Annotated in this window: 97 protein-coding genes and 3 tRNA genes (1 of these 100 running past the window's edge); 37 read left to right on the top strand and 63 right to left on the bottom strand. The window is 69.5% G+C overall.

All coding sequences use genetic code 11. The features are described 5' to 3' along the window. The 6 genes from prfB to BLR99_RS10425 all read left to right on the top strand — a co-directional run. The gene (gene prfB / locus BLR99_RS10450; RefSeq protein ID WP_096912838.1) for a peptide chain release factor 2 occupies positions 1 to 875 on the top strand (it extends 230 nt beyond the left edge of the window). Within the gene, positions 1 to 875 belong to an annotated coding region that runs on past the window's edge; the region does not span the whole gene. Positions 876 to 882: 7 nt separating this feature from the next. Then, positions 883 to 2,112 (top strand): AAA family ATPase, encoded by a 1,230-nt coding sequence (locus tag BLR99_RS10445; protein ID WP_011794976.1) that lies wholly within the window; start codon positions 883 to 885, stop codon positions 2,110 to 2,112. After that, positions 2,109 to 2,702, top strand: coding sequence for a DUF4276 family protein (locus BLR99_RS10440; RefSeq protein ID WP_011794975.1), 594 nt, complete (start codon positions 2,109 to 2,111; stop codon positions 2,700 to 2,702). The genes BLR99_RS10445 and BLR99_RS10440 overlap by 4 nt, the downstream gene beginning before the upstream one ends. A gap of 60 nt (positions 2,703 to 2,762) precedes the next feature. After that, entirely contained in the window at positions 2,763 to 5,474 is a 2,712-nt protein-coding gene (gene pepN, locus BLR99_RS10435; protein WP_017438078.1) for an aminopeptidase N, read from the top strand. 52 nt (positions 5,475 to 5,526) lie between these two features. After that, entirely contained in the window at positions 5,527 to 6,534 is a 1,008-nt protein-coding gene (locus BLR99_RS10430) for a class 1 fructose-bisphosphatase (RefSeq protein WP_011794973.1), read from the top strand. 11 nt (positions 6,535 to 6,545) lie between these two features. Then, positions 6,546 to 6,621 (top strand) — tRNA-Thr (locus BLR99_RS10425). 38 nt (positions 6,622 to 6,659) lie between these two features. On the opposite strand, the gene BLR99_RS10420 is transcribed toward BLR99_RS10425, so the two are convergent. Beyond that, entirely contained in the window at positions 6,660 to 7,583 is a 924-nt protein-coding gene (locus BLR99_RS10420; RefSeq protein ID WP_017438079.1) for a LysR family transcriptional regulator, read from the bottom strand. Positions 7,584 to 7,685: 102 nt separating this feature from the next. Here BLR99_RS10420 and BLR99_RS10415 point away from each other — a divergent pair, with 102 nt between their 5' ends. The 3 genes from BLR99_RS10415 to BLR99_RS10405 are packed head-to-tail and all read left to right on the top strand — an operon-like array spanning position 7,686 to position 11,546. After that, on the top strand, positions 7,686 to 9,401 hold the full coding sequence (locus BLR99_RS10415) for an acyl-CoA dehydrogenase family protein (protein ID WP_011794971.1): 1,716 nt from the start codon (positions 7,686 to 7,688) through the stop codon (positions 9,399 to 9,401). 38 nt (positions 9,402 to 9,439) lie between these two features. Next, positions 9,440 to 10,420, top strand: a complete 981-nt coding sequence (locus tag BLR99_RS10410) for a Bug family tripartite tricarboxylate transporter substrate binding protein (protein ID WP_017438884.1) — start codon at positions 9,440 to 9,442, stop codon at positions 10,418 to 10,420. Beyond that, the gene (locus tag BLR99_RS10405; RefSeq protein ID WP_011794969.1) at positions 10,413 to 11,546 is read left to right on the top strand and encodes a CaiB/BaiF CoA transferase family protein; all 1,134 of its coding nucleotides are present in this window, start codon (positions 10,413 to 10,415) and stop codon (positions 11,544 to 11,546) included. Before BLR99_RS10410 ends, BLR99_RS10405 begins: the two co-directional genes overlap by 8 nt. Positions 11,547 to 11,580: 34 nt before the next feature. Here BLR99_RS10405 and BLR99_RS10400 read toward each other — a convergent pair whose 3' ends face one another. The 16 genes from BLR99_RS10400 to rpsB all read right to left on the bottom strand — a co-directional run bounded on the left by BLR99_RS10400 (position 11,581) and on the right by rpsB (position 26,742). Further along, positions 11,581 to 12,363 carry a TrmH family RNA methyltransferase gene (locus BLR99_RS10400; protein WP_017438885.1) on the bottom strand — a complete coding sequence of 261 codons (783 nt, stop codon included), beginning with the start codon at positions 12,361 to 12,363 and terminating at the stop codon, positions 11,581 to 11,583. After that, complete coding sequence (gene rnhB, locus BLR99_RS10395; RefSeq protein WP_011794967.1) at positions 12,360 to 13,082, bottom strand: ribonuclease HII; 723 nt, start codon at positions 13,080 to 13,082, stop codon at positions 12,360 to 12,362. The genes BLR99_RS10400 and rnhB overlap by 4 nt, the downstream gene beginning before the upstream one ends. Next, positions 13,051 to 14,202: a lipid-A-disaccharide synthase gene (gene lpxB, locus BLR99_RS10390; protein ID WP_046060067.1), complete on the bottom strand. Its 1,152-nt coding sequence runs from the start codon at positions 14,200 to 14,202 to the stop codon at positions 13,051 to 13,053. Before lpxB ends, rnhB begins: the two co-directional genes overlap by 32 nt. 16 nt (positions 14,203 to 14,218) lie before the next feature. Then, positions 14,219 to 15,007, bottom strand: coding sequence for an acyl-ACP--UDP-N-acetylglucosamine O-acyltransferase (lpxA, locus tag BLR99_RS10385; RefSeq protein WP_011794965.1), 789 nt, complete (start codon positions 15,005 to 15,007; stop codon positions 14,219 to 14,221). A gap of 20 nt (positions 15,008 to 15,027) precedes the next feature. After that, the gene (gene fabZ, locus BLR99_RS10380) at positions 15,028 to 15,468 is read right to left on the bottom strand and encodes a 3-hydroxyacyl-ACP dehydratase FabZ (protein WP_011794964.1); all 441 of its coding nucleotides are present in this window, start codon (positions 15,466 to 15,468) and stop codon (positions 15,028 to 15,030) included. Then, positions 15,465 to 16,466 (bottom strand): UDP-3-O-(3-hydroxymyristoyl)glucosamine N-acyltransferase, encoded by a 1,002-nt coding sequence (gene lpxD / locus BLR99_RS10375; RefSeq protein WP_011794963.1) that lies wholly within the window; start codon positions 16,464 to 16,466, stop codon positions 15,465 to 15,467. The genes fabZ and lpxD overlap by 4 nt, the downstream gene beginning before the upstream one ends. 39 nt (positions 16,467 to 16,505) lie before the next feature. After that, the gene (locus tag BLR99_RS10370) at positions 16,506 to 17,033 is read right to left on the bottom strand and encodes an OmpH/Skp family outer membrane protein (RefSeq protein ID WP_011794962.1); all 528 of its coding nucleotides are present in this window, start codon (positions 17,031 to 17,033) and stop codon (positions 16,506 to 16,508) included. Next, positions 17,033 to 19,330: an outer membrane protein assembly factor BamA gene (bamA, locus tag BLR99_RS10365; protein ID WP_011794961.1), complete on the bottom strand. Its 2,298-nt coding sequence runs from the start codon at positions 19,328 to 19,330 to the stop codon at positions 17,033 to 17,035. The genes BLR99_RS10370 and bamA overlap by 1 nt, the downstream gene beginning before the upstream one ends. A gap of 43 nt (positions 19,331 to 19,373) precedes the next feature. After that, on the bottom strand, positions 19,374 to 20,741 hold the full coding sequence (gene rseP / locus BLR99_RS10360; protein WP_046060066.1) for an RIP metalloprotease RseP: 1,368 nt from the start codon (positions 20,739 to 20,741) through the stop codon (positions 19,374 to 19,376). A gap of 33 nt (positions 20,742 to 20,774) precedes the next feature. Further along, positions 20,775 to 21,953 (bottom strand): 1-deoxy-D-xylulose-5-phosphate reductoisomerase, encoded by a 1,179-nt coding sequence (gene ispC / locus BLR99_RS10355; RefSeq protein ID WP_019700068.1) that lies wholly within the window; start codon positions 21,951 to 21,953, stop codon positions 20,775 to 20,777. Further along, positions 21,950 to 22,804 carry a phosphatidate cytidylyltransferase gene (locus BLR99_RS10350; protein ID WP_011794958.1) on the bottom strand — a complete coding sequence of 285 codons (855 nt, stop codon included), beginning with the start codon at positions 22,802 to 22,804 and terminating at the stop codon, positions 21,950 to 21,952. The genes ispC and BLR99_RS10350 overlap by 4 nt, the downstream gene beginning before the upstream one ends. An 11-nt stretch (positions 22,805 to 22,815) precedes the next feature. Next, a complete protein-coding gene (gene uppS / locus BLR99_RS10345) occupies positions 22,816 to 23,559 on the bottom strand; it encodes a polyprenyl diphosphate synthase (RefSeq protein WP_011794957.1) in 744 nt (247 codons plus the stop codon). Between the two features lie 25 nt (positions 23,560 to 23,584). After that, the gene (gene frr / locus BLR99_RS10340; RefSeq protein WP_011794956.1) at positions 23,585 to 24,145 is read right to left on the bottom strand and encodes a ribosome recycling factor; all 561 of its coding nucleotides are present in this window, start codon (positions 24,143 to 24,145) and stop codon (positions 23,585 to 23,587) included. A gap of 70 nt (positions 24,146 to 24,215) precedes the next feature. After that, positions 24,216 to 24,938, bottom strand: a complete 723-nt coding sequence (gene pyrH / locus BLR99_RS10335) for a UMP kinase (protein WP_011794955.1) — start codon at positions 24,936 to 24,938, stop codon at positions 24,216 to 24,218. A 50-nt stretch (positions 24,939 to 24,988) separates the two neighbouring features. Then, positions 24,989 to 25,885, bottom strand: coding sequence for a translation elongation factor Ts (tsf, locus tag BLR99_RS10330; RefSeq protein WP_011794954.1), 897 nt, complete (start codon positions 25,883 to 25,885; stop codon positions 24,989 to 24,991). A gap of 104 nt (positions 25,886 to 25,989) precedes the next feature. After that, the gene (gene rpsB, locus BLR99_RS10325; RefSeq protein ID WP_011794953.1) at positions 25,990 to 26,742 is read right to left on the bottom strand and encodes a 30S ribosomal protein S2; all 753 of its coding nucleotides are present in this window, start codon (positions 26,740 to 26,742) and stop codon (positions 25,990 to 25,992) included. Between the two features lie 314 nt (positions 26,743 to 27,056). Here rpsB and BLR99_RS10320 point away from each other — a divergent pair, with 314 nt between their 5' ends. From BLR99_RS10320 to BLR99_RS10310, 3 genes are all read left to right on the top strand, one after another. Continuing rightward, on the top strand, positions 27,057 to 28,304 hold the full coding sequence (locus BLR99_RS10320) for an FAD-dependent oxidoreductase (protein ID WP_046060065.1): 1,248 nt from the start codon (positions 27,057 to 27,059) through the stop codon (positions 28,302 to 28,304). A 32-nt stretch (positions 28,305 to 28,336) separates the two neighbouring features. Beyond that, a complete protein-coding gene (locus tag BLR99_RS10315) occupies positions 28,337 to 29,911 on the top strand; it encodes an NAD(P)H-hydrate dehydratase (protein ID WP_046060064.1) in 1,575 nt (524 codons plus the stop codon). A gap of 167 nt (positions 29,912 to 30,078) precedes the next feature. Next, positions 30,079 to 30,264, top strand: coding sequence for a hypothetical protein (locus BLR99_RS10310; protein ID WP_011794950.1), 186 nt, complete (start codon positions 30,079 to 30,081; stop codon positions 30,262 to 30,264). 68 nt (positions 30,265 to 30,332) lie between these two features. Here the strand turns inward: BLR99_RS10310 and BLR99_RS10305 are convergent, their stop codons facing one another. From BLR99_RS10305 to BLR99_RS10290, 4 genes are all read right to left on the bottom strand, one after another. After that, the gene (locus BLR99_RS10305) at positions 30,333 to 31,037 is read right to left on the bottom strand and encodes a hypothetical protein (RefSeq protein WP_046060063.1); all 705 of its coding nucleotides are present in this window, start codon (positions 31,035 to 31,037) and stop codon (positions 30,333 to 30,335) included. Beyond that, entirely contained in the window at positions 31,034 to 32,050 is a 1,017-nt protein-coding gene (locus BLR99_RS10300; protein ID WP_017439209.1) for an MlaD family protein, read from the bottom strand. Before BLR99_RS10300 ends, BLR99_RS10305 begins: the two co-directional genes overlap by 4 nt. A gap of 26 nt (positions 32,051 to 32,076) precedes the next feature. Next, positions 32,077 to 32,877, bottom strand: a complete 801-nt coding sequence (locus tag BLR99_RS10295; RefSeq protein ID WP_011794947.1) for an MlaE family ABC transporter permease — start codon at positions 32,875 to 32,877, stop codon at positions 32,077 to 32,079. A gap of 75 nt (positions 32,878 to 32,952) precedes the next feature. Continuing rightward, positions 32,953 to 33,417, bottom strand: coding sequence for a Cd(II)/Pb(II)-responsive transcriptional regulator (locus BLR99_RS10290; protein ID WP_046060158.1), 465 nt, complete (start codon positions 33,415 to 33,417; stop codon positions 32,953 to 32,955). 94 nt (positions 33,418 to 33,511) lie between these two features. Between BLR99_RS10290 and BLR99_RS10285 the strand changes: the two genes are divergently transcribed. The 8 genes from BLR99_RS10285 to BLR99_RS23765 all read left to right on the top strand — a co-directional run bounded on the left by BLR99_RS10285 (position 33,512) and on the right by BLR99_RS23765 (position 41,828). Next, entirely contained in the window at positions 33,512 to 35,641 is a 2,130-nt protein-coding gene (locus BLR99_RS10285; protein WP_046060061.1) for a heavy metal translocating P-type ATPase, read from the top strand. Positions 35,642 to 35,872: 231 nt separating this feature from the next. Then, entirely contained in the window at positions 35,873 to 36,511 is a 639-nt protein-coding gene (locus tag BLR99_RS10280) for a YitT family protein (RefSeq protein WP_017439736.1), read from the top strand. 34 nt (positions 36,512 to 36,545) lie between these two features. Next, a complete protein-coding gene (locus BLR99_RS10275) occupies positions 36,546 to 37,073 on the top strand; it encodes a hypothetical protein (RefSeq protein WP_011794943.1) in 528 nt (175 codons plus the stop codon). Positions 37,074 to 37,182: 109 nt separating this feature from the next. Then, the gene (locus tag BLR99_RS10270) at positions 37,183 to 37,635 is read left to right on the top strand and encodes a hypothetical protein (protein WP_011794942.1); all 453 of its coding nucleotides are present in this window, start codon (positions 37,183 to 37,185) and stop codon (positions 37,633 to 37,635) included. Then, positions 37,632 to 39,119: a TolC family protein gene (locus tag BLR99_RS10265; RefSeq protein WP_138919956.1), complete on the top strand. Its 1,488-nt coding sequence runs from the start codon at positions 37,632 to 37,634 to the stop codon at positions 39,117 to 39,119. Before BLR99_RS10270 ends, BLR99_RS10265 begins: the two co-directional genes overlap by 4 nt. A gap of 4 nt (positions 39,120 to 39,123) precedes the next feature. After that, positions 39,124 to 40,590: a multicopper oxidase family protein gene (locus tag BLR99_RS10260; protein ID WP_011794941.1), complete on the top strand. Its 1,467-nt coding sequence runs from the start codon at positions 39,124 to 39,126 to the stop codon at positions 40,588 to 40,590. A gap of 90 nt (positions 40,591 to 40,680) precedes the next feature. Beyond that, positions 40,681 to 41,298: a DUF411 domain-containing protein gene (locus BLR99_RS10255; RefSeq protein ID WP_082081961.1), complete on the top strand. Its 618-nt coding sequence runs from the start codon at positions 40,681 to 40,683 to the stop codon at positions 41,296 to 41,298. Further along, positions 41,295 to 41,828 (top strand): copper-binding protein, encoded by a 534-nt coding sequence (locus BLR99_RS23765; protein WP_353611316.1) that lies wholly within the window; start codon positions 41,295 to 41,297, stop codon positions 41,826 to 41,828. The genes BLR99_RS10255 and BLR99_RS23765 overlap by 4 nt, the downstream gene beginning before the upstream one ends. Before the next feature lie 125 nt (positions 41,829 to 41,953). Here the strand turns inward: BLR99_RS23765 and BLR99_RS10245 are convergent, their stop codons facing one another. Continuing rightward, positions 41,954 to 42,871 carry a LysR family transcriptional regulator gene (locus BLR99_RS10245; protein WP_011794938.1) on the bottom strand — a complete coding sequence of 306 codons (918 nt, stop codon included), beginning with the start codon at positions 42,869 to 42,871 and terminating at the stop codon, positions 41,954 to 41,956. A gap of 111 nt (positions 42,872 to 42,982) precedes the next feature. On the opposite strand from BLR99_RS10245, the gene BLR99_RS10240 reads away from it, so the two are divergent. From BLR99_RS10240 to BLR99_RS10225, 4 genes are all read left to right on the top strand, one after another. Further along, positions 42,983 to 43,864, top strand: coding sequence for an MBL fold metallo-hydrolase (locus tag BLR99_RS10240; protein WP_011794937.1), 882 nt, complete (start codon positions 42,983 to 42,985; stop codon positions 43,862 to 43,864). Between the two features lie 23 nt (positions 43,865 to 43,887). Next, positions 43,888 to 44,532 carry a DsbA family protein gene (locus BLR99_RS10235; protein WP_017438823.1) on the top strand — a complete coding sequence of 215 codons (645 nt, stop codon included), beginning with the start codon at positions 43,888 to 43,890 and terminating at the stop codon, positions 44,530 to 44,532. A gap of 304 nt (positions 44,533 to 44,836) precedes the next feature. Then, positions 44,837 to 45,889: a P1 family peptidase gene (locus BLR99_RS10230; RefSeq protein ID WP_046060060.1), complete on the top strand. Its 1,053-nt coding sequence runs from the start codon at positions 44,837 to 44,839 to the stop codon at positions 45,887 to 45,889. Further along, positions 45,886 to 47,265 (top strand): TAXI family TRAP transporter solute-binding subunit, encoded by a 1,380-nt coding sequence (locus BLR99_RS10225; protein WP_011794934.1) that lies wholly within the window; start codon positions 45,886 to 45,888, stop codon positions 47,263 to 47,265. Before BLR99_RS10230 ends, BLR99_RS10225 begins: the two co-directional genes overlap by 4 nt. 16 nt (positions 47,266 to 47,281) lie before the next feature. On the opposite strand, the gene BLR99_RS10220 is transcribed toward BLR99_RS10225, so the two are convergent. From BLR99_RS10220 to atpC, 3 genes are all read right to left on the bottom strand, one after another. Further along, positions 47,282 to 49,525: a DUF1631 family protein gene (locus BLR99_RS10220; RefSeq protein ID WP_011794933.1), complete on the bottom strand. Its 2,244-nt coding sequence runs from the start codon at positions 49,523 to 49,525 to the stop codon at positions 47,282 to 47,284. An 83-nt stretch (positions 49,526 to 49,608) separates the two neighbouring features. Then, positions 49,609 to 51,270, bottom strand: coding sequence for an energy-dependent translational throttle protein EttA (gene ettA / locus BLR99_RS10215; RefSeq protein ID WP_011794932.1), 1,662 nt, complete (start codon positions 51,268 to 51,270; stop codon positions 49,609 to 49,611). A 140-nt stretch (positions 51,271 to 51,410) separates the two neighbouring features. Further along, complete coding sequence (atpC, locus tag BLR99_RS10210; RefSeq protein ID WP_046060059.1) at positions 51,411 to 51,866, bottom strand: ATP synthase F1 subunit epsilon; 456 nt, start codon at positions 51,864 to 51,866, stop codon at positions 51,411 to 51,413. Between the two features lie 365 nt (positions 51,867 to 52,231). Between atpC and BLR99_RS10205 the strand changes: the two genes are divergently transcribed. Both BLR99_RS10205 and BLR99_RS10200 read left to right on the top strand, forming a co-directional pair. Further along, positions 52,232 to 54,031 carry a DEAD/DEAH box helicase gene (locus BLR99_RS10205; RefSeq protein WP_046060058.1) on the top strand — a complete coding sequence of 600 codons (1,800 nt, stop codon included), beginning with the start codon at positions 52,232 to 52,234 and terminating at the stop codon, positions 54,029 to 54,031. A 269-nt stretch (positions 54,032 to 54,300) separates the two neighbouring features. Next, complete coding sequence (locus BLR99_RS10200) at positions 54,301 to 56,157, top strand: M14 family metallopeptidase (protein ID WP_011794929.1); 1,857 nt, start codon at positions 54,301 to 54,303, stop codon at positions 56,155 to 56,157. 37 nt (positions 56,158 to 56,194) lie between these two features. On the opposite strand, the gene BLR99_RS10195 is transcribed toward BLR99_RS10200, so the two are convergent. Beyond that, complete coding sequence (locus tag BLR99_RS10195; RefSeq protein WP_011794928.1) at positions 56,195 to 57,952, bottom strand: cation:proton antiporter domain-containing protein; 1,758 nt, start codon at positions 57,950 to 57,952, stop codon at positions 56,195 to 56,197. A gap of 185 nt (positions 57,953 to 58,137) precedes the next feature. On the opposite strand from BLR99_RS10195, the gene BLR99_RS10190 reads away from it, so the two are divergent. After that, positions 58,138 to 58,214, top strand: a tRNA-Arg gene (locus tag BLR99_RS10190). 243 nt (positions 58,215 to 58,457) lie between these two features. Next, on the top strand, positions 58,458 to 58,880 hold the full coding sequence (locus tag BLR99_RS10185) for a hypothetical protein (protein ID WP_017439102.1): 423 nt from the start codon (positions 58,458 to 58,460) through the stop codon (positions 58,878 to 58,880). A gap of 23 nt (positions 58,881 to 58,903) precedes the next feature. Here BLR99_RS10185 and BLR99_RS10180 read toward each other — a convergent pair whose 3' ends face one another. Both BLR99_RS10180 and BLR99_RS10175 read right to left on the bottom strand, forming a co-directional pair. After that, positions 58,904 to 59,119 (bottom strand): hypothetical protein, encoded by a 216-nt coding sequence (locus BLR99_RS10180; RefSeq protein WP_017439103.1) that lies wholly within the window; start codon positions 59,117 to 59,119, stop codon positions 58,904 to 58,906. A gap of 123 nt (positions 59,120 to 59,242) precedes the next feature. Beyond that, positions 59,243 to 59,695: a hypothetical protein gene (locus BLR99_RS10175; protein WP_138919955.1), complete on the bottom strand. Its 453-nt coding sequence runs from the start codon at positions 59,693 to 59,695 to the stop codon at positions 59,243 to 59,245. Between the two features lie 463 nt (positions 59,696 to 60,158). Between BLR99_RS10175 and BLR99_RS10170 the strand changes: the two genes are divergently transcribed. Further along, positions 60,159 to 60,899 carry an IclR family transcriptional regulator gene (locus BLR99_RS10170; RefSeq protein WP_048857496.1) on the top strand — a complete coding sequence of 247 codons (741 nt, stop codon included), beginning with the start codon at positions 60,159 to 60,161 and terminating at the stop codon, positions 60,897 to 60,899. 78 nt (positions 60,900 to 60,977) lie between these two features. Here BLR99_RS10170 and BLR99_RS10165 read toward each other — a convergent pair whose 3' ends face one another. The 3 genes from BLR99_RS10165 to BLR99_RS10155 form a co-directional block, all read right to left on the bottom strand. Then, the gene (locus BLR99_RS10165) at positions 60,978 to 62,348 is read right to left on the bottom strand and encodes an aspartate aminotransferase family protein (protein WP_048857480.1); all 1,371 of its coding nucleotides are present in this window, start codon (positions 62,346 to 62,348) and stop codon (positions 60,978 to 60,980) included. A gap of 308 nt (positions 62,349 to 62,656) precedes the next feature. Then, positions 62,657 to 64,129, bottom strand: a complete 1,473-nt coding sequence (locus BLR99_RS10160) for an APC family permease (RefSeq protein ID WP_048857479.1) — start codon at positions 64,127 to 64,129, stop codon at positions 62,657 to 62,659. Positions 64,130 to 64,431: 302 nt separating this feature from the next. Continuing rightward, positions 64,432 to 65,403: a helix-turn-helix domain-containing protein gene (locus BLR99_RS10155; RefSeq protein ID WP_048857478.1), complete on the bottom strand. Its 972-nt coding sequence runs from the start codon at positions 65,401 to 65,403 to the stop codon at positions 64,432 to 64,434. Positions 65,404 to 65,783: 380 nt separating this feature from the next. Here BLR99_RS10155 and BLR99_RS10150 point away from each other — a divergent pair, with 380 nt between their 5' ends. The 5 genes from BLR99_RS10150 (at position 65,784) to BLR99_RS10130 (ending at position 73,877) form a co-directional block, all read left to right on the top strand. Beyond that, entirely contained in the window at positions 65,784 to 67,235 is a 1,452-nt protein-coding gene (locus BLR99_RS10150; RefSeq protein ID WP_048857495.1) for an aldehyde dehydrogenase family protein, read from the top strand. A gap of 42 nt (positions 67,236 to 67,277) precedes the next feature. Continuing rightward, positions 67,278 to 68,681, top strand: coding sequence for a DUF1329 domain-containing protein (locus tag BLR99_RS10145; RefSeq protein ID WP_017438672.1), 1,404 nt, complete (start codon positions 67,278 to 67,280; stop codon positions 68,679 to 68,681). Between the two features lie 27 nt (positions 68,682 to 68,708). After that, positions 68,709 to 70,358, top strand: a complete 1,650-nt coding sequence (locus BLR99_RS10140; protein WP_017438671.1) for a DUF1302 domain-containing protein — start codon at positions 68,709 to 68,711, stop codon at positions 70,356 to 70,358. A 99-nt stretch (positions 70,359 to 70,457) separates the two neighbouring features. Beyond that, a complete protein-coding gene (locus BLR99_RS10135) occupies positions 70,458 to 72,848 on the top strand; it encodes an efflux RND transporter permease subunit (RefSeq protein ID WP_061855767.1) in 2,391 nt (796 codons plus the stop codon). 24 nt (positions 72,849 to 72,872) lie between these two features. Beyond that, complete coding sequence (locus BLR99_RS10130; RefSeq protein WP_048857476.1) at positions 72,873 to 73,877, top strand: WD40/YVTN/BNR-like repeat-containing protein; 1,005 nt, start codon at positions 72,873 to 72,875, stop codon at positions 73,875 to 73,877. Positions 73,878 to 74,007: 130 nt separating this feature from the next. On the opposite strand, the gene BLR99_RS10125 is transcribed toward BLR99_RS10130, so the two are convergent. From BLR99_RS10125 to BLR99_RS10070, 13 genes are read right to left on the bottom strand one after another with little or no spacing between them, the layout of a single operon-like run. After that, positions 74,008 to 74,622, bottom strand: a complete 615-nt coding sequence (locus BLR99_RS10125; protein WP_048857475.1) for a nitroreductase family protein — start codon at positions 74,620 to 74,622, stop codon at positions 74,008 to 74,010. A 41-nt stretch (positions 74,623 to 74,663) separates the two neighbouring features. Continuing rightward, positions 74,664 to 76,112: an NAD-dependent succinate-semialdehyde dehydrogenase gene (locus tag BLR99_RS10120; RefSeq protein ID WP_048857474.1), complete on the bottom strand. Its 1,449-nt coding sequence runs from the start codon at positions 76,110 to 76,112 to the stop codon at positions 74,664 to 74,666. Positions 76,113 to 76,135: 23 nt separating this feature from the next. Continuing rightward, on the bottom strand, positions 76,136 to 77,557 hold the full coding sequence (locus BLR99_RS10115) for an NAD-dependent succinate-semialdehyde dehydrogenase (RefSeq protein WP_048857473.1): 1,422 nt from the start codon (positions 77,555 to 77,557) through the stop codon (positions 76,136 to 76,138). An 11-nt stretch (positions 77,558 to 77,568) separates the two neighbouring features. Further along, a complete protein-coding gene (locus BLR99_RS23450; RefSeq protein ID WP_233427227.1) occupies positions 77,569 to 77,760 on the bottom strand; it encodes a hypothetical protein in 192 nt (63 codons plus the stop codon). Beyond that, positions 77,745 to 79,259: a bifunctional 3-(3-hydroxy-phenyl)propionate/3-hydroxycinnamic acid hydroxylase gene (locus tag BLR99_RS10110; RefSeq protein WP_233427226.1), complete on the bottom strand. Its 1,515-nt coding sequence runs from the start codon at positions 79,257 to 79,259 to the stop codon at positions 77,745 to 77,747. The genes BLR99_RS23450 and BLR99_RS10110 overlap by 16 nt, the downstream gene beginning before the upstream one ends. Before the next feature lie 30 nt (positions 79,260 to 79,289). Further along, positions 79,290 to 79,586, bottom strand: a complete 297-nt coding sequence (locus tag BLR99_RS10105; protein ID WP_017439660.1) for an NIPSNAP family protein — start codon at positions 79,584 to 79,586, stop codon at positions 79,290 to 79,292. A gap of 20 nt (positions 79,587 to 79,606) precedes the next feature. Continuing rightward, entirely contained in the window at positions 79,607 to 80,467 is an 861-nt protein-coding gene (locus tag BLR99_RS10100) for an alpha/beta fold hydrolase (RefSeq protein ID WP_048857472.1), read from the bottom strand. 9 nt (positions 80,468 to 80,476) lie between these two features. Beyond that, positions 80,477 to 81,082, bottom strand: a complete 606-nt coding sequence (locus BLR99_RS10095) for an amino acid synthesis family protein (protein ID WP_017439491.1) — start codon at positions 81,080 to 81,082, stop codon at positions 80,477 to 80,479. A 51-nt stretch (positions 81,083 to 81,133) separates the two neighbouring features. After that, the gene (locus BLR99_RS10090) at positions 81,134 to 81,613 is read right to left on the bottom strand and encodes a VOC family protein (RefSeq protein ID WP_017439490.1); all 480 of its coding nucleotides are present in this window, start codon (positions 81,611 to 81,613) and stop codon (positions 81,134 to 81,136) included. Continuing rightward, positions 81,606 to 82,664 (bottom strand): WD40/YVTN/BNR-like repeat-containing protein, encoded by a 1,059-nt coding sequence (locus BLR99_RS10085; protein ID WP_048857471.1) that lies wholly within the window; start codon positions 82,662 to 82,664, stop codon positions 81,606 to 81,608. The genes BLR99_RS10090 and BLR99_RS10085 overlap by 8 nt, the downstream gene beginning before the upstream one ends. 23 nt (positions 82,665 to 82,687) lie before the next feature. Next, complete coding sequence (locus BLR99_RS10080; RefSeq protein ID WP_048857470.1) at positions 82,688 to 83,482, bottom strand: SDR family NAD(P)-dependent oxidoreductase; 795 nt, start codon at positions 83,480 to 83,482, stop codon at positions 82,688 to 82,690. Positions 83,483 to 83,540: 58 nt separating this feature from the next. Next, positions 83,541 to 85,121 carry an acetolactate synthase large subunit gene (locus BLR99_RS10075; RefSeq protein WP_048857469.1) on the bottom strand — a complete coding sequence of 527 codons (1,581 nt, stop codon included), beginning with the start codon at positions 85,119 to 85,121 and terminating at the stop codon, positions 83,541 to 83,543. A gap of 46 nt (positions 85,122 to 85,167) precedes the next feature. Beyond that, entirely contained in the window at positions 85,168 to 86,169 is a 1,002-nt protein-coding gene (locus BLR99_RS10070) for a Bug family tripartite tricarboxylate transporter substrate binding protein (protein WP_048857468.1), read from the bottom strand. Positions 86,170 to 86,962: 793 nt separating this feature from the next. Here BLR99_RS10070 and BLR99_RS22570 point away from each other — a divergent pair. Continuing rightward, positions 86,963 to 87,907 carry an aminotransferase class I/II-fold pyridoxal phosphate-dependent enzyme gene (locus tag BLR99_RS22570; protein WP_138919954.1) on the top strand — a complete coding sequence of 315 codons (945 nt, stop codon included), beginning with the start codon at positions 86,963 to 86,965 and terminating at the stop codon, positions 87,905 to 87,907. On the opposite strand, the gene BLR99_RS10065 is transcribed toward BLR99_RS22570, so the two are convergent. The 16 genes from BLR99_RS10065 to BLR99_RS09990 all read right to left on the bottom strand — a co-directional run bounded on the left by BLR99_RS10065 (position 87,904) and on the right by BLR99_RS09990 (position 106,390). After that, entirely contained in the window at positions 87,904 to 88,977 is a 1,074-nt protein-coding gene (locus BLR99_RS10065) for an acyltransferase family protein (protein ID WP_228193851.1), read from the bottom strand. The two genes, BLR99_RS22570 and BLR99_RS10065, sit on opposite strands and share 4 nt — an antisense overlap. Before the next feature lie 78 nt (positions 88,978 to 89,055). Next, positions 89,056 to 89,131: transfer RNA gene (locus tag BLR99_RS10060), tRNA-His, on the bottom strand. Positions 89,132 to 89,183: 52 nt separating this feature from the next. Next, complete coding sequence (locus tag BLR99_RS10055; RefSeq protein ID WP_017438481.1) at positions 89,184 to 91,112, bottom strand: SurA N-terminal domain-containing protein; 1,929 nt, start codon at positions 91,110 to 91,112, stop codon at positions 89,184 to 89,186. 191 nt (positions 91,113 to 91,303) lie between these two features. Further along, positions 91,304 to 92,467, bottom strand: a complete 1,164-nt coding sequence (locus BLR99_RS23270; protein ID WP_011794867.1) for a Gp49 family protein — start codon at positions 92,465 to 92,467, stop codon at positions 91,304 to 91,306. Beyond that, positions 92,464 to 92,769: a hypothetical protein gene (locus tag BLR99_RS10045; protein WP_011794866.1), complete on the bottom strand. Its 306-nt coding sequence runs from the start codon at positions 92,767 to 92,769 to the stop codon at positions 92,464 to 92,466. The genes BLR99_RS23270 and BLR99_RS10045 overlap by 4 nt, the downstream gene beginning before the upstream one ends. Further along, the gene (locus tag BLR99_RS10040) at positions 92,766 to 93,131 is read right to left on the bottom strand and encodes a hypothetical protein (RefSeq protein WP_011794865.1); all 366 of its coding nucleotides are present in this window, start codon (positions 93,129 to 93,131) and stop codon (positions 92,766 to 92,768) included. The genes BLR99_RS10045 and BLR99_RS10040 overlap by 4 nt, the downstream gene beginning before the upstream one ends. Then, positions 93,128 to 93,394 carry a hypothetical protein gene (locus BLR99_RS10035; RefSeq protein ID WP_020379880.1) on the bottom strand — a complete coding sequence of 89 codons (267 nt, stop codon included), beginning with the start codon at positions 93,392 to 93,394 and terminating at the stop codon, positions 93,128 to 93,130. Before BLR99_RS10035 ends, BLR99_RS10040 begins: the two co-directional genes overlap by 4 nt. After that, a complete protein-coding gene (locus BLR99_RS10030; protein ID WP_017438281.1) occupies positions 93,391 to 94,023 on the bottom strand; it encodes a glycoside hydrolase family protein in 633 nt (210 codons plus the stop codon). The genes BLR99_RS10035 and BLR99_RS10030 overlap by 4 nt, the downstream gene beginning before the upstream one ends. Then, a complete protein-coding gene (locus BLR99_RS10025) occupies positions 94,020 to 94,322 on the bottom strand; it encodes a holin (protein WP_017438282.1) in 303 nt (100 codons plus the stop codon). The genes BLR99_RS10030 and BLR99_RS10025 overlap by 4 nt, the downstream gene beginning before the upstream one ends. 40 nt (positions 94,323 to 94,362) lie before the next feature. Beyond that, positions 94,363 to 94,884, bottom strand: a complete 522-nt coding sequence (locus tag BLR99_RS10020; protein ID WP_011794862.1) for a hypothetical protein — start codon at positions 94,882 to 94,884, stop codon at positions 94,363 to 94,365. A gap of 2 nt (positions 94,885 to 94,886) precedes the next feature. Beyond that, a complete protein-coding gene (locus tag BLR99_RS10015) occupies positions 94,887 to 95,441 on the bottom strand; it encodes a DUF4376 domain-containing protein (RefSeq protein WP_074687147.1) in 555 nt (184 codons plus the stop codon). Beyond that, complete coding sequence (locus BLR99_RS10010) at positions 95,438 to 96,196, bottom strand: hypothetical protein (RefSeq protein ID WP_233423762.1); 759 nt, start codon at positions 96,194 to 96,196, stop codon at positions 95,438 to 95,440. Before BLR99_RS10010 ends, BLR99_RS10015 begins: the two co-directional genes overlap by 4 nt. Positions 96,197 to 96,272: 76 nt before the next feature. Then, positions 96,273 to 96,803: a hypothetical protein gene (locus BLR99_RS10005; protein ID WP_011794859.1), complete on the bottom strand. Its 531-nt coding sequence runs from the start codon at positions 96,801 to 96,803 to the stop codon at positions 96,273 to 96,275. Positions 96,804 to 96,807: 4 nt separating this feature from the next. Further along, positions 96,808 to 97,308, bottom strand: coding sequence for a capsid cement protein (locus tag BLR99_RS10000; protein WP_017438284.1), 501 nt, complete (start codon positions 97,306 to 97,308; stop codon positions 96,808 to 96,810). Further along, positions 97,301 to 97,660, bottom strand: a complete 360-nt coding sequence (locus BLR99_RS09995) for a hypothetical protein (RefSeq protein WP_011794857.1) — start codon at positions 97,658 to 97,660, stop codon at positions 97,301 to 97,303. The genes BLR99_RS10000 and BLR99_RS09995 overlap by 8 nt, the downstream gene beginning before the upstream one ends. A 39-nt stretch (positions 97,661 to 97,699) precedes the next feature. Beyond that, positions 97,700 to 106,390 (bottom strand): PLxRFG domain-containing protein, encoded by an 8,691-nt coding sequence (locus BLR99_RS09990; protein ID WP_139160155.1) that lies wholly within the window; start codon positions 106,388 to 106,390, stop codon positions 97,700 to 97,702. Between the two features lie 498 nt (positions 106,391 to 106,888). Here BLR99_RS09990 and BLR99_RS09965 point away from each other — a divergent pair, with 498 nt between their 5' ends. Together BLR99_RS09965 and BLR99_RS09960 are read left to right on the top strand one after the other, a co-directional pair. Then, positions 106,889 to 107,212, top strand: coding sequence for a hypothetical protein (locus BLR99_RS09965; RefSeq protein WP_011794854.1), 324 nt, complete (start codon positions 106,889 to 106,891; stop codon positions 107,210 to 107,212). A 349-nt stretch (positions 107,213 to 107,561) separates the two neighbouring features. After that, on the top strand, positions 107,562 to 107,978 hold the full coding sequence (locus BLR99_RS09960; protein ID WP_074687133.1) for a hypothetical protein: 417 nt from the start codon (positions 107,562 to 107,564) through the stop codon (positions 107,976 to 107,978). A gap of 2 nt (positions 107,979 to 107,980) precedes the next feature. Here BLR99_RS09960 and BLR99_RS09955 read toward each other — a convergent pair whose 3' ends face one another. From BLR99_RS09955 to BLR99_RS23100, 3 genes are all read right to left on the bottom strand, one after another. Next, positions 107,981 to 110,230 (bottom strand): TrbJ/VirB5 family protein, encoded by a 2,250-nt coding sequence (locus BLR99_RS09955; protein WP_074687131.1) that lies wholly within the window; start codon positions 110,228 to 110,230, stop codon positions 107,981 to 107,983. A 259-nt stretch (positions 110,231 to 110,489) separates the two neighbouring features. Further along, positions 110,490 to 112,403, bottom strand: a complete 1,914-nt coding sequence (locus tag BLR99_RS09950) for a coiled-coil domain-containing protein (protein ID WP_017437923.1) — start codon at positions 112,401 to 112,403, stop codon at positions 110,490 to 110,492. Next, on the bottom strand, positions 112,403 to 113,135 hold a 733-nt coding region (locus BLR99_RS23100; RefSeq protein ID WP_211481579.1), incomplete at its 5' end, for a hypothetical protein. The genes BLR99_RS23100 and BLR99_RS09950, both read right to left, overlap by 1 nt.

Below are 113,135 nucleotides of genomic sequence, written 5' to 3'. Positions count from 1 at the left end.
GCGAGCTGGCGGACAACGCCGAGCTCTATGAGATGAGCAAGGAAGAAGGCGACGAGGCCGGCCTGCTCACCATCGAGGCCGAGGCCGGCAAGCTGCGTCCGCTCATCGAGGAGCTGGAGTTCCGCCGCATGTTCAGCAACGAGGCCGATCCGCTGAACTGCTTCGTCGATATCCAGGCCGGCGCCGGCGGCACCGAGGCCTGCGACTGGGCCGGCATGCTGCTGCGCCAGTACCTCAAGTACGCCGAGCGCAAGGGCTTCAAGGCCACGGTGGAAGACGAGACCCCGGGCGACGTGGCCGGCATCAAGAGCGCGACGATCAAGATCGAAGGCGAGTACGCCTACGGCCTGCTGCGCACGGAAACCGGCGTGCACCGCCTCGTGCGCAAGAGCCCTTTCGATTCCTCCGGCGGCCGCCACACGAGCTTCGCCTCGCTGTTCGTCTATCCCGAGATCGACGACTCGATCGAGATCAACATCAATCCGGCCGACGTGCGCACCGACACCTTCCGCGCATCGGGCGCGGGCGGGCAGCACATCAACAAGACCGATTCGGCCGTGCGCCTGACGCACATCCCGACCGGCATCGTCGTGCAGTGCCAGGACGGCCGCAGCCAGCACAGCAACCGCGATGTCGCCTGGCAGCGCCTGCGCTCCCGCCTCTACGACTTCGAGATGCGCAAGCGCATGGAAGAGCAGCAGAAGCTGGAAGACACGAAGACCGACGTGGGCTGGGGCCACCAGATCCGCAGCTACGTGCTCGACAACAGCCGCATCAAGGACCTGCGCACCAACGTCGAAGTCTCCGCCACCCAGAAGGTGCTGGACGGCGACCTCGACGTGTTTATCGAAGCTTCCCTCAAGCAGGGCGTCTGAGGCCACCATGAAGCTGACTCGCGTGGAGGCACGCCATTGTTTCAGTCTGGAAGACGTGGGCGTAGACCTGTCTCCTGGTGTGACGGTGCTAGTAGGCCCCAACGCGACGGGCAAGACCAACTTCGTGCGCACGCTGGAGTTCCTGCGCGATGCCGTGCGGGATGGATTGGACCATGCCGTCGCAGCGCGCGGCGGTATTGGTCGCCTGCGCCAGCACAGCGGAGAAGCAGACATAACCGGTTTGGTGGAAATCGGTATCCATGCCACGCAGTCTTTCAAGAAGAATGCGAATCGGCATGCGCACTATGTGTTGAAAATCGACAGCGCCGCCGATGGCAACTACCGTGTGGCAAGCGAGGATGCAGCCTACCACCACGAAGAACTCTTCCCGCAGGACGAGTCGCAGCAGGTATGGGATTGGGAAGTGTACGAACTTGGTTTCACCCGGGATGGAGCGGGCCAGATCCTGAGGAAAAACATCTCCCCCAATACCCCCTTCACCATCGAAGATACGCAGCGCTTGGCGCTAGGCGCCCTGCTGGAGGAGACCAGGATGGTCGGCCTCGATGAATTGGGGAAGCCGCTAGAGCGGCACATCCTGCGCTGGAGATTTTCCTCGCTCTATCCCAACATCCTGCGGCAAGTCACTACCCTGCACGCAGATACGAGCCTGCGTGAAGACGGCAGCAACTGGGTCTCCGTCATCCGATCCGCACAACGCACGGAAGAAGGCCGTCAGGTGCTGGAGCGCATCTACGAAATGATGCGTGTGGTGCTGCCCGATTTCAGGGATGTGGCGGTCACGCCCGTGGGTAGCTACCTCATTCCCTTTTTCCGCTTCGGTAAGAACGGGGCAACGGAGCGGCAATTCGATCCGGCTCAGCTATCTGACGGCACGCTGCGAGTCTTTGGCATCCTGCTCTCGCTGTACCAGGCGCCCACGCCCTCCCTGATCGTGATAGAGGAACCCGAGCAAACTGTCCATCCGGCAGTTCTTTCCATGCTCGCCGAAGCCTTTAAAGAAGTGGCGGAGCTAACGCAGGTCGTCGTCACCACGCACAGTCCGCAATTGATTGAGCATTTTGAGCCAGACAACATCCGCATCGTCACAATGCAGGACGGCGTCACGCACATCGCCCCCATCAAGGAGTCGCAGCGAGAGGCGGTGCAGCGCGGTCTCATGACATTGGGCGAATTCATGGCGGCCGAAGGCCTTCAGCCGGAAGAAGCTCCATGACCGCGATCCGCCAAAGGCTGCTGCCCATCGTGGAAGGCGAAGGCGACGAGCGCGCAGTCCCAGTGCTGCTGCGACGAATCCTTGAACACCATGGCCGCTACGACGTACAGGTGTTGAAACCGCAGCGCCGGGGCGAACTGCCCAAAGTCAAGGCGAACTTCGATCGTTTTTTTGAAGCAGCCATTCTGGAAAACGCAGCCGTACTGTGCGTTCTAGATTTCGATTGCGAGTGGTGCATCGATGTCGAGCATGAAGAGCGGAGCCTAAAGACCATGGCGCATAGCATCCGAGCTGATCATCCTTTCGAGGCCTGTTTTATCGTAAAGGAATTCGAATCGCTGTTCCTCTACGATGAGGCGACCACACGCTTGGCCCTGCCAGCCATCTCGCCTGAGGCCTCCTTTCCGACCGACCCGGAGGGTGTAAGAGACGCCAAAGGCTGGCTGTCTACCGCCCAGCCCAAGGGCATGGCCTACAAACCCACCACGCATCAGGCAAAAATTGCGTCACAGTTGAACCTGACGCACCTCGCGCAACATTCGCCGAGCTTCCAGCGCCTCGACCGCGCAGTCCTGAACCTCGTCCAATGACCCCCATTTACCCCATCCCCGCCGTGAGACGGCTCGTGCCCAACCTGGAGATTACGCCCCATGCGTGAAGGACAACCCGCCACGGCCATCCACCGTGCCGACTACACCGCCCCCGCGTTCTGGATCGACAGCGTGGACCTCACGTTCGATCTGGATCCCGCCAAGACCCGCGTGCTCAGCCGCCTGCGCGTGCGCCGCAACGGCGACGTGCCGCCGGCGCCCCTGCGCCTGGACGGCGAGGAGCTGAACCTCGCGCGGGTGCTGGTCAACGGGGCGGGCACGTCCTTCAAGCTCGAAGGCAGCCAGCTCGTGCTGGAGAACCTGCCCGAGGGCCACGAGCCGTTCGACCTGGAGATCTTCACCACCTGCTGCCCCGCCAAGAACACCCAGCTCTCGGGCCTCTACGTGAGCCAGGGCACCTTCTTCACGCAGTGCGAGGCCGAGGGCTTCCGCCGCATCACCTACTTCCTCGACCGCCCCGACGTGATGGCGAGCTACACCGTCACGCTGCGCGCCGACAAGGCCGAGTACCCGGTGCTGCTGTCCAACGGCAACCTGGTGGACCAGGGCCTGCTCGACGACGGCCGGCACTTCGCCAGGTGGGTCGATCCGCACAAGAAGCCCTGCTACCTGTTCGCGCTGGTGGCCGGCAAGCTGGTGGCGCGCGAGCAGCGCATCCGCGCCCGGTCGGGCAATGACCACCTGCTGCAGATCTTCGTGCGCCCGGGCGACCTGGAGAAGACCGAGCATGCGATGAACTCGCTCATGGCCAGCATCGCCTGGGACGAGGCGCGCTTCGGCCTGCCGCTCGACCTGGAGCGCTTCATGATCGTCGCCACCAGCGACTTCAACATGGGCGCGATGGAGAACAAGGGCCTGAACATCTTCAACACGAAGTACGTGCTGGCGAGCCAGTCCGCGGCCACGGATGCCGATTTCGGGAACATCGAATCGGTGGTGGGCCATGAATACTTCCACAACTGGACCGGCAACCGCGTGACCTGCCGCGACTGGTTCCAGCTCTCGCTCAAGGAAGGCCTCACCGTCTTCCGCGACCAGGAATTCAGCCAGGATCTCTCGGGCAGCCCGTCGGCGCGCGCCGTCAAGCGCATCGAGGACGTGCGCGTGCTGCGCACCGTGCAGTTCCCCGAGGACGCCGGCCCGATGGCGCATCCGGTGCGCCCCGACAGCTACGTCGAGATCAACAACTTCTACACCGTCACCATCTACGAGAAGGGTGCCGAGGTCGTGCGCATGATGCACACGCTCGTCGGCCGCGACGGTTTCGCCGCGGGCATGAAGCTCTACTTCGAGCGCCACGACGGCCAGGCCGTGACGTGCGACGACTTCGCCCAGGCCATCGCCGACGCCAACCCGGACAGCGAGCTCGCGCGCCTGCTGCCGCAGTTCAAGCGCTGGTACGCCCAGGCCGGCACGCCGCGCGTGCGCGCCCGCGGAGCCTACGACGCCGGCGCACGCACCTACACGCTCACGCTGGAGCAAAGCATCGCGCCCACACCCGGCCAGCCCGTGAAGGAACCGATGGTGATCCCCGTGGCGCTGGGACTGCTCGGCGCCGACGGCAGCGCCCTGCCCCTGCAGCTGGAAGGCGAGGCCGAAGCCGGCGGACCGGACCGCACCGTGGTGCTCACCGAGCCGGTACACACCTACACGTTCGTGAACGTGCCGTCGGAGCCGGTGCCGTCGCTGCTGCGCGGCTTCAGCGCCCCGGTGCTGCTGGACATCGAGGCCACAGACGCGCAATTGCTCGCGCTGCTCGCGCACGACACCGACCCGTTCAACCGCTGGGAGGCCGGCCAGCGCCTCGCGCTGCGCATCGCCATCCAGGCCATCGGCGACACGTCGCTGGACGTCCCCGCCGACGGCGTGCTGCAGCGGGAACTGCTGCCGGCGAGCTTCGTCGCCGCGATGCGCGACGTGCTGCGCCATCCCGCACTGGACGCCGCCTTCAAGGAACTGGTACTCGCCCTGCCCTCCGAGGGCTACATCGCCGAGCAGCTCGACGTGGTCGATCCGCAGCGCGTGCACGCGGTGCGCGAGGCCATGCGCCAGCAACTGGCCGTGGCGCTGCAGGCGGACTGGGAATGGACATGGGAGCAGCACCACGACACCGGCGCCTACCGCCCTGACGCGATCTCCTCCGGCCGCCGCGCGCTGGCGGGCATGGCGCTGTCGATGCTGTGCCTGGCGGCGCGCCGCACGGGTGATGCCGTCTGGCCGGGCAAGGCCTACCAGCGCTTCAAGGACGCGGGCAACATGACCGACCGCTTCAACGCGCTGACCGCCCTGGTGGCCAGCGGCCAGCCCCTCGCCGCGCAGGCCCTGGCGCGCTTCCATGCGATGTTCAAGGACGAGGCGCTGGTGCTGGACAAGTGGTTCTCGCTGCAGGCCGGCGCGCCGGACCGCGGCGGCGACGTGCTGCCCGCCGTGAAGCAGCTGATGAAGCACCCGGACTTCAGCCTCAAGAACCCGAACCGCGCGCGCAGCCTGATCTTCAGCTACTGCAGCGCCAACCCCGGAGCCTTCCATCGCCAGGACGCCGCGGGCTACGCCTTCTGGGCGGACCGCGTGATCGAGCTCGATGCGCTGAACCCGCAGGTGGCGGCCCGCCTCGCGCGGGCCCTCGACCGCTGGAGCAAGCTCGCCGAGCCCTACCGGACGGCCGCGCGCGACGCCATCGCCCGCGTGGCGGCGAAGCCCGACCTGTCCAACGACGTGCGCGAGGTGGTCGGCCGCGCGCTCGCCGACTGATCCGGCAGGCCGGACACCCCTTTCGAAAAAGAACCGAGAGATCCCACCGAACATGGCACAACGCATCAGCCTCACCCGCTACCTCGTCGAGCAGCAGCGCGTCGATGGCCTCATCCCTTCCCAGCTGCGCCTGCTGCTGGAGGTGGTGGCCCGCGCCTGCAAGCACATCAGCCACGCCGTGAACAAGGGCGCCCTCGGCGGCGTGCTGGGCTCTGCATCCAGCGAGAACGTGCAGGGCGAGATCCAGAAGAAGCTGGACATCATCGCCAACGAAGTGCTCATCGAGGCCAACGAATGGGGCGGCCACCTGGCCGCCATGGCCTCGGAGGAGATGGACAGCATCTACGTGGTGCCCAACCGCTACCCGCAGGGCGAGTACCTGCTGCTGTTCGACCCCCTGGACGGCTCCTCCAACATCGACGTGAACGTGAGCATCGGCACCATCTTCAGCGTGCTGAAGAAGCCCGAGGGCCACCCCGGCGTGACCACCGAGGACTTCCTGCAGGCCGGCTCCAGCCAGGTGGCCGCCGGCTACTGCATCTACGGCCCGCAGACCACGCTGGTGCTCACGGTGGGCGACGGCGTCGCGATGTTCACGCTCGACCGCGAGCAGGGCTCGTTCGTGCTGGTGGAGGAGAACGTGAAGATCCCCGCCGATACCAGGGAATTCGCGATCAACATGAGCAACATGCGCCACTGGGACGCCCCGGTGAAGCGCTACATCGACGAATGCCTGGCCGGCACGGAAGGCCCGCGCGAGAAGGACTTCAACATGCGCTGGATCGCCAGCATGGTGGCGGACGTGCACCGCATCCTCACGCGCGGCGGCATCTTCCTCTACCCCTGGGACAAGCGCGAGCCGAACAAGCCGGGCAAGCTGCGCCTGATGTACGAGGCCAACCCGATGTCCTGGCTGATCGAGCAGGCCGGCGGCGCGGCGACCAACGGCAAGGAACGCATCCTGGACATCCAGCCGAAGCAGTTGCACGAACGCGTCAGCGTGATCCTCGGATCAAAAAATGAAGTGGAACGCGTGACACGCTACCATTCCGGTATATAATTCAATTCTTCGCCGGTGTAGCTCAGTCGGTAGAGCAGCTCATTCGTAATGAGAAGGTCGGGTGTTCGATTCATCTCTCCGGCACCAAACAAAAAACCCCTGATTCGCAAGAGTCAGGGGTTTTTTCATGGAGCACTGCCACCGTGCTCCCGGCGCCCGCTGGAGCCTGCCGGCCCACCGGCCAGGAGGATCGCCATCAGATCGCCGACCAACGGATTCTCCGGTGCCGCGGGCCATACGGCGTAGGCCTCGGACTGGGCCACGGCAGGGCCCACCGGCCGGAACACCGCTCCTGGCAGGCGTGAATGCTCCATGGCCTGCGGCACCAGGGCGACGCCGAGGCCTTGCGAGACCAGGGAGACCACCGCGAGCCAGTGCCGGACCTCGTGCCCTATTTCCGGCTGGAAGCCCGCGCTCGCGCAGATCGACAGGATGCGCGCATGGTAGTCGGGCGAGACTGCGCGCGCGAACAGGACGAAGGGCTCGCCCGCGAGATCGCGCAGATCGATGACCTTCCTGCGCGCCAGTCGATGCCCCGCAGGCAGGCAGCACATGAAGGGCTCGGTCACCAGCAGGCGCTGCTGCAGCGTCGCCGGCATGCGGCTCGTATGGACGAAGCCCAGGTCCAGCCGGTCGTGCAGCAGTTCGCCGATCTGCTCACCGGAGTTCAATTCCTGCAGCGAAACACGCACCCCCGGATGGCGCTGCTGGAAAACACCCAGCGCCTGCGGCAGTCCGCGGTACAGCATGGCGCCCACGAAGCCGATGCGCAGCCGGCCTGCGAGCCCTGCAGCCACGCCGCGCGCTTCGGATAACGCCTCCTCCGCTTGCGCCAGCACCCGCCGCGCGGACGCCTTGAGGGCGCGGCCGGCAGGGGTGAGGCGCACCTCCTTGGGGGTCCGTTCGAAGAGTTGCGCTCCGACGCGCTCCTCCAGCTGCCGGATGGCCACCGAGAGCGGTGGCTGCGACATGTTCAACCGGGCCGCGGCGCGCCCGAAGTGCAGTTCGTCCGCGAGTACCGCGAAGTAGCGCAGGTGCCTCAATTCCATGACGGTATGGCGATAGGAGCTTCGAATGGCGCAAGACCTAATCGATATTAGATACGAATGGCCACGCGGCGAAGAATGGGAAATCGACAAGGAGACACCACGATGCCGCAGCCTTTCCGGGCGGCCGATTCCCATCCGGTTCCGGATGGCCACGGCCGCAATCTGTTCGACACCGACACCGAACTGCAGTCCCTGCTGGCGCTCTATCTGCCGGACGCGCTCTATACCCACATGCGGCCGCACTTCGAGCGGCTGGGCGGTCTCGCGGGGGGCCTGCTGGATGACCTGGCCGGCACCGCCGACCGGAATCCCCCGGTGCTCGAGCACCGGACGCGCACCGGCCTCGACGTCCAGCGCATCGTCAAGCATCCGGCCTACGTGGAAATGGAACGTTTGGCGCTCAGCGAGTTCGGCCTCGGAGCCATGTCCCACCGCGAGGAAACGCTGGGCTGGCAGGGCCCCATGCCGGCGCTGGTCAAGTACGTCCTGACCTACCTCTTCGTGCAGGCCGAGTTCGGCCTGTGCTGCCCGGTCTCCATGACCGATTCGCTGACGCGCACGCTGCGCAGGTTCGGCAGCCCGGAACTGCTGGCCCGCTATCTGCCGGCCCTCACGTCGCTCGATTTCGACGAACTGGCGCAGGGCGCCATGTTCATGACCGAACAGGGTGCCGGCTCCGACATCGCGGCCACCGCCACGCGGGCCACGCCCGCCGCGGACGGCAGCTGGCGCCTGACCGGAGACAAGTGGTTCTGCTCGAATCCCGACGCCGGGTTCGCGATGGTGCTGGCCCGCATCGACGGGGCACCGGAGGGCCTGAAGGGGGTATCGCTCTTCCTGCTGCCGCGCCGCCTGGAGGACGGGAGCCTCAACCATTACCGCATCGTCCGGTTGAAAGACAAGCTGGGCACGCGCTCCATGGCCAGCGGCGAGATCCGGCTCGCGGGCGCGGTGGCCCATCTCGTGGGCGAGGAAGGCCGGGGCTTCGTGCAGATGGCCGACATGGTGAACAACTCGCGCCTGTCCAACGGCGTGCGCGCCGCGGGGCTGATGCGGCGGGCGGTCTCCGAGGCCGAATTCGTCGCTTCCGAACGCCGTGCCTTCGGCCGTGCACTGCAGGACATGCCGCTCATGCGCCGCCAGCTCGACAAGCTGCGCGTGCCGGCGGAGCAGGCCCGGACCATGGTGTTCCAGACCGCCCGTGCGCTCGCACGCTCGGACGCGGGCGAGAAGGATGCCTATGCCCTGCTGCGCATCCTCACGCCGCTCATCAAGTTCCGAGCGTGCCGCGACGCGCGCAAGGTGACCGGAGATGCGATGGAAGTGCGCGGCGGCTGCGGCTACATCGAGGAGTTCAGCGACGCGCGCCTGGTGCGCGACGCGCACCTGGGCTCGATCTGGGAAGGCACGAGCAACATCGTCGCGCTGGACGTTCTGCGCGCCATCCGCCGGGAAGGCTCGCTGCCCGTGCTGTCCGCGCACAACGCCGCGCTGCTGGAGGATGCCGCATTGCCCCCGGCCTTCGCCGCTGCCCTGGCCCACAGCTTCGAGCGCGCCTGCGCACTGGCCGAAACAGCGCTGCAGGACGACGGCGGCGAGGTGCTGGCCCGCCAGGCAGCGTCCGCGCTCTACCACTGCACCAGCGCCATCGCCATGGCCTGGGAGGCGGCCAAGACCGGCTCGGCAGCGCGCATGCACTGGGCCCGGATGGCGCTGTGGCACCGCGTGCTGCCGCGCGATCCGCTGCGGCCCGACTTGCCGCCTGCCGAATGGCAGGACCGCCGCGGCGCGGCACGGGAGGCCGCCGCAACGGCCTGAGCCATCCGCCCCCACAACCACAACGGAGACAAAGCAAGATGAAGAAACGCACCCTGATGTCCGCAGCCTGCGCCCTGCTGGCGGCCTCTTTCCTGGCGCCCGCGGGCGCTGCGGACGCCTTCCCGGCCAAGCCGATCACCCTGGTGATCCCCTACCCGCCCGGCGGGCCGACCGATGCCATGGCGCGCACCCTGGCCGCGGAGATCAAGGACCGTATCGGCCAGCCCATGATCGTGGAGAACCGCGCCGGGGCCAACGGCAACATCGGCGCCGAATACGTCGCGCGGGCGGAACCCGACGGCTACACGCTCATGTTCGGCACGTCGGGCCCGCTGGCCATCAATGCCAGCCTCTACGCCAGACTCGGGTACGACCCGGTCAAGAGCTATGCGCCCGTCATCCGGGTGGGCTACCTGCCCAACATCCTGGTGGTGCATCCCAGCGTGCCGGCGCGCAACGTGCAGGAGCTCGTCGCCTACGGCCGCGCCCACCCGGGCAAGCTGGCGTACGCCTCCTCGGGCAGCGGGGCATCGTCGCACCTGGCGGGGGTGCTGTTCAACTCCGTGGCGGGGACCGACTTCCTGCACATCCCCTACAAGGGCACCGGACCCGCGCTCAATGATCTGCTGGGGGGCCAGGTCGCCATGAGCTTCACCGACGTGCTGACTGCCCAGCCCTATGTGAAAGCCGGCAAATTGCGCGCGCTGGGGGTGACGACCTCGAAGCGCTCGCAGGCCCTGCCCGACGTACCCACGGTGGCCGAACAGGGCTATCCGGGCTACGACGTCAGCGTGTTCTTCGGCGTGGTGGCTCCCGCGGGTACGCCGGCCGATCGCATCGCCATCCTCAACAAGGCATTCGCCCAAGCCCTCTCCACCGCCAAGGTCAAGACACTGTTCGCCTCGCAGGGGCTGGAAGCCGCGGCCGATACACGCCCGCAGGCGCTGGGGCGCTTCATCGCCGACGAGACGGCCAAGTGGGCGCAGGTGGTCCAGCAGTCGGGAGTCCGCCTTGACTGATACAGCAGGCACCGGCGCACTCGCCGGCATCCGGGTGCTCGATCTCTCGCGCATCCTCGGCGGGCCGTACTGCGGCCAGATCCTGGGCGACCACGGTGCCGACGTGCTCAAGGTGGAGCCGCCCGAGGGCGACGATACGCGCACCTGGGGCCCGCCGTTCCGGGGCGGCGTGGCGTCGTACTACATGGGACTGAACCGCAACAAGCGGGTGCAGCACCTCGATCTGTCGAGCGAGGAAGGCCGGGCCCGCCTGCTCGAGCTGGCCGCACAGGCCGACGTGCTCGTGGAGAATTTCAAGTCCGGCACGATGGAGCGCTGGGGCATCGGATATGGCGAGCTGTCGCGGCGTTTCCCGCGCCTGGTCTGGTGCCGCGTGAGCGGCTTCGGCAGCGACGGCCCGCTGGGCGGCCTGCCGGGCTACGACGCAGCGGTGCAGGCCATGGCCGGCATCATGAGCGTCAACGGCGAATCGGGCGGCGGCGCGTTGCGCGTCGGCCTGCCGGTGGTGGACATGGTGACGGGGCTGCATGCCGTCATCGGCGTGCTGCTCGCCCTGCAGGAGCGCCAGCGCAGCGGCCGGGGCCAGCTCGTGGAGGCGGCACTCTACGACAGCGGCCTCTCGCTGCTGCATCCGCATGCGGCGAACTGGTTCATGGACGGACGCGTACCGGGCCGCAGCGGCAATGCCCACCCCAACATCTATCCGTACGACACGCTGCGCACCGCCAGCGAGCCGGTCTTCGTCACGGTGGGCAACGACCGCCAGTTCGCGGCCTTCTGCCGCTGCATAGGCCGTCCGGAACTGGCGGACGATCCGCGCTTCGCGCGGGCGGGAGACCGATCGCGCCACCGCTCGGAACTGAAACCGCTGCTGGAGGACGCGACGCAGGCCCTGCAGGCCGCCCCGCTGGTCGAACGGCTGATGGCCGCGGGCGTGCCGGCGGCGCCCGTGCTCCAAGTAGACGCGGCGCTGGAGCACCCGCACACCGCGCACCGGAAGATGGTGGTCGAAATGGGGGCGGATTACCGTGGCCTGGGAAGCCCGGTGGCGTTGAGCCGGACCCCGGCCACCTACCGGCATCCGCCGCTCACGGCGGGAGATGCTTTCCTGCCCCGCGATGCATAGCGCGTCGCCCCTGCCGCCAGCAGGACGACCGGCCTTACTCTGAGGAATCCGCGTGCGCCGCGCTCGCGTGCAGGCAGATGGCCGCCGCCGCCCCCACGTTGAGCGATTCCTCGCCGCCCGGCTGCGCGATACGGATCAGGTGCGTGGCGCGCTGCTGCAGCGCCTCGGAAACGCCCTGCCCCTCGTGGCCCAGGATCCAGCCGCAGGGCCAGGGCAGGCGCGCGCGGTGCAGCAGGTCGCCGCCGTGCGAACTCGTGGCCAGCAGCGGCAGGGCCAGCGCGTCGATGTCGTCCACCGCCAGCCCCTCCACCAGGTGCAGCGCGAAATGCGCGCCCATGCCCGCCCGCAGCACCTTGGGGCTCCAGAGGCCCGCCGTGCCTTTCAGGGCCGCCACCTGGCGGAAACCGAAAGCCGAGGCGCTGCGCAGGATGGACCCCACGTTGCCCGCATCCTGCAGCCGGTCCAGCACCACGGTCGGCAGGCCGGCCTGCAGCACCGGCGCCTCGGGCACGGGCACCACGAAGCCCATGCGCGCCGGCGATTCCAGCCCGCTCACGTCGGCCCAGAGCGCATCGGCCAGCACCACGTTGCGTGCGGCGGCCGTTCCCCATTCGCGCTCCCACTCCGGCCAGGCGGATTCGGCATAGACGCCGATGGCCGGCTGCACGCCGCGCTCCAGTGCGGCACGGCAGAGGTGGTCGCCCTCGAGCCAGACGCGGCCCTGGCGGCGGTAGGCGCCGCTGTCCTGCGCCAGCCGCCGCAGGTCCTTCACGAATGCGTTGTCGCGCGACTGGATGAAGGTCGGCCCGGCGGTCATGCGTGCAGCCCTTCCGCGGCCCGGGGCGCCGCGGGGCGTACGGAGACGGTGGTTTCCACGGTCGTCACGATGGTGGCGGTGGCCTGCATGACCACGGTGCGCTGCACCGCCGCAGCGACCGGTGCGAAGGAGCGACGGTGTTCCGGGCATGCGCCATGGGCCTGCAGGGCCGCCATGTGCTCCGCCGTGCCATAGCCCTTGTGCGAGGCGAAGCCGTAGTGCGGGTAGGCCTCGTGCAGTTGCGCGCACCAGCGGTCGCGCGTGACCTTGGCCAGGATGGATGCGGCGGAGATGGCCTGCACCAGCGCGTCGCCCTTGACGATGGCCTCGGCGGGCACGTCCAGCGGCGGCAGGCGGTTGCCGTCCACGAGCACGCGCACCGGCTTGAGGCGCAGGCCGGCCACGGCGCGGCGCATCGCCAGCATGGTGGCCTGCAGGATGTTCAGCGTGTCGATCTCTTCCACCGTGGCCTCGGCGACGCTGCAGCACAGCGCCTTGGCGCGGATTTCGTCGAACAGCGCCTCGCGGCGGGCCGCGGTGAGTGTCTTGGAGTCCGCCAGGCCCTCGATGGGCTGCAATTCGTCGAGGATGACGGCCGCGGCCACCACGGGCCCGGCCAGCGGCCCGCGGCCCGCCTCGTCCACGCCCGCGACGAGTCCCGGCGGATGCCATGGCAGATGGGCCTGCTCAACGCGCGGCAAGGATTTTCTGGATCGCATCGGCGGCCAATCTCGGGGTATCGCGGCGCAGTTCCTCGTGCAGCGCGGTGAAGCGCCGCGCCAGCGCGTCGCGCTGGCCGGCTGGTGCGTCCAGCCACTGCATCACGGCCGTGGCCAGGGCCTGCGGCGTGGCCGCGTCCTGCAGCAGTTCGGGCACCACGAAATCGCCGCACAGGATGTTGGGCAGCCCCACCCAGGGCTGCAGCTGCTTGCGGCGCATCAGGCGCCAGCTGATGGGGTGCATGTGGTAGGCGATGACCATGGGCCGCTTGAACAGCGCGGCCTCCAGCGTCGCGGTCCCGCTGGCGATGAGCGTGCAGTCGCAGGCGGCCAGCACCGTGTGGGATTGCCCGGGCGTTATCAGCAGCGCATCGCGCACTCCGCACTCGGCGGCGATCTGCTCGGTGCGCGCGCGCAGCGCCGGTACCGCCGGCACCACCATCTTCAGCCCGGGCCGCGCCTGGCGCAGCAGTGCCGCCGCCTGGAAGAACGGCCGGGCGATGTAGGCGACTTCCGCGGAGCGGCTGCCGGGCAGGATGGCCAGCACCTCGTCGTCCGCGCCCAGCCCCAGCTGCGCGCGGGCCGCGAGGCGGTCGGGCTCCATCGGAATGACCTGGGCCAGCGGATGGCCCACGTAGGTCGCGTCGATGCCGTGGCGCGCCAGCAGTTCGGGCTCGAAGGGGAAGATGCACAGCACATGGTCGGCGCTGCGCCGGATCTTGTGGACCCGCTCCGCACGCCAGGCCCAGATGGACGGGCAGACGAAATGCACGGTCCTGATGCCCGCGGCGCGCAGGTCGGCCTCCAGGCCCAGGTTGAAATCCGGGGCATCGATGCCGATGAAGAGGCCGGGCCGCTCCGCGAGCAGGCGGCTGCGCAATTGCTGGCGGATGCGCACGATGCCCCAGAGGCGGCGCACCAGCTCGACGCTGTAGCCGTGCACCGCGAGGCGCTCGCTCGGCCACAGGGAATGGAAGCCCCGGCGTTCCATCTGCGGCCCGCCGATGCCCTGCGCGGACACCGCCGGCCACTGCGCGTGCAGGCCGTCCAGGAGCAGGCCGGCGAGCAGGTCGCCGGACGTCTCGCCGGCCACCATCGCGATGCGAGGGGCGTCTTGCATGGCTGCGCGCTTCCCTTCAGCGCGCGATGCCGCGCGTCGAGGAGACGATGAAATCGCGCAGCAGGGTGATGTCGCCCGCGGCCTCGGGGTGCTCGGCCGCAAGCTCCTCGATCGCCTTGGCGGCCGCCTCCAGCGTCAGCCCCTGGCGGTACAGCAGGCGATGCATCTGCTTGACCGCGGCGAGGCGGTCCGCGGAGAAGCCGCGGCGCTTCAGGCCCACGATGTTGAAGCCGCGCACGCCCATCGGATTGCCATCGACCAGCATGAAGGGGGGCACGTCCTGCGATACCGCCGAAGCGAACCCCACCATCGCGTGCGCGCCGATCTTCACGAACTGGTGGATGCCCACCAGCCCGCCGACGGTCACCCAGTCGCCCAGCTCGACGTGCCCGGCCAGCGTGGTGTTGTTCGAGAGCGTGGTGTGGTTGCCCACCAGGCAGTCGTGCGCGATGTGGCAGTAGGCCATGATCCAGTTGTCGTCGCCCACGCGCGTGACGCCCCCCGCGCCCGGCACGCCGAGGTTGAAGGTGCAGAACTCGCGGATCGTGTTGCGGTCGCCGATCTCCAGGCAGGTGTCTTCCCCGGCGTATTTCTTGTCCTGCGGAATCGCGCCGAGCGAGGCGAACTGGAAGATCCGGTTGTCGCGCCCGATCGTCGTGCGGCCCTCGATGACGCAGTGCGGCCCGACGCTCGTCCCGGCCCCGATGCGCACCTTGGGGCCGATGACCGCATAGGGGCCGACGGTGACCGAGCTGTCCAGCTCGGCGCCCGGATCGACGATGGCCGTGGAATGGATGCTGCTCATGGTCCCGCGCCCTCAGCCCTTCAGGCGACGGTCCGCATGGTGCACATGATCTCGGCTTCGCAGGCCACGCTGTCGCCCACGCGCGCCACGCCGCCGAACTTGTAGATGCCGCCCTTGATGCGGTCGAGCTTCACGTCGAGGATGAGCTGGTCGCCAGGCTCCACGGGCCGCTTGAAACGCGCACCGTCGATGCCGACGAAGTAGAACACCTTGTCGTCGCCAGGGGCCTCGCCCATCATGTCGAAGGACAGCAGGCCCGCCGCCTGGGCGAGGGCTTCCAGCATCAGCACGCCGGGCATGACCGGCCGGTTCGGGAAATGCCCGGTGAAGAACGGCTCGTTGATCGTGACGTTCTTGATCGCCTGGATGCGCTCGCCCCTTTCGAGTTCGACGACACGGTCCACCAGCAGGAAGGGATAGCGGTGCGGCAGGAGCTTGAGGATTTGGTGGATGTCCATCATTGGATATGTGCGGTGGGACCGTCTTTTCGTATCTGTTCTTCGAGGGCCATGATGCGCGCGCGCAGCCCGTGGAGCTGGCGCAGCGTGGCCGCGTTCTTTTCCCACTTCGCATTCTCGTCGAAGGGAAACATGCCGGAGTAGAGCCCCGGCTTCAGGACGGAGCGCGTGATGGCCGTGCCGGGCGATACCTGCACGCCGTCGGCGATCTCCAGATGCCCGAGGATCATCGCCGCGCCGCCGATCATGCAGCGGGCGCCGATGCGCGTGCTGCCGGACACGCCGGTGCAGCCGGCCACGGCCGTGTGCCGCCCGATGTGCACGTTGTGGCCGATCTGCACGAGGTTGTCGAGCTTGACGCCGTCCTCGATGACGGTGTCGTCCAGCGCCCCGCGGTCGATGCAGGTGTTGGCCCCGATCTCCACGTCGTCGCCGATGCGCACGGCGCCGAGCTGCTCGATCTTGGTCCAGGCGCCACCCTCGGCCGCGAAGCCGAAACCGTCCGCGCCGATCACCACGCCCGGGTGCAGCAGGCAGCGCTCGCCGATGCGGCAGCCTTCGCCCACGGTGATGCGCGAGGTCAGCACCGTGCCTGCGCCGATGCGCGCGCCGCGCTCGACCACGCAGAGCGGGCCGATGTGCGCCGAGGGATCGACGAAGGCGTCCGGATCCACCACTGCGGACGGATGGACGCCCGCAGCGGGCGTGCGGCCGTGCAGTCGCTTCCAGAGCTGCGTCGCGCGCGCGAAATAGGCGTAGGGATCCTCCGCCACGATGCACGCGCCGCGCGCCAGCGCTTCCTCGCGCATCGCGGGAGCCACAATGACACAGGCCGCCCGGGAGGCGGCCAGTTGTTGGCGGTAGCGCGGATTGCTCAGGAAGGCCAGGTCGCCCGGCTCCGCCGATTCGAGCGGGGCGATGCGAAGAATCTCGACGTCGCCGCCGCCTCCTTCGATCGTTCCGCCCAGCGCCTCAACAATCTGCCTGAGACGCACGCTCACGCAGGATGCCCCGTGCGCGCCGCCCCGCAGCCGCTGCGATCACTTCGCACCGGCGCCAGCGCCCGCATTCAGCGCCTTGATCACCTTGTCGGTGATGTCGTGCTTCGGGTTGATGTAGACGGCTTCCTGCAGGATGACGTCGTACTTCTCGGCCTCGGCCACCTGCTTGACGGCCTTGTTGGCACGCTCGAGCACCTGGCCCAGTTCCTCGTTCTTGCGGGCGGCCAGGTCGTCCTGGAACTCGCGGCGCTTGCGCTGGAAGTCGCGGTCCTGGTCCGCCAGCTGCCGCTGGCGGGCGGTGCGCTGGCTTTCGGCCATGGTGGGGGCCTCGCGCTCGAACTTGTCGGTGGCGGCCTTGAGCGCGTTGCCCTGGTCAACCAGGTCCTTCTCGCGCTTGGAGAATTCCTGCTCCAGCTTGGCCTGCGCGGCCTTGGCCGTGCTGGCTTCGCGGAAGATGCGGTCGGTGTTCACGAAGCCGGCCTTGAACTCCTGTGCCTGCGCGGGCACGGCCGCGCCGAGCGCGCCGAGCAGAAGGACCAGGGGAATATGGCGGGAAAGGGATTTCATTAGAAAGACGTTCCGATCTGGAATTGCAGTTTCTGGATTCTATCGCCGGCGAACTTGCGCACCGGTTGCGCGAAAGCGAGGCGAAGCGGACCGAGCGGTGAAATCCAGCTCAGGCCCAGGCCCGCAGAGACACGCATGTCGCTGAAGGAGACCTTCTCGTCTTCGCCGAAAACGTTGCCGGCGTCCACGAACGTGAACACGCGCAGCGTACGGTCGTTGCCTGCGCCGGGGAACGGCGCGATGAATTCCGCATTGAGCGTGACCTTCTTCGGGCCGCCCAGGGAGGCGCCGGTGACGTCGCGCGGACCCAGCGTGCCCTGGTCGAAGCCGCGCACCGAGCCGAGGCCGCCGGAGTAGAAGTTCTTGAACACCGGGTAGGGACGGCCGTTCAGGCCCTTGCCCCAGCCCAGTTCGGAATTGAACGCCAGGGTGAACTTCTTGTTCAGCGGCACGTACTGCTGGAACTGGTAGTTCGCCCGCACGTAGCGCGCATCGCCCGCCACCGACCAGTCGGAGTTCAGGCGCTGATAGCGGCCCGAATTCGGCGCCAGCGCGCTGTCGCGGTCGTCGCGCGACCAGCCCACGGTGAGCGGGATCGCGGTGCTGCTGCTGCCGTAGGTGTTGGCGTACGCCAGATAGGCTGCAGGGATGTTCGTGCCCAGCTTGATGCGCGTGTTCTCCAGGCCACCGCCGAAGAACACCGTGTCCGTCTCGCTGAACGGGATGCCGAAGCGCACGCTGGTGCCCGCGGTGACCAGCTGGTAGTTGCCGCCCTGGTCCTCGTAGGGCTTGTCGGTGCGGTAGTACAGGTCCAGCGTGCGGGAGATGCCGTCGGGAGTGAAGTACGGGTTGGTCGTGCTGAGCACCAGCGTGCGGCGGTACTTGCTGGTGTTCACGTCCACGCCCAGGTAGTTGCCCGAGCCGAACACGTTCTCCTGCTTGATGCTGAACGACAGCGACACCTTCTCGGCGCTGGAGAAGCCCGCGCCCAGCTGCAGGGAGCCGGTGGGCTTCTCGGCCACGTTCACCACGAGGTCCACCTGGTCGGGCGAGCCCGAGACATCCTGGGTCTCGACGTTCACCTCCGTGAAGTAGCCCAGGCGGTCCACGCGGTCGCGCGAGAGCTTGATCTTGTCGCCGTCGTACCAGGAGGCCTCGTACTGCCGGAATTCGCGGCGGATCACTTCGTCGCGGGTGCGGTTGTTGCCGCTCACGATGATGCGGCGCACGTAGGCGCGGCGCGAGGGCTCGGCGCGCAGCACGAGGGCCACGCGGTTGTTCTCGCGGTCGATCTCGGGCACGGCCTCCACGCGGGCGAAGGCGAAGCCGAAGTTGCCGAAGTGGTCGGTGAAGGCCTTGGTGGTCTCGGTGACACGGTCGGCGTTGTAGGGCTCGCCGGGCTGGATGGTGATGAGCGACTTGAACTCGTCGTCGCGGTCCAGGTAGTTGCCCTCCAGCTTCACGCCGGAGACCACGTAGCGCTGGCCTTCGGTGATATTGATCGTGATGCTGATGTCCTGCTTGTCCGGCGACACCGCCACCTGGGTGGAGTCGATGCGGAACTCGAGGTAGCCGCGCGCGAGGTAGTAGGAGCGCAGCGTCTCCAGGTCGGCGTTGAGCTTGGTGCGGGAATAGCGGTCGGACTTGGTGTACCAGCTCAGCCAGCCGCCGGTGTCCTGGTCGAACAGGCCCTTGAGCGTGGATTCGCTGAAGGCCTGGGCGCCGTTGATGTGGATGTCCTTGATCTTGGCGGGCTCGCCCTCGGTCACCGTGAAGGTCAGGTTGACGCGGTTGCGCTCGATGGGCGTCACCGTGGTCACCACCTCGGCGCCGTACAGGCTCTTGTTGATGTACTGGCGCTTGAGCTCCTGCTCCGCACGGTCGGTCAGGGCCTTGTCGTAGGGGCGTCCTTCGGTCAGGCCCACGTCCCGCATGGCCTTCTTGAGGGTGTCCTTGTCGAATTCCTTGGTGCCGGCGAAATCGACGTCGGCGATGGTGGGGCGCTCCTCCACCACCACGACCAGCACGTTGCCGCTGGCCTCCAGGCGCACGTCCTTGAACAGCCCCAGCGCGAAGAGCGAGCGGATGGCGGCCGCGCCCTTCTCGTCGTTGTAATCGTCGCCCACGCGCAGCGGCATGGAGGCGAACACCGTGCCCGGCTCCACGCGCTGCAGCCCTTCCACCCGGATGTCCTGGACCTTGAAGGGTTCAAGGGCCCAGGCAGCCTGCGCGACGAAGACCATGGCGGCGACGGCGCATGCCGTGCGCACGCCCAGGCGGTTGATGTGTTTTTTCATGAGTGAACTGGTGCCGACATGGCGGATTCATGCGGCGGTAGGTTTAGCCAAAAAGCCGGGTGACGTCGTTGAAAAGGGCGATGGACATCATCACGAGGAGCAATGCAACGCCGCCCCTCTGCAACCGCTCCATCCAGGCATCTGACACGCCCCTGCCGGTGACGCCTTCCCAAAGATAATACATCAGGTGCCCCCCATCGAGGACCGGCAGCGGCAGCAGGTTCAGCACCCCCAGGCTCACGCTGATGAGGGCCAGGAACACCAGGTATTGCGTGAATCCCAGGCTGGCGGACCGGCCCGCGTAGTCGGCGATGGTGAGCGGGCCGCTCAGGTTCTTGAGCGAGGCCTCGCCGACCACCATGCGGCCCATCATGCGCAGGGTGAGCGCGGAGACCTCCCAGGTGCGCGTCACGCCCTTCCACAGGCCTTCGAGCGGACCGTGGCGCACGGTGACCATGGCCGGCTGCGCGCCGACATAGGCGCCCACCCGCCCGGCGGGCGCAGCCCCGTCCTGGCGCACCACGTCCGGCGCCACGTCCAGCTGCACGGTGCGCCCGCCGCGGTCCACCCGCCATACCTGGGAGACCGACTTGCCATCCTGCACCGAGGCCCGGATCAGGTCCCGCAGTTGCTGGCCGTCCACCACCGGGGTCGAGCCCACCTGCAGCACGGTGTCGCCCTCCCGCAGCCCGGCGCGCTGCGCAGCGCCGCCGTCCACCACCTCGCCGATCACCGGGCGCGTCCACGGGCCCAGCACGCCGATCTTGCGGAACAACTGCGCGTCCGCCTGCCACGCGTCGAAATCGTGCAGCTCCAGAACCAGCTCACGGCGAGGCGCGCCGGACGCGGGCTCGACCTGCAGGCGCACGTCCTGCCCGTCCAGCGCACCGCGCGTGAGCAGCCACCGCAGATCCTCGAAGGAACGCACCGGCTCCGGCTCGTCCGGCCCCATGGCGGCGGCCACGACCATTTCGCCGCCGCGCAGGCCCGCGTCGTAGGCCACCGAACCCGCCGCGGGACTCGCGAGGATGGCCCGCGGCTCCTGCACGCCGATCCAGTTGACCGCGGCATACAGCGCGATGGCCAGCAGCAGGTTCGCGACCGGGCCGGCGGCGACGATCGCCGCCCGCGAGCGCAGCGGCTGCCGGTTGAAGGCCAGGTGGCGCTCCGCGGGATCGACCGGCGCCTCGCGTTCGTCCAGCATGCGCACGTAGCCGCCCAGCGGGAAGGCGCCGATGACGAATTCCGTGGACGACCCCCGCGGCTGCCAGCGCAGCAGCGGCTTGCCGAAACCCACCGAGAAGCGCAGCACCTTGACCCCGCAGGCCACGGCCACGCGGTAGTGCCCGTACTCATGGACCGCGATGAGCAGGCCCAGGGCGACGATGAAGGCGACGATGGTGAGAAGCATGGGGCACTCCCGTACGGTGGAGGAACGCGGCGGTCAGGCCGCGAGCCGCTCTGCCCGGTGCCGCGCGACCGAACGCGCCTGGGCGTCGAGGTCGAGCAATGCGCCCAGCGAGTCCGGGTTGGAGGGCGATACCGCCTCCAGAGTTGCAAGATTCAGCCGGTGGATCTGGTCGAAGCGGATGCGGCGTTCCAGGAACGACGCCACCGCCACCTCGTTGGCCGCATTGAGCACCGCGGTGGTGCCCGGCGCGGCACGCAGGGCCTGCCACGACAGGTGCAGCCCGGGAAAGCGCGTGGCGTCGGCTTCCTCGAAGGTCAGGGCGGCCAGGCTGCGGAAATCGAGCCGGGGCGTGCCGCTCTCGATGCGCTCGGGCCAGGCGAGGCCGCAGGCGATGGGCACGCGCATGTCGGGCGTGCCCAGTTGGGCCAGCACCGAGGCGTCCTTGAACTGCACCATCGAATGGATGATCTGCTGCGGATGGATGACCACCTGGATCTGTTCCGGCGCCAGATTGAACAGCCAGCGCGCCTCGATCACTTCCAGCGCCTTGTTCATCATGGTCGCGGAATCCACCGAGATCTTGCGCCCCATGGAGAAGTTGGGATGGGCACAGGCCTGCTCGGGTGTCACGTCGCGCAGGGTGGCGGGCTCGCGCGTGCGGAACGGGCCGCCGGACGCGGTGAGCAGGATGTGGTCCACGCGCCGCGGCCAGGAGGACGCATCCTCCGGCAGGCACTGGAAGATGGCGGAATGCTCGCTGTCGATGGGCAGCAGCGTGGCGCCGCCCTCGCGCACCGCGGACATGAACACCTCGCCGCCCACGACCAGCGCTTCCTTGTTCGCCAGCAGCAGGCGCTTGCCCGCGCGCGCGGCGGCCAGGCAGGGAGCGAGCCCGGCGGCGCCGACGATGGCCGCCATGACCACGTCCACCTCGGGATGGGCGGAGATCGCCTGCAGGGCATCGGGGGTGTCCATCACCTCGGTGGACGACCCCTGCGCGGCCAGTGCCTCCCGCAGCGCGCGGGCATGCTCCGGGCTCGCCATGACCGCGTAGCGCGGACCAAAGCGCAGGCACTGCGCCGCCATGGCGTCCACCTGCGTGGCGGCGCTCAGCGCGAAGATCTCGTAGCGGCCGGGGTGGCGCGCGACCACGTCCAGGGTACTGGTTCCGATGGAGCCGGTGGAACCCAGGACGGTAAGGCGTTGTTTCATGGGGCAGCGAAATGGGTGAGCATCATGGCCAGGGGCAGCGTGGGCAGCAGCGCGTCCACCCGGTCGAGCACGCCGCCGTGGCCGGGCAGCAGCCGGCTGCTGTCCTTGGCGCCCGCGCTGCGCTTGACCAGCGATTCGACGAGATCGCCCACCACGCTCATGCAGGCCATGAACACCGCGCCGATGACCAGCAGCCACCAGCCCTTGGCGGCCAGCCGCGAGTAGAAGCTCGGGACCGGGGCCTGCGAGGCGGCATCGGCCGCCGCCCAGGCCAGGGCGAGCACGATCACGCCGGCCATGCCGCCCCAGACGCCTTCCCAGCTCTTGCCGGGGCTGATGGAAGGCGCCAGCTTGGAACGCGTGAAGCGCAGGCCGAACGCCCGGCCGGCGAAATAGGCGAAGATGTCCGCGACCCAGACCAGCACGAGCACGGACAGCAGGAAGTTGATGCCGATGGTGCGCGCCTGCACGGCGGCCAGCCACGCCAGCCAGAGGGCCAGCACCCCGCCGGCCAGGCGCACGGGATGGGGAATGCGCGGCCAGCCCTCCACGCCATGGCGCAGCAGCCAGGCGCCGCACAGCACCCAGCCGGCGCCAGCGGCGGCCCAGAGCCAGGTCAGCGGACGCTCCGTCCAGCCGCCCGCCCAGCTCGCGGCGCAGAGCAGCACGCAGGCCGCGCCCACCGCCAGGGACGCCGGCTGGCCCAGGCCCTGCAGCCGGCCCCACTCCCAGCCGCCGGCGGCCATGAGCACCAGCACCACGGCCGCGAAAGGCACGACCGAGCCGGCGAAGAGCGCCGGCAACAGGATGGCCAGCAGGACGATGGCCGTGAGGATGCGCGTGACCAGCATGGGAAACCCCTTCAGGCGCACGCCGACGAGGTCGGGGAGGCCAGCAGTTGCTCGGATGTCTTGCCGAACCGGCGCTCGCGTGCCCCGTAGGCGGCGATGGCCTGGTCCAGGGCGGCGCCGTCGAAATCGGGCCAGAGGCGGTCGCTGAAGTACAGCTCGGAATACGCGCACTGCCACAGCAGGAAATTGCTGATGCGCATCTCGCCGCCCGTGCGGATCACCAGGTCGGGATCCGGCACGTGGGCCAGGCCCATGGCGGTGTGGAGGCTGGCTTCGGTGATGGGCTCGCCACGCGCGGCGAGCGCGGAGGCCGCCTGGGCGATGTCCCAGCGGCCTCCGTAGTTGAAGCAGACGTTGAGCACCAGCCGGGTGTTGTGCGCGGTGACGGCTTCAGCCTGCGCCAGGCCGGCGCGGACCTTCTCGGACAGCGTGGACCTCTCGCCCACGAAGTGCAGGCGCACACCGTCCTTCTGCAGTTGCGGCACCTCCCGCGCGAGCGCCTTGGCCAGCAGGTCCATGAGGCCGGACACCTCGTCGGCGGGGCGGTTCCAGTTCTCGGAGGAGAAGGCGAAGACGGTCAGCACGGCCACGCCGCGCTCCACGCAGTCGCGGGCGCAGCGCTTGAGCGCCTCCACCCCCTGCTTGTGGCCGGCCAGCCGCGGCAGGAAGCGGCGCGTGGCCCACCGGCCATTGCCATCCATGACGATGGCGACGTGGTGGGGGACGGCTGGCGAGGCGGCGGACATGGAAGGCATCGATCGAACCCGTGCAACGGGCCGATCAGACCGCCATGATTTCCTGTTCCTTGGCGGCCACGAGCGCATCGACTTCGGCGATGTGCTTGTCGGTCACCTTCTGGATGTCGGCTTCGGCGCGCTTCTGCTCGTCCTCGGAAGCGAGCTTGTCCTTCACGAGCTTCTTGACCGATTCGTTGGCGTCGCGGCGCAGGTTGCGCACGGCCACCTTGGCGCCCTCGCCTTCGTTGCGCGCGAGCTTGGTCATCTCCTTGCGGCGCTCCTCGCTCATCGGCGGCATCGGCACGCGGATGAGGTCGCCCATGGAGGCGGGGTTCAGGCCCAGCTCGCTTTCGCGGATGGCCTTCTCGATCTTGGCGCCCATGCCCTTTTCCCAGGGCTGGACGCTGATGGTGCGCGCGTCGATCAGCGACACGTTCGCCACCTGCGACAGCGGCACCATGGAGCCGTAGTACTCGACCTGGACGGAGTCGAGCAGCGCCGGATTCGCACGGCCGGTGCGGATCTTGGCGAGATTGTTCTTGAAGGCCACGATGGACTGGTCCATCTTGGCTTCGGTGTTTTTCTTGATGTCGGCAATCGTCATGTGTTCTCCTGTGCGCGCATCCGTCGCCCGGGTCGGCGCCAAGCCGCCGCGGGCACGGTGCAGTCGGGCGTCAAGCGTACACCAGCGTTCCTTCGTCCTCGCCCATCACCACGCGCTTGAGCGCGCCGTGCTTCACGATCGAGAAGACCCGGATGGGCAGCTTCTGGTCGCGGCAGAGCGCGAACGCCGTGGCATCGAGGATGCCGAGGTTGCGCGACATGGCCTCGTCGAAGGTGAGCTTGGTATAGCGCGTCGCCGTCGGATCCTTCTTGGGATCGGCGGTGTACACGCCGTCCACCTTGGTCGCCTTGAGCACCACTTCGGCGCCGATCTCGGCGCCGCGCAGCGCGGCGGCGGTGTCCGTCGTGAAGAAGGGATTGCCGGTGCCCGCGGCGAACACCACGACCTTGCCCTCTTCCAGGTACTGCAGCGCCTTGGGCCGCACGTACGGCTCCACCACCTGCTCGATGCCGATGGCCGACATCACGCGGGCGATGAGGCCCTGCTTGTCCATGGCATCGGCGAGCGCGAGGGCATTCATGACCGTGGCCAGCATGCCCATGTAGTCGGCGGTGGCGCGGTCCATGCCGACGGAGCCTCCCGCGACGCCGCGGAAGATGTTCCCTCCCCCGATCACCACCGCGACCTGCACGCCCATGCGCGTGACTTCGGCGATCTCCTCGACCATCCGGACGATGGTGGCGCGGTTGATGCCGAAGGCGTCGTCACCCATGAGAGCCTCTCCAGACAACTTGAGCAGAATGCGCTTGTGGGCTGGAGCGGCGACGGACATGGGCGTTTCTCTTCGGGTGGTGGAATCGGGGAACTGTACGGGACCAGGGATCAGGCAGCGGCCTTGGCGGCGGCCACCTGCGCGGCCACTTCCGCCGCGAAGTCGTCCACCTTCTTCTCGATGCCTTCGCCCACGACGTAGAGCGTGAAGCCCTTCACGGTGGTGTTGGCGGCCTTGAGCATCTGGCCCACGGTCTGCTTGCCGTCGGCGGCCTTCACGAAGACCTGGTCGAACAGCGAGACTTCCTTGAGGTACTTCTGCACCGAGCCTTCCACCATCTTGGCGGCGATGTCGGCAGGCTTGCCGGATTCGGCGGCCTTGGCGGCAGCGACGGTGCGCTCCTTCTCGATCAGCTCGGCGGGCACGTCGGCGCTGGTCAGGGCCACGGGCTTCATGGCGGCGATGTGCATCGCGACGTCCTTGGCGGCGGTTTCGTCGCCGTCGAACTCCACCACCACGCCGATGCGGGTGCCGTGCAGGTAGGAAGCCAGCTTGGAGCCCGAGAAGCGCTTGAAGCGGCGGAAGGACATGTTCTCGCCGATCTTGCCGATCAGGCCCTTGCGCACTTCTTCCAGCGTGGGGCCGAAGCTTTCCTGGCTGTAGGGCAGCGCGCCCAGGGCTTCCACGTCGGCGGGGTTGTGCTTGGCGACCAGCTCGGCCGCAGCCTTGGCCAGGGCGATGAAGCTGTCGTTCTTGCTCACGAAGTCGGTTTCGCTGTTCACTTCGATCAGGGCGCCGGTCGTGCCCTCGATGAAGCTGGCGACCACGCCTTCGGCGGTGATGCGGGCGGCAGCCTTGCCAGCCTTGGTGCCCAGCTTGACGCGCAGCAGCTCCTCGGCCTTGGCCAGGTCGCCGTCGGCTTCCGTCAGGGCCTTCTTGCACTCCATCATGGGAGCGTCGGTCTTGGCGCGCAGTTCGGCAACCATGCTAGCGGTAATTGCAGCCATCGGTAATTCTCCAGATTTCAGTTCGTTACAGGATTCAAGGCTAAAAAAAAGGGGGCTAACCAGGAGCCCCTCTTTCATTCGCGACAGGTCGCGCGGCCGGGCCTTCAGGCAGCGGATTCTTCCACTTCCACGAATTCGTCCGAGCCTTCGGGAGCGGCGGCCTTGACCACGTCGTTCACGGCGTTGGCACGGCCTTCGATGATCGCGTCGGCGATGCCGCGGGCGTACAGCGCCACGGCCTTGGCCGAGTCGTCGTTGCCGGGGATCACGTAGTCGATGCCTTCAGGGGAGTGGTTGGAGTCCACCACGCCGATCAGCGGGATGCCCAGCTTCTTGGCTTCGGCGACGGCGATCTTGTGGAAGCCCACGTCGATGATGAAGATGGCGTCCGGCAGGGCGTTCATGTCCTGGATGCCGCCGATGTCCTTCTCGAGCTTCTCGATCTCGCGGGTGAACGTGAGCTGTTCCTTCTTGCTCATGGACTCCAGGCCGGCTTCCTGCTGGGCCTTCATGTCCTTCAGGCGCTTGATGGAGGTCTTGACGGTCTTGAAGTTGGTGAGCATGCCGCCCAGCCAGCGCTGATCGACATAGGGCACGCCGGCGCGCTGCGCCTCGGCAGCCAGCAGTTCGCGGGCCTGGCGCTTCGTGCCGACCATCAGGATCGTGCCGCGGTTGGCGGTGAGCTGCTTGGCGAACTTCTGCGCCTCCTGGAACATCGGCAGCGACTTTTCCAGGTTGATGATGTGGATCTTGTTGCGATGACCGAAGATGAACGGGGCCATCTTGGGGTTCCAGAAGCGGGTCTGGTGGCCGAAGTGGACACCGGCTTCCAGCATTTCGCGCATGGTGACGGACATGGGTATTCTCCAAAGGTTGGGTCTAAAATCCGGCCCCGCTAACCGCCCGGCAACGATCGAAAGAAGATCGACTCGACTGGGGCGGCACCTTGATAGGGCCGGTTCGCGTTTGCGTTGGCTTGAATGTTCCGCCGGTGCTGACGCCCCCGACAAAAGAGGCGCCCCTCACAGCAAAACCCCGAGATTCTAGCATACCGGGCCGCACGCACCTTCCGCCATCCGCTCCCCCGCGGCGGAGCGGATGGCGTCCGCGGCCCTTCCAGAACCCCAGAAGCGGGTCCGCCCCGGCCCACCGGAGGCGGCCCCCACCCACCATGCACATCGCCATCGTCGGTGCCGGAATCGTCGGCACCGCCACCGCTTATGAACTGGCCTGCGACGGGCACGCCGTCACTGTCTTCGAGCAGCGCGGCGCCGCCGCCGAGGAGGCCAGCTTCGCCAACGCGGGCCTGCTCGCCCCCGCGCCCCTGATTCCCTGGGCATCGCCGGCCGTCGGCGGCCCTGCCCGGCAGAGGCTCCTGGGCCGGCACGCCGCCGTCCGCCTGGCCCAGGGGGCCGGGCTCGCCGACCTGCGCTGGCTGTGGCGCCGCCGCCGGGCGGCGCGCGGCGGCATGGCCGAGTCCTCCGTCGCCGCGCTGGCCCGGTTCGGTCACTACAGCCACATCCGCATGCGGCAGGTGGCGCAGGCCCTGGACCTGGACCCGGAAAGCAGCCGCGGCGTGCTGGTGCTGCTGCGCGCGCCCGCCGACCTGGACCGGGTGCAGCCGGCCGCACGCATCCTGCGGGAGACCGGGCTGAACGTGCTCGACGTGGATGCCGATACCGCCCGCCTCATCGAACCCGGGCTGGCGTCGGACAACGAGCTGGCGGGCGCGCTGCATCTGCCGGACGGCGAATCCGGCAATTGCCGCCTCTTCGCCCAGATGCTGCGCTACGCCGCCCAGGAGCGCGGCGTGCAGTTCCTGTTCCAGTCGCGCGTGGAGGCACTGCAGGGAGGTCCGGCCGGCGTGCGGCTGGCCGGCGAACGCGACGCACGCCGTTTCGACGCGGTGGTGGTGTGCGCGGGCGTGTCGGCCGCCGCCCTGCTGCGGGGCACCGGCACCGCGATGCCGCTGGCGGCGCTGCACGGCTACACCCTGAGCGCCCCCGTGCGCGAGGACACCCACGCCCCGCAGGGCACGGTGATCGACCCGCTGCACCGCATCACCGTCACCCGGCAGGGGCAGCGGGTGCGGGTGGCCGGCGGGGCGGAACTGGGCCCCGGCGGCGGCGCGCCCCATGCCCCCACCTTGCAGACGCTCTACAACGCGGCATCGGGCTGGTTCCCCGGCGGTGCGCAGTGGTCATCGCCGCAGGTACAGACCTGGCGCGGCGCGCGGCCCATGCTTCCGGACGGGCTGCCGGTGGTCGGCGCCGCCGGCGCGCCCGGTGTGTGGATCAATGCAGGGCACGGCGCGTGCGGCTGGGCCCTGGCCTGCGGCAGCGCCCGCGCGGTGGCCGACCTGGTCGCCCAGCGGGTGCCGGAGACGGACCTGCAGCCCTTCGGCCTGCGCAGGTTCTGACCGGCGCGGCGCGGGCCACGGAGCGGGCCACAATGGCCTCCCGAAGGAAGGCCTGCCGCATGTCCATGATCCGCATCGAACCCGACCGTCCCCATCCCCTGTTCGACGTCCCGGCGACCCGCCGCATCGAGCAGGCCGCGCTGCGATCGCTGCCGGCCGGCACGCTGATGGAGCGCGCGGGGCTGGCGGTGGCGCGCCTGGCGCAGGCGGTGGCGCCGCACGCGCGGCAGGTGTGGATCGCCTGCGGCGGCGGCAACAACGGCGGCGACGGGCTCGAAGCGGCGGCGCAGCTGGCGTGCCGCGGCGTGCGGGTGCAGGTGACCTGGCTGGGCCGGCCGGACGCCGCCCCCGCCGACGCACGCCGGGCCTGGGAACGCGCCCGGGCCGCACAAGTGCCCTTCGTTGAAGGACCGCCCCCGGATCTCGGGCCGGACGATCTGTGCATCGATGCCCTGCTGGGCATCGGGGCGGAGAACCGCAGCGGCGCCCCTTCGCCGGAGCTGGCCGCGCTGTTGCGCGCCCTGCAGGACAGCGGCGCCCCCCTCCTCTGCGTGGACGGTCCCTCGGGCCTGCAGGCCGATACGGGCCAGTACCTTCCCGGCCTCGCGCCGCCGGCGCACGCGCGCCCGGGCACGCGGCACACCCTGGGGCTGCTGACCCTCAAGCCCGGGTGGTTCACCGGCCAGGGCCGGGATGCCGCGGGCGCGGTCTGGTGGGACGACCTGGGCGTGGACGTGTCGGCCGAGCCCCCGCCGGCGTGGCTGGCCGGCCCCGGCGAACCCGTGCGGCGGGCACATGCCTCCCACAAGGGCAGCCATGGCGACGTGGCCGTGGTGGGGGGCGAGGCCATCGGTACCCGGGGCCAGGGCATGACCGGGGCCGCGCTGCTGGCGGCTTCCGCGGCGCTGCACGGCGGCGCGGGGCGGGTGGTGGTGGCGCTGCTGGACGCCAGCGGAACGGACACCCTGCCCGTGGACCCGCTGCAACCGGAATGCATGCTGCGCCGCTTCGACGCCCTCGAACTCGGCGGTGCCACCGTGGTCTGCGGCTGCGGCGGGGGCGAGGCCGTGCGGGGCGTGCTGCCGCGCGTGCTGGCCGAGGCGCCCCGGCTGGTGCTGGACGCGGACGGGCTGAACGCGATAGCCCGCGACACCTCATTGGCAGCGCAATTGCGCGGGCGCGCTCCACGCCATGGCCCGCTGCCCACCGTGCTCACGCCCCATCCCCTGGAGGCCGCGCGGCTGCTGGGCACCGATACGGCCGCCGTGCAGGCCGACCGGCTGGGTGCCGCCCGGGCACTGGCCGAGCGTTTCCACTGCGCGGTCGTGCTCAAGGGTTCCGGCAGCGTCGTGGCCGCGCCGGACCGGCCGGTGCACGTCAATCCCACGGGCAACGGACGCCTGGCGACGGGGGGCACGGGCGACGTGCTGGCAGGATTCCTGGGCGCGCTGTGGGCGGGCCGGCCCGGGAAGGGCCCGGACGCAGCGTTCGAGGCGGCTTCCGCGGCCTGTCACGCCCATGGATGGGCGGCCGACCGTTGGCCTTCGGGCAGCACACTGACGGCTTCCGCCCTGGCCCGCCGGCTGGTTCCGGCGTCCGGCGGATAACCCTGCCGTCCTGCAAGACATCCCGCGGAACGAAACCAGGGGTAACTCCCGTTGCAGCACACGTCCGCGAGGACGTGTCCGACAGACGCGAGCGGCCGGCCGGCATGTAATGGATCCCACACCACGCATCACGTGCCCATCGACCGATCCGTACCAAGGAGACTGCCATGCAACGCAACCGCTACACCGGCCCCCGCGCGTTGATCGCGTTCACCACCACGGTATTGCTGGCGGTGGCGGCCACGGCGATGAACCTGGTCCCCGACGAAGCCGTTCAGGCGGCGGATTCCCTGGTGCGCATCCCGCAGGATCTGGAGCAGTTCCTGCCGGGCGATCCGATTACCTCGCCCTGAGCGCGACTGCCGGACACTTCGGGAGCCTGCCGGGCCCCTGGGCTGGCCCGGAGCTGTCGGGCAGCGGATTACCGCACCCCTGCGGCCTCTCCCTGCCCGAGCACATCCACCCTCTGCCGTAGCTGGTCCGCCCGCCGGGCGTCGCCCCCGGCCCGGGCTTCCCGTTCTGCCAGCAGCAGCCAGGCCAACAGCGGCCTGCGCCATCCCTGGGAGGACGCTGCATCGATGGCGTTCTGCGACACGTCGGGACCGCCTTGTCCCCGTACATGCAGTACCGCGGCGGCCAACAGCCGGGCCAGCGGATCCGCCACCCCGGCCAGCGCCGGGGTACCTTCGGCCTGCACGGCCCGCTGGGCCGGCGGCAGGAGTCCGGCCTCCGCCCCGCCGGCACGGCCTTCCAGGTAGTCCGCGTACGCACGTTCGGCCGCGGCCGCACCGCCACGCAGGGGGGCGAAGTCGGGGCATCCCACCTGCGCCAGGCTGGCGACCCGCGTGGCGCACTCCAGCAGCACGACACGGGCCAGCAGGTCGGGCCGCGCGGTGCGGGCGGTTTCTTCCCGGGCGCGCCGCCATTCCTGCGCGGCCACGCGGTCGTTGCCGGACAGGTAGGCCTGCGTGGCGCGGTCGGCGGCGCCACGGGCATTCAATTCCCATTCTGGCGCAGGGGGACGCTGGGCGCAGCCGGTGGCCAGCGCGGCAGCCAGCATCGCGGCCAGGAGCGCGCCGTAACGCCCGGACAGGCCAGGCCGGCGGAACGTGGGTGCGGGGCTCATGGCAGTTCGATCCGGGTGTCGCGCGCGAAGGGCCATTTGCGCTGGATCTCGTTGACCAGGCTCTCGACCTTGCGCAGGTTGCTTTCCACATCGGCGCGCAGGGCGCCGAGGTCGGTGGTGGCCTCGCGGGCGTTGGCCCCGATGGCCTGGGCTTCGGCCAGCACGGCATCCACCTTGGCCAGGCTCTGGCGCGTGTCCGCGAGCAGGCCGTTGAGCTGCACCACGGTGGCGCGCACGTCGGTGACGAGCCCCGCCTCGCCGGCCGTGCCGAAGACTTGCCGGTCCGCCTTGGCGGCCATGCCGTCGATGCGCGCCAGCAACTGGTTGGTGCGGTCCAGCGTGGTGGCGATCTTGCGCGCCTCGGCCTCGCTGCCCATCAGCACGCCCAGGGCGCCGCCGGGCGCGTTCAACCGTTCGGTGAGGGTGCGCACATTGGCCAGCGTGCCGCCCAGCGCGGCATCCTGCGCGGTGAGGGCCTGCAGGTTGGAGAGCAGTTCGCGCGCGGCCGACATGAGCTGCGGGATCTCGGCGGTGGCATCGCCGCGCAGCACCGGGCGCACCGCGCCGTCGGGCAGGGGCGGATCGGTCAGGATGCCGCTGTAGGCCTTGATCGTGGTGCCGCCCACGATGCCGCGCACCAGGGTGAACACGCTCGATTCGCGCAGCCAGTGCGCGTCCTTGCGCGGCACGTCGATCAGGATGCGCACGTCGCCGCCCTCGGCCAGTTCGGTGCGGCGGACCCGGCCGATGGGAAAGCCCGAGAACGTCATGTCCATGCCGGCGACCACGCCTTCGGAATCGTCGGCGGTGAGCACCAGTTGCTGCGTGGGCTCGAACACGCCGCGCGCGTAGAGCAGGTACAGGCCCGAGCCGATGATCAGCGCCAGGGTGAAGAGCAGCAGCGCGGCGGCCTTGCGCTCCAGGTGGGCCACGGGGCCCAGCAGCGCATCGGCCGGTTCGGGGGCGGGCGGGCCGTCACGGGAGTGCGGCGGCGGGGATGGGTGGTCGTTCATCGGAAGCGGTCCGGGGAAAGCGTCAATCAGTAGTAGTTGCCCATGAGCGATGCGATCTCGATCAGCAGCAGCACCGCGAACATCCGCGCGAAGCCGCCGAGTTCGGAGCGCGCGCGCGGGTCGCCCGTGGCATGCAGGCCCGCGGCCATGGGAATGAGCGCGACGGCCAGGCTGAACAGCAGCGTCTTGAGCACGAACAACAGGGTGAGGGGCGGCGTGAACACCTGCCCGAACATGCGGGTGTAGGCGGGCACGCCCGCCGTGCTCGCGCCATAGACGCCCAGGTAGGCCATCACGAGGGCGACCACGCACGACAGCGCGGCGAGCGTGATGCTGGCATACATGCCGGCCACGACGCGCGGCAGCAGCTCCACGCGGACAGGGTCGGCACCGCGCGCGCGCAGCGCATCCCAGTGGCCCGACTGCCGCATGAGGGCCAGCTGCGTGCCGCCGGGGATCGTGGTGCGCAGCGCCACGAACAGTGCCGCCGTGAGCGGGATCAGCTCCAGCACGAGCACCCGCACCACCATCTGCAGCGCATAGTGCGACAGGCCGTAGCTGCGCGCCGTGATGACGACGATGTGCGTCACCACCAGACAGATGAGCGCCACCAGCGCGGTGAAGCCCAGCAGCAGGGGCGCCGTATCGAGATACATGTGCCGGGCCAGGCGCGCGCGGGTGAACCGGCCGTAGCTGGACGGCGACAGCATCAGCACCGCCACCACCGCCCCCAGGTGGACGATGCGCCACCAGGCCAGGGCCCAGCCGCGCGAGGCGCGCCACAGCCGGCCGGTCCATCCCGGGAGGGCGCCCGCTGCGGTGCTCATGCGCCCTCCTCCGTCAAGCGGCGGGCGGTCGGGGTTTTGGTCAGGGACGGCTGCGGGGACATCGACGTAAGGCGGTCACACATGCCGGCGCGCCGGCGGATCGGGCAGCGGCAGGGGATCGGCATCGGCACGGTCATGGAGGGCCTCGATCACGTGGCAGCGGCTGCCGTCGGTGCCGTCGCACCGCCCTCGCAGCGACAGCAGCTGGGCCTCCAGCGCCTGCAGCTCCCGCAGGCGGGTGCGTACGTGCAGCAGGTGCTCGTCCACGGTGGCGCAGGCCGCATGGTCTGCGGCGGTGTCCATGCCCCGGCCGAGCGAGAGCAGCGTGCGCACTTCGTCCAGCGACATGTCCATGGCGCGGCACAGGCGGATGAACCGCAGGCGGTGGATTTCGTCGTCGCTGTAGAGGCGGTAGCGGTTGTCGGCGCGGGCCTGCGCGGGCAGCAGCCCCTCCTTCTCGTAGTAGCGGATGTTGGCGGCGGGCACGCCGGAGAGGCGGGCGGCATCGCCGATACGGTGGTGGGGGCTTGCGGCGGGCACGGCTTGACCTTGAAGCGGCTTGAAGGTTTCCAATGATGGCACGGTCCGGCTGCGGACCCCTGTCGGAATTCACCCCAAGCAAGGACAACACACCATGGCAAGCACGGCTCCCACCGACCGCTCTCCGGCGGCTGCCGCCCCGGGAGGCAAGGCGCGCATCGATCTGGCCTGCGGATGCGGCAGTGCCTGCGGGGCGCCGCCCCGGACCGCGGCGCCCGCATCGGCGCCTGCGGCATCGCATGGCGACCACGACCAGGGAGACGGCGGCCACGGGCATGCGCATGGCCCGGACGGCGGAGCCGCAGGTGGCCATGGGCACGACCATGACCATGGCATGCTGCCCGGCTGGGGCCGGCTCGGCGCCTCGCTGGCCGCCGCGACCGCCGCCGAACTGCTGCATCTGCTCGCGCCGGATACCCTGCCCTGGCGGGCCGCGGGCATGGCGGTGGCTGCCGCGGCGATCCTGCTGGCCGGACTCGGCGTGTACCGCGCCGGCCTCGGTTCGCTGGCGCGCGGCCGCCTGGACATTTCGGCGCTCATGGCCGTGGCCGTGACGGGCGCCTTCCTGATCGGCCAGTGGCCGGAGGCCGCCATGGTGATGGCTCTCTACGCCCTGGCCGAGCGCATCGAGGACCGCGCCGTGGGCCGCGCGCGGGACGCCATCGGCGCGCTGCTGGCGCTCAGTCCCGAGCAGGCCGAGCTGCGCGGCGAGGACGGCCGCTGGCGGACGGTGCCTGCGGCCGAGGTGCCGGTGGGCGGCGTGCTGCGCCTGCGTCCCGGCGCGCGGGTGCCGCTGGACGGCGTGGTGCTGGAAGGCCGCGGAGCGGTGGATGAATCCAGCGTGACCGGTGAAAGCCTGGCCGTGGACAAGGCGCCCGGCGACGGGCTCTACGCCGGCACGCTCAACGCGCAATCCGAACTGCAGTTCCGCGTCACGGCCGCTGCCGGGAACACCACGCTGGACCGCATCATCCATGCGGTGGAAGAGGCGCAGGGCTCGCGCGCGCCCATGCAGCGCTTCGTGGACCGCTTCGCCGCCATCTACACGCCCACGGTGTTCGCGCTGGCGGCCCTGGTGGCCGTGGGCGCTCCGCTGGCGCTGGGCTGGGCCTGGCTGGACGCCCTCTACCGCGCCCTCGTGCTGCTGGTGATCGCCTGCCCGTGCGCGCTGGTCATCGCCACGCCGGTGACGGTCGTGAGCGGGCTGGCGGCAGGCGCGCGGCGCGGCATCCTGATCAAGGGCGGCCAGTGGCTGGAGCGGGCCCGCGGCGTGCGCGCCGTGGCCTTCGACAAGACGGGCACGGTGACGGCCGGCCGGCCGGTGCTGGTGGGCAGCGAGCGCTTCGGCGGGGACGGTGCCACGGACGTGGCCGCCGCGCTGGCGGGGCGCTCGGACCATCCGGTCTCCAGGGCGATCGCCGCCGGCATCGGCACGGGCGGCACCGATGGCACGGCCGACCTGCCGGACGTGCAGGACTTCACCGCCCTGCCCGGCCGCGGCGTGGAAGGCCGCATCCACGGCGCGACCTGGTTCCTGGGCAACCGGCGGCTGGCGCAGGAGCGCGGCCTGTGGACGGACGCGGTGGAGACCGCCGCCGCAGCCCATGAATCCGAAGGCCGCAGCGTGACGCTGCTGGGCGACGCCCAGGGCGTGCGGGCGCTGTTCGCCGTGGCCGACACCCTGCGGCCGCAGGCCGTGGAAGCCGTGGCCGATCTGCGCGCCCTGGGCATCGTGCCGGTGATGCTGACGGGCGACCACGCGGCAGCGGCCCAGGCGGCCGCGCGGGAAGCGGGCATTTCGGAGGTCCAGGCGGGCCTGTTGCCCGGGCAAAAGCTCTCGGCCATCGCAGCGCTCCAGCAGAAGCACGGCATGACCGCCATGGCGGGAGACGGCATCAACGACGCCCCCGCGCTGGCGCGCGCCGACATCGGCTTCGCCATGGGCGCGGCCGGCACCGACGTGGCAATGGAAACCGCCGACGTGGTCATCATGAACGACGACCTGCGCCGCGTGGCCGAGACCGTGCGCCTCTCGCGCCGCACGCACGCCGTGCTGTGGCAGAACATCGCCCTGGCACTGGGCATCAAGGCCGTTTTCTTCGGCCTGGCGCTCGCGGGGCAGGCGACCATGTGGATGGCGGTGTTCGCCGACATGGGCGCCAGCCTGCTGGTGGTGGCCAACGGGCTGCGCATGCTGCGCGGCGTGGGAGGGCCGGCCCGCTGAGCCGCAGGGCGCAGGGAGCGAGAAAGGGTACGCCGGATGGATTCAGGGTTTACCCTAGAATTCCGCCCGGCCTGCCTGCGGGAAACGCCTTGATGCACCGCAAGCCGCCGGGCACGGCCCCGTGCTGCAATCGCGGACCTGTCCGGCCGCCAGGGCATGCCGTGCAGGCGCACGGAGCCATGGCGCCGCGGCCCATGCGTACAGCCGGCCTCTCCTTCCGTTTTGCCACCCATGAGCCAGACCCTCAGCCCTCCTTCCGCCGCCCCCGCTCCCGCCATGGTCCCGCACAGCACCGCCGAAGACACCCTGGCCGTGTTCACGGGCGTGCTGCTGATCTCGGTCGGCGTGGCCTTCTTCACCAGCGCGGGCCTGCTCACGGGCGGCACGGCGGGCATCGCCTTCCTGCTGCACTACGCCACGGGCATCGGCTTCGGCAAGTGGTTCTTCCTGCTGAACCTGCCTTTCTACTGGCTGGCGTGGCGCAGGATGGGGCGCGCCTTCACCGCCAAGACCTTCATCGCGGTGCTGCTGCTGTCGCTGATGACCGAGGCGCAGTCGCGCTTCTTGCAGCTGTCGGCGCTGCAGCCGCTCTACGCGGCCGTGGCGGGCGGGCTCATCGTGGGCACGGGGTTCCTGGTGCTGTTCCGCCACCGCTGCAGCCTGGGCGGCGTCGGCATTCTCGCGCTCTACCTGCAGGACCGCCACGGCTGGCGCGCCGGCAAGGTGCAGATGGGCGTGGACTGCGCGATCGTGCTGCTGGCGCTGTTCACCGTCGAGCCGGCACGGGTGCTCTGGTCCATCGTGGGCGCCGTCGCGCTCAACCTGGTGCTGGCCATGAACCATCGCCCCGGCCGCTACATGGCCGTGTGACCGGGTCCGCCCGGCACGCCGTATCATCGTGCCCATGCGCCGCCGCCTCGTCTTCTTCGCGCTGATCGTGCTCATGGCCCTGCGCGGGCTCGTGGGCCCGGCCATGGCCGCGCAGATGGCGGGCGTTGCACCTGCCAGCAGTGCGGTTTCGGCGCACGCGGAGCATGTAGCCCATGGCGCCGGTGCCGACCCCGCCGCGGTGCAGGACGGGTTGGCGCAGCAGGCCCATGGCACAGCGCCCGACGAGACAGCGGCGCAAGCTCCGCATGCCCCGGCCCATGCCGGGCACGCCGCCACGCCCCCGAGTCCCATCGGCAGCGCATCCGCCTGCCATGGCGAATCCGCAGCCCACGCACCGCCTCCCACGGCCTGCGGCGCCGCATCCGGCGACCATGCCGCGCATGGGGCCTGCGCCGATTGCGAGATCTGCCACACGGTGGTGATGGCACCTGCCGCGCCCGCTCCGGGCGCGGTTTCCCACGGCGGCAGCCTGCGCGTGCCCGCCGCCGTCCGCTTCGCGAGCGCCCTGCCCGCGCAGGCCACCAAGCCGCCCATTTCCTGAGCCTCGACGCCCGAAGTGCGTCCGCCCCGCCCGTGCCGTTCGACAGGAACCCGGCGCACGGTGGCGCGGCCGCGTTCCGTTCCGCTTCCGAGTCCAGGAGAGGCTTTCCATGCACACCCCGGGGCCCCGCGCCCGTTCCCGACGTTTTTCTTCCCGTCTCCATCGTTCGTTCTTCCGCCACTGCGCGCTCGTCGCGGCGCTGATCGCGCCCGCCGCCGTGCCGGCGCAACCGCCTTCACCGCCGGCCACTGCCGTCCATGGCGATGCCGCGCCGCCGCGCCACGCGGCGCTGCCGCCCTGGCCCGCGGAAGCCGCATCGGTGGACTGGCGCGACGCCCATGCAGCCGTCGCAGCCTTCCCGCGCGGCCATGCCGACATCGCGGCCTGGGAGGCACGCCGGGGGCGCCACTCGGCGGCTGGGGCACCCACCGCCACCGGGGCGCCGGAGCACACCGCGCACACCTCGGCCATGCAGCGCCACGGCCATGGTTCCGGCCAGGGCCATCGCCATGGCAGCGACCCCATCCACGGCGGCACGCCTGCCGGAGGGCACCAGCCATGACCGCAGCGCCGATGCCCTCCCTTGGCCCGATGCGCTGGCCGGCCCTGGCTGCCGCGCTCCTGCTGGCAGGCTGCGCCAGCGTCTCGCCCGACGGGCTGCGCGGTGACGTGCAGGCCACGTTGCAGGGCCGCACGGCAGGTGCCGAGAATGCCGCCCTGCATCCCGCCGATCCCGCGGCGCAACGTGCCGCCGATGAAGCCGTCACCGGCTGGCTGGCCTCGCCGCTCACGCAGGACGCCGCGGCGCGCATCGCGCTGCTGCGCCACCCCGGCCTGCAGGCCCGCCTCGCGCGCCTGGGCGTGCAGGACGCCGAGCGCGTGCAGGCGCTCACGCCGCCCAACCCGGTGCTGGGCCTGGGCCGCCTCGCGACCGCGCACGAGCGGGAGATCGAGCGCTCCATCACCTTCAGCCTGGTGGACCTGATCGCCCTGCCCTGGCGCAGCCGCTGGGCCGGCAGCCTGCGCGCGCAGGACACGCTCGCCGCCGCGACCGATGCCGCGCGCGTCGCCAGCGACGCCCGCCGCGCCTGGCTGCGCGCCGTGGCCGCGCAGGAAACCCTCGCCGCGCACGAGCGCATGCACGATGCGGCCGAGGCCGGCGCCGAACTGGCGCGCCGCATGGCCAGCGTCGGCAACTGGAGCCGGCTGCAGGCCGCACGCGAGCAGGCCGTGCTGGCGGACGCGCGGGCCCGGCTGGCCCGGGCACGCCTCGCGGCCGGCACGGAGCGCGAAGCGCTGGCACTCGCGCTCGGCCTCTGGGGGGCCTCCGCCGAGGCGATCACCCTGCCCCCGCAACTGCCCGACCTGCCCACCGCCCCGATGGACGCCACGGCCCTGGAGCAACGCGCCCTGCGCGAACGCCTCGACGTGCGCGCGGCCCGCCTCGGGCTCGATCGCGTGGCAGACCAGCAGGGCATTGCCCGCGCCGGCCAGCTCTTCGGCGACATCGGCCTCGGCTACCGGCGCGACACCACCACCGAGCGCGGCGCCGGCGGCCATTCCGAAATCAAGCGCGGCTGGGAGCTGGAACTGCCATTGCCGCTTTTCGACTGGGGCGGCGCCGCGAACGCCCGTGCGCAGGGGCTTGTGAATGAGAGCGCTGCCCAGCTCCAGCAGACGGCCTTGCGCGCCCGCTCCGAAGTGCGCATGCACTGGCGCGGCTACCGCACCGCCTGGGAGCTGGCGCAGGAGCAGGAAAAGCGCGTCGTCCCCCTGCAGCAGCAGATCCAGGACGAAACCCTGCTGCGCTACAACGGCATGCTCGCCAGCGTCTGGGACCTGCTCGCCCAGGCCCGGCAGACCACGCAGGCCGTGGCCGACGCCGTCGCCGCCCGGCGCGACTTCTGGCTCGCGGACACCGACCTGCAGTTCGCGCTCGCGGTCGCCTCGCCCGGCGCGCAGCCCGCCGCATCCGCGGCGGCCACCTCCTCCGCCCTGTCCTCCCCCACTCCGTCCAGCGCGGCCCCGGCCGGCGCGGGCCACTGAACCCATGCAACGCAGACACTTCTTCGGCGGCGCCGCCACGGCCGTGGCCGCCCTCTCCGCCGCCTCGGTGGGCCGCGCGGCCCTCGCGGCATTGCCCGAGGCCGCCGCGCCCACGGGCGCCGGCACCCAGGTGCCACCGCTCCCGCCCACGGGCCTGCCCTTCCACCCGGTCGTCACCCTCAACGGCTGGAGCCTGCCCTGGCGCATGGACGCCGGCGTCAAGGAATTCCACCTCGTCGCCGAACCCGTGGTGCGGGAGTTCGCGCCCGGCTTCCACGTCAACCTCTGGGGCTACAACGGCCAGAGCCCCGGCCCCACCATCGAGGTGGTCGAAGGCGACCGGGTGCGCATCTTCGTCACCAACCGCCTGCCCGAGCACACCAGCGTGCACTGGCACGGCCAGCGGCTGCCCAACGGCATGGACGGCGTCTCCGGCCTCAACCAGCCGGCGATTCCCGCGGGCAAGACCTTCGTGTACGAGTTCACCGCGCGCCGCCCGGGCACCTTCATGTACCACCCGCATGCCGACGAGATGGTGCAGATGGCCATGGGCCTCATGGGCCTGTGGATCACGCACCCGCGCCTGGACGCGCGCGGCCGGCACCCGCGCATCGCCACCGCCGACCGCGACTACGCCTTCCTGCTCGGTTCCTTCGCGGTGGAACCGGGCAGCCGCACGCCGCGCATCAACGAGATGACGGACTTCAACATCTGGTCGTGGAACAGCCGCGTGTTCCCGGGCATAGACCCCTTCGTCGCACGGCGCGGCGACCGCATGCGCCTGCGCATCGGCAACCTCACCATGACCAACCACCCCATCCACGTGCACGGCCACGAGTTCGAGGTGACGGGCACCGACGGCGGCATCGTGCCCCCCTCCGCGCGCTGGCCCGAAGTGACCACCGACGTCGCCGTGGGACAGATGCGGCAGATCGAATTCATCGCCGACGAACCCGGCGACTGGGCCGTGCACTGCCACAAGAGCCACCACACCATGGGCGCCATGGGCCACGACGTGCCCACCATGATCGGCGTGGACCACCGCGGCCTGGTGGGCAAGATCCAGAAGATCGTGCCCGACTACATGGTGATGGGCGAGCGCGGCATGGCCGACATGGGCGCCATGGAAATGCCCCTGCCCGACAACACCCTGCCCATGATGACCGGCACCGGCCCTTTCGGTGCGCTGGAGATGGGCGGCATGTTCAGCGTGCTCAAGGTGCGCGAAGGCCTCGCGGCGAGGGATTTCCGCGACCCGGGCGACTACGTGCAGCCGCCCGGCACGCGCGCGCACGAGTGGACGGGCGATGCCGACGCGCTGCCGCCCGCGCCGCGTGCTGCGAATGCGGCGCCCGCTGGTGCAATTGCCGACGATGGCACGGCTCGGGTGCGCAAGCCGGGGAGTGGGCACTCCGGCCATCAGGACCATCATGACCATCAGGGCCTCATGGGCCATGGACACGGCCACTGACCGCGCTGCTTCCCTCCCGCCACGACAGCGCGTCACACCTTCATCGTCATCACCATCACACACATGCTTCGCACGGAAAGGAAACCCGCCATGAACGAAAACCGCGTCGCCATCCGCTTCCCCCGCACTACCCCGGGCACTGACACCGCCGCCTCGGCGCTTGCATTCGCACCAGCGCCAGCGTCCTCCGCGCCCGGCACTACCCGCCGCGCCTGGCTGGGCACAGCACTCTGCGCCACCGCCGCTGCAGCTACAACCCTCGCCGCCACTCTTCCCTCGCGCGCCCGCGCCGCCAGCCCCGCGCCCATCGCTATCGAAATCTGGAAAGACCCGAACTGCGGCTGCTGCAAGGACTGGGTGGACCACATGCAGGCCAACGGTTTCCAAGCCACCGTGCACGACACCGGCAACACGGCAGTGCGCGAAAAACTCGGCCTGCCCCAGAAGCTCGGCTCCTGCCATACCGCCCTCGTCGGCGGCTACCTGATCGAAGGCCACGTGCCCGCCGCCGACGTGCAGCGACTGCTGCGCGAGAAGCCGCGTGCGCTGGGCTTGGCCGTACCCGGCATGCCGGTGGGATCGCCCGGGATGGATGGGGCCTTCTACGGTGGACGCCGCGATGCGTACGACGTGCTGCTCGTGGCGCGCGATGGCAGCACGCGCGTGTTCGCGAGCTATGCGGCGCGGGCGGGCAAGGCGCCGGCATGAGGGGAGGAACGGCAATGATGACGAAGATGAGAGCGGCGATGTCGCCGGATACGTGCACGCGCCACGTGCAGAGACCGCAAGCACCGCAACCTCGACGGGCACGGAACGGGTGCTTCTCGAACGCCCGGTGGTGGCCGAAGGCGACCGGAGCGCTCGCGGCCTGGATCGCAGTGGGTGGTTTGGTGGCAGCCTCCGGTCCGCTGCATGCGCAAACACCGGACGCAGCAGAGCACGCTGGTCATGCACACCCTACGGACCACGGCGCTTCCGCAGATGCACCGGCAGGTGCTTCCGCATCTACTTCTGCTTCTGCACCTGCTTCACCCAGCACCGCGCTGAGCGAAGGCGAGGTCGTGCGCTGGAATGCCGCCACCCGCCGCATCACATTGCGGCACGGCGAACTGCGCAACCTGGACATGCCGCCCATGACGATGGTGTCCGGGTGCGGGAGACGCCTGCGGATGCGGTGTTGGTGCCGGGCGCGCGGGTGCGGTTTCTGGCGGAGCGTGATGGGGGCGGGCTTGTGGTGAGCCGCATCGAGCTTGTCGGGCGTTGAAAAATCCGGGAGATGGCTAAGCAAACAGCGGCCATTTCTGAAGCGCTTCGATGGCTACTGGTAACTCACGAAGACAGTAAAGCGGGAAGATCGTGTCTGTCACGCCGGGAGCGGAAGGCGGTCCCATGGTGCGACTTCACCGCCGAAGCGATCCGCGAGGAAGTCGATCAGAAGCCTGAGTGGCAGAGGTTGATGGCGCCGCGATAGGTACACAGCCTGAATGTCCAGTGGCTCCAGCGCATACTCCGGCAGCACCTTCCGCAAGGTCCCGTCCGCCAATGAATCGCCCACGAAGTAAGTGGGCAGCATGGCGATGCCTGCGCCCGCCAGCGCCGCCGCTCGCACCACCGATGTTTCGTTAGCGGTGATCGCGCCGCGCACGGCAACGGTTGTCCACTCGCCTGCACGACGAAGCCGATATTCCGGAGCGAACCCGGCGTTGTGGAGGATGCACTGATGCACTTGCAAGTCTTCCGGCGTTTTTGGCGCACCCGCGCGCTCAAGATAGGCAGGAGATGCGCAAAGCACTGAGTAGCAACTTGCCAGTCGACGCGCCACGAGGACCGGATCGACGGCATTGCTCAGGCGGACGGCGAGGTCGATGCGTTCCTGCACCAGATCCACGGTCCGGTCCACCATCACCAGATCGATGTCCACCTTCGGGTGCAGTGCCTGGAAATCCACCACGGCGCCGGTGAGCTGGGCCATCGCGAAGGAAGAAGACGACGTCAGTCGCAGGCGACCATGCGCCTGCGTGCTTCCTTGTCCCGCCTGCGCCATGACGTCATTCGCCAACACGAGCATTTCCCGGCAGGTCACGAGCGAGGTCTGCCCGGCGTCCGTCAGCGTTATCCGCCGCGTGGTGCGGTGCAGCAGCCTTGCGCCCAGCCAGTTTTCCAGGCCTTCGAGGTAACGGCTCGCCATGGCCCGCGACATATCCATCGCCTCGGCAGCGGCGCTGACGCTGCCGCGATCCACGACTTCCACGAACACCCGCATAGCGGTCAGACGGTCCATGCCTGCTCGAATCAGTTGACAAACATTCAATTAAACCGGAGTTTATCTCTGCGCAAGCGACTAATACAGTTCATCCCATCGCAGCAACGCTGCTTCATCCCGGAGATTCGAATGTCTTTCGCACGCACCCTCACCAATGTCGCCGTTGTCGCCTCGCTTGTCCTGGTCGCCGGCACTGCCCACGCTCAAACCGCCCCCCTGACCCTGAAGGTCTACCACGCCGACGCTGACAGCTTCAATGTCAATTCGGTATTGGTTTCCGGCAAGACCGATGCCGTCCTTCTGGATACGGGTTTCACCCGCGCAGATGCGCTGCGCATCGCGGCGATGGTCCTGGACAGCGGCAAGACGCTCAAGACCATCTACATCAGCCAGCCCGACCCCGACTACTACTTCGGCGTCAACATCTTGAAGTCGTATTTCCCCGATGCAAAGGTCGTCGCCACCGCGCCCACCGTCAAGAAGATCGAAGCCACGTTGCCGACCAAGCTCGCCTTCTGGCCGCCCAAGATGGGTGCCAACGCTCCCAAGAGCGTCAGCGTGCCCGAGGTCCTGTCGGGCAACACGATCACGCTCGAAGACCAGGCCCTGGAGATCCGCGGTCTGGACGATCATTTGCCGCACCGGAGCTACGTTTGGATTCCGTCCATCCAATCCGTGGTCGGCGGCGTCAACGTCTTCGCCGGCCTGCACGTCTGGACCGCAGACGCGGCCAGTGCGGAAGACCGCGCCGCATGGTCGAAGAAGCTCGCTGACATCGCCGCGCTGCAACCCGCAGTGGTGGTCCCCGGCCACTCGGCGCCTGGCGAAGTCCAGGATGTCTCGCAAGTCGCCTTCACGCAGGCCTACCTGCAGCGCTGGGACACCGAGCTCAAGAAGGCCAACAACAGCGCCGAGCTGATCGGCGCCATGAAGGCCGCATACCCCACAGCAGGCTTGGGCATCGCCCTGGACATCGGCGCCAGGGTCGGCAAGGGCGAGATGAAGTGGTGAGCGATGTAACCAAGGAGCGCGACATGGATAAGTTCACTCTCCCCGGCAAAGCAGTGGTCTACGTCATGGATGCCTACTGCGGCTGGTGCTGGGGCTTCTCGGAGCGCATGGGCGAATTCGAAGCCGCGAACCGGCACCGGGTGGCGTTCACCGCCATCAGCGGCGGGCTTTTCGTGGGTGAGCGGGCCGCCGCCATCGCCGACTATCCGCACATTCCTGAAGCCAACGAGCGGATTGCTCGTTTGACTGGCGCGGTGTTCGGTGAAAGCTACAAGGCGATGCTCACGCAAGGCGACGTGGTGATGGACTCGCTCGATGCCGGTGCCGCCCTGGCCGCCCTCCGCGCGCATGCGCCTGAGCGGGCCGTTCATTGGGCGCATGAGTTGCAGGCCGCCTTCTACGGCCGTGGCGAGAGCCTGTCAGAGCCCGCTATCGTCTCCGCCATCGCGAAGGCCAACGGGCTGAACGACGAGTTGGTGCTGCGCCAGCTCGCCGATGGGTCGGCCAAGGCGCAGGCGCGGGCGGACTTCGACCTCGCGCACAACGTGTTGGGAGCGCACTCGTATCCCACGCTGCTGTTCGTCAACAAGAACGAGGTCCACAAGCTGCCGGCCACCGGCACAACGTTGTCCACGCTCAATCAAAAGCTCGATGCCCTGCTGGGCTGACCGAGTGACGAAGAAGCGCCCCGGGCCGGCGATCCGAAGACGGCCGAGCTGCTTGGCCAGCGCGTGGTCGAGATTGCGCGGTCGCGAGCTGCTCGTTGAAGTCGACTTTCCGGCAGAAGCCAGCGGAAGCCCATGGTGTGCGGCCGGTAGCCGCTGCAAACATGTCACCTGGCATGGCCGTGATCGATGACTGCTCGGGGCTTGCAGGTGCCATCCACCACTGAGTCGCGTCGTTTTCAGGCCTGACAGGCTTACGCTATGGTTGCGCCCTCAGCCGCTTCCCTACATCACCCCAGCGCCTCACATGTCTAACCGCCCCATCTCCCCCGGCTCCATCACCCAGGTAGCAGGCATCGAAGTCGGCCACTTCACCTCCCCCCTCCGCCCCACCGGCTGCACCGTCGTCATCGCCCGCGAAGGCGCCGTGGCAGGCGTGGATGTGCGCGGCGCGGCCCCCGGCACGCGCGAAACCGATCTGCTGGAGCCCACGCACCTGGTCGACCGCATCCATGCCGTGATGCTGGCCGGCGGCAGCGCGTTCGGGCTGGATGCGGCGGCGGGCGCGGTGCGGTGGCTGGAGGAGCGCGGTATCGGGTTCGACGTGGGGGTGGCGCGGGTGCCGCTGGTGCCGGCGGCGGTGCTGTTCGATCTGCACGTGGGCGATGCGCGCATCCGGCCCGATGTGGCGGCGGGCTATGCGGCGTGCGAGGCGGCTGCCGCTGCAGCTTCTTCGGGTGCGGCGGCCATGCCGCTGGCCGAGGGCTGCGTGGGCGCGGGCGCCGGAGCAGCCGTGGGCAAGCTGTTCGGCATGGCGCATGCGATGAAGGGCGGCATCGGCAGCGCATCGGTCACCGTGGATGGCGTGACGGTGGGCGCGCTGGTGGCCTGCAATGCGGTGGGCGACGTGGTGGACCCGGAGACGGGCCGCCCGGTGGCCGGCGCTCGCACGGCCGATGGCCTGCACCTGCGCGATACGCGCCGCGCGCTGCTGGCGGGCGATGCGCCGCGCACGCTGCTTGCGGGCACCAACACCACGATCGGCGTGGTGGCGACCGATGCGGTGATCACCAAGGCGCAGGCGCGCCGGCTGGCGGTGTGCGCGCACGACGGGCTGGCGCGGGCGATCAATCCGGTGCACACGCTGTCGGATGGCGACACGCTGTTCGCGCTGGGCACCGGACGGGCGGGCAAGCCGCTCGGGATGATGGTGCTCTCCACCATGGCGGCCGAGGCGACGGCGCGCGCCACGCTGCGCTCGGTGCTGGCGGCGCGCTCGCTGACCACGGCCGAGGGGCTGCACCTGCCCTGCGCGGCCGACGTCGCCGGCACGGCGCCCTGGGGAGCGGGCTGGCCATGAACGTCATGCTTGCCGCGCGGTCGCGCACCGCGGCCCGGCGCGTGCGCACGGCGCTGCTGAACGTGCGCGACCTGCTGCTGTCGGCCGGGCCGCTGGCCTTCGTGGCCGTGGGGCTGGTGGTGCTCGCCTACTGGTGGCTGCAGCCCAACCCGCCGCGCCGCGTGGTGCTGGCCACGGGGCCGGCGCAGAGCGCGTATGCGGAGTTCGGCCAGCGCTACCGGCAGGCGCTGGCGGCCGAGGGCATCGAGGTGGTGCTGAAGGAGAGCGAAGGCTCGTCGGCCAACCTGCAGTTGCTGCGCGAGGGCGCGGCGGACCTGGCCTTCGTGCAGGGTGGCACGGGCGAGCTGCGGCCGGAGGATGCCGAGACGCTCGAATCGCTGGGCAGCCTGTTCGTGGAGCCGGTGTGGATCTTCTACCGCGAGGACGCGGCGCGGCGCGTGGCACCGGGCGGGCGGCTCACGCGCCTCGCGCAACTGCGTGGCCTGCGCGTGAACGTGGGCACGCCGGGCAGCGGCCTGCCGACGCTGGTGGACACGCTGCTGGAGGCCAACCACGTGGAGCCGGCCCGGGTGCGGCGCACGCAGCTCGGGCAGACGCCGGCCACGGTGGATTTTCTGGCGGGGCGGCTGGATGTGCTGGTGTTCGCCTCGGCGCCCGAGTCGCTGATGGTGCAGATGCTGCTGCAGACGCCGGGCGTGCGGCTGATGGACTTCCCGCAGAACGAGGCCTATGGCCGGCGCTTTCCGTTCCTCACGCCGGTCACGCTGCCGCGCGGCGTGGTGGACCTGGCGGGCGACGTGCCGCCGTCGGACGTGCGGCTGGTGGCCTCGACCACCTCGCTGCTGGCGCGCGACGGCACGCACCCGGCGCTGCTGCAGCTCTTTGCGCAGAGCGCGCAGACGCTGCACGGCGGCGCGGGATGGTTCAACCGCGCGCGGGATTTTCCGAACACGCGGCACATCGAGCTGCCGATCGCGGCCGAGGGCGAGCGCGCCATCAACGGCTCGCCGCCGCTGCTGCAGCGCTACCTGCCGTTCTGGATCGCCAACCTCGTCGAGCGCATGTGGCTGGTGCTGGGCGTGCTGCTGGCCGCGATGCTGCCGCTGTCGCGCGTGGTGCCGCCGCTCTACCAGTTCCGCGTGCGCTCGCGCGTGTTCCGCTGGTACGGCCGCCTGCGCGAGATCGAGGACCAGTTCGAGGTCGGCGGCCTGCCGCCGCAGGAGTTGCTGGCGCAGTTGGGCCAGCTGGAAGCGCAGGTGGAGAAAGTGAGCGTGCCGCTGTCGTACGCGGACGAGCTCTACGCGCTGCGGCACCACGTCCAGATCGTGCGGCAGAAGGTGGCCGCCGGCGTGGAGGCCCCGTCCGCCCGTCCTTAGCGCGGCCGGCGGCGGCTCAGCGCCCCGGCTTGCGCGATACGCCCCGGGGGGACCGGATCTTCGCCGGAGGCCCCGGCAGCACCTTGAGCGCGCCGTCTGCCATGAGCTTGTCCCGCACGCGCCGCGTCATGGACTGCGTGCTGCCGTCGGGGGCGGTGAACAGGAACAGCGTGTGGTGCGGGCTGGCCCAGGTGAGCTGCGTATGCACCGCGCGGTGATGGGTGGCGAGTTCCACCCAGGTGCCGATGGAAAGTTCGCCGCCGGAGGCGTTCGCCCCGTCGGTGGGCGTGGCGGCATCCCCGGCCCGGTCCTCGCCGGCCTCTTCGGCCTCTTCGGCCTCTTCGGCCTCTTCGACCTTTTCGGACTCCTCGGACTCCTCGGACTCCTCGGGCTCCAGCAGGGAGTGGCCGGTCTGCGGCATTCCGGAGTCCGTGGCCTCGCCTGCGCGGGCGGCGGCCTGCTCCGCCGCCGCCTGGTGCAGGGCCGCGACGCGCTCCAGGATGGCGGCGGTCATGCCTTCGTCGTGGCCCACGCTGTCCAGCCCACCGCGCAGCACGCCCAGGATGCGCGTGACGGCCGGGGCCAGGCGCTCGGGCGTGCGGGCCGCGAGCGCGGGCTGGGCGAGCCAGAACAGCTCGGGCACGACCGCGAGGTAGCCGCCGGGGTCGTCCTCGCCGGGCCGGTCCGCCTGGGCGCGCGCCACCACGTCGGCCCAGGGGCCCGCGGCGAACTCCACGATGTCCGGCGGCACGTCCTCGGTGCGGGCCAGCGCACGGATGTCCTGCGACACGCGGCGTGACAGCGCCTCGCGGCGCGTCAGTTCCTGCGCCACGGCGCGCGCGGACTCCTCCCGCTCGCGGCGGCGCCGGTCCTGCTCGGACCAGCCGGCTTCCAGCCCCGCCAGGGCGGCCGCGAAGGTGTCGGCGCTGCGCGTGTCGCCCGAGGTCACGCTGTCCACGGCCCGCTCCATGAGGCGCGCGAAGCCGCTGAAATCCTGCACGTCCTCGGAATCGAAGGACAGCGCCCGCTGGGTGAGCGCGTCCAGCAGGCGGCGCGCGGGATGCCGGTCGTCGGTGAAAAAGCGCGGATCGTGCCGCACCAGGCGCTGCAGCGCCGGGCGCAGGTTCTGCAGCGAGCGCTGCACGGGAGGCAGCAGGCGGTCGTCCTGCGCGATGTTGTCCATCATGCGGCTCACCACCTCGCTGGCGGTACGCGACCGGGGCCGTGCGGGCGCGTCGGCCGGGCCGGCTGCCGGCTGCGCGATGGCAGCCGCTGCCATGTCCGGATGCGCCGCCGCGGGCGCGTCGGCCGCGAGCGGCGCGGGCAGGCTGCCGGACAGGCGGCCCACGATGCGTTCGAGCTCGGCGATGTCTTCCATCGCCTCGGCCGCGGCAGCGGCGAGACCACCGCCTGGAAAAGCGGCCACCGGTGCCGCCAGCCCCATAGGCTGGGCCAGCATCTGCCGGAGCATGGCGACGGTGAGCAGGGCTTCCTCGGCGTCGGGCGCCAGGACTGCCGGCTGGGACGGCGGCAGCGGCGTGCCCGCCATGCCGCTCCAGCCGGTCACCGGCCCCTGCCAGCGCCCGGCGGCGCCCCGCCCCGCGGCATGGCCCGCGACCGCATAGCCCACGGGCTGCACGCCGTCCTCGCGGAGCCGGGCGGCGGCGCTGCGGTAGGCGGCCTGGAGCTGGGTGCCCAGGGCATTGCGCAGCGGTGCCATCCAGAGGGTGCGCACGTCAGATGAAACCCCTGCGGCGCCCACCACCTGCTGCAGGGCGCGGATGTAGTTCCCCGGTCGCAATGGATTGCGGTCGGGTTGCACGCTGGGCAGGCCCTGGGCCGCGCTCACCAGCGCGTCCAGCTCCGCCAGCATGGCTTCGGTGGCATGCAGTGCCACCTGCTGGGCGCGCGACAGTTCCACCTGCGCCATGACCTCGGCCTCGTCCATCAGGGACAGCTCGCCGAAGTCCAGCCCCGCGGGCTCGGAAGGCCTCGCCCGGGCGTCCGGATCGGCGCCCGCGAAGATCTCCAGCAGGGCCATGGGGAAGCCCCGCACCAGCGCGGGGGCGTGCTGCGCCAGCAGCGCGCGGGCGCCCTCCAGCGCATCGCGCCGCCGGGGCTCGCGCGCCAGCGGCACCTCGGCCTCCAGGGCATCGCGCGTTTGCGCCACCAGTGCCTCCATCATCGCCTCGCCGTCGCGGATGGCTGCCACGACGCAGGCACGGAAAGCCAACCGGGCGGTGGGGGCGATGGCGGGCATGGCGCGGCGGCGTGGTTCGGCGCGGTGGGGATCGCAGCAGGAAAAAGGACGGAGCTACCGGACGGGGTGGAGCCGTCCCGCGCTCACTTGAGCGCCTTGTAGCGCATGCGCTTGGGCTTGGCGCCCTCTTCGCCCAGGCGCTTCTTCTTGTCGGCCTCGTATTCCTGGTAGTTGCCATCGAAGAACACCCACTGGCTGTCGCCTTCGGCGGCCAGGATGTGGGTGGCGATGCGGTCGAGGAACCAGCGGTCATGGCTGATGACCAGCACGGTGCCCGCGTATTCCAGCAGCGCGTCTTCCAGGGCGCGCAGGGTTTCCACGTCCAGGTCGTTCGAGGGTTCATCGAGCAGCAGCACGTTGCCGCCCGCGATCAGCGTCTTGGCCAGGTGCAGGCGCCCGCGTTCGCCGCCGGACAGGCTGCCGACCTTCTTCTGCTGGTCGCCGCCGTTGAAGTTGAAGCGGCCCGCGTAGGCGCGGCTCGCCATCTGGAACTTGCCGATGTTGATGATGTCCAGGCCGCAGGAGATGTCTTCCCACACGGTCTTCTCGTCGGAGAGCGCATCGCGGTTCTGGTCCACGTAGGCCATCTTGACGGTGGAGCCGATCACCACTTCGCCGCTGTCGGGCTGCTCGCGGCCGGCGATCAGCTTGAACAGCGTGGATTTGCCGGCACCGTTCGGGCCGATGATGCCGACGATGGCCCCGGCGGGGATGTTCATCGACAGGTTGTCGATCAGCACGCGGTCGCCGAAGGACTTGGTGACGTTCTTGAATTCGATCACCTGGGTGCCCAGGCGGTCGGCCACGGGAATGAAGATTTCCTGCGTTTCGTTGCGCTTCTGGTATTCGAAATCGCTCAGTTCCTCGAAGCGGGCGATACGCGCCTTGGACTTGGCCTGGCGTCCCTTGGCATTCTGGCGTACCCACTCCAGTTCCTTCTTCAGGGCCTTGGCGCGGGCTTCCTCGCCCTTCTGCTCGGATTCGAGGCGGGCCTGCTTCTGGTCCAGCCAGGTGCTGTAGTTGCCCTTGTACGGAATGCCGTGGCCGCGGTCCAGTTCCAGGATCCACTCGGCCGCGTTGTCGAGGAAGTAGCGATCGTGGGTGATGGCCACCACGGTGCCGGGGAATCGGTGCAGGAACTGCTCCAGCCAGTCGACGGATTCGGCATCCAGGTGGTTGGTGGGTTCGTCGAGCAGCAGCATGTCGGGCTTGGACAGCAGCAGGCGGCAGAGGGCGATGCGGCGCTTCTCGCCGCCGGACAGCACGCCCACGTTGGCCTCCCAGGGCGGCAGGCGCAGCGCGTCGGCAGCGATCTCCAGCTGGTGCTCGGAGTCGGTGCCGGCCGTGGCGATGATGGCTTCCAGGCGGGCCTGCTCGGCGGCCAGCGCGTCGAAGTCGGCATCGGGCTCGGCATAGGCGGCATACACCTCTTCGAGCTTGGCCTTGGCGGCGAAGACTTCGCCCATGGCCTCTTCCACGCTTTCGCGCACGGTGTGGTTGGGGTCGAGCTGCGGCTCCTGCGGCAGATAACCGATCTTCAGGCCCGGCATGGGGATGGCTTCGCCCTCGATTTCCTTGTCCACGCCGGCCATGATCTTCAGCAGCGTGGACTTGCCCGAGCCGTTCAGGCCCAGCACGCCGATCTTGGCGCCGGGGAAGAACGACAGGGAGATGTCCTTCAAGATCTGCCGCTTCGGGGGCACGGTCTTGCTGACGCGGTTCATCGAATAAACGTACTGGGCCATTGGCTTTCTTTCCTTGGAATGGGGGCGGCTCCGCCCGGGCGGGAGGCAGCGGCGGGGAGCCGCGCGGCGGAGGCTTTGCCCTCGATTATCGGATGCTTTGCGCCGGGCAGGATGGCGGGCCCGGCCGGAGGGCGGCTTCCCTAGCGCCCCGAGAGCTTGCGCGCTTCGTGCGCCCACTGCGCCGCGGCGCGCGCGATCTCGGCGTGCAGCAGGGCGTGGTCGATGTGGGCCAGCTCCCCGCCGAGCAGGCTGGAGGCCGCCTGCTTCGCGGCCTCGGCGCGCGCGGCGTCGAGGTCGGCATTGCGCACGGCGGTGTCGGCAAGCACCGTGACCCGCGCGGGCTGGATCTCCACGTAGCCGCCGGACACATACACCTCGATGCGCTCGCCGGCCGGGGTCTCGATGTGCACGAAGCCCGCGCGCAGCCGCGTGAGCAGCGGCGTGTGGCCGTGCAGCACGCCGAAGGCACCCTCCGCGCCCGGCAGGCCCACCACGCGCACCGGGCCGGACCAGACCAGGCCTTCCATGTGGGCGATTTCGAGTTGCAGGGCGCCGTCCGGCGCTGCGGCGGGCGATGGCGATGGCGATGAAGGCATGGGGGCAGGTCCGCGGGCTGGCGTGGTGTCCATGGCCGCGCACCGGGTAAATCCCGATGGCGGCACGGCCACCGCAACGTGAATGACAGGCCACCAGTCTAAGCCCGGGAAACTCCGGCGAGGCGAACGGCCACGCCTGCAGTGTGTCCCCGCGCACGGTGCGGTGCGATCTCGTGCCACAATAGCGTCTCAGCCGCCGGCACCAGGAACCGGCGGCCTCAGCAGTCTGCTGGGGACGAGGAAGCCGCCGCGCGGTGTTCCGGCTCCCATTCGTGAATCCCATCTGCCTTGACTGGACGCAGCCCCTTCCCCCGGGTCCTGCGACAGGCCGATGCCTCCCGCGCCCGGAGAGGGCGCTTCCTTGAATGACTTTTGACGAACTGAATCTGGCCCCGGCCATTCTGAAAGCCGTGCACGAGCAGGGCTACGAAACCCCCACCCCCATCCAGGCCCAGGCCATCCCCGCCGTGCTCGCCGGGCATGACCTCCTCGCCGGAGCGCAGACCGGTACCGGCAAGACGGCCGCCTTCACGCTGCCGATGCTGCACCGCCTCACGCAGGGCGGCACCGCCCGGCCCGCCGGCGGCATCCGCGCCCTGGTGCTCACCCCCACGCGCGAGCTGGCCGCGCAGGTCGAGGAAAACCTCCGCGCCTACGCCAAGCACCTGGACGTGAAGTCCACCGTCATCTTCGGCGGCGTGGGCATGAACCCGCAGATCGACCGCATCAAGCGCGGCGTGGACATCCTGGTGGCCACCCCCGGCCGTCTGCTGGATCTGCAGCAGCAGGGCTTCCTGGACCTCTCCAGGGTCGAGATCCTGGTGCTGGACGAAGCCGACCGCATGCTGGACATGGGCTTCATCCACGACGTGAAGAAGGTGCTGGCCCTGGTGCCCCGCGACAAGCAGAGCCTGCTGTTCTCGGCCACCTTCAGCGACGAGATCCGCGAGCTGGCCGGCACCCTGCTCAAGAACCCGCAGAGCATCCAGGTCACGCCGCGCAACACCACCGTGCAGCGCATCACCCAGGTGATCCACCCCGTGGGCCGCGGCAAGAAGAAGCAGGTGCTGCTGCACATCATCCAGCAGCACAACTGGAGCCAGGTGCTGGTCTTCACCCGCACCAAGTTCGGCGCCAACAACGTGGCCGAATTCCTCACCAAGAACGGCGTCACGGCCATGGCGCTGCACGGCAACAAGAGCCAGAGCGCCCGCACCCAGGCCCTGGCCGGCTTCAAAAGCGGCGACATCCGCGCCCTCGTGGCCACCGACATCGCCGCGCGCGGCATCGACATCGACGAGCTGCCGCACGTCGTCAACTACGAGATCCCCAACGTGCCCGAGGACTACGTCCACCGCATCGGCCGCACCGGCCGCGCGGGCGCCAGCGGCGAGGCCGTGAGCCTGGTCTGCATGGACGAGGAAGGCTTCATGATGGAGATCGAGCGCTTCACCAAGCAGGAGATCCCGGTGCAGGTGCTCGAAGGCTTCGGCCCCGAGGAAGGCGAGAAGGCCGAGCCGATCGCCATGGGCCGCCAGACCATCTGGGGCGGCGCGGGCAAGCCGCCGAGCCGCGAGGTCATGCAGGCGGCCGCCAAGGCTGCGCGCAGCGAGATGATAGAACGCATCCGCACCAACAAGGCAGCCCAGGGTGAGCGCAGCGGCGGCGGCGGAGGCAAGTCCGGCGGGCGCGGCGCGCAGGCCGGCCAGGGCGAAGGCGGCGGCAACGGCGGCCAGAAGCCCCAGCGCGGCCGCGGCGGCGCGCAAGGCCAGGGCCAGGGCAACGGCCCGCGCGCGGCGCATCCCGGCAACGGCGGCCATCCGCGCTCCGGCAACGGTGGCGGCGGCAATGGCGGCGGGCGTGGCAACCGTCCCCCGCGCAGCGAGGGCGGCCACCGCTCCGACGACCTGCAGCCGCGGCGCGAGAACGCCCACCTGGGCACGCAGCTCGGCACCCACCTGGGCCCCACGCGCCATGGCAGCGGCGGCGGCCAGCCCGACCCGATGCGCACCAGCGTGGACAGCATGTCCAGCGGCCGGCGCGGCGGCGGCGGCTTCCGCAGCGGTGGCGGGGGTGGCGGCTACGGCGGTGGTGGTGGCGGCTACGGCGGCGGCCGCGGCGGCAACCGCGGTCCCCGTGGCGGCGGTGGCGGCTACGGGCGCTGAATCCCGGCACGCCCCATTTCCTTTCTTCGACGCGCGCAGCCCCCTCCCGGGGCGGCGCTTCGTGCCCACGGCGCGGCACGGGCGGTCTCCGGACCGTTCCGTGCCGCGCCGTTTCGTTTTCGCCGTTTCGGCAGCGGGCCGCTTCCCGCGCCGGCGGCCCATTCCCCGAATGCCCCGGTACACGGGACTGGCACCGACACGCTCCGGCCGCGGTGCCGGGTAACATCGGCCCCGCCTGCCACACCCGGCCGCACGCGGCCCGATCGACCATGAACCAGCCATTCGACGCCCTCCGCCCCTCCAGGACCGCAGCCCCCGGCCTGCCGCCCCGCGCGCTCGCCCCCCTGGTCCTGGCCATCGCCGTGATGGCGGCGGGCTGCAGCAGCACGCCGCTGCCCCCCTGGCCCGCCAGCGCGCCGACGCCCCTGCCCTCCACCGCGCAGACGCGCCCGGAAACGCCGCGCACCGTGCCCCCGCCGCTGGGCACCACGCGCGCGGAAGTGGTGACCACCCCGATCGCCGACACCCCGATCGTGCCGCAGCCGGAAGGCGCGCCCTCCCCGTCCGCCGCCGCACCGGCCGAGGCCCTGCCCTACTCCGCCGCCGTCGCGGCGCGGTTCCCCGATCCGCCGGTGCGCTACGACACACCCGGCCTGGCCGACGGCCGCCGGGCCTTCACCACCAATGCCGAGGCCTCGCAGTGGCTGCACAGCCTCGCGCCCCAGGCGGGAAGCATGACGAAGACGGCGGTGATCGAGTGGGGCCGCTCGCAGCGCGGCGTTCCGCTCGAGGCACTGGTGGCCACGCGCGGAGCCGGCACTTCGCTGCAGGACCTGGACGCCAGCGGCCGGCCCACCGTGGTGCTGATCGGCCAGCAGCACGGCGACGAGCCCGCAGGCTCGGAAGCGTTGCTGGTGATCGCGCGCGAACTCACGCAGGGCCTGCTGGAGCCGCTGCTGGACCGCATCAATGTCGTCGTCGTGCCGCGCGCGAACCCGGACGGCGCGGAAGCCGGCACCCGCGTGACCGCGAACGGCACCGACATGAACCGCGACCACCTGCTGCTCACCACCCCCGAGGCGCAGGGGCTGGCCCGGCTGGTGCGGGACTACCGTCCCATCGCCATCGTCGATGCGCACGAATACACCGTGGCCGGCCGCTTCCTGCAGAAGTTCGGCGGCATCCAGCGCTACGACGCGCTGCTGCAGTACGCCACCACCGCCAACGTGGCGGAATTCCTCACCAAGGCGTCCCGCGAGTGGTACTACCAGCCCATGTCCGCCGCCCTGCAGGGCCAGGGGCTGACCAGCGACTGGTACTACACCACCTCCACCGATCCGGCGGACATGCGCGTTTCCATGGGCGGCACGCGGCCGGACACCGGCCGCAACGTGAACGGCCTCAAGAACGCGGTGAGCCTGCTGGTGGAAACGCGCGGCGTGGGCATCGGCCGCACGCACATCCAGCGCCGGGTGCACACCCAGGTGACGGCGCTGACCAGCGCGCTGCGCAGCACGGCCGAGCGCGCCGCCAACCTGGAGCAGGTACGCTCGTTCGTCGCGCGCGACACGGTCGCGCAGGCCTGCCGCGGCGAGGTCGCCGTGGATGCGGGCCCGACCGCCACGCAGCGCGACCTGCTGATGCTCGACCCGCAGACCGGTGCCGACAAGACCGTGCGCGTGGAATGGAACTCGTCGCTCGACCTGCGCACCCTCACCAGCCGGCCGCGCCCCTGCGGCTACTGGCTCGGCCCCTCCGCCAGCCAGGCGGTGGACCACCTGAAGATGATGGGCGTGCAGGTGATGCGGGTGGCCGAGCAGGGATCGCTGCTGGCCGACACCTACCGCGAAACCGCGCGCGACACCGCGCCGCGTGAGGATGTGCGCGGCACCGTGGCCGGCGCGGCGGACACCGTGCGCGTGAAGGTGGAAACCGTGCGCACCGCCATCGACGCACCGGCCGGCAGCTACTACGTGCCGCTCAACCAGCCCCTGGCGAACCTCGCGGTCGCCGCGCTCGAGCCGGACACGCAGAACAGCTATTTCGCGAACCGGCTCATCGGCTCGCTGGGCGACATGGCCCGGGTGATGACCACGCCGACGCTGGTGTTCGAGGAACCGGACTGATCCGGCCCGCCGGCGCCACCCGGAACGCGCCGGCGGCTCAGGCGGACACGTGCCGCTCGTCCAGCGCGCCCGGCACGGTGGTGCCCGGCCGCTCCTGGCCGGCCGCCACGTCCACCACGTGGGTGGTCATGGCCACGGCCAGGGCCTCCTCGCCCAGGAAGACCTTGCCCACGCCTTCGCTTTCGAGCAGGTGCGCCTCCTCCTCGTTGTGGGAGCGCACCACGGTCTCGATGCCGGGATTGAGCGTGCGCGCGGTGGCGACGATCTGCCGCACGTCCAGCGTGTCCGGCGTGGCGATCACCAGCATGTGGGCCCGCGCGATGTGCGCCTGGATCAGCACGGCCGGGTCCACGGCGTCGCCGGCGACGGCGGCCATGCCCTGGCCGCGCAGCCGCTCGACCAGTTCCCGGTTCTGCTCGGCCACCACGAAGGGAATGTCGCGCGCGGCCAGCGCGGCGGCGATGCGGCGCCCCACCCGGCCGTAGCCGACCAGCACCACCTGCCGGGCCAGGTAGCGCTGGTGCGTGGTCTCAGGCAGTTCCGCCAGCGGATCGTCGCGCAGTTCCAGTTGCCGCGCCCAGGCGGAGCGCGCACGCAGCCAGTCCTGCAGCGGCGCGATGGCGCGGAACAGGATGGGGTTGAGGGCGATGGAAAACAGCGCGCCCGCCAGCACCAGGCTCGCGCCTTCCGGAGGCAGCAGACCGAGCGATGCGCCCAGGCCCACGAGGATGAACGAGAACTCGCCGATCTGCGCCAGGCTGGCCGACACGGTGAGCGCCGTGTTGAGCGGGTAGCGGAAAGCCAGCACCAGCGCGGCCGCCGCGAAGGTCTTGCCGAAGATGATGATCGCCACCACGGCGAGCACCTGCAGGGGGCGCTCGAGCAGCACGCGCGGATCGAACAGCATGCCCACGGAGACGAAGAACAGCACGGCAAAGGCATCGCGCAGCGGCAGCGACTCCTGCGCGGCCCGGTGGGCGAACTCCGACTCGCGCATCACCATGCCCGCGAAGAACGCGCCGAGCGCGAACGACACCCCGAACAGCGCGGCCGAGCCGAAAGCGATGCCCACGGCCGCCGCCACCACGCACAGCGTGAACAGCTCGCGCGAGCCCGTGCGCGCCACCTGCCACAGCAGCCAGGGAAAGAGCCGCCGCCCCACGAGCAGCATCACGGCCACGAAGCCGCCCACCTGCGCCAGCGTCCAGCCCACGGTCTTCCAGAGCGGAGGATGGGCCGCGGCACCGGCCGGACCCTCCGGCGTGCCGCCGAGCCACCCCGCCAGGGGCGGCAGCAGCACCAGCACCAGCACCATGGCGAGGTCCTCCACCACCAGCCACCCGACCGCGATGCGGCCCGTGTAGGAGTCGAGAATTCCCAGCGTTTCCAGCGCCCGCAGCAGCACCACCGTGCTGGCCACCGACAGGGCCAGGCCGAAGACCAGCGCGCCGCCCAGGCCCCAGCCCCACCAGCTGGCCAGGCCCACGCCCAGCAGCGTGGCCACGGCCATCTGCACGATGGCGCCCGGCAGGGCGATCCTGCGCACGGCGAGCAGGTCGCCCAGTGAGAAGTGCAGGCCCACGCCGAACATCAGCAGCATGACGCCGATCTCGGCCAGCTGGCTGGCCATGGCGCCGTCGGCCACGAAACCGGGCGTGTAGGGCCCGATCGCCACGCCCGCCAGCAGGTAGCCCACCAGCGCGGGCAGGCGCACCCGCGTCGCCAGGAAGCCCAGCAGCAGCGCCAGGCCGAGGCCGACGGCGATCGTATGGATGAGGGCGACGCTATGGGGCATGTGTCAAAGGATGGGCTTTGGCAGCGCTCAGAGCGCGGGAGGGGCGGAGGAAGCGATCTCGCTGCGTTCCGTTATAACCGCAAAGCAGCAGGACGGCGATGCCCCCGCGCCCCCGGAGCCCCCGGCTGCGCGGGTATGATCACGGGCCTCGGAAGGGCCGCCGCAACCGGCCTGCTTCCCATCATCTGCCCGTAGCTCAACTGGATAGAGCAATTGCCTTCTAAGCAATAGGTCGGGGGTTCGAGTCCCTCCGGGCAGGCCATCCGCTTTCCCTGCGCACATCGACAAGCAACTTACCGGGCCTCACACCCGTCTCGGGCTCCTGGCCCTATCCTCGGCCAGCGGGGTCTCGGCCGGTGCCGTGGCCACTCTCGGTCCGGCGGCTGTCAGGGGTGCATTGCAGCCCGGGTGGTCACCCCGCCCTTGTCATTCCGGGGAAACCATGGCGGGAAGCGGGGCAGCGCGGATTGTTGACAATGGCGCGGCTTCCCCCCCGACCATTCCCATGCACATCCTCATCGCCGGCGCCCTGCTGGCCGCCCTCTCCCTGCCCTCCGGGGCAGACGGCGGATGGTTCACCGTGTACGGCGATCCGGCGCAGAGCGAGCGCGACCTGATCCAGATCCGTCCGGCGTCCATCGCGCACCTCGAGGGCGACCTGATCAGCGTGGAAGTGCGCGTGACCCGGGAATCCCCGCGGGAGGCCTATGGCGGCGGGCAGTACCGCGGCCACCAGAGCGTCGTGGCGGTCGATTGCCCGCGGCGGGAAGCCTGGTACACGCGCATGCGCTTCTACACCCAGCCGGGCTGGGCCGGGCCGGTGGAAATGGAACGGTCGTTCAGGCAGGGCGAGGCGCCCGTGAAATTCAATGCGATACCCGACCAGGCGGACCGGCTGGTGCGGGCCGCCTGCCGGCTGCGCCGCTGAGGGCTTTCCGCAGCAACGCCGCGTCAACCCAGCCACTGCCGGTGGCGCGGGATGCCTTCATCCGAGAACTGGGATTGCACGGACTGCCGGCTGTCGGGAATGTCCTCGGCATCCGGACAGGGTTCCAGGTCGCCGAACTGGGCCTGCCAGCGCGGCAGGTCGCGCTGCCCCATCTGGCGCGCACGCCTGCTCTCGGCGGCATGGAAGGCAGAGCCTCCCGAGCATGGGACGATGGACATGCGGCACCTCCTTTTTCTGGAACGTCGAAACCTTATTGGGCTCCCGGCAGGCGGGGCGCGGGGTGGGACGGGCGAGGCAGGGTCCGTAGGACCGCGCCCGCCCTCCTGGAAGCACGGGCATGCTCAACGGCCGCTGGAGCCCCCCGCACCGCCGCTGCCGCCAGCCCCGCCGCCGCTGGAGCCACCGCCGGTGGAACCACCGGAGCCGCCGCCGGAACCCATGCCCGACCCGCCGGCGCCCGACCCCGTTCCCGTACCGGATCCGCCGGTACCGGTACCGGTACCGGAGCCGCCCGACCCGCTGCTGCCGGCGCCGCCCGAACCGGTGCCCGAACTTCCGGAACCGCTGCCGGAGCGCGCGCCGGAACTGCGGCTGTCCGTCTGGGCGCCGGAGCGCTTGGAGGCGCCGCTGGCACGGGGAGACGGGGCATCGGCGGTGCTGCCGCCCAAGGCGCCGCCGGAAGACCCGCCCGACGTCTGTGCCTGCGCCAGCGGGGCACCCATCAGCACCGCGCCCGAAATCAGCGCACCGGCGCAGTACTGCAGCGTCTTGCGCATCTGTGTATTCCTGTTCATGGATGATTCTCCTTGTCGTGGATCGGATTGAGGATTGCAGGCCATGCGCGTCCGGACGGGATCGTCCGGGCCGGGGAGGTTTCCACGGCGTTCCGACGGCCTGGATGCCAGCTTCCTCCCCACGCTGCCCGGCCGTTTGTAGGAATCGCAGCGGATGCCCGCGGGTAGCGCAAGCGCGGCGGACACACGTTGCACTCCGCACACATCCGGTATCGAAGCGTGACCCAGCCGCCGCGCCGCGGCGCACCCTCCTACGCGCGGCGCCGGGGCCCGGAAGTTCTGCCTTAACATACGTCCCGCCTGCCCGGGGCGCGGGCGCCTGCGCGGCCGTTGCCGCCACGCAGGCGGCAACGGCGTCCGGGGCCGCCAGGCCGCGGCGGCCTCCCGGCGCCGCACGGACCCGCCGCACCCGCACCTGCCCACGGGCATGGCCGCCGGCACCCTCTCAACCTTCGAAGAATCCATGAACAGCCTGCGCCGAATGCTCGCCGTGCTCGATCTCTTTCGCCCGGACCAGCCGGTGATCGACGTCGATACCATCTGCCGGGAACTGGACTACACGCCTGCGAGCGCCTACCGCTACCTGCGCGAACTCGGCGACGTGGGGCTGCTGGTACGGCTGCCGCGGGGCTACGCGCTGGGGCCCCGGATCATCGCGCTGGAGCGGCAGATGACCGACTACGATCCGATGCTGGTGCGCAGCCGCGACCTGATAGACCGGCTGGTGAAGGAAACCCAGCTGGACGCGCTGATCAGCGAGCTGTATGGCGACGTGGTGATCAACGTGCTGCTGCAGCGCGGCAGCGACGCCGCCCCGGCGGACAGCGGGCGCGGCAAGCCCATCGACCTGTTCCACAGCGCGACGGCCCGGGTGGTGCTGGCGTACCTGTCGCCACGGCAGATCCGCCGCATCTACGACGCCCATGCGGCCAGGCCGGAGCTGGAGCACGTGGGCCTGCAATGGAAGGATTTTTCCAAGAGCCTGCTGGCGATCCGCAAGCAGGGCTACTGCATCAGCGAGGGGGAACTGCATCCGGAGCGCATCGGCATCGCGGCGCCGGTGTTCGACGAGAAGCAGCGCGTGCTGGGCAGCATCACGCTGGTGGGAAGCAGCGAGCGCTTCAGGGCCTTCCAGGAAGGGTTCCTGTGCAGGCTCGTCACCGAGGCCGCGGCCGAACTGACCGAGCGCATCGCGCGGCAATGAGGCGCCGCCGGGCCGCGGCAGCCGCCGCCGGCCCCGTTCCCACCAGGCCGGAACGGGAAGCGGCGGCCTGCACGGCGTTCAGAGCGAGGCCAGCCCCCGGCCGAAGACGTCCAGCGCCTTGAAGAGCAGCGAGCGCGGCACGGTGAGCGACGGCATCACGCGCATCACGTTGGTGTAGCGGCCGCAGGGAACCATCAGCACGCCGTGGCTCAACATGTAGCCCATGAGGCGGCCCAGCTTCTCGCCGGTGAGCGGAGCCCTGGTGGCCTGGTCTTCGACCAGTTCGATGCCGATCATCAGCCCGCGTCCGCGCACTTCGCCCACGTAGGGACTGCCGAAGCCCCGGATGTACTCCTGCGCCTCCAGGCCCAGGTCGTGGGCGCGCTGGATCAGGTTGAGCTCGGGGTCCTGCAGCAGGCGGATATTGGTGAGCGCCACGGCGGCGGACAGGGCGTTGGCCGCGAAGGTGTTGGGCGCGGAGCCGTCCGGGATCTTCGCCGCGAGGTCCGAGCGCATGACCAGGCCGGCCATGGGCACGTCGCCGCCCATGCCTTTGCCGAAGGTCATCATGTCGGGCTTCACGCCCGAGTGCTCCACGGCCCACATCTTTCCGGTGCGGCCCGCACCGCACTGCACCTCGTCCACGATGAGCAGCGCGCCGCTGCGGTCGCAGGCCTTGCGCAGCAACTGCAGGAATTCCGGCGCCGGGGGCACGTAGCCGCCCTCGCCCTGCACGGGCTCGACGATCACCGCGGCGACGTCGTCGGCGGCGGTGTACGGGGTGTTGAGCAGGTAATCGATGTACTCGCCCGCGATCTGCTCGGCGCTCTTGTGCGTGGTGTCGAAGGGGAAGCGGTAGGCATAGGGATAAGGCGCATGGATCACGCCGCCCATGAAGGGGCCGTAGCCCTTGCGGTAGGCGGTGCCCGTGGTGAGCGCGTTGGAGGCCTGCCAGATGCCGTGGTAGCCGCCGTGGAAGGCGATGATCTGGTGGCGCCCGGTGACGCGCCGCGCGAACTTCACGGCCGCCTCCAGCGCATCGCTGCCGCTTTGGGTGAAGAAGGTGATGCAGTCGCCGCGCAGGCCGTCGGGCGCGATCTCGGAGATCTTCGCCGCGAGCTCGGTGCGCCGCGTGTTGTTCACTTCCATGGCGTGCATCAGATCGCCCGCCTGCCGCTGCATGGTCTTCACCACTTCCGGATGGCAGCGGCCCACGCTGCTCACGCCAACCCCGGCTGACAGGTCCACGAAGACGTTGCCGTCGGGGTCCTTGAAGGTGACGCCGAAGGCGCTGTCCATCACCACGGGCATGCGGCCGCCACCGCGCGCCATCGATTCCGTGCGTGCGGACAGGGCCAGTGCCTCGGCGGCCTTCGGGCCGGGAAAGACGGTGGACGCCATCTTCGGGGCGTCGGCAAAGTTCAGGGCTTCCAGTTCAGCTTCAGTCATAAAACATACCTTGTTGCGTATCTGCGGGATGGCGTGCGGCGGACGCGCCGCACACCGTGGAGCGCCAGGCGATGGTCATTCAAGCCGCTGGCCGCGGGTTAGCCTGAATCGGCAACCGGAGCGCGACGCGTTCTGCCGGCGTAGCGCTATGCCCCGGCGCAGGGCGTGAAGGAGCGGACCACGCCGGCGAGCGCGCGGACTGGTCGCTGGGGCTGTCCGCGGCGGCGGCCTGCACCACCAGCGCGGCGTTCCGCTGGGTCGCGTGGTCGATCGGACCCATGGCCTGCCGTCCGGCGCGCCGCAGCGGGCTACACCCGGTCCCGGCCCAGGTCCGCGAAGCGGCCCGGCTCGCGCCGCCGCAGCCGCCGGGCAGCCCACAGGCCCAGCAGCGCCGCCACCGGCACGGCGCCCACGAGCACCAAGGATGCCCGGGGGCTGGCGCCCGTCAGGACGTGGAAATTGGCCACGGCGAGGGCCAGCACCGCGCACAGGCCCAGGCAGGCCAGCAACGGCAGCACCAGCACGCGCAGGCGGCCATGGCCGCGCGGCCGGCCATGGAAGAACACGATCACGGCGGCGGCGGTGCACACCATGAGGGCCAGCACGCACACCGAGGCGAGGTTGCTGAGCCAGGAGAACACCGACAGCACCGGGTCCGCGCCGGCCACCGCGAAGCCGATCACCACCACCGCGCACAGGGCGGTCTGCAGCAGCGAGGCGATGTGCGGGCTCTTGTATTCGGGATGCGTGCGGCCGAGGACCGCGGGCAGCAGTCCCTCGCGGCCCATGGAGTAGAAGTAGCGCGCCGTGGAGTTGTGGAACGCGATCAGGCCCGCGTAGATGCTGACGATGAACATGCCGCGCAGCACCAGGGTGAGCCGCGGCCCGCCGTACTGGTCGGAGAGCAGGTAGAGGAAGTTCGTCGGATCCTCCAGCGCGGCGATGGACGCCACGACCTTGTCGCTGCCCGCGCCGATCACGAGGCACCACAGCGAGAAGGAATAGAAGCAGCCCACCAGCAGCAGCGCGGCATAGGTGGCGACCGGGATGCTGCGCCGCGGGTCCTTGGCCTCTTCGCTGTAGATGGTTGTGGCCTCGAAGCCGATGAAGGCGGCGAAGCAGAACAGCAGGCCGATGAAGGGATTGCCGCCGGAGATGGCCTGCGGCGTGTAGGAGCGCAGGTGGATGCCGTCGGCGCCGCCGTGCGCGAGGATCAGCACGTCAAGGCACAGCACGACGGCGTACTCGGCCACCACGAAGCCGGCCAGCATCTTCGCGGAGAAATCGATCTGGTGGTAGCCGAAGTAGGCCACCGAGGCCATGGCCGCCAGGGCGCACGACCACCACGGCAACTGCCACCCGGACAGCGCGTGGATCGCCTCCGAGGTGACGGCCCCCAGCAGGCCGTACAGGCCGAACTGCAGCACGACATAGCCGAGGATGGCCACCATCGCCACCGCCCCGCCCGCGTGGCCGCCCAGGCCGCGGGCGACCATCGAATAGAAGCCGCCCGCGCTGGTGACGCAGGTGGCCATGGCGGTGTAGCCGGCCGCGAACATGAGCAGCAGCGCCAGCGCCACCAGCACGAGCGCGGGCGTTCCCGCGCCGTTGCCCAGCATGATGCCGATGGGAAAGCCCCCGGCCACCACGCTCAGCGGACTGGCGGCCGAGATCACGAGCAGCGTGATGACTCCCGCGCCGAGCGTCGATCGCCGCAGGCCCGTGGAGTGAGGCGCTCCGGCCTGCTGCGCTCCGGTCACATGGGGGTCTGTCCATTCCATACATTCATCTCCGTGCTCGGCGTGTCGTGTCGTGTCGGAGCCCGGGCGCCGCGCGAAGAGCGCAAGCAGGGCCCGGGCCGAGGCAGGCGGCAGTCTAAGAACGGCAGGCCGGCAGGCGATAGCCCGGATCGGCAAGCCGGCGCGGCGGACCGCGGCGCGGCACGGACGCCGCATCCATGCAGGACAGCGCGGCGCCGCGGATGCGCAGACAGCGCGCGCGGCAGCCCATCCGCCCGCCGTCGCGACGCTGCCGATGCGCAACTGAGAGGCGGGCTGACTGAGCGGCGGGCTGGAGGAGATGCTCAGTTCGCCAGCCGGCGCGCGGCGTCGGCGCGGCGCGTCTGCGACGGCAGCTCGCCGAAAAGGCCCTGGTACTCGGCGGCGAAGTGGCTGAGATGGAAGAAGCCCCAGCCCGAAGCGGCATCCCCGATGGACAGCTCGGAGGGCGCGGTGGACATCAGCGTGCGGCGCACGCCGTTGAGGCGCACCGAGCGCAGGTAGTTCAGCGGGGTGGTTTCCGCGACGGTGCGGAAGCTGTTCTGCACCGTGCGCCGGCTCACGTGCAGGCGCTCGCACAGGTCCATGACGCTGGGCACGTTGACGGCATCGGACATCGCGAGCCGGTGGCACTTTTCCACGATGAAGCTGTGCGTGGAGCTGACGTGGCGCTGCGCCCTGTCGCAGGCGGGGTCGGTCACGAGCCGCAGCATCTCCTCGAGCATGGCCTGCTCCAGCGCCTGGGAGGGCTCGCCCTGCAGGGACACGCCCGCATCGTTCGGGGCCATGGCCCGCGAGAAAATCGAGAGCAGCCGCCGGCGCGCCTCCTCGAGCCGCTGCTGCGGCACCTTGATCACCGGCTGCCGCAGCAGCATGCCGATTTCATGCTCCCATGGCGTGTCGGCCAGGGCCTGGTCGAAGAACGACTGCTCGAACGTGATGGCCAGCAGGTCCATGCCCATGGGCATGTGGAACATGAATTCCTCGCCGCCCCGCAGCACGAAGATGCTCTTGTCGTCCGCCTCGCGACCCTGCATGCGGATGGAGCCGGGAATGGCGATGGGCACCGCGAAGCACAGCTTGCCGCGGGGCGCCTCGCCGTGCTGCACCACGCGCTGGTTGATGTGCTCGCGGAACACGTGGCAGCGCGCGCTGTTGAGCTGGATGAGTGAACTCTCCAACGCCCCCGCCGTGATCTGGCTGTAGGTCTGGTGCCATTCGCGCACGGCGGATGCGTGCACATGGATATCTTGAAACCGATCGATCGACTGATTCATGGTCCGACGGAACCTCCTGCGCGGGCCGGCCCGCGGGTGCAGGCCTGGCGTCTCTGCCACATTGCAAGAATTGTGCAATCGGACATTCCCACATACAGCCGGGAAAACCCCCGCCAGCCGCCCGCTGCCAGTGCACCACGCACCACATCGCAGCCCCGGCGCGGTGCATGCACCCGAACCGGGAAAAGGCCGCAGCCCGGTCCGTGGAACGTTCCACGCAAGCCCGCGCCGCAGCGCATGCAGTTGCTGATTTGGGCTAACGCGGCCGGGAAGCCGAACCCGAAACTTCCGGCACCGCCGCACCGGGCGGCTGCTCCGGAAGGAGCGCGCCTCCGGTGACACCCGTTTCCCATCGTTGCAGAACACACCGCCACATGCCCATGAACCACTCCCTGAAGCACTTCATCAATGGCGCACCCGCCGAAGCCTCCGACGGAGGCCGGATGGCACTGGTCGATCCCGTGAACGAACAGGAATACGCCACCGCGGCGCGCGGCACGGCCGAAGACATCCAGCGCGCCGTCGCGGCCGCGCATGCCCAGTTGCACAGCGGCGCCTGGAGCCGCCTCGGGGGCGCCCAGCGCGCGCGCCTGCTGCTGCGCCTGGCCGACCTGGTGGAACGCGATACGGATTTGCTGGCCGACATGGACGCGCAGGCCATCGGCCGCTCGCCCATGGAGCCGCGCATGATGGACGTGCCCAATGCCGTGTCCCACCTGCGCGCGGCGGCGGGCTGGGCGAACCAGCTCGAGGGGCGCACCATTCCGACCAGCGGGTACATGGGCACGCGCACGCTCTCCTATACCGTGCGCGAGCCGGTGGGCGTGGTGGGCGCCATCGTTCCCTGGAACTCCCCGTTGATGATCACCACGTGGAAGCTCGCCGCCCTGCTCGCGGCCGGCTGCACCGTGGTGGTGAAGCCGTCGGAAGAGACGCCCCAGTCCGCGCTGCACCTGGCGGCACTGTGCAAGGAGGCCGGCTTCCCCGATGGCGTGGTCAACGTGGTGACGGGCCATGGCGCCGTGGTGGGACGCGCGCTGTGCGAGCACCCGGACGTCGCCAAGATCAGCTTCACCGGAAGCCCCGAGGCCGGCCGCGCGATCCAGCAGATCGCCGGCGCCTCCTTCAAGCGCGTGACCCTGGAGCTGGGTGGCAAGAGCGCGCAGATCGTCTTCGACGACGCCTCCTTCGAGCAGGCGCTGCGCGGCTGCGCGCTGGGCCTGTTCGTGAACCAGGGCCAGGTCTGCGCGGCGGGCTCCCGCATCCTGGTGCAGCGCAGCCTGGCGCAGCGCTTCGCCGCCGCGCTGGCCGAGGCCGCCGATGCCGTGGCCGTGGGCGATCCGCGACAGCCGGGCGTGCAGATGGGCCCCGTGGCGAAGAAGGCCCAGTTCGAGCGCGTCAACCGCTACATCCGCCTGGGGCTGGAGGAAGGCGCCGAACTGCTCGCCGGCGGCGTCTCGGCACCGGACAAGGGCTGGTTCGTGAAGCCCACGATCTTCGCCAACGCGACCAACGCCATGACCATCGCCCGCGAGGAAATCTTCGGCCCGGTGGGCACGGTCATCGCGTTCGACACCGAGGAGGAAGCCATCGCACTGGCCAACGACTCCAGCTACGGCCTGGCGGCCACGGTGTGGACCAACGACCTGGCGCGCGCGCACCGCGTCGCGGCAGCCGTGCGCGTGGGCGCCGTGGGCGTCAACTGCTGGAGCCCCCTGGAGGCGAACCTGCCCTGGGGCGGCGTGAAGACCAGCGGCATCGGGCGCGAAGGCGGCCTGGTCGGCGCCATCGCCTACACCGAAGAGAAGGTCATCACCATCCTGCTGCCCTGAGCGCGGACGGCCGACCGAACACAGCCAACCCACGGAGATCCCATGTTCCGCACGCCCCTCTCCCCCGCCCCGCTCTCCCGCGCCACCTGCACGGCCGTTTTCGCGGCCCAGTTGCTCGCGCTCCCTTTCGCCGCCCATGCGGCCGACCCCGCCCAACTGGACAAGCTCACGCCGTCCGGCGCGGAAAAGGAAGGCAACAAGGACGGCACCATTCCCGCATGGCAGGGGGCCGAGGCCCCGCGGCCGGGATGGGAATGGGGCAAGCTGCGCCTGGACTACTGGAAGCACAAGGATGAAAAGCCGCTGCTGACCATCGACGCTTCCAACGCCGACAAGTACGCGGACAAGCTCAGCGCCGGCCAACTGGCCATGCTCAAGCAGCGCAAGGACTACCGCATGGACGTCTATCCGTCGCACCGCACCTGCGGCGTGCCGGATTTCGTGGCCGCCAACACCCGCGGGAACCTGGGCACCGCGAAGCTCAACGACGACGGCTGGAGCCTGAAAGAGGCCACCGTGCCCGGCTACCCGTTCCCCATCCCCTCCTCCGGCGTGGAAGCGATGTGGAACTCCAAGATGCGCTACCGCGGCGTGGGCATCGATTACAAGGGCACGATCACCGCGGTGTCGCCGCGGCGCGGCAGCACGGAGTGGATCCGGGCCGATTCGGAACAGACCGTGTTCATCCCCTCGGGCGCGAAAGGCTCCACGCAGCTGTCCTCGCTGCCGCCCGTGGAGTTCTACGTGTACTTCGGCTATGTGGCGCCCGCGGCGCTGGCCGGCCAGGCCCTGGCGATCACGCAATACATCAACCAGGCCGAGAACGAGACCTTCTACTACTTCCCCGGGCAGCGGCGCGTGCGGCGCATGCCCACCTATTCGCACGACGCGCCGCAGATCGGCATGGAGAACCAGTACACGCTGGACGAGCCGCAGGTGTTCAACGGCGCCCTGGACCGCTTCGACTGGAAGCTGGTCGGCAAGAAGGAGATGTACGTGCCCTACAACGCGTTCGGCGCGTTCGACTTCAAGGCGAAGTTCGAGGACGTCGCCAGGCCGGACTTCATCGCGCAGACGCACCGCCGCTACGAACTGCATCGCGTGTGGGTGATCGAGGCGACGGTGAAGGCCGGCATGCGGCATTCCGCCCCGAAGCGCACCATCTATCTCGACGAGGACAGCTGGGCGCCGGTGCTGATGGACGACTTCGACGGCCAGAACAAGCTCGCGAAGATGCGCGAGGGCTTCCTCATCCCCGTCTATGAGACCGGCAGCTGCGACGTGATGGCCATGGTGCAGAACAACCTGGCCGAAGGGCGCTACGTCTTCGACACGCACACGGTCGGCGTCGGCAAGGACATCCGCTGGTTCACCGAACCCGCCGGCCCGCGGTTCAAGTCGAGCTTCTTCACCTCAGACAACCTCCGCGCCATCAGCGAGCGCTGAGCCCCGGGCGCCCACCAGGAGACCAGGATGACCCCCCATCACCCCCCGCGCCTGCGCACGACCGCGCTGGCCGCCGCCGCGCTGCTCGGCACCGGCGCGCACGCCATGACGTTCGAGACGGAGAACATCCGCGGCAGCTTCGACTCGACGGTCACCGTCGGCACCGGCATCCGCATGAAGGACCCCGCCTGCACGCTCATCAACGCCGGAGCCGCCGGCGACGGCGCCCCCGCGGGCTGCCTGGCGCCCACCTCGGCGCTGGGCGACCAGGGCAACCTCAACTACGCCAAGGGCGACGCCTTCACCACCTACCTCAAGGGCAGCCACGAACTGCTGCTGAAGATGCCGTCCGACATCACCTTCCTCGGGCGGGTGAACTGGATCAAGGACTTCACCGGGTCGGACACCACCGGCTACCTCGCCGCGGGCGCACCCTCCGGGCTGCGGGACGGCCTGGCGCCGGATGCGCGCCGCGACCTGCGGTTCAAGGCGCGCCTGCTGGACCTGTGGGTGAGCAAGTCTTTCGACATCGGCGAGCAGCGCGCGCGCGTGCGCATCGGCAACCAGGTGATCAACTGGGGCGAGAGCCTGTTCCTGTCCGGCGGCATCAACAGCACGAACGCGGTGGACGTGATGCGCGCCTCGCAGCCCGGCACCCAGCTCAAGGAAGTGCTGCTGCCCGCGCCCATGGTGAGCGTCGCCAGCGGCCTGGGCCACGGCCTGAATGCCGAGGCCTATGTGCAGACGCACTGGAACGGCAACTACATGCCGCCCACGGGCAGCTACTGGTCCACCGCCAACGGCCTCGGCAAGGGGCACGGTACCTACGGCCTCGTCGAGGACAAGCCGAAGAACGCGGGCCAATGGGGCGTGGCGCTGCGCTACCAGCCGGAAGGCACCTCGCTGAACCTCGGCGCGTACGTGCTGAACTACCAGGACAAGGGCGCGAATTTCAGCACCAACGTGAAAAACACGGGCCGCGCCGGCTGGACGTTCGCGGAGAACCGCCGGCTCTACGGCGTGAGCGCGAACATGCCGGCGGGCGACTGGTCCCTCGGCACCGAGCTGTCCTACCGGCCGCGCGATGCGGTGTCGCTGAATTCCGCCGCCACCGGCTGCGCCTCGCAGGGGGGCAACTGCTGGGTGGACGAAAAGAAGTTCCAGTGGCACCTGACCGGCCTCTACAGCGTCACGCCCAGCAACGGGCAATGGCTGCTCGATCTGCTGGGTGCCAGCACCGCCACGCTGATGGCCGAAACCGTGGTGGTGCGCTACCCGCACCTGAAGCAGTTCTACGGCGCGGATCCGATCTCCGCGGGCGCCTGGGGCTGGGGCCAGGAATTCAACGCGGGTGCGTCGCCCTCGCCCATGGGCTCGAGGACGGCGTGGGGATACAACCTGGATTTCAGCTGGGTGTATGACGGCACGGTCATCCCCGGCTGGCAGGTGATCCCCGAGATCTACTACTTCCAGGCCGTCAAGGGCCGCACGCCCAACGCGGCCGGCCAGCTCATGGAAGGCGCGAAGTCCGTCAACCTCACGGTGAGCTTCGTGCAGAACCCTGCCAAGTGGCAGGCGTCGATCAACTATGCGGCCTTCTTCGGCGGCAAGCGCGTGTTCGACCAGCCGCTGCGCGACCGCAACTACCTGGGCTTCACCCTGTCGCGGAACTTCTGACGCGGGAGTGGCGCGGCGCCCGAGGCCCTGCCGCCCCACGGACGCGCGCTGCCCCGTCTCCCGAACCTCTGCCTTCCGACCGCCTGCCGAAAGCCGCCCGTGCCCGATTCCGCTTCCCCTCCCCGGTCCGCCCTCGTCCGCGCCGTGCAGCGCGTCGAACAGCTCGTCTTCCGCCACCGGACCGCGCTGCTCGCCGCGCTGGCCGTCTTCACCGCCGTGATGGCCTGGTTCGCGGTGCAGTTGCGCATGGACGCGGGCTTCGAGAAGCAGATGCCCATGGGGCACGAGTACATCGAAACCTTCAAGGAATACCGCAACGACGTGCTGGGCGCCAACCGGCTCAACATCGTGGTGAAGGCGCGGCACGGCAGCATCTGGACGCCCGCCGCGCTGCAGCGCGTGTACGAGGTCACCCAGGCCGTCGGCTACCTGCCCAACATCGAACGGCTGGGCGTGCGCTCGGTCTGGACGCCCAACAGCTTCGTCAACGAGATCACCGAGGAAGGCTTCCGGGCCGACCCGCTCATCGACAGCACCATCACGCCCGGCCAGCTCACGCCCGAGTCCATCGCCGGCATCCGCCGCGCCGCCTCGCAGGGCGGATTCGTGGGAACGCTGGTCTCGCGCGACGAAACCAGCGCCATGGTCACCGCCGAGCTGCTGGAGGTCGGCGCCGACAACATCCGGCTCGACTACGTGGCCTACAACCACCTGCTGGAAGAGCGCATCCGCGCGAAGTTCGAGGACGCGGATTTCGAGATCCAGATCATCGGCTTCGCCAAGCAGATCGGCGACATCGCCGACGGCGCGCGCTCGGTGCTGAAGTTCTGCGCCGTCGCACTGCTGCTGACGGCGGTGGCGGTGTACTGGTACTGCCGCTCGGTGCGCTTCACGCTGCTGCCGATCGTGTGCTCGCTCACCTCGCTGGTGTGGCAGTTCGGCACGCTGAAGCTGATCGGCTTCGGCCTGGACCCGCTCGGCGTGCTGGTGCCCTTCCTGGTGTTCGCCATCGGGGTATCGCACGGCGTGCAGCAGATCAACTTCATCGTGCGGCAGATATCGCATGGCCGCTCCAATTACGACGCCTGCCGCGACAGCTTCACGGGCCTGCTGATCCCGGGCACGCTGGCCCTGGTGACGGCCTTCGTCTCGTTCGTCACGCTGCTGCTCATTCCCATCCCGATGGTGCGCGAGCTGGCGATCACCGCCTCGCTGGGCGTGGCCTACAAGATCGTCACCAACCTGGTGATGCTGCCGGTGGCGGCCTCGTACTTCGACATCGGCAAGCGCTACGCCGACGCGGCGCTGGTGCAGCGCGAACGGCGCTCGGGCTGGCTGCGCGTGCTCGCCCGCGTGGCGGAGCCGCGCAACGCCCTGCTGGTGCTGGCGGCCACGGCCGTGGTGTTCGCCGCCGCCGTGTGGCAAAGCCGCGACCGGGTGGTCGGCACGCTGCAGCCCGGCGCGCCGGAGCTGCGCGCGGATTCGCGCTTCAACCGCGACGCGGTCGCCATCTCCGGCAGCTACGACACCGGCCTGGACTGGCTGACCGTGGTCTTCGAGGCGCCACCGGACAGCTGCGGCAACGTCAATATCGGGCTCTACCAGGACCGCTTCACCTGGACCATGCAGCCGGTGGAGGGCGTGCTGTCCGTGGCTTCGTACGCGGGGCAGCTGCGGCTCTACAACGAGGGCTACAACGAAGGCCATCCGAAGATGGCGGTGATCCCGCTGGACCCGGGCAACTACGCGGCCCTGTCCACCGAGATCGCGCGCCTGCCCGGCATGATGCGCAAGGACTGCAGCATGACGGCCGTCCACCTCTTCCTGACCGACCACAAGGCGGCCACCATCCAGCGCGTGATCGACGCCGTGAAGCGCTTCCGCGAAGGCGACAGGCAGGACGGCATCGCCATCCGCCTCGCCTCGGGCAACGCCGGCGTGCTCGCGGCGATCGACGACGAGGTCGAGAAGAGCGAACTGCCGATGATGCTCTACGTGTATGCCGCCATCATCGTGCTGGTGTTCCTGGTTTACCGCGACCTGCGCGCCGTCGTGGCCTGCTGCCTGCCGCTCACCGTGGGCACCTTCATCGGCTACTGGTTCATGAAGGAGCTGGAGATCGGCCTGACCGTGGCCACGCTGCCGGTGATGGTGCTGGCGGTGGGCATCGGCGTGGACTACGCCTTCTACATCTACAACCGGCTGCTGATGCATCTCGCCCACGGCCAGAGCATCGTCAAGGCCGTGGAATCCGCCATCCTCGAGGTCGGCACGGCGACCATCTTCACGGCCATCACGCTGGCCATCGGCGTGGCGACCTGGTCGTTCTCGCAACTGAAGTTCCAGGCCGACATGGGCAAGCTGCTGGCTTTCATGTTCATGGTGAACATGGTGATGGCCATGACGGCCCTGCCGGCGGTGGCCGTCTGGCTGGAACGCCTCTTCCCCCGCCGCAGGCCCGTGCAGGCCACCGGGCTGCAGCACGACTGATCCGCCCCTTTCCAGGACCCGCCCATGCGTCCCTGCCTTCCTCCCCTCCTGCTGTCCGCGGCTCTGTGCCTGCAGGGCGCCGCCCTCGCCCAGTCCGCGCCGGGCACGGGTGCCGCCCACGAGCCGGCCATCTCCGCGGCGCGGCAGGTTCCCTATGCCACCCAGGCCATGGTGCTGGGCAGCGCGCTGGCGGGCAGCCGCCTGGTGGCGGTCGGCGACCACGGCGTGGTGCTGCTGTCCGACGACGGCGGCCGCACGCACCGGCAGGCGCGCTCGGTGCCCGTGGACGTGACGCTGACATCCGTGGCCTTCGCGGACGCGCGCAACGGCTGGGCCGCGGGCCATGCCGGCGTGATCCTGCACACCGCGGACGGCGGCGAAACCTGGAGCCTGCAGCGCAAGGACCTGCAGGAGGACCGCCCGCTCTTCGCGGTGCATTTCTTCGACCCGGCCCACGGCGTGGCGGTCGGCCTGTGGTCGCTGGTGCTGGCCACGGACGACGGGGGCGCCACCTGGCGGAAGGTGGAACTGCCCCCGCCCGAGGGCGCCCGCAAGGCCGACCTGAACCTGCTGGGCCTGTTCGCGGATGCGCGCGGCCGGCTCTTCGCCGCCGCCGAGAAAGGCACGGTGCTGCGCTCGGACGACCAGGGCCGGACCTGGACCTACCTGCCCACCGGCTACCAGGGTTCGTTCTGGACCGGCGCGGCCACGCCGGACGGCACGCTGCTGGCGGCCGGCCTGCGCGGCTCCCTCTACCGCAGCGGTGACGACGGCCGCGCCTGGCAGCGCGTGGAAACGCACAGCCAGTCCTCCATCACCGCGCTGCAGGCGCGGGACGGCTCGGTGGTGGGCGTGGGCCTGGACGGGCTGGTGCTGCGCAGCACCGACGGCGGCGCCACCTTCTCCACCGAAATCCGGCCGGACCGGATGGCACTGACCAGCGTGGTGGCCGGCGCCGGCACCCCCGACCGGCCGGACGTGTTCTATTCGCGGCAGGGGCCCGTCGCGCCGGCCGCCACCGCCCGCTGACGCCTGCCGCCGGCGGGGCCATCAGGCAGCCAGACGCCACGCGCCACGCGCCGGGCGGACGCAAAAAAAGCCCGCTGCACCGGAGCGGCGCCGCGGGCATGAACCGGGGAACCGGCTGCCTCCGGAAACGTCAGGCGCCCGCCGCTCCTGCGGGAAAGCGCCCTTCCGAGGCCAGTTGCGCCAGCGGCAGGCGGCCGTTGGGCGACTCGCGCGACTGCAGCCCCTCGGGCAGCACGCCCTTGTCGCCCCGGCGGCCGATCGCCACCACGGCCTGGACCGCATAGCCCTCGGGGATGGCCGCCGCCTGCCGCACGGCCCCGGCATCGAAGCCGGCCATGGCATGGGCCGACCAGCCGGACAGCGTGGCCTGCAGCGCGAGGCTGGCCCAGGCGGCCCCTGCATCGAAGGCATGCCAGGCATTCGGCGCAGGCGCGGATTCGCCCGGGAACACGGCCTGCTCGGCGGACACCACCGCCACCAGGGCCGCGGCCCGCCCGGCCCATCCCTGGTTGAAGGGCTCCAGCGCCTGGAAGATGGGATCCCAGCTCGGGGTATCGCGCCGGGCGTAGATGAACCGCCAGGGCTGGGCGTTGTAGGCCGACGGCGCCCAGCGGGCGGCCTCGAGCAGGGCCAGCAGGCCGGGCTCCGGGATGGGCTCGCCGGTGAAGGCGCGGGGCGACCAGCGGTCGGTGAATACGCTGTGGATCGGATGGTCGGGCTGCCGGAGCGGAAGAGACTGGGACATGGAAAACTCCTGGTTTCTGAAAAGAGATCGCGCGGGCCGCGTCAGATGCCGGCCATGTTGATGTACTTGAGGGTGAGGTAATCGTCCATGCCGTGGCGCGAGCCCTCGCGCCCCAGGCCGGACTGCTTGATGCCGCCGAACGGCGCGACCTCGTTGGAGATCAGCCCCGTGTTCACGCCCACCATGCCGTACTCCAGGCGCTCGGCCACGCGCCATACGCGGCCGAGGTCGCGGGCGTAGAAATAGCTCGCCAGCCCGAACTCGGTATCGTTGGCCATCGCCACCACCTCGTCTTCGGTCTCGAAGCGGAACAGCGGCGCCAGCGGGCCGAAGGTTTCCTCGCGCGCCACGCGCATGCGCTGCGTCACGCCCGTGAGCACGGTCGGCTCGAAGAAGCTGCGGCCCAGCGCATGGCGCCGCCCGCCGAGGGCCACCTGCGCGCCGCCGGCCACCGCGTCCGCGATGTGCTCCTCCACCTTGCGCACCGCGGCGTCGTCGATCAGCGGACCGATCCGCACGCCCTCCTCGGCGCCCGGGCCGACGCGCAGCGCCCGCAGGGCCTCCACGAGCTTGCGCGCGAACGCGTCGTACACGCGCGCGTGCACGTAGAGCCGGTTGGCGCATACGCAGGTCTGGCCGGCATTGCGGAACTTCGAGACCAGCGCGCCCTCCACCGCGGCGTCCAGGTCGGCATCGTCGAACACGATGAAGGGCGCATTCCCGCCCAGCTCCATCGATACCTTCTTCACCGTGGCCGCCGTCTGCTGCATCAGGTGCCGGCCCACCTCGGTGGAGCCGGTGAAGCTCAGCTTGCGCACCAGCGGGTTCATCGCCAGCTCGGTGCCGACCTCTCCGGCCGGCCCGGTCACCACCGACAGCACCCCCGGCGGAATTCCCGCGCGCTCGGCCAGCGCCGCCAGGGCGAGCGCGGTGAGCGGCGTCTGGCTGGCCGGCTTGACCACCATGGTGCAGCCGGCCGCCAGGGCCGGCCCGGCCTTGCGGGTGATCATCGCGGCGGGAAAGTTCCACGGCGTGATGGCGGCGCACACCCCCACGGGCTCGCGGACCACCACGATGCGCTGCGAGGCCACGGGCGCGGGCACCGTCTCGCCATAGACACGTTTCGCCTCCTCGGCGAACCACTGGATGAAGGAGGCCGCGTAGCCGATCTCGCCGCGCGCCTCGGCCAGGGGCTTGCCCTGCTCCGCGGTCATGATGCGCGCGAGATCGTCCTGGTTCGCCAGGATCAGTGCATGCCAGCGTGCCAGCAGCGCGGCGCGCTCGCCGGCCGTGCGCGCGCGCCACGCGGGCCATGCGCGGTGCGCCGCCTCGATGGCCTCGCGGGTTTCCGGAGGGCCCATGCGGGGCACGTGGCCCACGGTGGCGCCGGTGGCGGGATCGGCCACGGCCAGGGTGCGCTCGCCGGCGGTCCAGCGGCCGTCCACGAAGCAGCGGTCGCGCAGCAGGGAAGGATCTTGCAGGTTCAGCATAAAAGAGGCCGTGCCATGCCGGCTCAGAGTTGGGTGACCATCTTGGTCACGAGAAAGCTGTCGAAGGACTCGGTGCCGCCCTCGCTGCCGAAGCCGCTGTCCTTCACGCCGCCGAAGGGCAGCTCGGGATGGGCCATGCCGGAATGGTTGATGTTGACCATCCCGGCCTCCAGCCCGCGGGCCACGCGCGTGGATACCCGCAGCGATTGCGTGAAGACGTACGACGCCAGCCCGAAGGGCAGCGCATTGGCCTGGCGCAACGCATCGTCCACGGTGTCGAAGCGCGCGAGCACCGCCAGGGGGCCGAACGGCTCTTCCCGCAGGATGCGCGCGCCCGGGGGCACGTCCTGCAGCACGGTGGGGGCCAGGAAATGGCCCCGCCCGCGCACGCGCTGCCCGCCCGTGGACGCCGTCGCGCCGGCGCCGACGGCATCGTCCACCAGGCCCTGCACCGCCTGCAGCCGGCGCGCGTGGATGAGCGGCCCCATCTGCACGCCCTCTTCCAGGCCGGGGCCCATCTTCACCGCGCCCAGCGCTTCGATGAAGCGCTCCGCGAAGCGGCCGTAGATGCCGGATTGCACGAAAAAGCGCGAGGGCGATACGCACACCTGCCCGGCGTTGCGCACCTTCATGCGCGCCAGCGCGGCGGCGGCCTCGTCCACGTCGGCATCGTCGAACACCAGCACGGGGGCGTGGCCGCCGAGCTCCATCGTGGTGCGCTTGAGATGGGTTCCGGCCAGCGCGGCGATCTGCCGGCCCACGGGCACCGAGCCCGTGAACGACACCACCCGCACGCGCGGCGATTCGATCAATTGGCGGGAGATGTCCGCCGGCACGCCCCAGACCAGGTTGAGCGCACCCGGGGGCAGCCCCGCGTCGTGGAACAGCCGCGCCAGCGCGACGATGGCGCTGGGCGATTCCTCGGGCCCCTTGAGCACCACCGTGCAGCCCGCGCCCAACGCCGCGGCCAGCTTTTTCGCCGCCTGCCCGAACGGAAAGTTCCAGGGGCTGAACGCGGCCACCACGCCGGCGGGTTCGCGCACCACCCACTGCCGCACCGACGGATCGCGCGGCGGCACCACGCGGCCGTAGATGCGCCGGCATTCCTCCGCATGCCATTCCAGGTGCTCCGCGGCGTTGAGCACCTCGGCCACGGCCTCGGACAGGGGTTTGCCGTTGTCCAGCGTGATGCCGCGGCCGATGTCCCGGGCCCGCTCGCGGGCGAGACCGGCGGCCTTGCGCAGCACGGCGGATCGCTCCATCGGCGAGCTGTCGCGCCAGGCCGGGAAGGCGCGGTGCGCGGCCTCGATCGCCGCCTCGACCTCGGCGGGCCCGGCCCAGGGCAGGTGCCCCAGCACGTCGAGCGTGGCCGGGTCGTGCACGGACTGCCCGGCACCACCGCCCTGGAAGCAGCCGCCGATGAACAGGGAAAGCTCGGGATACATCGCGGGCTCCTTCATGCCGTCAGGGCCGGCTCTGCCCCGGGGTGGGGTACGGCCTGCGAAGCGGTGCCCGCCCGCGCCCCGGCCGCCCCGTGCATCCCGGGCGCAAGCACGGCATCGCAGAAGGCGGCGAGCTGCGCCGCCGCATCGCCCCGGCGGCCCGCGGCCGCCACGAACCGGTCGGGACGGATCAGCACCCAGTCCACGCCGCGGTCCTGGAACCAGAAATGCAGCGTGTTCTCCACATCCTCGATGCGCCCCCCTGGGCGGGCGCGCAGGCATCCGCCGCGGCGCCGCGCGAGCGCACGGCCACGTAGCGCCCGCAGCCCAGCCGCTCCAGTTGCTCCAGCAGTTGCGCAGGCGCGCCGGCCAGGGCGTCCTCGCACCAGCTCAACACGGCGAAGCGCGGGCCGACCACGTCGTCCAGCCGCTGGTGGCGGCCGGGCGCGCACTCCACCAGGGGCTGGATGAACATGCGGCCGACCACCTCGTCGCGGCGCGCGTCCCCGCTGTCCTGCACGATGCCCCGCGTGAAGCGCGGCATGGGCTTGAACTTCATCTGCAGCACGTAGTCGCGTACGCGCGGGATGTTGCGCACCGACAGGAAGAAGCAGTCGCGCAGCCAGGCCAGGGCACGGTTGCGCTGCGACAGCATGGCGCCGAACAGGTCCGCGAGGTCGATCATCGCCTTGGCATGGGCGTGGCGCTCGTCGTGGTAGCTGGAAAGCAGCTCGGGCCGCAGCCGCCCGTGCAGGATCCAGGCGAGCTTCCACGACAGATTGAAGGCGTCGCGCAGACCCGCGTTCAGCCCTTGCCCGATCCAGGGCGGCGTGATGTGCGCCGCGTCGCCCGCCAGACACACGCGCCCGACCACGAACGATCCCGCCACGCGCGAATTGTGGGTATAGACGCGCGCCCGGATCACGTTCAGCGACTCAGGATGCGCGACATGCCGGCCCAGCAGCTCGCGCACCTTCTCCGGGGCCAGCATCTGCTCGCCGTCCTCCCCGGGAAACAGCATGAACTCCCAGCGCCGCAACCCGTAAGGCAGGCGCAGGCACACGTAGGGCCGTTCGGGGTCGCAGTGCAGCGCCGTATAGGGCGCGTCCAGCGGATCCTGGTCGCACTCGATGACCACCCACTTCGCGGGATGGGTGCGCCCCTCGAAAGGCAGCTTCAGGATGCCCTCTCGCACGCGGCTGCGCCCGCCATCGCACCCCACCAGGTACTGCGCGCGCACCCGGTGCTCCACGCCCTGCGCGTCGCGCAGCACGGCGGTCACGCCGTGGGCATCCTGCTCCAGGTCCAGCAGCTCCGTCTCCAGGCGCAGGTGCACGTGCGCGAAGCGCTGCAGCCCTTCGCGCAGCACCGCCTCGCCCAGCGGCTGCGAGAACAGGTTGCGGCGGAACCAGCCGAATTCGCGCGTGCTGGGCAGGATCTCCGCGAAGCAGCGGCGCGACGCGGTATACATGCGCATGGGCACGTTCTGGATCATGTCGTGCAGCATGCGATCGGCGAGGCCGGCCGCCTGGAAGGTGCGCAGCGCCTCGTCGTCGAGCCCGACCGCGCGGGGGTAGTCGAGCACCTGCGGGCTGCGGTCCACGGCCAGCACGGACACGCCGTAGCCCCCCAGCAGGTTCGCGATCGTGGCCCCGACCGGCCCCGCGCCGACGACGAGGACCTGGACTTCAGTGGGAAATGTCATCGCCTTGCAGCCTTTCGTGGACGCGGCGCTTCAGGCCGGGCTGAGCAGCCGGCTGTCCTGGCTCACCAGCAGGTTGCGGACCGACTTGCGGAATTCGGTGAAGGCCGGGTCGGCGATCAGCTGCGCGCGGCGGCGCACGCGCTCTTCATAGCTGTCGAAGACCCAGTGGTAGATGAGCTGGTTCAGGTCGCCGCTTTCCGGCGTGAGCACCGCCACCAGGCCGCCCAGCAGGCGGGTCTGCACCTCGCGGCCCGCTTCGTTGTACAGGCGCAGGTATTCGCGCGTGCCGCCAGGCACCAGCGTGTAGGTCCGGATTTCGTGGATCATGGAACTCTCTCTTCAGGGAATCAGGCCGGGGCGTGCGCCGCCGCGCGCCGCAGGAAGCCGGCCACCGCCTGCGCGAAAAGCACGGGCTGGTCGTCGTGGATGTAGTGCCCCGCATCCGGGATCTCGATGGCCTCGACGCGCGGGTTCAGCGCGCGCATGCGCTCGGCCATGGCCGGCTGCAGGTAGTCCGAACGCCCGCCCCGCACCACCAGCGTGGGACACGCGATCGCGCGCAGGCTGGCCTCCAGGTCCACCGCCCGGGCGGGATCGGGATGCAGGCGCGCCGCGGCGATGCCGGCATGGTCGTAGCGCCAGGTGAAGCCGCCCTGCGGCAGCGGCGAGAGCATGCTCTGCAGGCGCTGCAGCCGTGCCTCCTCGGTCACCGTGGGCCGCAGCGCGCGCATGAAGGCCGCTGCCGCCTCCCAGTCCGGGAACGACGCGGGCGTCATGGCCAGCTCCCTGCGGATGCGGGTCGCGCCCTCGCTGGCGTCGAAGGCGCCCGGGCCGGCATCCTCGATCACCAGCCGCCGCACGCGCGCCGGGTGCCGGCCCGCATAGACGATGGCGTTCATCCCGCCCATCGAATGGCCCAGCAGGTCGAAGGCCTCCAGCCCCAGCGCATCCACGATGCCCTCCAGGTCGGCCACGTAGGTGTCCGTGTAGTAATCGCCCGCCGGATCCCAGTCGGACCGGCCGCGTCCCCGCTGGTCGAAGGCGATCACGCGGAAATCCGGCTGCAGCGCCGCGGCCAGGCCCGCGAAGGTCTCGGCATACCCGCGGATGCCGTGCAGCATCACCACGGGCCGGGCCGCCGGGTCACCCCATTCGGTGAGGTGGAACCGCAGCCCCCTCAGGGACATCACCTGTTCGCGCCGTTCCATGGCCCGCCCTCAGACCAGGCCGTCCCGGCCCTGGATTTCCGAGGCCTTCAGGCCGCCCAGGCGGGCATTGAGCCGGCCGCGCGTGGCGAAGGCCCAGATCAGCACCACCTCGTCGCGGTTGGGGCCGTCCGCGAACTGCGCGGTGACGGTGTCGTAATGCGAGCGCACGTACAGCGCGTCCTTGTGCGCGAGCGGGATGTCGATCGACGTGCCCGGGCCACCGCGCTTGCCGGACGACGGCACCCAGGACTTGCCGCCCCCGATGGCCTCGCGGATGGGATTGGCCGCGGGGTTGGTCAGCAGCGCGTTGCCGTGCTCGTACTCGCCGTCGATGCCCACCACGATCGCCTTGCCGTAGCTCTCGATCGCACGGCCCGCGGCAGCTTCCTGGACGCGGCGGCCGAACTCGCGGCCCAGCTCCGGGGAGGGATCGATCCACGACGACAGGTCCGGCTCGTAGCGCCCCGCGAACGGGTTGTGGATGCAGGCGGCGATGACGATCTTGCGCAGCGGTTCGCCGTCCGCGGGCGCGCCGGTTTCGCCGGCCAGGGTGTCCTCGATCTGGAGATACCACTTGCGGATGTGGAAGACGCTGAAATTGGCAGCCTTGGTCATGGTGTCGGGAATGGAAGTGAAGGGGTGGAAGGGAAGGCGGCCCGGGCCGCGTCAATCGAACAGCGGTTCGAGCCGGAACGGCTCGCTGGGCGCGTGGTGGGCCTGCAGCACGCGCTTGCCCTCCTCGTCGTCGTGGACCATCTCCAGGAAGAACTCGAAGCGGTGGCCGTCCGGATCGTTGAAGTACAGGCCGTAGCCCACCTTGTGGTCGGTGGTCTTCACCACCTCCACGCCGGCGCGCAGCAACTGGCCGTAGAGCCGGCGCAGCTCGTCCATGTCGCCCTCGATCTCCAGGCCGTAGTGCTGCAGCGCGCAGCCGCCCACCACCTGCCCCGGCTCGGGCTTGATCAGCGCGATGTCGTGGTGCTTGCGGCCGAAGCTCATGAACACCCAGCGCTCGCCCCGCGCGGTCTCCTGCATGCCCAGGATGCGCTCGTACCAGGCGGCCGAGGCGAACGGGTCGGTCACGAACAGCGACAGGTGGGTGCGGCGGATACGGGGGCGCACCACCCCGGCGCGGATGTCAGTCATGGTGGGGCTTCGCTCCGAGGGTGGACTTCGGGTGGGCCTTCACGGCGGCGGCGACGGGGGTCCAGGCCACGGCCGTGATCTCGCTGAAATCGCGCCAGTCCTTGAACCAGCTCCGGCCCCCGTCCATGGAGCGGAAGAGATGGCCGTACTTGGTGCCAGCGAACACCAGGTCGGGGTCGGCGGCATGCGTGCCCAGCGCCCAGAACGTCGAGTTCGGCACCGCATGCAGCAGCGACGGGGCCCAGGTTTGTCCGCGGTCCTCGGAGCGATAGAGCTGCGTGCGCGTGCCCGGCGTGCCGTCGCCGATGGCGGCCAGCAGCACCTCGCGGTCGCCTTCCAGCGGCGTGAGGATGCGCGTGTAGTACATGCCGTCGAAGCGGTCCGCCGAACTCTCCGCGGCCCAGGGGCCGGCCGGTCCCCCGGTGCTCGTATAGACCGAGTTGACCGTGGCGACGATGTGCGTTTTCGGCTGGCCGGCGGCGGCCGGCAGGATGCGGATGCAATGGATGTCGCTGTTGGCGATGCCGCTCGCCGCATCGTCCACGCGCCGCCAGGTGTCGCCGCGGTCGGTGCTGTGCCAGGCGCCGCCTTCCTCCACGCCGAGCCAGACGGAACCGTCGTCCGGATCCACCGCGATCGCGAGGATGCGGGGGCGGTTCACGCCCGCGCAGAACTCCGGCAGTTCGATGGGCAGCCGCGTCCAGCTCGCGCCGCCGTCCAGCGAACGGAACATCACGGCCCGCGACGGGGCGCCCGTGCCGGCGTAAATGGTGCGCGCGTCGCGCGGGTCGATCGCCAGCGCCCACACGTGCATGCCGTTGGCCGGCGACTCCAGGCGCCGGAAATGCGCGCCCGCGTCCTCGCTCAGGCAGATGCCGGCATCCGCGCCCGCGAAGATCCGGTTCGGGTCGTGCGGGTCCACCAGCAGGCTGCGCACCACGCCGTCGAATTCGATGGCCTCCTTCAGGCCGAGGCGGTGCCAGCTCGCGCCGTCGTCCGCGCTGCGCAGAATGCCCTGCCCGGCGGTTCCCACGAGAATCGTTCCCTGCATGTTCGGGTCCTCCTTGGATGCGTTCAGATGAAGATGCCGCGGGTGATGCCGCCATCCACCGCGATGGATTCGCCGGTGATCGCGCCGGCGCGCTCGGAGGCGAGGAACAGCACCGCGTCGGCGATCTCCTCGGGCTGCAGCACGCGGCGGATCGGCGTGGCCTTGGCGTAGTTCGCCTCGATCTGCTCCGGCGTCAGCCCCTGCAGGCGCGCCTCCTTGGCGTAGAGCTCGTGGATGTGCGGCGTCTCCACCACCCCGGGGTGGATCACGTTCACCGTGATGCCCGAGGGGCCGAGCTGGTCGGACAGCGTCTTGGTGAGGTGGCAGATCGCCACGTTGCGCATGCCCGAGAGCTGCTTGCTGCCGCGGCCCGTGAGCCCGCCGATGTTGATGATCCGGCCGAAGCCGCCCTGCTTCATGTGCGCCGCCGCCGCCTTGGCGCAGCGCATGTAGCCCACCACCTTGATGTTGATGTCCTCCAGCAGGCCTTCCGGGTCGGCATTCTCGATCTCGCTGCGCACCAGTCCGCCCGGGTGGGCGGCGCCGTTCACGAGGATGTCGATGCGCCCGAAATGCGCCGCCACGCGCGCCATCATGGCCTCCACCTGCGCGGTGCTGCTCACGTCCGCGGGCGCGGCCAGGATCTCCACGCCCGTCTTTTCGCCGATCTCGCGCGCGGCCTGCTCCAGCGCGCCCTGGCTGCGTGCCACGATCGCCACGCGCACGCCCTCGGCGGCCAGCGCCTCGGTCACCGCCCGGCCGATGCCGAGGCTGCCTCCGGTCACCACCGCGACCTTGCCCTTCAGTTTCAGATCCATTGCACACTCCTTTGGATGGATGGAAGGCCGCGGCACGCGCCCCGGCCGATGAGTCCCGTCACAGCGCCATCTCGATCAGCGCCGGCCCCTTGCGCCCGAACGCGCGGCGCAGCTCGCCGGCCAGCGCCTGGGCCGTGGACACGCGCGCTGCCGGCACGCCGTACGACTGCGCCAGCCCCACCCAGTCGATGCGGGGGTGGTCCAGCGCCGTGAGCGCCTCGGCGCGCGCGCCCAGCGTGCCGCCGTCGCGGCGCAACTCGTTGCGCAGAATCGCGTACTGGTGGTTGGCCGCGATCAGCACCACCACGTCCAGCTGCTCGTGGGCCAGCGACCACAGCGCCTGGATCGTGTATTGCGTGCTGCCGTCCGACAGCAGCCCCACCACCGGGCGGTCCGGGCAGGCGATGGCCGCGCCCAGCGCCACCGGCAGCCCCTGCCCGATCGCGCCGCCGGTGTTGGTGAGCGTGGTGTGCGGCCGCGCGGCCGCCGAGGCGGCGTAGAACGGATAGCCGCAGGTGCCGCCCTCCACCGACACGATGGCGCGCTCCGGCAGCTCGCGCGCCAGCACCGCCGCGATGCGCGCCGGCGTCAGTTCACCTTCGGGCTGCGCGGGCATGTCCGCCGCCGGGGCCTCGTAGGCCGGTGCGCCCAGAGCGTCCGCCAGCTGTTCCAGCCGCTCGGCCACCGCATGGCCCGGTGCCGCGAGCACCAGCAGCCGCTCCGGCGGCACGAGCGCGCTCGGATGGCCCGCATAGCCGAAGTACGTGATGGGCGGCAGCGCGCCGGCCAGCACCACGAGGTCGGCCGCATCCAGCACCGCGCGCGCCGGCTCGGGGAAGTACGGCAGGCGGTCGAATGCCGGCAGGCCCTGGCCGCGCTCCGACCGGGCGGGAAAGGTTTCCGCATAGGCCGACGCACCCAGCTGCCGGCACAGCCGCGCCGCGGCGCGCTGGGCACGCGCGCCCAGCCCGCTGTGCTCGCCGCCACCGCCCAGGAGGAACACCACGCGGCCCGCCGTGCGCAAACGCTCCAGGGCCTGCCCGGGGTCGCAGCCGTCCGGCGCGCTCTCTCCAGCGGGGCGGGACGGCGCCGGCTCCGCAGCCGCCGGTACGTCGGCGCCGGAATCCGGCAGCGCCGCGGCCTGGAAGTCCGCCGGAAAGATCAGCGTGGCGCCCTGCCCCCCCCGGGCCAGGCTCTCGCGCACCGCCTGCGCGCCGGCCTGAGCGCACTCCCGCACACCGCCGATGCGGCGCACCCAGCCCGACACCGGCCGCGCCAGCGATTCGATGTCCGAGGTCAGCGGCGCGTCGTAGGGCAGGTGCCAGCTCGTGTGGTCGCCGATGACGTTGACGATGGGCGTGTGCGCGCGCCGCGCGTTGTGCAGGTTCGCGATGCCGTTGGCGAAGCCGGGCCCCAGGTGCAGCAGCGTCGCCGCGGGCCGGCCGAGCATGCGGCCGTAGCCGTCGGCGGCGCCCGTGCATACGTTTTCCTGCAGGCCCACCACGCAGCGGATCCCGTCCTGGTGCTCCAGCGCGCGCACCAGGTCGAGTTCGGTGGTGCCGGGGTTGGCGAAGCAGGTGTCCACCCCTTCGGCGGCGAGCGCGGTCCACAGCGCGTGCGCGCCGGTCGTTGGCTTCATGGTCTTGGGTCCTTCGAGGAGAAAAATCGGGAAAGGCGCGGCCCGGCTACTGCGCCTGGATGTGCCGCTCGCGCACCAGCCGCCCGACGCGCTCGGCGTCGGACGCGATCCTGGCGTCGAGCTCTTCCGGCCGCGAGGCGCCGGCCCGCAGCCCGCGGTCGGACGCCCAGGTCCGCAGCGCGGGGGCGGACAGCACCTTGTCCAGCGCCGCATGCATGCGCGCCAGCACCAGGGGCGGCGTGCCGGCGCGGGCATGCAGCGAATACGAGGTGGACAGCAGCATGCCGCCGGCCCCGGCCTCGGCGGCCGTGGGCACGTCGGGTGCCACCGGCGTGCGCGCGTCCGCCCCCACCGCGAGCAGCTTCAGCGTGCCTTTGCGCACGTGCGGCAGCAGCGCTTCCACGCCGCCGGAGGTCGCGTCCACCTGCCCGCCGAGCAGCGCCGGGATCACTTCGGCCAGCGCCTTGTAGGGCACGTGCAGGAACTGCACGCCCGTACCGGCCTGCAGCAGCTCCATGTTCAGGTGCATGACGCTGCCCACGCCGCCGGTGCCGAAGGGCACCTGCCCCGGGCGCGCCTTCGCGTAATCGATGAACGACCGGAAATCGCCGGCAGGCACGCGCGCGCTCGCCACCAGGTAGAGATCCACGTCGGCGATGTTGCTGACCGACATGAGATCCTTCTTCGGATCGAACGGCAGCGGCTTGTAGAGCAGCGGATTCACCGACAGCGTGAGCCGGTCCACCAGCAGGAAAGTGTGGCCGTCCGCCGGCGCCTTGGCCACTTCACCCGTGCCGATGATGGCGTTGGCGCCCGGCCTGTTCTCCACGACGAAGGTCGCCTTCAATTCACGGGCCAGGCCTTCGGACACCAGCCGCGCCATCACGTCGGGCCCCGTTCCCGGGGGATAGGGCACCACGATGCGGATCGGCCGCGCGGGCCATTCCGCCCCCGCCTGCGCCTGCGCCCACACCAGGCCCGGTGCCATGCACGCGGACAGCCACGCCGCAGAGACAGCACAGGCCTGCCGCAAGAAATGCCTTTTCATCGCCCACCTCCGCACCGAACGTTGACGCCACGGACAAAAGACCGACGGAGCCCCACGCTGAGAAACGGGACATCCGGACAAGACTTTCGCCACCGAATTTGACGCAATTTTATCGTTTAGACAAAAAGATGCAATATTTTTGACTCAGCACAATCCCTGGGAACGTGGAATTTCCACCATTTGCGAGCTGTGCCCTCGGGCTGCTCGCCCGCACAGGGTGCCGGGGCCGGCACGGAAAACGCCGGACCGGCTCTGCCATGCCCACATCGCCGGCGTGCATGGCTCCGTGTCCGCCCGGTGGGGACACAGGGTCGCCGTGGCGCAGGACGGTTTCGGGACGCTGGCGCGCTGGCCCGGCGCCACGGGCGGTCGGCAGGGTTGTCAAGCTTCCGTCATGAGCAGGCGAGCCCCCGGGGCAGCCGGGTGCAACGCCCAGGCCGGAGGCCATCAAGCCCGCAAAATGACCAGGAACGCGGCCGCGATGACCCAGGCGCGAGACATCCGACGGATCCATGCGCTCGCCGAGGGCCGCATGGCGGCCGCGAGATGCTCCTCCCCGTGACGACCCATGCCTGCCGCAGGGACAGCGATTCGAGCGAAGCACGCATCTCCGCGACCTCGAGCACTTGCGCGGCATCCGGTCCTGCCACCCCGTGCCCCCCGACGGGCCCCGTTGACAACAAGGCCTCGCCCTTCCAATCGGCGCGGCGCCTTCGGTACGGGCAGGTGGCTGACGTTGAACTCGAGCGCGACGTGATCCTGGACATCGACATTGCGCCGGATGCCGCCGTCCTTGAACGATCGCGCAAGGCTGGACGAGGACGCAGCCAACCCATGTCCGCCTTTCGTGGGTCAGGATCGCTTCGGTCTGCTCAGCCGCGTCCGGCTTGCCGGGGGATTGCCCGTCACCGTGCCATTGCAATTCGAGCCGCCAAGGACCGGCACCTCGACGTACAAGCCATCGAGGAGAAGATCGCTCCGCGCGCGCGCGATGCTAATCATGTCGCCGCCAATGCCCACGGGAGCGATGCTCACGGAAACGGAATGGCGGTGGATTGCGGACTTGCTCATCCGCCACGACCTCTTATTGGTTGTCGACAACACCATGGAACGTCTCCTCTTCGACGGACGGCATGTGTTCCGCCCGGCACAAATCGATCGCATGGCTCAACACGGTTTCCGTGGGCGCGGCCTCCAAGGAACTGTGCATGATCGGGTGGCGAGTGGGCTGGATCGGTGCCCCCTGCAGTACATGCCCGATCTCATTGCCGTGTCGCTGGCGAACGTCGTGGTTCCGGTCGGCATTGCGCAGGATGCTGCAGCCACCGCGCTCGAGTCATCGTGGACAACGCTGCCGGCGTATGTGCAGGAGCTTCAACGCAGGCGCGACGCAGTGGCTGAGGCGCTCGATGGGCTTCCGTCCGGGCTGCCCGCAGGCGGATGGTCTTTGCTATTGCGTGTGTCCGGCTTTCAACTGGATGGCGAGCTCATGTCGGTACGGCTGTTGCAGCACGGCGTGTATGCCACGGCGATGCAGGGATGGGGCGAAGTGCATGGAAGTCAGTACATTCGCTTCGTGTTCGCAACGAACCGGTCGAGAGGCTGTGCCTTCTGGGCACGCGCGTGCACGCGACACTGGCGGGACCGTGAACGCGGCGCCCCACCCGCAAGCCAGAGTCAACCTCCGACATCCACACCAGGTACCCTCACAAAACCGCCGCCGTCCGTTCCAGTCTAGCCGGGCGCAACCGGGACCGCAGCTTGGCGTCGAGCTGCCGCTCGCCGCTTCCTCCAGGACATCAACGGCCGCTCGACGGTGCGGTACACCACATAGCCGGCGATGCAGTTGGCGGCAAGGAATACCAGGGCCATGCCTGCCCACGACGTCAGACCGGACACCTCCACGATGGAAACGGAGAAGGGCTGCACCAAGTAGAAGGAGTAGGACCACCCACCGAACCACGACAGCAAGCGCGGAACCGTGGCACCGCACCGCTCCAGGCTGACGCAGCCGAGCAGCAGAATGGCGCACGGCACGCCCCAGGTCAGCGCCCGCAGCATGCCGATGCCGAAAATCGCCAGCGGTCCGCCATGCGCGGCAATGTAGGGCCGTTCCTGCATGTTCGTCATGACGAGGTAGGCTCCCAGCACCGCGGCGGCCAGCGCGAGCGGCCATTTCAATTGCAGCCGGCTCTTGCAGAGCCAGACGCCCATGAGGAACTCCAACATCAACGGCGTTCCGATGAAATGCAGCACCAGCATCCGGTCGGGAGCAAAATAGCTTTGTACCAGCAGCGTCAGGACCAGGCCCGTGAAGAGCCGGTGCCAACGGTTCCTGGAAAGTGCCATGGACAACGCCACCAGCGCATACAGCCAGATCTCGACAGCGACGGACCATCCTAGATAAAGGACCGGGTTGGTATAGGTCATCCTGTCGAAGACAGGTACCAGCATGAAGGTGTTCCACAACACGTTGAGCGTGGGCCCCCACACCCCGAGGACCCACAGCGCGACGAGCGATACCAGGTAGTAGAGCGGCAGGACGCGCAGCAGGTGGTCTTCGACGAACTGTCGGACCGGGACAGGTTTTTCCGCGGCGAGGGCGACGACGAAACCCGAGATCACGAAGAACAGGTCCACACCGATCTCGAAGCCGAAAACCGGAGGTGTAGGAACCAGCGGGGTGCGGCGTACGTGCGCGAGCAGCACCATCACGGCAGCGATGCCGCGGAGGACCTGGATGGAAAAAGCGTTGCGCGCGCTTCGTGCATGGGGCTCTGCAACCGTAGGGTGTGGTTCAACTTCCACACTGCGGACTGGCCTGTGAAAGCAGGAACCAAAGACAAAAGCCGCTGCAGCTCGAACGCTGCAGCGGCTTTGCTTATCTGGGGTGGCTGATGGGACTCGAACCCACGACGACAGGAATCACAATCCTGGACTCTACCAACTGAGCTACAGCCACCGTAGCCTTGAATTATAGCCGGATAAAAACCCCTCCGGCCATGTTCACAGCATCAATTTTCCGCGGCGGGGGTGCCGTCGCCCGTCGGGCGGGCCACCTTGAACTGGACCTTGAAGCGATCCTTGAGCAGTTCGTAGTAGGCCATGGCCTCGGCCTGGGCCTCGGCTTCGGCGTACTGCTGATGCTGCTGGCGGGCCACGGCCGGGTCCGACGGGTCGCGCGGCACGATGCGGGTCACCTTGACGACGGCGTAGCCCTGGGCGCCCAGGGGGGTGCCGGCGAAAGCGGGCAGCGTGTCGGCATTCACCTGCAGGGCGGCGTCCACCACGGGGCGCGGCTGGCCTTCGGGCTTGTCGCGCGAGATGGTGACGGGGTTGCCCAGGCCGGTGGCGCTGGCCGGCGCGGCCTTCCAGGCGGCCAGCCTGGCCTCGCCTTCCTTGCGTGCCAGTTCGGCGGAGCGATCGGCCACGAACAGCTCGCGCACGCGGGCCTTCACCTGGTCGAAGGCCGGGGTGGAAGCCGGCGTGTAGGCAGCGACGCGGCCGGCCACCAGGGTGCTGGGCGCCGTTTCGATGGCTTCGGTGTTGCGCTTGTTCTGCACGGAGTCGGCGGCGAACAGCGCCTCCAGGAAGCGGCCGTTGGCCAGCGGGCCCTGGGCGCCGGGCAGCGGCGTGCGCGCGACGCCGCTGGCTGTCTGCACCTTCAGCTTGAGCTTGTCGGCCACGGGCTGCAGGCTGTCCGCCTGCTCGTACACGGTGTTGGAGAACACCTCGGCCAGTTCGGCGAACTTGCGTTGCGCCTGCTGCTGCTTGGCTTCCGTCTCCAGCTTGGCACGCACTTCCTCGAAGGTCGGCTGCCTGGGCGTCTTGACGTCGTTGAGCTGGATGATGTGGTAGCCGTACTCGCTTTCCACCAGGTCGCTGATGTCGCCCTTCTTCATCGAGAAGGCGGCGTCCTCGAACGGCTTGACCATGTCGCCGCGCTTGAAGAAGCCGAGGTCGCCGCCGGAGGGCGCGGAGCCGGTGTCCTGCGAATTCTTGCGGGCCACCTCTGCGAAGGTGCCGGGCGCCTTGCGCACCTGCTCCAGCAGCGCCTGCGCGCGGGCCCTGGCCTTCTCGCGGTCGGCGGCGGGGGCGTCCTTGGGGGCATTGATCAGGATGTGGCTGGCGCGGCGCTCTTCCTTGCCGGCGAGGCGCTCCAGGTTTTCCTTGTAGTAGCTGCGCAGGTCGTCCTCGCTCAGCGTGATGCTGGCGCGCACGGCGTCCAGGTCGAGCACCACGTACTGCACGTCCGCATGCTCGGGCTGGCGGAACTGCGCTTCGTGGGCCTTGTAGTAGGACTGCAGTTCGTCGTCGGTGGGCGCGACCTTGGCGGCGAAGTCCTTGGCGTCGAAACGGGCGACCTGGATCTCGCGGCGCTGGTAGAGCGCGTCCAGCGCGAGGCGCGCCGGCTCCTGGCCAGCGAACGCGGAGCCCAGCACGCCGCCCATCACCTGGCTGAGGGAGAGTTCGCGGCGTACGTTGGATTCGAAGCCCTCGGGCGTGAGGCCCTGCGAGCCCACCAGTGCGCGATAGGCCTCTGCGTCCAGCGAGCCATCGGGGCGCTTGAGCGCGGCGATGGCGGGAATGCCCTGCAGCGTGCGGGCCAGCTGGGCGTCGCTCGTGACCAGGTGCATCTTGACGGCGGCGGCCTGCATCACGCGGTCGCGCACCAGGCGCTCCAGCGTGGCGTAGCGGGCGCGGGGCGAATCCAGCAGCCTGGCATCGACCGAGGGCGACTGCGCGCGGATGCGGTCGGTTTCCATCCGGTGCGCGTTGTCCCAGTCATCCTGGGTGATGTCATGGCCATCCACGCGCGCCACCACGGCGCTCTTGCTGGTGAAGTAGTTCCGGTCGATGCCCACGAGCACAAACGACGGAATGATCAGCAAGAACAGCACGATCATGACGACCTTGGAGTGCTTGCGGATGGATTCGAACATGGTTTCGATCTTTCAGTGGCGACAAAAGAAAAGGCGAACTCTCGTTCGCCTTTTGATCGGTGGTGGGTGCTGACGGGGTCGAACCGCCGACCTACGCCTTGTAAGGGATTAGACTACCCTTGCAAATCAATAGGTTAGAAGCCTTGCCAACTAGCCAGTGCCACCCACGGCGGGCAACTTAGAATTTTACTTCACCGCCCCGGATCGCCCTTTGGTTCTGCGGGGCTACCGAAGCCCCCCATGGCGCACATGTTCTGGGCCACCAACGACACGTCCGGCACCGACGAGACCGGCGCGCCCTCTTCCTTCTGCTGCGTGCCCGGCCCCACCAGCTCGTCCAGCAGCGCCCTGACGCTTCGGCCCAGTGTCAAGGCCTGAGCGGGATCGCCGGTCAGCATAGGACCGACCGCGCCCACCAAGATGGTGGTGAGTTCCTGGCGCTGTGCGGCGCGAGTGTCCAGCTTGATGATCTCAGGGCCGGCGACAGGCTTGGCGTCCAGCAACGTGTAGCTTCCCTCGAATGCCTGCGCCGGCGAGTACGACAGGTAGCCGTCCGCGTACTGCACGTAGTAGCCGCCGGGCTGTGGCCGGTGCTTGTTCACGTACTCGGCTGACACCTCGAACGGGGGGTATTCCTGCTCCTCGGGGTAGATCATGGCCCCATAGGAGGAGGAGCACGAAAGCCCCGTGCGGTCCGGGTTCGGGTTGTGCGCGACATCCTTGATCTTGAGGGCCCACACGTGCTTGTGGCTCTGGTACCGGGGCAATTCTTTGGAAATCTCCATGGTCTTCAAGCCCCCGGTGGTGAGGGGTGCGCTCGGCCCGGCTGCCGCCAACTCCTCGGCGGTCGGCGTCCACCCCTGGTTGCGGCCGGCTTCGGCGATGCACTCGCGCGAATGGCCGAAGCCGTCCGTGGACATGCAGCGCTCACCCTTGCAGCGCACCTGGGCGTGGAGCTTGTCGCGCAGCCGGAAGCCCAGCAGCGGCCAGATCTTCGCCACGGCATTCTCCTTGGCGATCCGGCGGCCGATCTCGGCGTTGAAGTTCTCGGGGCTGGCGCAGGCCGACTCGCCCGTCACCGTGAAGCCGTTGCGCAGTCGCAGAACGCAGAAGGTCAGCAGACCGAGCGAACCGGGCGCCTCGAAGGTGAACGGTCGAAGCACACCGTCCGGCGATGCCGCGTTGTAGCCAGCGCCCGCCACGCCATCGAAGGCCGTGAAGTAGTGCTCGCCGACGATCTCGGCCTCGATGTCGGCCGGCGTGACGCGCGGCGCCACGCTGGCGCGGGCCTGGATGTCGCGCTCGAGGGCGTCGGGGCCGGGGTGGCGGACGGAAAGGGTGATGGGGTCGTTCATGGTGTGCTTCCTTGGGTGCCGGCATCCGGCCGGCTCGGGTTGATGGGGGCGCGGCACGCTTCCAGGGCCGTGAGCAGCTCGCCCTCGTAGCCCTCACGCCGTTCGATTTCGGCCTGGGCGGCCTTGGTGAAGTCGTCGACGGTCGCGCCGGCTCGAAGCGCATCGGTGGGCATCACCGGCCGGGCGGGCACAGGCTCCTGGCACTCCACCGGCACCGACACGTTGACCCGCTGGATCTCCACGCGTGGCGCGCCCGCACAGCCGGCCAGCAGCGCCGCCAGGATCAGGACGGCCGCCCTCATGGCCGCGCCCTACCCAGCAGCCAGGCGTCTACCCGATGCTGCGCGCTGGCGCATGCATCGCCGGGCACGGCCGGGGGCACTGCAAGGATGGTGTCGGCCTTGCGGTTGTGGTCTGCGGCACGGTCCGCGGCCGCGCGCCGGGCTGGCGCCGCAGTCTCCGCTCGCTTGTTCGCGAGCGTGCGCATCTCGTCCACGGAGGCGCTGCAGGCCTCGGCCGCGCCGCGCACGCCCGCCAGCTCCTGGCCCTTTGCCGACACCGCGGCGCGCGCCTCGGTCGCAGCGTCGCGCTCACCCAGATACGCCCACCCGAGCAGCCCATTGGCCGCCAGGCTGACCAGCAGGATGATCTGCAGAGGCGTCATCGCAGCGCCTCGCAGTCCTTCCTGTCGCGATAGCCAGACTGCGCCGAGGCGTAGCACGCCCGGCGCTCTCCGTCGGCCCGGGCGTCCTTCTGCCCGCACTGCTCCAGCACGGCGCCTGCATCGATGTACCAGGCCGGCGCCAGATCCGCCTCGCTGGTGGCGATCTGCAGCAGGGTGCATGCCTGATGGGCCGTGCTGGTGGGCACCACCGTACAGGCAGAGAGCGCCAGGGCAGCGCATACAGCGATCGCAAAGTTCTTCATGGTGTCAACCTCCATTCACGGCAGATTTCGTCGTTGCTGTCGCCGCGGAGCTGCAGCCCGGGCAGTACCGTGGACACGCCGCGCACGGTGCCGCGGTTCCAGCGGGGGTTCTCCCGGCACGCGCCCTCGAGGTCGCCGCGGTTGGCTTTCGCGCGCATGGTGCTGCCCTCCAGCGCCTGCGGCCCCTTGTTCCAAACGAAATCGATGAACGTGGCCTGGGCGAAAGCGTCATAGGTGGGCCAGTGCCGCAGCAGCCGCGCCGCGTCGCGCTCGGCCTGGATGTACCGGGCCCGCTCCAGTTGGTAGCAGTCGGCCGGGCTGTAGTAGCGCCGGGCGTCCACCTCCGGGCCGGTGACGCCGTTGCACACGGTCAGCGGCTGCCCGCGGCCTGCGCGGTCGATGTAGGGCGTGCCGATGTGCCGCCCGCTGGACTCGTATTCCGATCCCATGACCATGGCGATCTTCACGGCCGGCGACGTGCCGGGGTCGGCAGCCACGGCCTGCACGTATTCATTGCGCTGCGCGGCGTCGGTGGCGTGCTGCGCAATGTAGGTGCCGCCGCCCAGGCCGGCCAGCAGCACCAGGGCTGCCAGCTTCTGCGCCAGCTGGCGCGGGACGCGGCTGGTCACTCGTCCACCTCGAGGCGGCCCAGGTCCGTGTCCTCATGGAACACCGGCACGCCCGTGGCGCGCATCACGTCCATGCGCATCTGCCGCTCGCTCTCCCGGCGTTCGTACTCCTTGGCCTGTCGCCTGTTGGCCTCGCGCTTGTAGTACCAGGTGATGAGCAGGCCGATCACGGCGACGGCCGCGCCGACATAGGCCGCCAGGTCCGCCGCCGACATTTTCCCGGCGACAGCCACGGATCCACCGATGATGGTGGCCTTGTTGCCGGCGGCGCCGATGGCTTCGAGGGTTTCGGTTTTCATAGGCCCGGATCATTCCGGGCCGGCGCGGTTCTGACGAACCCTATACGGGGGCGAACCGCGCCGCCGCGGCCCGGAGGACGCACGGATCGAAGCGCTCCGGGTCAGGGAAGCCGGCCGCCGCGGCCACCGCTTCCGAGCATGTCCAGCGCGAGGCCTTCTGAGGGATCGCCCACGCGACGAAGCCGAGGACCAGCTGCCAGTCGTAGAGCGCACCCTGGTGCTCGAGGAACCACCGCGCCGCCCGCTGCGCGTCGCCGGGCAGCGGAAGCAACTCCCACCGGGCAGGCTCCAACACCACCCTCTTCAACCGGACACCGCCTGTCCGCCCGGCCCGGCGCGCCGAGTGCACGGGCACCGGCTCGGCCGCCACGCTCGACCCGCACCACAGAGCCCCGTCCGGGCCGGCTGCGCACGTGCCGTCGGGCATGAGCGCGTCCACGCCGTCGCCTGGCTCGAATACCAGCTCGGTGTGGCTGTACGGGCCGCCCAGGCGAAAGCGGATGGCGCGGTTGGCCAGGCCCTGAAGCCCTGGGCGCGTGCCAGTGTATGAAGCAAGCAGCATGGTCAGTCCCGATGCACGGTATGGAGCTCGTCTTCCACGGACACCGGCCAGCCGCCGGAGAAGTCATAGGCTCCGGGATCGGCCGATGTCTCCATCGCAACGCGGTGTGCTTCGGCAGCCGCGAACACCGCCATGTCGCTGGCCGCCGTGCCGTTGAAGATCGCAAGGGCGAGGGCCGGCGTCATGGTCACGAAGACGGGTGGCGGCGTTGAGGTCAGCGTCTTCCACTGAATGCCGGCCGGCATGGCCTGCCCCATCAACACCAGCGAGAGCTGCTGGATGCGACTGGCGTCGTCGGAGTGGAACCAGTTCTCCCCGACCTTCACGCCCAGGTACTTGCGCCGGTCGCGCTCGGCCTTGATCCGCTCCCACACCTCCGTGGCTGGCACCGGATCTGCAGGCTCGGGCACGCCGCCAGCCGCAATCCATGCCATGTAGGCGATGTAGTCCGGATTGGTATTGGGCGCTATCGGTGAATCAGACGTTGGTATGGTGGACCGAACACCGTCGTCCCAGCGATACACGATATTTTCACGGGTTAACTGGTATATGCTCATGCGTACTGCCCGCCTGTAAATTTCGAGCCCACAGAATTACCGGGCAAATAGCTTTCCCCCGCACCGTTCACGAAAATCGCAGAATTCGCGAAGACGTTGTATCGGACTCCCGTAGCTGTTCCGCTGTAGGTATTTTCATTAACTCGCAGAAGCGACAGGCAATCGGCATAAGCAAAAGATGTGGAAAAGTTCGGCGTTCCGGCTAGCGTGATGGTCCAACCTGCGCAAATAATTTTCGCACCGTTGGAGGCATACCAATGCACCCGTGCGGATCCGCTGATTTTGTATCCCCGCAGTATAATTGTCCCTGAGCAATTAACATGAAAATTGCCGCAAGCGCCGAAATCAATATCCCCGGCTGACAGCTGACTTCCAATATCCACAGATATTGCATTTCCGCCGAACGTGCTATCGGAACTGCTCAGCTTTATTCCTGATATGGTGTACTTCCTGGACCCGGCTGGAACATTGATACATGACCCGCTTGCGGTACTAATGCTCGTCGCGGCGGCGCCCGCGCCCACGATGGCGACCGCGCCTGATCCGATCGGATCTCGTGTTTCAAAAGGCGCGAAAGCCCCGCTGCCGATTGAAATCGTGACGTCGTTGTTTCCGCAATCAAGACTGGAAACTACGTTAATGGCCTTTTGAATGGTCAGGAAAGCGCCAGCACTGGTGTTCACCAACCCGGTGTTGCTGTCGCTTCCATCGGTGCGGACGTAGTAGGTCCGCGCGGCCGACAGCCTCTCGCGCACGTCTTGGAGCGTGTCACCGGCAGGCAACTGCCGGACGCGCCCGCCCACCCTGACCAGAGGCCGCCGTACTGCCATTTCAGAGGATCACGTAGCCCAGATCGTCCGTCACCAGCTCGGTCGCGCTCTTCGCCGTGCCGAGCTCCTGGCAGACCTTGCCCGCGTTGGCGGTGTCGGTGCCGTCGAGGGGCGCGGAGATCACGCCGCCCGCGGTGCCCAGCCAGTACGTGGCGCCCGGCGTCAGCCCGGTCAGCGCGGCATTGGTGGTGTCGAGGGGGTATGCCGTGCCGCTCGCTCCGAAGGACACGGCGTCCTTCACGTAGCCGTTCGCCTGACGGCCGTTGCTGTTGTCCGCAAGGCGCATGTTCAGCGCGCCGGCATTGGCGTGGAAGTTCACGAACTTGCCGGCGCCAATGGCCTCGCTGGCCGGGGCGATCGTCGTGTTGGCTCCGATACCGGACGGCAGGAGGGTGGTGTCGATCCGGCCGTCGGGCCCGGTCGCCACCAGCTTGCCCGCGTCCGCCGCACCGGCGGAGACGGCGAGCCCGAAGAGCTGGCGGGTCTTCCCGGCGATTCGGGAAAGGTAGCCCTGGGTGGGTTGAGTTGCCATGGTTCTACTCCAGTGCGATGGGGTCTTGAAGGTTGAGAAGAAGGCGGGTCGGCGACAGCGCCGTGCCGATCAGCACATCGAAGCCAACCGCGGGCGCGGCGGTGGTGAGAGCTCCACCGAGCCCCAGATAGATGCGTTGTCCTGGCGTCCAGGACCAGGCGGAATCCGTGATGACACCCGAGCGCTGCACGTTGATGGGCTGGCCAGGGTCGGCAGCCGTGAGCGTGATACCCAGCAGCAGGTACACGTGGTCCTCGTCGTCCTTGTCCAGCGCGTACACGCGGCCGGCCGCGTCTTCCCACGCGGCGATGAGGGCGGAAAGCGTGGAGCCGGCGACGCGCGACACGGTGGCGCCACCGGCTGGGCCGACTTCCCCGCGCGGGCCGGGTGGACCCTGCTCGGCGTCGGCCACCACCTGGATGACCTCCACCTCTTCGCGCAGCACGGAACTGTCGGCCTCCTGCGCCAGGATGGTGGTGACCTCTTCCACCAGCACATCAGCCACGCGTCACCTCCTTGGAGACGCCGATGGAGCCCTCGGCCAGGCGGGTGACATCGCCGCTGGGGTGCACGATCTCCAGATCCCACACGCCAGATTCCCAGCCCATGGCCGCGGTGGCCGCGTCGCTCAGGTACAGGTCCACCGTGCCCGATGCGCCGCCCAGCGTGATGCCACCGTTCTCGGTGGTCAGGTCTGCCAGCGTGGTCGGGGTCTCCTTTTCCAGGCGGACCTGCATGCGCGCCGTCGCGCCCGTCAGGTCGATGGGCGCGCCGGTAGGGGACTCCCACCGCAGGCGTTTGCGGAAGGTCGCGCCCTGGTAGATAGTGAGCTTCTTGAGCTTGGCCGGGGTGGACATGCCGGGCAGTTTCCCGCCCGGCAGCCACCTCGCCTAACCCTATGCTGGGGCCTGCCCTGCCTCGCGCGCTGCTTCGCGCATCTGCTGGCGCAGGGCCTTCGGCGCGGTGTCGGCGATCCGCTGCGTGCGGTCCTTGCCCATCTCGCGCACGCGCTTCCACACGTCCGGCATCTTCACCACGATCGGCTGCTCCGGATTGTTTCGGTTCCAGTCAGCCAGACGTTCGCGCGCCTCTGCAAGCGCCGCATCGTCCTTGCGGAAGAGCGCATCCGCCCACTGCGCCTTGATCTCGCTGCTGGTCTGCGTGTAGAAGGTCTTCGTGCGCTGCATGAAGCTGTTGGCCTCCTGCACCTCGGCCACGCTCTTGGGCTGGAAGCCCAGGAACTTCGCCCCCGCCTCGGCCAGCGTGGTGTCGATGACCTTGTAGCCCTTCTTGTCCTTATAGATTCCGGTCGCTGCCATGTCCACGCCCTTGACCGCGTTGCGCACCGCGGTCGGCGCCACCTCCAGCGCTGCGCCCCCCGCATCCCCTGTGAGTAGCTTGCGCCCCGCGGTGAAGCCCCGCGCAATCAAGTCCCCCGCCGGGCCGGCGACTTCCAGAAGATCGCGCTCGCGGTTCTGCTTCGACAAGAGCAGCCCGGTACCGGGGAGCAGGTTGCCCAGGCCCATACGGCCCGACACGTCCACTGGCGCACCAGGCAGACCAGAGACACCCTGCTCAACGAAATCGGCGATCTCCTTGCCCATCACGTCCGCCAGCAGTTGCTTGCGCCACTGCTTGCTGCTCAGGTTGTAGCCCATCATCTGGGCCGCCCCGTCGATCAGATCCTCGGCGTCTTCCATGAAAGGCAGGCCGCCTGCGCCCGACATGAGCAGCAGCATGGCGATGGCCCAGCCCACGGCCCGCTTTCCTTCCGGTCCGCCCTGAGTCCACATGCGGTGCATCAGCTCCAGGTAGGACACGCTGTAGGTCTTGAAAGTGTTGTGGGTGATGAACGGCATGCCGTTGCGTCGCGCCACCCATGTGCTGGTCCCTGGAACGATCGGGCACCAGACGCGGCCTGTGTAACGGACGCGCTCCGATTCCTTCACCGAGTAGCGTCCGTTTTCGGTTCTTTGCGATTCGCGGATCAGCACCTTCCGGCAGCTCGGACCATGCTTGCTCACTCGGAAACTCTTGCCCAGGATGGTCAGCGCCATCTGGAAAGTCTCCAGCGTCTGCCCCGGGTTCTGGATGAGGCACCGCTGCCCGGCGGCCGACTCAGAGCCGTCCCCCTCGATCATGCGATCGACCAGCAATTCAATCTGGGCCTTCGTCATCCGCATCAGCAATGCCGGGGTGAGCTGCTTACCGGGCAGCATCTTGCGCAACACTGCAGCGCTGCTTTTTTTGATGTTGAACCGGATGTGCGCGGCATTGCCGCCGACGTAGTTCCAGGTCGTTTCGGTGTATTCGAGCCCGGCTGCGTCGAGGTCAGCACGGATCAGGTCTGCTGTGCGCCCTTCGTTCTGATACAGCTTCAGCGCGCCGCCCCATTCCTCTCGCCCGCGGTTCTTCTTCGTGAACCACCCTTCCGTGACCACCCAACCCAGCACCCGCGCCTGGGCGTCGGTGATGGGCTCGCCGGTTGGCAGGTGATCGAACGGCGCGGCAGTGGGAATCTGAACCCGGTGAGACGCCGGGATGTCCTGCGCTTCGGCCACCCCCAACTCCCAATGCGTGGTCCCCCGCTGCGCCCCTTTGGTCCGCTTCCTTTTGTAATGCACCACTCGATGGTCTGGGGTCATGAGCATGTCCAGCGTCTTGGACTTCGCATGCACCATTTCACCATCGTGATCGAAGATGTGCACCGACGCCATCGGAGCCCAGATGAGCCGCTCTGTGGTCATATCGAACGATGCGAGCATGTCGCCCGGCACCAGGTGGTCGGGGCCGACCCATCCGCGCTGCGTCAGCGCTTCCGTGGTGTCGTCCACACAGAAAAGCGCTCCCCCCACAGCCCCCCGCGCGAAGCGGGGTTTATTCGCTTTCGAGTACACGAACTGCGTCTCCAGCACCGCCTTGCGGGCGAAGTTGGAAGGCTCGGCCATGCCCTGCTCCTTCGCCATCCGATACGCGGCGATGAAGGTGCTGCGGCGGTTGAACTGTTCGGCCAGGGCGAAGGGCTGACCCCACGCCACCTTCACGCGCTCCCAGTTGTTGGCCACCGCGGCGCGTGCGTCGCCCACCTTCATTCCGTCGCCCGTGCGGAGCGACCCAGTGCCGCGTGCCTGCGACATCAGCTGATGGATCTCCTGCGGGGACACCACACCATCCTCCTCCGCGGACTGCATCGCGGCAGCGAGGTCGGGCTCGTACTGAAAGCCCTTGCGGCTCATGTCCTTGAGGGCGCGCGCCATCTGGGCGCCGGCCTTGCGCATGCCGCCAAACTGAGACAGCCACGGCATGGTGATCTGGAACGGTTGCATCATGTTCACGGCGGCGGACGCTACCGAGCCTCCCAGGTACTGGGCGAACAGCATGCCGCGCACGGCCTGGCCCTCCTCCTGGGGATTGGCGATGTAGTCGCGCAGCCCCATGGCCAGGTCTTTCAGCTCTCCCTGCTCCTTCGGGATGGCGTTGATTGCGCTCTCCATGGTGCCGGCGTTCAGTCCGCCAGCGCCCAGGCGGGCATTAGAGTACACGAAGCTCGCCAGCACGCGGCCCACGTCCTCGCTGTACCCCGCGACCCCCTTGCGGTGGATCAGGCGCTTGAGCGCGCTGTGGTTGTTCTTGGCCAGTTGCAGGTAGGCCTGAAATGCCTTGTCCTTCGGGTCGTCGCCCTTGCCGTCCAGCCCCAGCATGCTCCCGAACATTTCCAGGCTCTCGGGGGTGACGCCCGCGAACAGCTTGAATGCGTCCTGGCTCATGGTGCCCTGGGTGACGGTGGCGCCGGGGAACTGCTTTTCCATCTCGGCCTTCATCCGGTTGGAATCGGCCTTGGTCTCGAACATGCCGAAATATTGGCGATCGCCCGCGGCGTCCACCACATCCACCGTGTAGCGGCCGAAGCGCGACAGCGGGGCATAGCCCTCGTCCATCAGCTGCTGCGCCCTCTCCTGGGCTTTCACCACCGCGTTGTTCAGCTTCATCAGCCGTTCGGACCATTCGGGCCGATCCCGGGCGTCGTCCATCAGCGTGCGGGTCAGCAGCTCCACGGCATCGTCAAGGGTTTCCTGCGCCAGCACCGCGTCGCGCATGCCCGCGTACTCATCGCCCAGGCTGCGCAGCATGTCGGCGCGCGCCGTCATGTCGATGGAGCGGTCGATGGCGGCCCGGCCCTCTTGGTAGAGGCTCACCTGGTTCGCGTCGAGCCCGAACATGGTTTCCAGCTCCTTCTGGCTCCACACCACGCCGGCCTTGAGCACCCGGCTGTTGAAGCTGGTGTTCACGTTGGCCTCGTACATGCCCACGGGCAGGCCCTGCCAGGCGGTCAGGATCTTCGGGTCCAAGCGGCCGCCGCGCAGCAGCAGTTGGGCCTTCTGGTCGGCCGGCAGATTCTGGTACTTGGCCGTGAGGTCATCCAGCAGCACCGGGGTGCCGTCGATGTCCCGCGCCCACATCAGCGTGCCCTCGAACAGCGGGCGCGCCACGGCCTTGTTGTCGGCCGCGGTGATCGGCTTCTTGGTCAGGTCGCGCCAGCTGTCCACGCGCGGCAGGAGGCGCGGGGCCATGTCGGCCGCGTCGTTGCCCAGCATGGACACGTCATCGATGAAGCGCTGGGCCGACTCGAACACCGGCTTGAACGCGGGCGCGCGCTCGGCCAGGTGGCGCATCGTGCCGATCGTCTTGTCCCAGAGCGACACCTTGCCGGGGTGGCTCATCGTCTGCGTGATCTGGTCCAGGGCCGAGTCCTTCAGCGCGGCGATGCGCTCGCGGCTGAACATCACATCCGGACCGGCCCCAGTTTGCGGCAGATCGGCCTCAGTTTTATAATTGGCGCGGAAGCCGGAAACTCGCTGTACCACCCCAGGCAATTGGAGCCTGGCCGTCGTGGCGAGTTGCCGGCTTTCTTTTTTGTTCGCAAACTGCAGCAGGCCGTCCCGGATCCAGCGCGTGAACGTGCGGTCCGCGTTGTCCTTCGGGTAGGCGCTGGGCACATAGACCACCTCGGCCCGGTTGCTGGCGCCGTTCGGATCGACGGCCACCACCACCGGGTTGCCGCGCACCACCAAGCTCGTCACCACCACCATCCGCCCGGGCTGGGTGTCCGACTTGAACACCATCACGGGATTCGACAGCAGCTCGCCCAGCCGCTCCAGATCCGCGCGCGGCACGCCGTGCTCGAAATGCATCTTGGCGAGGAGGTTGCGGTTCGTGACCACCGGCTTGCGTACCACGCCCAGCGCCTCGAGGGCCGCCGGCGTCTCGATGCCGAGCGGCACCTGGGCGCGCAGCGCGCGTTCGTCGTTGTTCAGGCCGGCGGTGATGGCCGCACGCACCTCGGCCGCGAACCCGGACCGGGCTTCGTCCTGCGCCAGGCTGTACTGCATGGCTGCCGAGCCCATGCCGCGCTCGCGCGCCGCGGCGGCCCGTTCCACCCAGTTGCGCGCCGGCAGGATGTAGGCCTGGATGATGTCCGCGTCGCGCAGGCGCAGGCTCCCGAACCCGGGCACGTGCTCGCGCAGGAAGTTGCGGATGGCAGCGACGGCCCGCTGCACGAAGGACAGCTGCGGATTCTTCTCGGCCATCTCCGCCAGCACCTCCTCCGCCGCCCGGGCCCGGCTGATGCGGTCCACGCCGCGCATGCCGTACTCGGCCATCTTGGCATCCACGTCAGCGCGGCGCATGGTGGCCACCTGGTTCAGGATCTTGTCCAGTTCCGGACCGAAGAGGCCCCGCAGGCCGTGGTGGCCGGCCACCTCGTGGTACAGCACCCGCGCGGCATCCTCCGGCGTGGTCAGGCGCGAAGCCATCAAATACGCCTTGCCGCCGAAATAGAAGCCCTCGGGCGCCCCATGCGCCCCGCCGGAGCGCTGGCGCAGGTCGGCGTCGCGCACGCGCTGCGGGATGATGGGGTCGTTCAGGTCATAGGCCACCACCACCTCGGGGGCGTTCTGCCAGGCCGCCACGATCGGGTTGACCGTGGCGCGCACCGTATCCACGGCCTGCCGCTGGGCTGCGGCCGAGAAACCGTCCCCCTTGCCCATGATGCGCAGCAGGTCGGCCGCCATGCCGGCGCCCAGGTCGTCTTGGGCGTCTCGACGGAATAACGGCTCGCTCTCAGCAGGACCGCTCTTCCGCGTGTTGTCGCGGTTCTCCGTGTTCTGCGCGGGCACCGCGGGCTCAAGGGCCGCAGCGGCCGGGGCCGGGGCCGGGGCCGGTTCGACCTTCGTGCGGGCGGCCGGGCCCGCCGCATAGTTCATCTTGGAGGGCTCGGTCCCGTGGGTGCGATCGATCGCGCCAGCCTTGTTCGCCCACGTGCCACTCCCGTCCTTCTGCACCTCGCGCACGGTGACGCTCCAGCGTCCATCCGCGTCCGCCGGCTGGTAGCTGACGACGCGATCAAATCCGCCGCCGTAGCCGCGGACCACATTGCCAGGCGCGAAGTAGGCGGCCCGCCGCTCCTCGGCCTCACGCGCTTCGCGCACGGCCTTGCTCTCGCGTTTTGCCTTTGCCTCCTTCATCTTCGCGGGTACGGTCTTCGGCTTGGCTGCCGGGCTCGCTTCGCCCGCCACGGTGGTTGCTGCAGGCGCGGTAGGCACGGCGGCCTTTTCAGCCTTCGCGCGCTTCATGCGTTGCGGCACCGTCTCTGCTGCCGCTGTCGGCGCCTGGGGCGCCGGGGCCGTAGCAGTTGGATCCTGAGCGGCAGGCCGTGCTCCGTCCCGGGCTGGTGCTGCCGCCGCGGCGATTTTTTCCGCCTTGGCACGCGCCATGCGCTTCGGCACCGATTCGAAAGTTGCCCCAGACTCTTCGGGGGAAGGGGAGCTTGCAGCCGAGCCTACCGCAGCGGGGTCAGCGCCCTCTGCACGTCCCACCCGAGTTGCAACCTCTGGCGAATCGTCGATGGGACCATTCCCAGCTCTCGCGCCCAAGTCTTCAGCGGCTGCGTTTTGCCCTCGTGGGTCAGCATCCGGTGGCTGTGCCCGGGCGGCTTCGTTCCCTTGAGCAGCACCTGCTCGACCGGCTGCCCGTCGGCCAGCCTGCGGTACAGCGTCGACGCCGGCTGGCCCAGTTCCCTCGCCCACTCGGCGACCGTCATCGACTTGCCGTTGTGCGAGATCAGCCGCACGAACTTCGGGCGGTTCTGAGACTGCAGTTCCTTCGTCGCCCAGCGTACGTTGCCCGGCACGTACCCCAGGTGCCCCTTTATCCGGTCCAGGGAATGCTCCGGCGACGGCTTCCGCCCCACTTCCGCCAGGAACAGAGCGAAGTCCGCCTCCCACGCGGGGTCCATCTTGATCCCCACTGCGCCGTACTCCGGATACGACTTGTCGTTCGGGTTGTTGCACCGCCTCTTGGCGTGGTGCCAAGCGTGGTACTCCGGTGTCTTGGACATTCTGTGCTTGGTCATCGGGCGCTCCTTTCTTGGCCGGCTTGGGATCGGTGATTTGCGCGCCGGTCTTGGCCGTCGGCACTGGTGGGGCGTCCAGCGGCGGGAACGTGGTGCCGCGCGCCATGGCGACGGGTGCCGCAGGTGCTGGTGCCGGAGCGGCGGCGGCCTCCTGCGCGGGCGCGATCAGGTCGGCGATCTTGCGCTTCAGATCGCTGTTCAGGTTGTCCCACTTCGCACCGGCCAGGTTCTTCCGCAGGACGGGCTTGATCCCCTTCAGTTGCTCGGCCACCACCTGGCGCTGCAAGGTAGGCAGTCGGGTCCAGGTCTGGCCGGCGGTGTCGATGCGCTGGGCGCGCTGGTCCTTGCTTTCCGGCGCAGCTTCCGCGCCAGCCGCTGCTTTTCCTTGCGCTCCAGCGTCCGTAGTCGTGGTGCCGGCATTGGTCAGTGCCCCTTGCGCTGGTGCGCCAGCAGCGGCGACGGCCGGGGCCTGCGCTGCTGCTGGTGGTTGGGTGTTCGCTGGTTGGGCTTGGGGGCCATCGGTGGTTCCTTTCACGGGGGTGGATTGCTCGGCGGCGCGGGCAGCCTTGCGGCGCGAAAGCTCCTGCGCCAGCTTGATGCGCACGTCGCGGCCCTGGGCGCCGCGGAAGACTTCCGACAGCTGCGCGTCGCTCCAGTTGGCCACGTCATCGGAACCGGGGATCTCGCCCGTTTCCGGATCCGCGCCAAGAGGTGACCGCGCCGGCTGCTCCTGTTTCTGGGCCTTGCCGCTCTTCTCGCCGGCCTCGGCCGCCTGTGCCAACGCGGCGGCCTGCTGCATCTGGTCGGAGACGCCGGTATCCACCGCCATGGCGGCGCCGGTCGAAAGCGGGCCGTCGGCGGGGTTGATCCCCATGCGCACGGAGCGCGGCACCTCGGCGCCCGTGGACTGGTAGATCTCGTCGTCCGGGCTCTCCACCGCGCGCGAGGCCTCCATGTCGGCCTGGCGCTGCGCCGCGGCGGCGGCGCGCTGCTCGGCCAGGGCGGCGGCCCCGTCCGGCGGTGCAGACTGGGGCCCGAGCACCTCGCCCTGTTCCTGCTCCTGCAGCATGCGTAGCTGCTCGGCGAAGGCCTCGCTCACCCGCTCAAGCCCGGGATTGCGCGGCGGGGCCTCTGCCGCCGGCTCGTCGCCAGCCGGCCGGGCCGCGGCGGGATCGCCCTCGCCGACCGCGCCCGCGCGCGGCCGCGCCGCGGCATGGTAGCCAGCAGCACCAGCCCCCATCGCCCCACCGGACAGGGTGCCCAGCACGATGGCCGAGTCCACCTGGTCGTACCATGGCTTGTCGAGCGCGACGTTCTGGAAAATCTGTTCGGCCATGGACTGCGGCAGTTCCTCCAGCAGGCCCTCCGCGATCGCGCCCTCGATCACGTGGCGCGGAATGCTCTTCACGGCCTGCTGCTGCAGCGGGTTCACGGCGGCGCCGGCCGCCTCGTCGGCGAACTGGCGGGCCATGCCGCTCTGCCCCTGCGCCAGCATCGTTTCGGCGTCACCGATGCCCAGGCGCTGCGCGATCCGGCCGCCCACCGCACCGAAGGCGCCCCCCACAGCCCCGGTGGCGGCGGCGAGCCCGGCTTGGTTCGGGGTCAGCAGCCCATCCGGGGTTTCCTGGCGGATCTGCTCGGCCTGCGAGCCGGCCATGGTCAGCCCTTCACCGGCTGCCCCGGCGAGCGCGGCGCCCTTGGCCCCCATCTGCCCCAGGCGCGTTGCAGCCAGGAGCCCCCGGGCCGCGACACCGCCTGCCCCCATGGATGGAAGCGATTCCCCGATGGCCGTGGCGATCAGGCTGGGGTTCTGCACGGCCGTGACCGCCTTGTCCACGATGCCGTCGGCTTCTTGGAACTTCCGCTGGGCTTCCTTGGTGGCGTCGGAGTGCCAGTCGTTGACGATCTCGCGCGCCTGCTTTGGACGGAACCCGACGGCACCGCCTTCGTTCTCGAGGAACTTGCCCACCCGGCCGCCCGTGGCGATGTCGGCGATGCCGACCAGGGCCTCGGGCACGCCGATGGCGCCCTTCACTGCGGTAGCGGCAATATCCTGGCCCCAGCCCTTTAGCCCGCGCGCGGTGGTCGGCTCCGAAAGCGCGCCCTTCTCCCAGTTTTCGGACGGCGCTGCCGGCCCAGATAGCGAACCCTTTTCCCAATCAGTGTCTTGTGCCATCCCTCAACTGTCCCCCCCGCAGAGGTCAGGAGCCGAACCCTATACGGTGCGAAAGAGCCGATACCGCTCATGTCGTGCTCCTGCAACGGGAGCAGGTTGGTAGGCTTGGCACGAGGCCCAGGTGCCACATGTCGTACTTCCTGCAATGTCTTCGCGGACGTGTATATACACTGCGCGAAAATTAGCGGTACTATTGCATCCCATGAAGAACTTAGAAATCTCTGGAGGAGTACTTGACAAATTGGCGACCAAGCATCAAGTAGAGAGGAAAGAGGTAGAGCAGTGCTTCAGGAACATCAATGGCCCGCTGCTCATCGATAACAGGGAAGACCATAGGACCAATCCTCCGACGCTGTGGTTTCTCAGCTATACCAACAAGGGCCGCTTACTCAAGATCGCGTATATACAAAGAGGCTCAACGATCCATCTGAGGACGTGCTATGAGCCCAACCAAAACGAGATCAGCATTTACACGAGTCACACCAAACGGAGAGTCAAATGAACAAGTTCGCAGGCACTGATGAAGCATGGGAGGAGCGCCAACTGGGCGCTGACGCCGACCACGCAGAGGTGGCCGGTGCGGAGCATATGGCAGCGCTGGACGAGGCGATGGGCATGCAGTCCATCTCGATCCGACTGCCCAAAGGAATGATCGACGCATACAAGCTGATCGGCGCTCACCATGGCGTCGGGTACCAGCCTCTGATGCGAGACATCCTGCAGCGCTTCATCCCTGAAGGGTTGAAGGAAGTGCTGGACCACCACCAGCAAAAGGCCACGCAAGCAGAAGGCCGCATTGAGGAGCTGCGAAAGGCGGCCTGATGCCGTACCTTGCCCCAGAAGGCCCGCTTCGCGCGGGCCTTTTTCATGGTCGAATAACCGAACGGTAATTGCCCCACGATAACGGGGGCTGTGCCCGCACCTGCCTCTTACCCTCCCAGCATAGGAGGGCCCCATGAACGCGAAGACCATCGCCACCGTCTTGCTTCTGGCCGCCCCCCGTCGCCTGCATCCTGGACAAGGCTCCGGGCGTGGCGAACGACACGGCAGCGCAGGCGGTCTACCATCTGTGCCAGCCGTCCCGGCCCTGGCCAGCCAGTTCCTGCAGTGCCCTCTGCACCTGCGCCCGCGAAGGGGAACGCCCTGCTACATTCCTGCCGGGAGGTACACCATGGGCGACATCATCAACAACATCTGGACCGGCCGGGCCGGGCTTGCGAAGACCTACTGGGGCTATGGGTTCCTGGGTGGGCTGATCTGGGGCGTTGTCCTGTCCATGATGCCCCAAGGGGCGCCCATATCCACCGTGGCCGTACTTCTCTTCGTTGCGTTTCTTGTTCTTGTGAACGTTGGGACGTGGCGCGCCGCAGCGCTGTACCTTGGAAATCCGCTGTGGGCAGTGCTCGCCAAGATTGCAGTTGCGTCGTTCCCGGTCTTCATCCTGATCGGCACGGTGGCGACAGTCGCTGTGACCGGCGGCCGACCGAAGCCCGAGGTTCCTCCCAGCGGCATGTCAGCCCCTGGCACAGAGGCACCACCTGCCGTGGACTGGGAGAAAGGCGAACTTTCCCCTCCTCCGACCAGGTAACGCTACGTCTTGGGCACCCACTTCCTGCCATCCCATACGGCGCTCTTCCCGTTGACCGTGGACACGGTACCGACCGGCCTGGTTTTTGGATCGGCGAGCGCTTCTGATGGAGGATGAGCAGCACCTTGCGCAACATCCACCCGCTGCACGTCCCCTGTCGCTTGGTTGTACCGCAACACGCTCCCCTCGCTGGTAGAGCCATCGGCGTTCTTGACCGCGGGCGTGACCTGCACGCGCCAGTCGTTGTGGCCCTGGCCAGCCAGAGCCCGCAGCGCCTTCTGCGCCTCCGCCTTGGCGCTCTCGGAAGCGGTGGGATCGACCAGCACGCCGCGCAGTTGCTCCTGCTGGGCTGCGATGCGGTTGGCGTAGCCCTGGGCCTCCACTTGGCTGTCCACCGACCGCCGTTGCGTGGCGGCCTGCTGCGCCGCAATGCCAGTCCGCTGCGCTTCGACAGCGGCTCGGGCGCCGGCACGTTGGGTCTCACCGGCCTGCTGCATTTCTTCGCGCGCCAGTGCCGCGTTCTGGCGCATGGCTTCGGTGTCCATGCCCGGCTGTGCCGCGCGGGCCGCGAGATCGGCATTGGTCATGGCCGCCGCGGTGGCTGCCTCTGGCGACATGCCCTTGTGCTGGTCCCACCGGCCGCCGTTGTTCATGATGCTGGAGGCCGATACCTGGGCGTTGCGAAGGTCGTTGCGGGCCTGCCAGTCGTTGCCCGAGTGACGGGCTACCGGCGCCGAGAATGCACCAGGCTGGAAGCCCCGAACCGGTGAGTCCTCCGGCTGGGGTCGCATGCCGGGCGCGAAGCCGCGCACCATGCTTTCTGCAGCAGCGTCTGCCGCGGCGGTCGGGCGGCCGGTGAACCCACGGGGGAAGTTCATGCCCGTCGCCTGGTCGCTGAACTGCCCACGGCCGTGCTCGAAAACGCCTGGGCGCACCGCGGCGGCCGCGCCTGGTGCGGCTTGCGCAGTGGCCGGCTGAGCGCCAGCCTGCTGCATCACGCTGCGGCGACTTTCCTCCGCCATGCCCGGCGCGAGGCCGCGTGCTGCAGGAGAGGCGGTCAGCGCTGCTGCGGGAGCAGCTGCAGCAGCGGGGGCAGCCGCGGGAGCGGGCGCGGCGTCGGCCGTCCCGAACAGCCCCGAGCCGAAGCCTCGTGCCGCGCCGATGACCGGCTCGGAAACCTTGTCCGCCAGCTCCAGCCCGTACATGCCCAGCCCCTGCACCGCGGTGCGCGCAGCGGTGCCGGCGGCCTGGGCGTAGTTGCCGGAGCTCACCTGGTCTTTCAGTTCCTGCGCCCGATCCTGCATGTACAGCTCGGACGGCCCGGCCGCGCGCGCCTCGGGCTGCCCGCTCGAGCGCGGCGAGAAACCCCGCGTCTGGGGTTCGGCCTCCGCCGCGGCGCCAACGTAGGGGCTACGGCCCGCGCTCGGGCTGCCCTGCGGGTAGATGTTGGAGGGGGAGATTTGCTTGCGCTGCTCCTCGTCCTTGACCACGCCGCCATCGGCGAAGCTCGGACGCGTCGCGTATGTGGTGGCAGACGGCTGGCCCGGCTGACGCTGGAGGGCCGGCGCGGGAAATCCCACGGCCGACGGCGCGGCGTTCACCGGCGTGGTGCTGCCCAGCGGGGTTGGCGCGGTGCCGGGGGGCGCCGTGTTGGCGGGCTGGCTCATGCTGGCCAGCTTGCTTTGCGCAGCATCGCGGTCGGCGCTGGGCATGATGGAGCTGGCCGTCACCTCCAGGCTGCGCTGGGCGTTGCGCTCCGCCCACCCCATCGGTGCCCCGGGCGCCGCTGCGGCGGCTGCAGGCGCTGGGGCAGCCGGCTGGGCTGCCGTCGCGGCGGCGCTCTGCAGCGGGTCGCTGACCAGCCCCCCGTTGGCGAAGAAGAAGCGCGGCTCCGGCGGCGCCGGCGGCCGTGCTCCCGGGGAAAAGCCGCGCACCGGCGCGTGGGTCGCATCCTTCATCTGGTCCAGCGCCTGCACGCCGATGGCATGCACCTGCTCCGGCGGCAGCTTGAACTCGCCGTTGCTCAGGTTCACGGCCACCTTCCGACCGGGCTGGAAGCCGCGCGCGCCCATGGTCTCGAGGTTCTGAGCCCCCACCTGTTGGGTGCTGTCGGCCGGCATGATGTAGGTGCCCGGCGCAACGGCGTCCTGCACGTCGTCGGAGGTGCCGGTGCCAGGCCCGCGCACCACGCCGCCGCCGGCATATCCACTGGTCTTGGCGGCACGGTGCGCCGCCGGTTGAAAGCCTCGCATGGAGCCTCCTGTGATGCAGATGTGCCGATTCTTCGGCCCAGCCGCACGCCTGCAAAGCCCTATACGCGGGCGTTGAGCCGGCTGCCTGAGCTCAGCAGGGTGGTCCACACCTTTCCGTCAACCGCTGGCACCGTAGTTGTAGTTGTCGGTCGTTTTGGTGGTGTTCCAGGTTTCTCCCTGGCTACCTTGCCCAGGAATTCCGGCCGACACGTGGATAGCCGGCATTGCGTCGGCCGCGAGCTGGGCGGCGCACTGCCCGTCACCCATTGGTCGTTGAACCGGGTGTTGGAATCTGCATCGACTCCGAGTAGTTTGCGGACGCACTGACACCCGATCCGCCGCTCACGCTGGAGCCGAGAGAGATACCAGCCATCGCGCCGGCCGCCAACGTGGAGGCGGCCTGGCTTGCGGACTTCAGGGCTTCGAGCTGGATCGACGCCACACGGATCATCTGTTCCATGTCCGCGACGTACTTCCGGATTTCCACCTCGTAGGCTGCGATCGAGGTGCGCATGTTGGCCTCCTGGGCCTGCAGTTGCAGGCCAATCGCGGCGCTCTCGGCGCCTACCTTGGCTGTGTACCGCGCCGTGTTGGCACGGTGCGCCTCGGCATTGGCCTGGATCGCGGCGCTCTGCTGCTGGATGAGCGTTTTGTCCTTGTCAAGGTTCGCCACGAAGGCCTGCACGCGCAGCTGCGCCTGCGAAATCTCGGCCGCCTGGTTCTTGATGCTGATGTCGGCCTTCGCGGCTTGGCCGGAGACATACGCGCTGTAGGCGCGCGCCTGGGCGTCGATGAGGGAGGCCTTCGCGGTCTCGCCCTTGACGCGGCTTTCGTAGGCGTCGAACCGCACCTTGTCGGCCTGCAGCAGCTCGGCGTGCGCCTGCACCTCGGCCTTGAAAATTTCCACGCGCGTGCGCTGTTGCTCGGATTCGAGCTGCGCGCCCTGCATCTGCGACTTGTAGATTTCCAGGTCCAGCTGCAGCGCCTGCACCTGGGCCTGGTAGGTGCGCACTCGCTGTTCGTTGACCTGGCCCTTTGCCAGCTCCCCGTCCAGCTCGGCGCGGTACACCTGGATGCGTGCAAGCTGGGCGTCCAGGCGTGCGCGGAACACGGTGGCCTCTGTTGCATAGGCCGACTGCTTCGCGTTGAAGATGGCGATCTGTGCGTTCAGCAGCGCCAGCTCGCTGTCCAGTTGGATCTTGGCGGCCTCGAAGGCCCGGCCCGCCACGGCGGACCAGATCCCCACCAGCACCTGTTCTGCGGCAATGGCCTGGGTGCAGGCGAACCGCACATTCTCGATCTGGGCATCCGTGACCTTGATGAGAACGTCCCGGCCCAGCGTCTGCTTGCGCAGCATGGCCTCGGACCGGATGGCGTCGATGCGGTTGACCATCATGCCCGGCGGCATGGTGAACCCGCGCGAGGAGAACTCCGTTGCGGCGGCCGATATGTCCCGGCTCACGGCGATGTCTTCACGCGATGCGGCGCGCTCCCAGAGGGCTTTTTCCACAGCAGGCGGAAGCCCCGTGCCGCCAGCCCACATCCGGCGCAGCTGGGCCAACTCCTCCTCCAGGATGGTGACCTTGTAGGGCACCTCCCGCCACTGGAGCACGGTCGATACGTGGCTGCCCTGGAACTCGGGCGACTGGGCTGTGAATTCCGGCAGCGTCGGGAAATCGAAATGCGGAATCACGATGTTGTCCAGCGAGGGGAGCAGCGGTTTCTCCAGCCGAGGCGCCTCTGGCGGCACCACCTCCCGTATCGCAGGCGCCGTCGGCGCGGCCCCGTAGTCGCGCCAGTCCGGTGCCTCCGGAATCTGGATGGCCGCGAACCCAGGATTGAAGCCTTCGACCTCGATCTGCTGCACCGGGGCGATTGCGCCCACGACCACGTCCGAACGGTTCACGGGCGTCACGACGCCGAAGCTGTCGCGGCCCAGGTCCGGCAGCTCCAGATTGCCGGTGACGCTGGCCTGCAGATCCGGAACATCCGGAGCGCTGCCGGACATCAGCAGTGCAGGCGTGAACTTGCCCATCTCTTCGATCGTCTGCCGGGCCGCGTCCTGGGCCTTGACTGCCCGCTCGATCGCACTGCCCTGCCGCTCCAGCACGGTGTCGCGGATCTGCTTCGCCGCGTCGTAGGCCTCGGCAAATGCCCCTGTTGCTTCTCCCATCACAATCTCCTTTTGCTTTCGGCCACCTCGGCCTCGATGCTCGATACCCGGAAGCCAGCCCCGCCTACATTCGCGATGCCGATCCGCCAGTAGCGGGAATTCAGTCCCCTGCCAGGGACCACCCTGTTGTTGCGTGGCTGGGCCGCGGAGCGCGGCTGCATGGCGTAGGTGAACGGGCCGTAGCCCTGGCCGTAGGTTTCGACGGTCGCATTGAGCAACCCGTCCGCCGCGTAGCCGTACCAGAGGCCGACAACTCGCTTTTTGCCTGTGCCGCTGTTCTTGGGCGCCCCGCTGTCGGTAAACCCGCTGAAGTCGGTGAAGCCGTACTGCACCCGCGCAGGTATGGTTTCCTTGCTGTCCAGGCTGCCACCGACAACCGCGAGCCCTTCCGGTCCCACGGCGAACACCTTGCCATCCACAACGGCCATGTCGGTGAATGCCCAGCCGTCGTACCAGCTCACCCCGCCCGTCTCGGTGTTCATCACCCACGCAATCAGTCCTCGGTCGATCATCAGCAGCTCGTCCGCTCCCTCGCCGCCTTCGGAAACCTGCACCAGCGAGGTGGCGTGCACCTGCACTTCGTCCGAGCATGCTGCAGCGTCCTCGGCATCTGCGGTTGTCGTCTGCGCGGTGACGTCAACGGCATCCTCGCCCAGCCCCACATCCTCCAAAGCCATGGTTGGCTCTGCCGCATACGCCTCTTCGTCCCCGGCGCCGACCCCTTCGGCAACC

The sequence above is a fragment of the Paracidovorax citrulli genome (assembly GCF_900100305.1).
Taxonomy (GTDB): Bacteria; Pseudomonadota; Gammaproteobacteria; order Burkholderiales; family Burkholderiaceae_C; genus Paracidovorax; species Paracidovorax citrulli.
The sequence above is the reverse complement of the archived record's forward strand: the minus strand, read 5'-3'. Positions and strand labels throughout refer to the sequence as shown.

What these genes read in the sequence shown, in the direction of transcription:
- BLR99_RS10445 (WP_011794976.1), top strand. Translation starts at nt 883, where the DNA reads ATGAAGCTGACTCGCGTGGAGGCACGCCATTGTTTCAGTCTGGAAGAC.
- BLR99_RS10440 (WP_011794975.1), top strand. Translation starts at nt 2,109, where the DNA reads ATGACCGCGATCCGCCAAAGGCTGCTGCCCATCGTGGAAGGCGAAGGC.
- pepN (WP_017438078.1), top strand. Translation starts at nt 2,763, where the DNA reads ATGCGTGAAGGACAACCCGCCACGGCCATCCACCGTGCCGACTACACC.
- BLR99_RS10430 (WP_011794973.1), top strand. Translation starts at nt 5,527, where the DNA reads ATGGCACAACGCATCAGCCTCACCCGCTACCTCGTCGAGCAGCAGCGC.
- BLR99_RS10420 (WP_017438079.1), bottom strand. Translation starts at nt 7,583, where the DNA reads ATGGAATTGAGGCACCTGCGCTACTTCGCGGTACTCGCGGACGAACTG.
- BLR99_RS10415 (WP_011794971.1), top strand. Translation starts at nt 7,686, where the DNA reads ATGCCGCAGCCTTTCCGGGCGGCCGATTCCCATCCGGTTCCGGATGGC.
- BLR99_RS10410 (WP_017438884.1), top strand. Translation starts at nt 9,440, where the DNA reads ATGAAGAAACGCACCCTGATGTCCGCAGCCTGCGCCCTGCTGGCGGCC.
- BLR99_RS10400 (WP_017438885.1), bottom strand. Translation starts at nt 12,363, where the DNA reads ATGACCGCCGGGCCGACCTTCATCCAGTCGCGCGACAACGCATTCGTG.
- rnhB (WP_011794967.1), bottom strand. Translation starts at nt 13,082, where the DNA reads ATGCGATCCAGAAAATCCTTGCCGCGCGTTGAGCAGGCCCATCTGCCA.
- lpxB (WP_046060067.1), bottom strand. Translation starts at nt 14,202, where the DNA reads ATGCAAGACGCCCCTCGCATCGCGATGGTGGCCGGCGAGACGTCCGGC.
- lpxA (WP_011794965.1), bottom strand. Translation starts at nt 15,007, where the DNA reads ATGAGCAGCATCCATTCCACGGCCATCGTCGATCCGGGCGCCGAGCTG.
- fabZ (WP_011794964.1), bottom strand. Translation starts at nt 15,468, where the DNA reads ATGATGGACATCCACCAAATCCTCAAGCTCCTGCCGCACCGCTATCCC.
- BLR99_RS10370 (WP_011794962.1), bottom strand. Translation starts at nt 17,033, where the DNA reads ATGAAATCCCTTTCCCGCCATATTCCCCTGGTCCTTCTGCTCGGCGCG.
- bamA (WP_011794961.1), bottom strand. Translation starts at nt 19,330, where the DNA reads ATGAAAAAACACATCAACCGCCTGGGCGTGCGCACGGCATGCGCCGTC.
- rseP (WP_046060066.1), bottom strand. Translation starts at nt 20,741, where the DNA reads ATGCTTCTCACCATCGTCGCCTTCATCGTCGCCCTGGGCCTGCTCATC.
- ispC (WP_019700068.1), bottom strand. Translation starts at nt 21,953, where the DNA reads ATGAAACAACGCCTTACCGTCCTGGGTTCCACCGGCTCCATCGGAACC.
- BLR99_RS10350 (WP_011794958.1), bottom strand. Translation starts at nt 22,804, where the DNA reads ATGCTGGTCACGCGCATCCTCACGGCCATCGTCCTGCTGGCCATCCTG.
- uppS (WP_011794957.1), bottom strand. Translation starts at nt 23,559, where the DNA reads ATGCCTTCCATGTCCGCCGCCTCGCCAGCCGTCCCCCACCACGTCGCC.
- frr (WP_011794956.1), bottom strand. Translation starts at nt 24,145, where the DNA reads ATGACGATTGCCGACATCAAGAAAAACACCGAAGCCAAGATGGACCAG.
- pyrH (WP_011794955.1), bottom strand. Translation starts at nt 24,938, where the DNA reads ATGTCCGTCGCCGCTCCAGCCCACAAGCGCATTCTGCTCAAGTTGTCT.
- tsf (WP_011794954.1), bottom strand. Translation starts at nt 25,885, where the DNA reads ATGGCTGCAATTACCGCTAGCATGGTTGCCGAACTGCGCGCCAAGACC.
- rpsB (WP_011794953.1), bottom strand. Translation starts at nt 26,742, where the DNA reads ATGTCCGTCACCATGCGCGAAATGCTGGAAGCCGGTGTCCACTTCGGC.
- BLR99_RS10320 (WP_046060065.1), top strand. Translation starts at nt 27,057, where the DNA reads ATGCACATCGCCATCGTCGGTGCCGGAATCGTCGGCACCGCCACCGCT.
- BLR99_RS10315 (WP_046060064.1), top strand. Translation starts at nt 28,337, where the DNA reads ATGGCCTCCCGAAGGAAGGCCTGCCGCATGTCCATGATCCGCATCGAA.
- BLR99_RS10310 (WP_011794950.1), top strand. Translation starts at nt 30,079, where the DNA reads ATGCAACGCAACCGCTACACCGGCCCCCGCGCGTTGATCGCGTTCACC.
- BLR99_RS10305 (WP_046060063.1), bottom strand. Translation starts at nt 31,037, where the DNA reads ATGAGCCCCGCACCCACGTTCCGCCGGCCTGGCCTGTCCGGGCGTTAC.
- BLR99_RS10300 (WP_017439209.1), bottom strand. Translation starts at nt 32,050, where the DNA reads ATGAACGACCACCCATCCCCGCCGCCGCACTCCCGTGACGGCCCGCCC.
- BLR99_RS10295 (WP_011794947.1), bottom strand. Translation starts at nt 32,877, where the DNA reads ATGAGCACCGCAGCGGGCGCCCTCCCGGGATGGACCGGCCGGCTGTGG.
- BLR99_RS10285 (WP_046060061.1), top strand. Translation starts at nt 33,512, where the DNA reads ATGGCAAGCACGGCTCCCACCGACCGCTCTCCGGCGGCTGCCGCCCCG.
- BLR99_RS10280 (WP_017439736.1), top strand. Translation starts at nt 35,873, where the DNA reads ATGAGCCAGACCCTCAGCCCTCCTTCCGCCGCCCCCGCTCCCGCCATG.
- BLR99_RS10275 (WP_011794943.1), top strand. Translation starts at nt 36,546, where the DNA reads ATGCGCCGCCGCCTCGTCTTCTTCGCGCTGATCGTGCTCATGGCCCTG.
- BLR99_RS10270 (WP_011794942.1), top strand. Translation starts at nt 37,183, where the DNA reads ATGCACACCCCGGGGCCCCGCGCCCGTTCCCGACGTTTTTCTTCCCGT.
- BLR99_RS10265 (WP_138919956.1), top strand. Translation starts at nt 37,632, where the DNA reads ATGACCGCAGCGCCGATGCCCTCCCTTGGCCCGATGCGCTGGCCGGCC.
- BLR99_RS10260 (WP_011794941.1), top strand. Translation starts at nt 39,124, where the DNA reads ATGCAACGCAGACACTTCTTCGGCGGCGCCGCCACGGCCGTGGCCGCC.
- BLR99_RS10255 (WP_082081961.1), top strand. Translation starts at nt 40,681, where the DNA reads ATGAACGAAAACCGCGTCGCCATCCGCTTCCCCCGCACTACCCCGGGC.
- BLR99_RS23765 (WP_353611316.1), top strand. Translation starts at nt 41,295, where the DNA reads ATGAGGGGAGGAACGGCAATGATGACGAAGATGAGAGCGGCGATGTCG.
- BLR99_RS10245 (WP_011794938.1), bottom strand. Translation starts at nt 42,871, where the DNA reads ATGGACCGTCTGACCGCTATGCGGGTGTTCGTGGAAGTCGTGGATCGC.
- BLR99_RS10240 (WP_011794937.1), top strand. Translation starts at nt 42,983, where the DNA reads ATGTCTTTCGCACGCACCCTCACCAATGTCGCCGTTGTCGCCTCGCTT.
- BLR99_RS10235 (WP_017438823.1), top strand. Translation starts at nt 43,888, where the DNA reads ATGGATAAGTTCACTCTCCCCGGCAAAGCAGTGGTCTACGTCATGGAT.
- BLR99_RS10230 (WP_046060060.1), top strand. Translation starts at nt 44,837, where the DNA reads ATGTCTAACCGCCCCATCTCCCCCGGCTCCATCACCCAGGTAGCAGGC.
- BLR99_RS10225 (WP_011794934.1), top strand. Translation starts at nt 45,886, where the DNA reads ATGAACGTCATGCTTGCCGCGCGGTCGCGCACCGCGGCCCGGCGCGTG.
- BLR99_RS10220 (WP_011794933.1), bottom strand. Translation starts at nt 49,525, where the DNA reads ATGCCCGCCATCGCCCCCACCGCCCGGTTGGCTTTCCGTGCCTGCGTC.
- ettA (WP_011794932.1), bottom strand. Translation starts at nt 51,270, where the DNA reads ATGGCCCAGTACGTTTATTCGATGAACCGCGTCAGCAAGACCGTGCCC.
- atpC (WP_046060059.1), bottom strand. Translation starts at nt 51,866, where the DNA reads ATGCCTTCATCGCCATCGCCATCGCCCGCCGCAGCGCCGGACGGCGCC.
- BLR99_RS10205 (WP_046060058.1), top strand. Translation starts at nt 52,232, where the DNA reads ATGACTTTTGACGAACTGAATCTGGCCCCGGCCATTCTGAAAGCCGTG.
- BLR99_RS10200 (WP_011794929.1), top strand. Translation starts at nt 54,301, where the DNA reads ATGAACCAGCCATTCGACGCCCTCCGCCCCTCCAGGACCGCAGCCCCC.
- BLR99_RS10195 (WP_011794928.1), bottom strand. Translation starts at nt 57,952, where the DNA reads ATGCCCCATAGCGTCGCCCTCATCCATACGATCGCCGTCGGCCTCGGC.
- BLR99_RS10185 (WP_017439102.1), top strand. Translation starts at nt 58,458, where the DNA reads ATGCACATCCTCATCGCCGGCGCCCTGCTGGCCGCCCTCTCCCTGCCC.
- BLR99_RS10180 (WP_017439103.1), bottom strand. Translation starts at nt 59,119, where the DNA reads ATGTCCATCGTCCCATGCTCGGGAGGCTCTGCCTTCCATGCCGCCGAG.
- BLR99_RS10175 (WP_138919955.1), bottom strand. Translation starts at nt 59,695, where the DNA reads ATGAACAGGAATACACAGATGCGCAAGACGCTGCAGTACTGCGCCGGT.
- BLR99_RS10170 (WP_048857496.1), top strand. Translation starts at nt 60,159, where the DNA reads ATGAACAGCCTGCGCCGAATGCTCGCCGTGCTCGATCTCTTTCGCCCG.
- BLR99_RS10165 (WP_048857480.1), bottom strand. Translation starts at nt 62,348, where the DNA reads ATGACTGAAGCTGAACTGGAAGCCCTGAACTTTGCCGACGCCCCGAAG.
- BLR99_RS10160 (WP_048857479.1), bottom strand. Translation starts at nt 64,129, where the DNA reads ATGGAATGGACAGACCCCCATGTGACCGGAGCGCAGCAGGCCGGAGCG.
- BLR99_RS10155 (WP_048857478.1), bottom strand. Translation starts at nt 65,403, where the DNA reads ATGAATCAGTCGATCGATCGGTTTCAAGATATCCATGTGCACGCATCC.
- BLR99_RS10150 (WP_048857495.1), top strand. Translation starts at nt 65,784, where the DNA reads ATGAACCACTCCCTGAAGCACTTCATCAATGGCGCACCCGCCGAAGCC.
- BLR99_RS10145 (WP_017438672.1), top strand. Translation starts at nt 67,278, where the DNA reads ATGTTCCGCACGCCCCTCTCCCCCGCCCCGCTCTCCCGCGCCACCTGC.
- BLR99_RS10140 (WP_017438671.1), top strand. Translation starts at nt 68,709, where the DNA reads ATGACCCCCCATCACCCCCCGCGCCTGCGCACGACCGCGCTGGCCGCC.
- BLR99_RS10130 (WP_048857476.1), top strand. Translation starts at nt 72,873, where the DNA reads ATGCGTCCCTGCCTTCCTCCCCTCCTGCTGTCCGCGGCTCTGTGCCTG.
- BLR99_RS10125 (WP_048857475.1), bottom strand. Translation starts at nt 74,622, where the DNA reads ATGTCCCAGTCTCTTCCGCTCCGGCAGCCCGACCATCCGATCCACAGC.
- BLR99_RS10120 (WP_048857474.1), bottom strand. Translation starts at nt 76,112, where the DNA reads ATGCTGAACCTGCAAGATCCTTCCCTGCTGCGCGACCGCTGCTTCGTG.
- BLR99_RS10115 (WP_048857473.1), bottom strand. Translation starts at nt 77,557, where the DNA reads ATGTATCCCGAGCTTTCCCTGTTCATCGGCGGCTGCTTCCAGGGCGGT.
- BLR99_RS10110 (WP_233427226.1), bottom strand. Translation starts at nt 79,259, where the DNA reads ATGACATTTCCCACTGAAGTCCAGGTCCTCGTCGTCGGCGCGGGGCCG.
- BLR99_RS10105 (WP_017439660.1), bottom strand. Translation starts at nt 79,586, where the DNA reads ATGATCCACGAAATCCGGACCTACACGCTGGTGCCTGGCGGCACGCGC.
- BLR99_RS10100 (WP_048857472.1), bottom strand. Translation starts at nt 80,467, where the DNA reads ATGGAACGGCGCGAACAGGTGATGTCCCTGAGGGGGCTGCGGTTCCAC.
- BLR99_RS10095 (WP_017439491.1), bottom strand. Translation starts at nt 81,082, where the DNA reads ATGACCAAGGCTGCCAATTTCAGCGTCTTCCACATCCGCAAGTGGTAT.
- BLR99_RS10090 (WP_017439490.1), bottom strand. Translation starts at nt 81,613, where the DNA reads ATGACTGACATCCGCGCCGGGGTGGTGCGCCCCCGTATCCGCCGCACC.
- BLR99_RS10085 (WP_048857471.1), bottom strand. Translation starts at nt 82,664, where the DNA reads ATGCAGGGAACGATTCTCGTGGGAACCGCCGGGCAGGGCATTCTGCGC.
- BLR99_RS10080 (WP_048857470.1), bottom strand. Translation starts at nt 83,482, where the DNA reads ATGGATCTGAAACTGAAGGGCAAGGTCGCGGTGGTGACCGGAGGCAGC.
- BLR99_RS10075 (WP_048857469.1), bottom strand. Translation starts at nt 85,121, where the DNA reads ATGAAGCCAACGACCGGCGCGCACGCGCTGTGGACCGCGCTCGCCGCC.
- BLR99_RS10070 (WP_048857468.1), bottom strand. Translation starts at nt 86,169, where the DNA reads ATGAAAAGGCATTTCTTGCGGCAGGCCTGTGCTGTCTCTGCGGCGTGG.
- BLR99_RS10055 (WP_017438481.1), bottom strand. Translation starts at nt 91,112, where the DNA reads ATGTTCGAATCCATCCGCAAGCACTCCAAGGTCGTCATGATCGTGCTG.
- BLR99_RS23270 (WP_011794867.1), bottom strand. Translation starts at nt 92,467, where the DNA reads ATGAACGACCCCATCACCCTTTCCGTCCGCCACCCCGGCCCCGACGCC.
- BLR99_RS10045 (WP_011794866.1), bottom strand. Translation starts at nt 92,769, where the DNA reads ATGAGGGCGGCCGTCCTGATCCTGGCGGCGCTGCTGGCCGGCTGTGCG.
- BLR99_RS10040 (WP_011794865.1), bottom strand. Translation starts at nt 93,131, where the DNA reads ATGACGCCTCTGCAGATCATCCTGCTGGTCAGCCTGGCGGCCAATGGG.
- BLR99_RS10035 (WP_020379880.1), bottom strand. Translation starts at nt 93,394, where the DNA reads ATGAAGAACTTTGCGATCGCTGTATGCGCTGCCCTGGCGCTCTCTGCC.
- BLR99_RS10025 (WP_017438282.1), bottom strand. Translation starts at nt 94,322, where the DNA reads ATGAAAACCGAAACCCTCGAAGCCATCGGCGCCGCCGGCAACAAGGCC.
- BLR99_RS10020 (WP_011794862.1), bottom strand. Translation starts at nt 94,884, where the DNA reads ATGCTGCTTGCTTCATACACTGGCACGCGCCCAGGGCTTCAGGGCCTG.
- BLR99_RS10015 (WP_074687147.1), bottom strand. Translation starts at nt 95,441, where the DNA reads ATGAGCATATACCAGTTAACCCGTGAAAATATCGTGTATCGCTGGGAC.
- BLR99_RS10005 (WP_011794859.1), bottom strand. Translation starts at nt 96,803, where the DNA reads ATGGCAACTCAACCCACCCAGGGCTACCTTTCCCGAATCGCCGGGAAG.
- BLR99_RS09995 (WP_011794857.1), bottom strand. Translation starts at nt 97,660, where the DNA reads ATGTCCACCCCGGCCAAGCTCAAGAAGCTCACTATCTACCAGGGCGCG.
- BLR99_RS09990 (WP_139160155.1), bottom strand. Translation starts at nt 106,390, where the DNA reads ATGGCACAAGACACTGATTGGGAAAAGGGTTCGCTATCTGGGCCGGCA.
- BLR99_RS09965 (WP_011794854.1), top strand. Translation starts at nt 106,889, where the DNA reads ATGAACAAGTTCGCAGGCACTGATGAAGCATGGGAGGAGCGCCAACTG.
- BLR99_RS09960 (WP_074687133.1), top strand. Translation starts at nt 107,562, where the DNA reads ATGGGCGACATCATCAACAACATCTGGACCGGCCGGGCCGGGCTTGCG.
- BLR99_RS09955 (WP_074687131.1), bottom strand. Translation starts at nt 110,230, where the DNA reads ATGCGAGGCTTTCAACCGGCGGCGCACCGTGCCGCCAAGACCAGTGGA.
- BLR99_RS09950 (WP_017437923.1), bottom strand. Translation starts at nt 112,403, where the DNA reads ATGGGAGAAGCAACAGGGGCATTTGCCGAGGCCTACGACGCGGCGAAG.